100 protein-coding genes and 3 pseudogenes (1 of these 103 running past the window's edge) are annotated in these 115343 nt (G+C 72.1%); 70 read left to right on the top strand and 33 right to left on the bottom strand.

Going from position 1 to position 115343, the window contains the following annotated elements; all coding sequences use genetic code 11:
- Positions 1 to 316, bottom strand: the 5' portion of a protein-coding gene (locus tag ACZ7KF_RS19005; protein ID WP_471075838.1) for a class I SAM-dependent methyltransferase. Its footprint begins 581 nt before the window's first position; only the first 316 of its 897 coding nucleotides appear in the window; the start codon lies at positions 314 to 316; its stop codon lies off the left edge, out of view.
- A gap of 522 nt (positions 317 to 838) precedes the next feature.
- Between ACZ7KF_RS19005 and ACZ7KF_RS19000 the strand changes: the two genes are divergently transcribed.
- The 18 genes from ACZ7KF_RS19000 (at position 839) to ACZ7KF_RS18915 (ending at position 14269) form a co-directional block, all read left to right on the top strand.
- The gene (locus ACZ7KF_RS19000) at positions 839 to 1441 is read left to right on the top strand and encodes a hypothetical protein (RefSeq protein WP_471075835.1); all 603 of its coding nucleotides are present in this window, start codon (positions 839 to 841) and stop codon (positions 1439 to 1441) included.
- 298 nt (positions 1442 to 1739) lie between these two features.
- Positions 1740 to 2159 (top strand): 30S ribosomal protein S16, encoded by a 420-nt coding sequence (rpsP, locus tag ACZ7KF_RS18995; RefSeq protein ID WP_471075832.1) that lies wholly within the window; start codon positions 1740 to 1742, stop codon positions 2157 to 2159.
- A 5-nt stretch (positions 2160 to 2164) separates the two neighbouring features.
- Entirely contained in the window at positions 2165 to 2404 is a 240-nt protein-coding gene (locus tag ACZ7KF_RS18990; RefSeq protein WP_029385578.1) for an RNA-binding protein, read from the top strand.
- Positions 2405 to 2545: 141 nt separating this feature from the next.
- A complete protein-coding gene (gene rimM / locus ACZ7KF_RS18985; RefSeq protein ID WP_471075829.1) occupies positions 2546 to 3106 on the top strand; it encodes a ribosome maturation factor RimM in 561 nt (186 codons plus the stop codon).
- The gene (trmD, locus tag ACZ7KF_RS18980; RefSeq protein ID WP_471075826.1) at positions 3106 to 3939 is read left to right on the top strand and encodes a tRNA (guanosine(37)-N1)-methyltransferase TrmD; all 834 of its coding nucleotides are present in this window, start codon (positions 3106 to 3108) and stop codon (positions 3937 to 3939) included. Before rimM ends, trmD begins: the two co-directional genes overlap by 1 nt.
- Before the next feature lie 134 nt (positions 3940 to 4073).
- Entirely contained in the window at positions 4074 to 4424 is a 351-nt protein-coding gene (gene rplS / locus ACZ7KF_RS18975; protein ID WP_471075824.1) for a 50S ribosomal protein L19, read from the top strand.
- A gap of 45 nt (positions 4425 to 4469) precedes the next feature.
- Positions 4470 to 5171 (top strand): signal peptidase I, encoded by a 702-nt coding sequence (gene lepB / locus ACZ7KF_RS18970; RefSeq protein WP_471075821.1) that lies wholly within the window; start codon positions 4470 to 4472, stop codon positions 5169 to 5171.
- Entirely contained in the window at positions 5164 to 6255 is a 1092-nt protein-coding gene (gene lepB, locus ACZ7KF_RS18965; RefSeq protein ID WP_471075818.1) for a signal peptidase I, read from the top strand. The genes lepB (ACZ7KF_RS18970) and lepB (ACZ7KF_RS18965) overlap by 8 nt, the downstream gene beginning before the upstream one ends.
- Complete coding sequence (gene lepB / locus ACZ7KF_RS18960) at positions 6143 to 7156, top strand: signal peptidase I (RefSeq protein WP_471075815.1); 1014 nt, start codon at positions 6143 to 6145, stop codon at positions 7154 to 7156. The genes lepB (ACZ7KF_RS18965) and lepB (ACZ7KF_RS18960) overlap by 113 nt, the downstream gene beginning before the upstream one ends.
- A 182-nt stretch (positions 7157 to 7338) precedes the next feature.
- The gene (gene lepB, locus ACZ7KF_RS18955) at positions 7339 to 8124 is read left to right on the top strand and encodes a signal peptidase I (protein WP_471075812.1); all 786 of its coding nucleotides are present in this window, start codon (positions 7339 to 7341) and stop codon (positions 8122 to 8124) included.
- Positions 8114 to 8644, top strand: coding sequence for an NUDIX hydrolase (locus ACZ7KF_RS18950; protein ID WP_471075809.1), 531 nt, complete (start codon positions 8114 to 8116; stop codon positions 8642 to 8644). The genes lepB (ACZ7KF_RS18955) and ACZ7KF_RS18950 overlap by 11 nt, the downstream gene beginning before the upstream one ends.
- Before the next feature lie 56 nt (positions 8645 to 8700).
- Positions 8701 to 9009, top strand: coding sequence for a DUF2469 domain-containing protein (locus ACZ7KF_RS18945; RefSeq protein ID WP_014675276.1), 309 nt, complete (start codon positions 8701 to 8703; stop codon positions 9007 to 9009).
- A gap of 97 nt (positions 9010 to 9106) precedes the next feature.
- Positions 9107 to 9499 carry a YraN family protein gene (locus ACZ7KF_RS18940; RefSeq protein ID WP_471075806.1) on the top strand — a complete coding sequence of 131 codons (393 nt, stop codon included), beginning with the start codon at positions 9107 to 9109 and terminating at the stop codon, positions 9497 to 9499.
- On the top strand, positions 9500 to 11110 hold the full coding sequence (locus ACZ7KF_RS18935; RefSeq protein ID WP_471075803.1) for a YifB family Mg chelatase-like AAA ATPase: 1611 nt from the start codon (positions 9500 to 9502) through the stop codon (positions 11108 to 11110).
- The gene (locus tag ACZ7KF_RS18930; RefSeq protein WP_471075800.1) at positions 11107 to 11283 is read left to right on the top strand and encodes a hypothetical protein; all 177 of its coding nucleotides are present in this window, start codon (positions 11107 to 11109) and stop codon (positions 11281 to 11283) included. The genes ACZ7KF_RS18935 and ACZ7KF_RS18930 overlap by 4 nt, the downstream gene beginning before the upstream one ends.
- Positions 11280 to 12482 (top strand): DNA-processing protein DprA, encoded by a 1203-nt coding sequence (gene dprA / locus ACZ7KF_RS18925; RefSeq protein ID WP_471075797.1) that lies wholly within the window; start codon positions 11280 to 11282, stop codon positions 12480 to 12482. Before ACZ7KF_RS18930 ends, dprA begins: the two co-directional genes overlap by 4 nt.
- Before the next feature lie 322 nt (positions 12483 to 12804).
- Positions 12805 to 13647, top strand: coding sequence for an RNA polymerase sigma factor WhiG (gene whiG / locus ACZ7KF_RS18920; protein ID WP_225823156.1), 843 nt, complete (start codon positions 12805 to 12807; stop codon positions 13645 to 13647).
- Between the two features lie 64 nt (positions 13648 to 13711).
- Complete coding sequence (locus tag ACZ7KF_RS18915; RefSeq protein WP_471076317.1) at positions 13712 to 14269, top strand: TetR/AcrR family transcriptional regulator; 558 nt, start codon at positions 13712 to 13714, stop codon at positions 14267 to 14269.
- A 101-nt stretch (positions 14270 to 14370) separates the two neighbouring features.
- On the opposite strand, the gene ACZ7KF_RS18910 is transcribed toward ACZ7KF_RS18915, so the two are convergent.
- Positions 14371 to 14940 (bottom strand): murein hydrolase activator EnvC family protein, encoded by a 570-nt coding sequence (locus ACZ7KF_RS18910; RefSeq protein WP_471075793.1) that lies wholly within the window; start codon positions 14938 to 14940, stop codon positions 14371 to 14373.
- Positions 14941 to 15212: 272 nt separating this feature from the next.
- On the opposite strand from ACZ7KF_RS18910, the gene rpsB reads away from it, so the two are divergent.
- The 12 genes from rpsB (at position 15213) to ACZ7KF_RS18850 (ending at position 27837) form a co-directional block, all read left to right on the top strand.
- Entirely contained in the window at positions 15213 to 16142 is a 930-nt protein-coding gene (rpsB, locus tag ACZ7KF_RS18905) for a 30S ribosomal protein S2 (protein ID WP_471075790.1), read from the top strand.
- A gap of 183 nt (positions 16143 to 16325) precedes the next feature.
- Entirely contained in the window at positions 16326 to 17162 is an 837-nt protein-coding gene (tsf, locus tag ACZ7KF_RS18900) for a translation elongation factor Ts (RefSeq protein ID WP_471075787.1), read from the top strand.
- 216 nt (positions 17163 to 17378) lie between these two features.
- The gene (pyrH, locus tag ACZ7KF_RS18895) at positions 17379 to 18137 is read left to right on the top strand and encodes a UMP kinase (protein WP_014675284.1); all 759 of its coding nucleotides are present in this window, start codon (positions 17379 to 17381) and stop codon (positions 18135 to 18137) included.
- Positions 18138 to 18319: 182 nt separating this feature from the next.
- Positions 18320 to 18877, top strand: coding sequence for a ribosome recycling factor (gene frr, locus ACZ7KF_RS18890; RefSeq protein WP_225823160.1), 558 nt, complete (start codon positions 18320 to 18322; stop codon positions 18875 to 18877).
- Positions 18877 to 20019 (top strand): phosphatidate cytidylyltransferase, encoded by a 1143-nt coding sequence (locus tag ACZ7KF_RS18885; protein WP_471075784.1) that lies wholly within the window; start codon positions 18877 to 18879, stop codon positions 20017 to 20019. Before frr ends, ACZ7KF_RS18885 begins: the two co-directional genes overlap by 1 nt.
- A gap of 373 nt (positions 20020 to 20392) precedes the next feature.
- On the top strand, positions 20393 to 21565 hold the full coding sequence (locus tag ACZ7KF_RS18880) for a cytochrome P450 (RefSeq protein WP_471075781.1): 1173 nt from the start codon (positions 20393 to 20395) through the stop codon (positions 21563 to 21565).
- Positions 21566 to 21638: 73 nt separating this feature from the next.
- A complete protein-coding gene (locus tag ACZ7KF_RS18875; RefSeq protein ID WP_471075778.1) occupies positions 21639 to 21845 on the top strand; it encodes a hypothetical protein in 207 nt (68 codons plus the stop codon).
- A gap of 66 nt (positions 21846 to 21911) precedes the next feature.
- The gene (gene rlmN, locus ACZ7KF_RS18870) at positions 21912 to 23018 is read left to right on the top strand and encodes a dual-specificity RNA methyltransferase RlmN (RefSeq protein ID WP_471075775.1); all 1107 of its coding nucleotides are present in this window, start codon (positions 21912 to 21914) and stop codon (positions 23016 to 23018) included.
- 199 nt (positions 23019 to 23217) lie between these two features.
- Positions 23218 to 24336, top strand: a complete 1119-nt coding sequence (locus tag ACZ7KF_RS18865; RefSeq protein ID WP_471075772.1) for a thiamine ABC transporter substrate-binding protein — start codon at positions 23218 to 23220, stop codon at positions 24334 to 24336.
- A 38-nt stretch (positions 24337 to 24374) separates the two neighbouring features.
- The gene (locus tag ACZ7KF_RS18860) at positions 24375 to 25976 is read left to right on the top strand and encodes an ABC transporter permease (RefSeq protein ID WP_471075769.1); all 1602 of its coding nucleotides are present in this window, start codon (positions 24375 to 24377) and stop codon (positions 25974 to 25976) included.
- Positions 25976 to 26995: an ABC transporter ATP-binding protein gene (locus ACZ7KF_RS18855; RefSeq protein ID WP_471075766.1), complete on the top strand. Its 1020-nt coding sequence runs from the start codon at positions 25976 to 25978 to the stop codon at positions 26993 to 26995. Before ACZ7KF_RS18860 ends, ACZ7KF_RS18855 begins: the two co-directional genes overlap by 1 nt.
- A gap of 44 nt (positions 26996 to 27039) precedes the next feature.
- Positions 27040 to 27837 (top strand): maleylpyruvate isomerase family mycothiol-dependent enzyme, encoded by a 798-nt coding sequence (locus ACZ7KF_RS18850; protein WP_471075763.1) that lies wholly within the window; start codon positions 27040 to 27042, stop codon positions 27835 to 27837.
- An 80-nt stretch (positions 27838 to 27917) separates the two neighbouring features.
- Here ACZ7KF_RS18850 and ACZ7KF_RS18845 read toward each other — a convergent pair whose 3' ends face one another.
- The 7 genes from ACZ7KF_RS18845 to ACZ7KF_RS18815 all read right to left on the bottom strand — a co-directional run bounded on the left by ACZ7KF_RS18845 (position 27918) and on the right by ACZ7KF_RS18815 (position 34656).
- On the bottom strand, positions 27918 to 28616 hold the full coding sequence (locus ACZ7KF_RS18845; protein ID WP_471075761.1) for an LAETG motif-containing sortase-dependent surface protein: 699 nt from the start codon (positions 28614 to 28616) through the stop codon (positions 27918 to 27920).
- A 166-nt stretch (positions 28617 to 28782) separates the two neighbouring features.
- Positions 28783 to 29907 (bottom strand): LOG family protein, encoded by a 1125-nt coding sequence (locus ACZ7KF_RS18840; RefSeq protein ID WP_471075758.1) that lies wholly within the window; start codon positions 29905 to 29907, stop codon positions 28783 to 28785.
- 37 nt (positions 29908 to 29944) lie between these two features.
- Positions 29945 to 30352, bottom strand: coding sequence for a VOC family protein (locus ACZ7KF_RS18835; RefSeq protein ID WP_471075755.1), 408 nt, complete (start codon positions 30350 to 30352; stop codon positions 29945 to 29947).
- Positions 30353 to 30459: 107 nt separating this feature from the next.
- Positions 30460 to 31854: a hypothetical protein gene (locus tag ACZ7KF_RS18830; protein ID WP_471075752.1), complete on the bottom strand. Its 1395-nt coding sequence runs from the start codon at positions 31852 to 31854 to the stop codon at positions 30460 to 30462.
- The gene (locus ACZ7KF_RS18825) at positions 31836 to 32576 is read right to left on the bottom strand and encodes an ABC transporter ATP-binding protein (RefSeq protein ID WP_471075749.1); all 741 of its coding nucleotides are present in this window, start codon (positions 32574 to 32576) and stop codon (positions 31836 to 31838) included. Before ACZ7KF_RS18825 ends, ACZ7KF_RS18830 begins: the two co-directional genes overlap by 19 nt.
- A gap of 191 nt (positions 32577 to 32767) precedes the next feature.
- Positions 32768 to 34132 carry an aspartate aminotransferase family protein gene (locus ACZ7KF_RS18820; protein ID WP_471075746.1) on the bottom strand — a complete coding sequence of 455 codons (1365 nt, stop codon included), beginning with the start codon at positions 34130 to 34132 and terminating at the stop codon, positions 32768 to 32770.
- 2 nt (positions 34133 to 34134) lie between these two features.
- Positions 34135 to 34656, bottom strand: coding sequence for an Lrp/AsnC family transcriptional regulator (locus ACZ7KF_RS18815; protein WP_471075743.1), 522 nt, complete (start codon positions 34654 to 34656; stop codon positions 34135 to 34137).
- 205 nt (positions 34657 to 34861) lie between these two features.
- On the opposite strand from ACZ7KF_RS18815, the gene ACZ7KF_RS18810 reads away from it, so the two are divergent.
- Together ACZ7KF_RS18810 and ACZ7KF_RS18805 are read left to right on the top strand one after the other, a co-directional pair.
- A complete protein-coding gene (locus tag ACZ7KF_RS18810; protein WP_471075740.1) occupies positions 34862 to 36301 on the top strand; it encodes a gamma-aminobutyraldehyde dehydrogenase in 1440 nt (479 codons plus the stop codon).
- A 170-nt stretch (positions 36302 to 36471) separates the two neighbouring features.
- Entirely contained in the window at positions 36472 to 37665 is a 1194-nt protein-coding gene (locus ACZ7KF_RS18805; RefSeq protein WP_471075737.1) for an ABC transporter substrate-binding protein, read from the top strand.
- Between the two features lie 9 nt (positions 37666 to 37674).
- Here the strand turns inward: ACZ7KF_RS18805 and ACZ7KF_RS18800 are convergent, their stop codons facing one another.
- The 7 genes from ACZ7KF_RS18800 to ACZ7KF_RS18770 all read right to left on the bottom strand — a co-directional run bounded on the left by ACZ7KF_RS18800 (position 37675) and on the right by ACZ7KF_RS18770 (position 46888).
- Entirely contained in the window at positions 37675 to 38535 is an 861-nt protein-coding gene (locus ACZ7KF_RS18800) for a 3-hydroxybutyryl-CoA dehydrogenase (RefSeq protein ID WP_471075734.1), read from the bottom strand.
- A 61-nt stretch (positions 38536 to 38596) separates the two neighbouring features.
- Positions 38597 to 40573 carry an acetyl/propionyl/methylcrotonyl-CoA carboxylase subunit alpha gene (locus ACZ7KF_RS18795; RefSeq protein ID WP_471075731.1) on the bottom strand — a complete coding sequence of 659 codons (1977 nt, stop codon included), beginning with the start codon at positions 40571 to 40573 and terminating at the stop codon, positions 38597 to 38599.
- Positions 40574 to 40582: 9 nt separating this feature from the next.
- Positions 40583 to 42187: a carboxyl transferase domain-containing protein gene (locus tag ACZ7KF_RS18790; protein ID WP_471075728.1), complete on the bottom strand. Its 1605-nt coding sequence runs from the start codon at positions 42185 to 42187 to the stop codon at positions 40583 to 40585.
- Between the two features lies 1 nt (position 42188).
- Entirely contained in the window at positions 42189 to 43367 is a 1179-nt protein-coding gene (locus tag ACZ7KF_RS18785) for an MFS transporter (protein WP_471075725.1), read from the bottom strand.
- Positions 43368 to 43473: 106 nt separating this feature from the next.
- A complete protein-coding gene (locus ACZ7KF_RS18780) occupies positions 43474 to 44673 on the bottom strand; it encodes an 8-amino-7-oxononanoate synthase family protein (protein WP_471075722.1) in 1200 nt (399 codons plus the stop codon).
- 317 nt (positions 44674 to 44990) lie between these two features.
- Positions 44991 to 45794, bottom strand: coding sequence for a helix-turn-helix transcriptional regulator (locus ACZ7KF_RS18775; protein WP_471075719.1), 804 nt, complete (start codon positions 45792 to 45794; stop codon positions 44991 to 44993).
- A gap of 203 nt (positions 45795 to 45997) precedes the next feature.
- Entirely contained in the window at positions 45998 to 46888 is an 891-nt protein-coding gene (locus ACZ7KF_RS18770) for an IclR family transcriptional regulator (RefSeq protein ID WP_471075716.1), read from the bottom strand.
- An 87-nt stretch (positions 46889 to 46975) separates the two neighbouring features.
- Between ACZ7KF_RS18770 and ACZ7KF_RS18765 the strand changes: the two genes are divergently transcribed.
- Together ACZ7KF_RS18765 and ACZ7KF_RS18760 are read left to right on the top strand one after the other, a co-directional pair.
- A complete protein-coding gene (locus tag ACZ7KF_RS18765) occupies positions 46976 to 47620 on the top strand; it encodes a nitroreductase family protein (RefSeq protein ID WP_471075713.1) in 645 nt (214 codons plus the stop codon).
- A gap of 31 nt (positions 47621 to 47651) precedes the next feature.
- Positions 47652 to 48179, top strand: coding sequence for a hypothetical protein (locus ACZ7KF_RS18760; RefSeq protein WP_471075710.1), 528 nt, complete (start codon positions 47652 to 47654; stop codon positions 48177 to 48179).
- On the opposite strand, the gene ACZ7KF_RS18755 is transcribed toward ACZ7KF_RS18760, so the two are convergent.
- Both ACZ7KF_RS18755 and ACZ7KF_RS18750 read right to left on the bottom strand, forming a co-directional pair.
- On the bottom strand, positions 48169 to 49323 hold the full coding sequence (locus ACZ7KF_RS18755; protein WP_471075707.1) for a serine hydrolase domain-containing protein: 1155 nt from the start codon (positions 49321 to 49323) through the stop codon (positions 48169 to 48171). The two genes, ACZ7KF_RS18760 and ACZ7KF_RS18755, sit on opposite strands and share 11 nt — an antisense overlap.
- A 148-nt stretch (positions 49324 to 49471) precedes the next feature.
- On the bottom strand, positions 49472 to 49849 hold the full coding sequence (locus ACZ7KF_RS18750; protein ID WP_471075704.1) for a winged helix-turn-helix transcriptional regulator: 378 nt from the start codon (positions 49847 to 49849) through the stop codon (positions 49472 to 49474).
- 71 nt (positions 49850 to 49920) lie between these two features.
- Between ACZ7KF_RS18750 and ACZ7KF_RS18745 the strand changes: the two genes are divergently transcribed.
- Complete coding sequence (locus ACZ7KF_RS18745; protein ID WP_471075701.1) at positions 49921 to 50559, top strand: NADPH-dependent F420 reductase; 639 nt, start codon at positions 49921 to 49923, stop codon at positions 50557 to 50559.
- Here ACZ7KF_RS18745 and ACZ7KF_RS18740 read toward each other — a convergent pair.
- Both ACZ7KF_RS18740 and ACZ7KF_RS18735 read right to left on the bottom strand, forming a co-directional pair.
- Positions 50513 to 51196 carry a glycerophosphodiester phosphodiesterase gene (locus ACZ7KF_RS18740; protein ID WP_471075698.1) on the bottom strand — a complete coding sequence of 228 codons (684 nt, stop codon included), beginning with the start codon at positions 51194 to 51196 and terminating at the stop codon, positions 50513 to 50515. The two genes, ACZ7KF_RS18745 and ACZ7KF_RS18740, sit on opposite strands and share 47 nt — an antisense overlap.
- 55 nt (positions 51197 to 51251) lie before the next feature.
- Positions 51252 to 52456 (bottom strand): annotated as a pseudogene (locus ACZ7KF_RS18735) (adenosine deaminase).
- An 18-nt stretch (positions 52457 to 52474) separates the two neighbouring features.
- Here ACZ7KF_RS18735 and ACZ7KF_RS18730 point away from each other — a divergent pair.
- The gene (locus ACZ7KF_RS18730; RefSeq protein ID WP_471075695.1) at positions 52475 to 53392 is read left to right on the top strand and encodes a DUF4190 domain-containing protein; all 918 of its coding nucleotides are present in this window, start codon (positions 52475 to 52477) and stop codon (positions 53390 to 53392) included.
- 217 nt (positions 53393 to 53609) lie between these two features.
- Here the strand turns inward: ACZ7KF_RS18730 and ACZ7KF_RS18725 are convergent, their stop codons facing one another.
- Positions 53610 to 54173, bottom strand: a complete 564-nt coding sequence (locus ACZ7KF_RS18725; RefSeq protein ID WP_471075692.1) for an NADAR family protein — start codon at positions 54171 to 54173, stop codon at positions 53610 to 53612.
- 209 nt (positions 54174 to 54382) lie between these two features.
- Here ACZ7KF_RS18725 and ACZ7KF_RS18720 point away from each other — a divergent pair, with 209 nt between their 5' ends.
- Genes ACZ7KF_RS18720 through ACZ7KF_RS18695 form a run of 6 tightly spaced genes read left to right on the top strand, consistent with a single transcriptional unit; the run spans position 54383 to position 61588 of the window.
- The gene (locus ACZ7KF_RS18720; RefSeq protein ID WP_471075689.1) at positions 54383 to 55918 is read left to right on the top strand and encodes a gamma-aminobutyraldehyde dehydrogenase; all 1536 of its coding nucleotides are present in this window, start codon (positions 54383 to 54385) and stop codon (positions 55916 to 55918) included.
- A gap of 53 nt (positions 55919 to 55971) precedes the next feature.
- Positions 55972 to 57219, top strand: a complete 1248-nt coding sequence (locus tag ACZ7KF_RS18715) for a polyamine ABC transporter substrate-binding protein (protein ID WP_471075686.1) — start codon at positions 55972 to 55974, stop codon at positions 57217 to 57219.
- On the top strand, positions 57216 to 58376 hold the full coding sequence (locus tag ACZ7KF_RS18710) for an ABC transporter ATP-binding protein (protein WP_471075683.1): 1161 nt from the start codon (positions 57216 to 57218) through the stop codon (positions 58374 to 58376). The genes ACZ7KF_RS18715 and ACZ7KF_RS18710 overlap by 4 nt, the downstream gene beginning before the upstream one ends.
- Positions 58376 to 59305, top strand: coding sequence for an ABC transporter permease (locus tag ACZ7KF_RS18705; RefSeq protein WP_471075680.1), 930 nt, complete (start codon positions 58376 to 58378; stop codon positions 59303 to 59305). Before ACZ7KF_RS18710 ends, ACZ7KF_RS18705 begins: the two co-directional genes overlap by 1 nt.
- Positions 59306 to 60106: an ABC transporter permease gene (locus ACZ7KF_RS18700; RefSeq protein WP_471075677.1), complete on the top strand. Its 801-nt coding sequence runs from the start codon at positions 59306 to 59308 to the stop codon at positions 60104 to 60106.
- A 51-nt stretch (positions 60107 to 60157) separates the two neighbouring features.
- The gene (locus tag ACZ7KF_RS18695) at positions 60158 to 61588 is read left to right on the top strand and encodes an NAD(P)/FAD-dependent oxidoreductase (RefSeq protein ID WP_471075674.1); all 1431 of its coding nucleotides are present in this window, start codon (positions 60158 to 60160) and stop codon (positions 61586 to 61588) included.
- A gap of 8 nt (positions 61589 to 61596) precedes the next feature.
- Here the strand turns inward: ACZ7KF_RS18695 and ACZ7KF_RS18690 are convergent, their stop codons facing one another.
- Entirely contained in the window at positions 61597 to 61773 is a 177-nt protein-coding gene (locus ACZ7KF_RS18690; protein ID WP_471075671.1) for a hypothetical protein, read from the bottom strand.
- A gap of 126 nt (positions 61774 to 61899) precedes the next feature.
- On the opposite strand from ACZ7KF_RS18690, the gene dnaA reads away from it, so the two are divergent.
- The 3 genes from dnaA to ACZ7KF_RS18675 all read left to right on the top strand — a co-directional run bounded on the left by dnaA (position 61900) and on the right by ACZ7KF_RS18675 (position 66274).
- The gene (gene dnaA, locus ACZ7KF_RS18685; protein WP_471075668.1) at positions 61900 to 63807 is read left to right on the top strand and encodes a chromosomal replication initiator protein DnaA; all 1908 of its coding nucleotides are present in this window, start codon (positions 61900 to 61902) and stop codon (positions 63805 to 63807) included.
- Positions 63808 to 63912: 105 nt separating this feature from the next.
- On the top strand, positions 63913 to 64371 hold the full coding sequence (locus ACZ7KF_RS18680) for a hypothetical protein (protein ID WP_471075665.1): 459 nt from the start codon (positions 63913 to 63915) through the stop codon (positions 64369 to 64371).
- A gap of 85 nt (positions 64372 to 64456) precedes the next feature.
- Complete coding sequence (locus ACZ7KF_RS18675) at positions 64457 to 66274, top strand: chitinase (protein WP_471075662.1); 1818 nt, start codon at positions 64457 to 64459, stop codon at positions 66272 to 66274.
- Between the two features lie 73 nt (positions 66275 to 66347).
- Here ACZ7KF_RS18675 and ACZ7KF_RS18670 read toward each other — a convergent pair.
- Positions 66348 to 66596 (bottom strand): annotated as a pseudogene (locus tag ACZ7KF_RS18670) (phosphatase PAP2 family protein); the annotation flags it as partial.
- A 666-nt stretch (positions 66597 to 67262) separates the two neighbouring features.
- Entirely contained in the window at positions 67263 to 68597 is a 1335-nt protein-coding gene (gabT, locus tag ACZ7KF_RS18665) for a 4-aminobutyrate--2-oxoglutarate transaminase (protein WP_471075659.1), read from the bottom strand.
- 371 nt (positions 68598 to 68968) lie between these two features.
- Between gabT and ACZ7KF_RS18660 the strand changes: the two genes are divergently transcribed.
- Positions 68969 to 71266: an ATP/GTP-binding protein gene (locus ACZ7KF_RS18660; protein WP_471075656.1), complete on the top strand. Its 2298-nt coding sequence runs from the start codon at positions 68969 to 68971 to the stop codon at positions 71264 to 71266.
- 107 nt (positions 71267 to 71373) lie between these two features.
- Entirely contained in the window at positions 71374 to 72951 is a 1578-nt protein-coding gene (locus ACZ7KF_RS18655) for a PucR family transcriptional regulator (RefSeq protein ID WP_471075653.1), read from the top strand.
- A 409-nt stretch (positions 72952 to 73360) separates the two neighbouring features.
- Here the strand turns inward: ACZ7KF_RS18655 and ACZ7KF_RS18650 are convergent, their stop codons facing one another.
- Positions 73361 to 74326, bottom strand: a complete 966-nt coding sequence (locus ACZ7KF_RS18650; RefSeq protein ID WP_471075650.1) for a LysR family transcriptional regulator — start codon at positions 74324 to 74326, stop codon at positions 73361 to 73363.
- Between the two features lie 117 nt (positions 74327 to 74443).
- Here ACZ7KF_RS18650 and ACZ7KF_RS18645 point away from each other — a divergent pair, with 117 nt between their 5' ends.
- Entirely contained in the window at positions 74444 to 75466 is a 1023-nt protein-coding gene (locus ACZ7KF_RS18645; protein WP_471076314.1) for a DMT family transporter, read from the top strand.
- Positions 75467 to 75580: 114 nt separating this feature from the next.
- The gene (locus tag ACZ7KF_RS18640; RefSeq protein ID WP_471075647.1) at positions 75581 to 77026 is read left to right on the top strand and encodes an aldehyde dehydrogenase family protein; all 1446 of its coding nucleotides are present in this window, start codon (positions 75581 to 75583) and stop codon (positions 77024 to 77026) included.
- A 210-nt stretch (positions 77027 to 77236) separates the two neighbouring features.
- Here ACZ7KF_RS18640 and ACZ7KF_RS18635 read toward each other — a convergent pair whose 3' ends face one another.
- A complete protein-coding gene (locus ACZ7KF_RS18635) occupies positions 77237 to 80071 on the bottom strand; it encodes a glycoside hydrolase family 3 C-terminal domain-containing protein (protein ID WP_471075644.1) in 2835 nt (944 codons plus the stop codon).
- A gap of 337 nt (positions 80072 to 80408) precedes the next feature.
- Here ACZ7KF_RS18635 and ACZ7KF_RS18630 point away from each other — a divergent pair, with 337 nt between their 5' ends.
- The 6 genes from ACZ7KF_RS18630 to ACZ7KF_RS18605 all read left to right on the top strand — a co-directional run bounded on the left by ACZ7KF_RS18630 (position 80409) and on the right by ACZ7KF_RS18605 (position 89189).
- Complete coding sequence (locus tag ACZ7KF_RS18630; RefSeq protein WP_471075641.1) at positions 80409 to 82109, top strand: extracellular solute-binding protein; 1701 nt, start codon at positions 80409 to 80411, stop codon at positions 82107 to 82109.
- Complete coding sequence (locus ACZ7KF_RS18625; RefSeq protein ID WP_471075638.1) at positions 82106 to 83131, top strand: ABC transporter permease; 1026 nt, start codon at positions 82106 to 82108, stop codon at positions 83129 to 83131. Before ACZ7KF_RS18630 ends, ACZ7KF_RS18625 begins: the two co-directional genes overlap by 4 nt.
- A complete protein-coding gene (locus ACZ7KF_RS18620; protein ID WP_471075635.1) occupies positions 83128 to 84081 on the top strand; it encodes a carbohydrate ABC transporter permease in 954 nt (317 codons plus the stop codon). The genes ACZ7KF_RS18625 and ACZ7KF_RS18620 overlap by 4 nt, the downstream gene beginning before the upstream one ends.
- A 190-nt stretch (positions 84082 to 84271) precedes the next feature.
- Positions 84272 to 86248, top strand: a complete 1977-nt coding sequence (locus tag ACZ7KF_RS18615) for a beta-galactosidase (RefSeq protein ID WP_471075632.1) — start codon at positions 84272 to 84274, stop codon at positions 86246 to 86248.
- Entirely contained in the window at positions 86245 to 88440 is a 2196-nt protein-coding gene (locus tag ACZ7KF_RS18610; protein ID WP_471075629.1) for a glycosyl hydrolase family 95 catalytic domain-containing protein, read from the top strand. The genes ACZ7KF_RS18615 and ACZ7KF_RS18610 overlap by 4 nt, the downstream gene beginning before the upstream one ends.
- 35 nt (positions 88441 to 88475) lie before the next feature.
- Positions 88476 to 89189, top strand: a complete 714-nt coding sequence (locus ACZ7KF_RS18605) for a glycoside hydrolase family 12 protein (protein WP_471075626.1) — start codon at positions 88476 to 88478, stop codon at positions 89187 to 89189.
- A 48-nt stretch (positions 89190 to 89237) separates the two neighbouring features.
- Here the strand turns inward: ACZ7KF_RS18605 and ACZ7KF_RS18600 are convergent, their stop codons facing one another.
- Both ACZ7KF_RS18600 and ACZ7KF_RS18595 read right to left on the bottom strand, forming a co-directional pair.
- Positions 89238 to 91280 (bottom strand): glycoside hydrolase family 31 protein, encoded by a 2043-nt coding sequence (locus ACZ7KF_RS18600; protein WP_471075623.1) that lies wholly within the window; start codon positions 91278 to 91280, stop codon positions 89238 to 89240.
- 79 nt (positions 91281 to 91359) lie between these two features.
- Complete coding sequence (locus tag ACZ7KF_RS18595; RefSeq protein WP_471075620.1) at positions 91360 to 92409, bottom strand: LacI family DNA-binding transcriptional regulator; 1050 nt, start codon at positions 92407 to 92409, stop codon at positions 91360 to 91362.
- A 478-nt stretch (positions 92410 to 92887) separates the two neighbouring features.
- Between ACZ7KF_RS18595 and ACZ7KF_RS18590 the strand changes: the two genes are divergently transcribed.
- Positions 92888 to 94825: an acyl-CoA dehydrogenase family protein gene (locus tag ACZ7KF_RS18590; protein ID WP_471075617.1), complete on the top strand. Its 1938-nt coding sequence runs from the start codon at positions 92888 to 92890 to the stop codon at positions 94823 to 94825.
- Here ACZ7KF_RS18590 and ACZ7KF_RS18585 read toward each other — a convergent pair.
- Entirely contained in the window at positions 94822 to 95280 is a 459-nt protein-coding gene (locus ACZ7KF_RS18585) for a lamin tail domain-containing protein (RefSeq protein WP_471075614.1), read from the bottom strand. The two genes, ACZ7KF_RS18590 and ACZ7KF_RS18585, sit on opposite strands and share 4 nt — an antisense overlap.
- 176 nt (positions 95281 to 95456) lie before the next feature.
- On the opposite strand from ACZ7KF_RS18585, the gene dxr reads away from it, so the two are divergent.
- The 6 genes from dxr (at position 95457) to ACZ7KF_RS18555 (ending at position 102726) form a co-directional block, all read left to right on the top strand.
- Positions 95457 to 96728, top strand: a complete 1272-nt coding sequence (gene dxr, locus ACZ7KF_RS18580; protein ID WP_471075611.1) for a 1-deoxy-D-xylulose-5-phosphate reductoisomerase — start codon at positions 95457 to 95459, stop codon at positions 96726 to 96728.
- Positions 96725 to 98029 (top strand): M50 family metallopeptidase, encoded by a 1305-nt coding sequence (locus ACZ7KF_RS18575; RefSeq protein WP_471075608.1) that lies wholly within the window; start codon positions 96725 to 96727, stop codon positions 98027 to 98029. Before dxr ends, ACZ7KF_RS18575 begins: the two co-directional genes overlap by 4 nt.
- Before the next feature lie 170 nt (positions 98030 to 98199).
- Complete coding sequence (gene ispG / locus ACZ7KF_RS18570) at positions 98200 to 99357, top strand: flavodoxin-dependent (E)-4-hydroxy-3-methylbut-2-enyl-diphosphate synthase (RefSeq protein ID WP_225823211.1); 1158 nt, start codon at positions 98200 to 98202, stop codon at positions 99355 to 99357.
- A gap of 156 nt (positions 99358 to 99513) precedes the next feature.
- Complete coding sequence (locus tag ACZ7KF_RS18565; RefSeq protein WP_471075605.1) at positions 99514 to 100362, top strand: GNAT family N-acetyltransferase; 849 nt, start codon at positions 99514 to 99516, stop codon at positions 100360 to 100362.
- 20 nt (positions 100363 to 100382) lie between these two features.
- Positions 100383 to 100913, top strand: coding sequence for a GNAT family N-acetyltransferase (locus ACZ7KF_RS18560; protein ID WP_471075602.1), 531 nt, complete (start codon positions 100383 to 100385; stop codon positions 100911 to 100913).
- A 109-nt stretch (positions 100914 to 101022) separates the two neighbouring features.
- The gene (locus ACZ7KF_RS18555; protein WP_471075599.1) at positions 101023 to 102726 is read left to right on the top strand and encodes a proline--tRNA ligase; all 1704 of its coding nucleotides are present in this window, start codon (positions 101023 to 101025) and stop codon (positions 102724 to 102726) included.
- A gap of 69 nt (positions 102727 to 102795) precedes the next feature.
- On the opposite strand, the gene ACZ7KF_RS18550 is transcribed toward ACZ7KF_RS18555, so the two are convergent.
- The 4 genes from ACZ7KF_RS18550 to ACZ7KF_RS18535 all read right to left on the bottom strand — a co-directional run bounded on the left by ACZ7KF_RS18550 (position 102796) and on the right by ACZ7KF_RS18535 (position 105905).
- Positions 102796 to 103521: a hypothetical protein gene (locus ACZ7KF_RS18550; RefSeq protein ID WP_471075596.1), complete on the bottom strand. Its 726-nt coding sequence runs from the start codon at positions 103519 to 103521 to the stop codon at positions 102796 to 102798.
- An 84-nt stretch (positions 103522 to 103605) separates the two neighbouring features.
- Positions 103606 to 104505, bottom strand: a complete 900-nt coding sequence (locus ACZ7KF_RS18545) for an aminoglycoside phosphotransferase family protein (RefSeq protein ID WP_471075593.1) — start codon at positions 104503 to 104505, stop codon at positions 103606 to 103608.
- A 378-nt stretch (positions 104506 to 104883) separates the two neighbouring features.
- The gene (locus tag ACZ7KF_RS18540; RefSeq protein WP_471075590.1) at positions 104884 to 105393 is read right to left on the bottom strand and encodes a ferritin-like domain-containing protein; all 510 of its coding nucleotides are present in this window, start codon (positions 105391 to 105393) and stop codon (positions 104884 to 104886) included.
- Complete coding sequence (locus tag ACZ7KF_RS18535) at positions 105390 to 105905, bottom strand: hypothetical protein (RefSeq protein WP_471075588.1); 516 nt, start codon at positions 105903 to 105905, stop codon at positions 105390 to 105392. The genes ACZ7KF_RS18540 and ACZ7KF_RS18535 overlap by 4 nt, the downstream gene beginning before the upstream one ends.
- 304 nt (positions 105906 to 106209) lie before the next feature.
- Between ACZ7KF_RS18535 and rimP the strand changes: the two genes are divergently transcribed.
- The 8 genes and pseudogenes from rimP to ACZ7KF_RS18495 all read left to right on the top strand — a co-directional run.
- On the top strand, positions 106210 to 106722 hold the full coding sequence (gene rimP / locus ACZ7KF_RS18530) for a ribosome maturation factor RimP (protein ID WP_471075585.1): 513 nt from the start codon (positions 106210 to 106212) through the stop codon (positions 106720 to 106722).
- A 2-nt stretch (positions 106723 to 106724) separates the two neighbouring features.
- Positions 106725 to 107711, top strand: a complete 987-nt coding sequence (nusA, locus tag ACZ7KF_RS18525) for a transcription termination factor NusA (protein WP_471075582.1) — start codon at positions 106725 to 106727, stop codon at positions 107709 to 107711.
- Between the two features lie 120 nt (positions 107712 to 107831).
- Positions 107832 to 108128: a YlxR family protein gene (locus ACZ7KF_RS18520; protein WP_471075579.1), complete on the top strand. Its 297-nt coding sequence runs from the start codon at positions 107832 to 107834 to the stop codon at positions 108126 to 108128.
- A 145-nt stretch (positions 108129 to 108273) separates the two neighbouring features.
- Complete coding sequence (gene infB, locus ACZ7KF_RS18515) at positions 108274 to 111357, top strand: translation initiation factor IF-2 (protein WP_471075576.1); 3084 nt, start codon at positions 108274 to 108276, stop codon at positions 111355 to 111357.
- A gap of 194 nt (positions 111358 to 111551) precedes the next feature.
- Positions 111552 to 111845, top strand: a complete 294-nt coding sequence (locus ACZ7KF_RS18510; RefSeq protein WP_471075573.1) for a DUF503 domain-containing protein — start codon at positions 111552 to 111554, stop codon at positions 111843 to 111845.
- 40 nt (positions 111846 to 111885) lie between these two features.
- Positions 111886 to 112344, top strand: a complete 459-nt coding sequence (gene rbfA, locus ACZ7KF_RS18505; RefSeq protein WP_471075570.1) for a 30S ribosome-binding factor RbfA — start codon at positions 111886 to 111888, stop codon at positions 112342 to 112344.
- Complete coding sequence (truB, locus tag ACZ7KF_RS18500; protein WP_471075567.1) at positions 112341 to 113246, top strand: tRNA pseudouridine(55) synthase TruB; 906 nt, start codon at positions 112341 to 112343, stop codon at positions 113244 to 113246. Before rbfA ends, truB begins: the two co-directional genes overlap by 4 nt.
- A 368-nt stretch (positions 113247 to 113614) precedes the next feature.
- Positions 113615 to 115343, top strand: a pseudogene (locus tag ACZ7KF_RS18495) (hypothetical protein); the annotation flags it as partial.

The following is a 115343-nucleotide window of genomic DNA, read 5'->3' as shown; positions in this document are numbered from 1 at the left end:
CGCCCGCCGGGCCGCCGGGCGGGGCGCCCGGCAGCAGGCGCTCGCGGGCCAGGGCGAGCCGCTCGGGGGAGCCGCAGTCGACGCCGGTGACCGTGGCGCCTCTGCCGGCCGCCATCAGCAGGGCGAGCCCGGAACCGCAGCGCAGGCCCAGCAGCCGGGTGGCGGGGCCTGCTTCGAGCCGGTCGTACACGGCTTCGTAGAGCGGTACGAGCATGCGCTCCTGGATCTCGGACCAGTCACGCGCGCGTGCGCTCAGGTCCACGCGGGGGGTGGAGCCCGCGTGAGACGTGTGCTGCCGCACGAGTGCAGGTGTCATAGGTAAGCGCCCCAATCCGCCGACAGTTCGACGCTGTGACCGGTCGCGTGGCCCCCGTGCCGTGCCCGCGCACGTCCCACCTATGCCAGGTAACTCCCGGCTCGCGGTGCCGTCCAGGGGTCGTGGGGCCCGGCTTGGGGCCGGGACGCGGGTGTGGCGAGATTTCACATCCCGGCAACCTGGAGGGCCGTACGGTGTCCGGACGCGGGCGACGGGCCGGTGACCGGGGCCGGGACGCCGGGCGGTAACGTCTCGGAGGCCGCGGACGCTGACCGGAGTGAGGTCGCGTGCCGAGAGCGGCCGAAACACCCCTTGCGCCGCAGCCGACCGCCGTCGCATCAGGGCTCCCAGGCGAGGCGTAGCGCGGACTACGCACCAGCTTGGTAGGAGCTGTGCCGCTTCTCCGCAGATCAGCGCACCCGCCCTCGTCAGGACGCATCAGCGGCAACTGACGGGTACGTGCAAATTATTTGGGATGCCCCGGAATAGGAACACAGCGGCACCCCCGCTCGTTGTCATTACGTGAGCACGACACAGACACCACCTGTTCTCGCCGCGGAGCTGGCGCAGGCGTGGGCCGACATTCAGCGGTACCACCCCGAGCTGCCGGACCTCGCCGCGCCAGAGTCCCTGATCGGAGAGTCGTCGTCCGCGTGCGGTCACGAGCTCTCCTTCGAGCGACTGCTCCATGAGGCAGTCCACGGCATCGCAGCCGCCCGCGGCGTCCGGGACACCTCCCGGGCCGGCCGCTACCACAACCGCCGTTTCCTTGCGATCGCCGAGGAGCTGGGCCTGGACCACCCCGACGAACCCCACCCGAGCAGCGGTTTCTCACTGGTCACGCTGAACGCCGAGGCGAAGCGGCGCTACCGCCCGACCATCGACCGGCTGCAGCGCGCGCTGAAGGCCCACACGGCGGCCACCTCGGCCGACACCTCCCGCACCTTCCGCGGCCCGGCCGCCCGGCACGGCTCCTCCGGTGGCGGCGTCCGCGTCAAGGCGGTGTGTGACTGCGGCCGCAACGTCCGGGTGGTCCCCTCGGTCCTGGCCCAGGCCCCCATCGTCTGCGGCGGCTGCGGCAAGCCGTTCCGGATCCCGGAGATCGTGGGGGCGGCGGCGAGCTGAGGCCGCGGCTGCTCGTGGCAGCCGCGGCCGGCGCGGACGGCCGCTCCACCGCACCGGGCAGCGCACCCGACGTGTCCTCACCTCCACGCCGGGTGCCTCCCCGGCATGCCCGGCCACAGCTCACGCACCCGGGGCGAAAGGCGACCCGCGGCGTATGGCAGAATGGATGGCTGTACTCGACAGTCGCACAGGACCCCTCTCTCCTCCGGCTGACGCGTCCATCGGGCACTCGGGTACCGCAACCCCACGCGGCAATTCGCCGTGCCCAACCACGTCAAAACCAGGAGAACCCACTCCCGTGGCAGTCAAGATCAAGCTGAAGCGTCTGGGCAAGATCCGTTCGCCTCACTACCGCATCGTCATCGCCGACTCCCGTACCCGCCGCGACGGCCGGGCCATCGAGGAGATCGGCAAGTACCACCCGACCTACAACCCGTCGGTCATCGAGGTGGACGCCGAGCGCGTGGCGTACTGGCTGGGTGTCGGCGCGCAGCCGACCGAGCCCGTTCTCGCCATCCTGAAGAAGACCGGCGACTGGCAGAAGTTCAAGGGCGAGCCGGCTCCCGCGCCGCTGCTCGTCGCCGAGCCGAAGTCGACCCGTCCGTCGTTCGAGGCGCTCGGCGGTGACGACGAGGGCAAGGGTGAGGCCATCACCCAGAAGAAGAAGGCTGAGAAGAAGGACGAGGCCGCGGCTGAGTCCGAGTCGACCGAGGCCTGAGCAGCATGCTCGAAGAGGCGCTTGAGCACCTCGTGAAGGGCATCGTCGACAACCCTGACGATGTGCAGGTCGCCTCGCGCAACCTGCGCCGCGGGCGCGTGCTGGAGGTCCGGGTCCACCCCGACGACCTCGGCAAGGTGATCGGCCGCAACGGTCGTACCGCGCGCGCTCTGCGTACCGTCGTGGGCGCCATCGGCGGTCGCGGTGTCCGCGTCGACCTGGTCGACGTGGACAACGTCCGCTGACGCTTCATCGCAACCGGCTCGGGCCGGGGAGGGCCACTGGGCCGTCCCCGGCCCGAGTCGTATGAGCGGGCTGGACGGCGAGCGGGCCGGGCGGGCCGCCGAACAGGACGTCACGCAGGAGATGACAGGAGAATTGGACACGTGCAGCTGGTAGTCGCACGGATCGGCCGCGCCCACGGCATCAAGGGCGAGGTCACCGTCGAGGTACGTACGGACGAGCCCGAGCTGCGGCTCGGCCCGGGGGCCGTCCTGGCCACCGACCCGGCCTCCGCCGGGCCGCTCACCATCGCCACCGGCCGCGTCCACAGCGGCCGGCTGCTCCTGCGCTTCGAGGGCGTCGCCGACCGCAACGCCGCCGAGGCCCTGCGCAACACCCTGCTCATCGCCGAGGTGGATCCGGAGGAGCTGCCGGAGGGCGAGGACGAGTACTACGACCACCAGCTGATCGACCTCGACGTGGTCACCGAGGACGGCACGGAGGTCGGCCGGATCACCGAGATCTCCCACCTGCCCTCCCAGGACCTCTTCATCGTCGAGCGCCCCGACGGCAGCGAGGTGCTGATCCCCTTCGTGGAGGAGATCGTCAGCGAGATCGACCTGACCGAGCAGAGGGCCGTCATCACCCCCCCGCCCGGGCTGATCGACGACCGTGCCGAGATCGCCTCCGCGCGCGACTCCGAGGGCTCCGGGGACGAGTCGTGATGCGCCTCGACGTCGTCACGATCTTCCCCGAGTACCTGGAACCCCTGAACGTCTCCCTCGTCGGCAAGGCACGCGCGCGCGGACAGCTGAACGTCCATGTGCACGACCTGCGCGCATGGACGTACGACCGGCACAACACGGTGGACGACACGCCGTACGGCGGCGGTCCCGGCATGGTCATGAAGACCGACCCCTGGGGCGACGCCCTGGACACCGTCCTCGCCGACGGCTACGAGACCGGCGCCCAGGCCCCCGCGCTGATCGTCCCCACGCCCAGTGGCCGCCCCTTCACCCAGGAGTTGGCCGTCGAGCTGTCCGAACGCCCCTGGCTGATCTTCACACCGGCCCGCTACGAGGGCATCGACCGGCGCGTGACGGACGAGTACGCCACCCGGATGCCGGTCTACGAGGTCTCCATCGGCGACTACGTCCTCGCCGGCGGCGAGGCGGCCGTGCTCGTCGTCACCGAGGCCGTCGCCCGGCTGCTGCCCGGCGTCCTCGGCAACGCCGAGTCCCACCGCGACGACTCCTTCGCCCCCGGCGCGATGGCGAGCCTCCTCGAAGGGCCCGTCTACACGAAGCCCCCCGTCTGGCGCGGCCGGGACATCCCCGAGGTGCTGCTCAGCGGCCATCACGGCAAGATCGCCCGCTGGCGCCGCGACGAGGCCCTCCGGCGCACCACCGCCAACCGGCCCGACCTGATCGCGCGCTGCGACCCCGAGGCCTTCGACAAGAAGGACCGCGAGATGCTCTCCATCCTGGGCTGGGAACCGGACCGGGCGGGGGAGCCGTACGGCCGATTTTGGCGCCGGACCGAGGGCGTGGAAGAATAGACCGCTGTTGTGCGTCCGTCCGGCGTGCGCCCCTGCCACAGGGGGACACGACGCCCGTCCCGACCCGCACGGCAGCCTCCTGTACACCTAGCTCCCGTTGATGACCTGTGGCATCAGCGAAGAAAGCAGACGAAATGTCTCACCTGCTCGACTCCGTCGACGCCTCGTCGCTGCGCAGCGACATCCCGGCCTTCCGCCCGGGTGACACCGTCAACGTCCACGTCCGCGTCATCGAGGGCAACCGCTCCCGTGTGCAGCAGTTCAAGGGCGTTGTGATCCGCCGCCAGGGCTCCGGTGTCCGCGAGACCTTCACGGTCCGCAAGGTCTCGTTCTCCGTCGGCGTCGAGCGCACCTTCCCGGTGCACACCCCGATCGTCGAGAAGATCGAGCTCGTCACCCGCGGTGACGTGCGTCGCGCCAAGCTGTACTACCTCCGTGACCTGCGCGGCAAGGCCGCGAAGATCAAGGAGAAGCGCGAGAACTGAGCGCTTTACGGAGGTCACAGCGGAGCCGGATAGCATCTGGCTCCGATGGACACCGAAGCACAGCCGACGGAACGCGACCGCTCCTCCCACCCCGGTACTCCGGGTGGGGAGGGCCGGTCGCGTTTCGCGTTGGCGGCCTGGGTCGCCGACCGGCTCCCGGGCGGCCGGATCACCCTCACCCTCCTCGTCGGCCTGGTGTTCCTGCTCCTCCTCAACACCTTCGTGGTGCAGCCGTTCGAGATTCCGAGCGGATCCATGGAGCAGGGCTTGAGGATCGGGGACCGCGTGCTCGTAAATAAGTTGGCGTACCGTTTCGGTGCCCAGCCGCGCCGCGGCGACGTGATTGTGTTCGACGGCACCGGGTATTTCGGGGACGCCGACTACATCAAACGGGTGGTCGGTGTAGGGGGAGACCATGTGGTCTGCTGCGACAGGAACGGGAGGATCGAGGTGAACGGCCGGCCGGTCGACGAGACGGCTTTCCTCCATCCCGGGGACAGCGCCTCCAGCGTGCCCTTCGACGTCGCCGTGCCCTCGGGCCGCCTGTTCGTCCTCGGCGACCACCGCAGCGACTCCAGCGACTCCCGGGACCACCTCGGCTCGCCCGGCGGCGGCATGATCCCCGTCGGCGACGTCATCGGCCGGGCCGACTGGATCGTGTGGCCGTACCGCCACTGGACGCGTCTGACCCGGCCCTCCGCGTACGCGCGCGTGCCCGACGCCCCGGCGGGGGGCGCCCATGGGTAACCGCGGCAAACCGCGCGGGGTGCCCAACGACCCCGCCGACAACCTGCTGCCCACCGGGGCCCGCCGCACCTCCGCGCCCGGTGGCGGCCGCTCGCGCGCGGAGCGCCGCAAGCTGCAGCGCAAGGTCAAGCGCAAGCGCAGACGATCGGCCGTTCGGGAGATACCGCTGCTGGTCGGTGTCGCCGTCCTGATAGCCCTCGTCCTGAAGACCTTCCTCGTCCAGGCGTTCGTCATCCCGTCCGGGTCCATGGAGCAGACGATCCGGATCGGCGACCGGGTCCTGGTCGACAAGCTCACCCCGTGGTTCGGCTCCGAGCCGCAGCGCGGGGACGTCGTCGTCTTCCACGACCCCGGCGGCTGGCTCCAGGACGAGCAGACCACCAAGAAGAACGACCCCGTCGTCGTCAAGCAGCTCAAGGAAGGTCTCACCTTCATCGGCCTGCTGCCGTCCGACAACGAGAAGGACCTGATCAAGCGGGTCATCGGGGTCGGCGGCGACCACGTCAAGTGCTGCGACGCGCAGGGCCGCGTCACCGTCAACGGCGTACCGCTCACCGAAGGCGACTACCTCTATCCGGGGAACTCGCCCTCCTCCACCCCCTTCGACATCACCGTGCCCAAGGGCCGGCTGTGGGTGATGGGCGACCACCGGGACAACTCGGCGGACTCCCGCGCCCACCAGAACACGCCGTACGGCGGCACGGTCTCCGAGAACTCCGTGGTCGGCAGGGCCATGATCATCGGCTGGCCGGTCGGCCACTGGACGCGCCTCGAAGAACCTAAAACCTTCGCAAGCGTCGCCGACTCGGCGTCGGGGACGACCGCTGCCACCCGGCCGTCGCATAGGGTTGCCTCCGAGAATCCGAATGGAATGACCCAACTCCCGACCCCTGCGGAACTCCCGCTCGTTATGGGAGTGGTGGGCCTGCACCGCGTGCGGAGCGGGCGGCGGCACAGAGTGAGGAGTTGGCGTGGGGGATGTGGCGGTAGGCGCACGGTCGGGACACGACGGCGAGGAGCACCGCGGGCATTCCGTGGAGCCGGACGTTCCCGTTCCGGACGGCGCCATGACCTCCGGGAATGACACGGCGACGCGTGACGACGGCACGGTGGACGACGAGCAGCCGCCCCGCGCCGGTACGGCGGACACGGACGAGGCGGCACGCCGGCCGAAGAAGCCGCGCTCCTTCTGGAAGGAGCTGCCGATCCTGATCGGGATCGCGCTCGTCCTGGCGCTGCTGATCAAGACCTTCCTGGTGCAGGCGTTCTCGATCCCGTCCGACTCGATGCAGAACACCCTCCAGCAGGGTGACCGCGTCCTGGTCGACAAGCTCACCCCGTGGTTCGGCTCCAAGCCCGAGCGCGGCGAGGTCGTCGTCTTCCACGACCCCGACAACTGGCTGGCGGGTGAGCCGACGCCGACCCCCAACCCGGTGCAGAAGGTCCTCAGCTGGATCGGCCTGATGCCGTCCGCGGAGGAGAAGGACCTGATCAAGCGGGTGATCGGGGTCGGCGGCGACACGGTCGAGTGCAAGGGCAGCGGCCCGCTGCGGGTCAACGGCAGGGCGCTGAACGAGCCGTACGTCTACCCGGGCAACACGCCGTGCAGCGTGGACGACCAGGGCGGCCAGTTCAAGGTGAAGGTCCCCAAGGGCTTCATCTGGGTGATGGGCGACCACCGCCAGAACTCCCGCGACTCCCGCTACAACCAGTCCGACACGAACCACGGCATGGTTCCCGTCGACAAGGTCGTCGGCCGGGCGATCGTCAAGGCCTGGCCGATCAACCGCTGGGGCACCCTGCCGATCCCGGACACCTTCGACCAGCCCGGCCTCGACCAGCAGTCCTCCGCCGCCGCCTCCCTGACCGTGGCCCCGCAGGGCCTGGCCGTCGCCGCGGTGCTGCCGGTCGCGCTGTGGCGGCGCCGGCGCACGGACCGGCCGGAGACCGCGGCCGACCGGAAGACCCCCGCCGGGCAGCGCTGACGCCGGGCCGCACCGCGCTGCCCGGACCGCCAGGCGCACGTCGAGGACGGCCCCGGCGGCGGCGTACGGCCGCCGCCGGGGCCGTCCCGCGTCCTGCCCGCCCGGGAGCCGCCTCCGCGCCCCCGGGCGTGCGGAAAAGAGGGGCTGCCCCCGTTCGGAACCGACGGGTAGGGTGCGGGTCCATGGGTGGCGAGAGCATGACGCGTACGGCCCCGCAGGGCGGCGGCACCGGCACGGCACAGGCCGGCGGCGGCCGGCTCGGGCAGCGGCTGTCCGGACTGGCCGTGGCGCTGGGGCTGGTGCTGTTCCTCGGCGGCTTCGCGTGGGGAGCGGTGATCTACCGGCCGTACACCGTGCCCACCAGCTCCATGACCCCCACCATCGACGCCGGCGACCGGGTGCTGGCCCAGCGTGTCGACGGCGACGAGGTGCGCCGCGGCGATGTGGTCGTCTTCGAGGACAAGACCTGGGTCACCAACGCCAAGGTGGTCAAGCGCGTGGTCGCCGTCGGCGGCGACACCGTCTCCTGCTGCACCGACGGGAAGCTGACCGTCAACGGCAAGCAGATCGAGGAGCCGTACCTGCCCGCGGGCAGCCTCGCCGAGATCAAGAACTTCGGCAAGGTCACCGTCCCCGAAGGCCGGCTGTTCCTCCTCGGCGACGAACGCCAGGGCTCCCTGGACTCCTCCACCCACCTCACCGACGCGGCGCAGGGCACCGTCGCCCGCAGCGCCGTCTCCGCCCGCGTGGACGCCGTCATCTGGCCCTGGAAGGGCCTGCTCAAGCGCCCCACCGGCTTCGAGACCCTCGGCCCGCTCTCCCGGCCCGGCCCGTTGCGCACGATCGAGGTGCTGGTCGTGGCCGGTGCGGTCCTGGTCCTCGGCGGCGGCGCCTACGGCCCGATCGCGGCGCGCCTGAGCCGCTCCCGCGCCCGTACGGCCCGCCCGGAGGCCGCCGGTGCCCGCTGAGGCCCCGCGGCCGGCCGAGGAGGCGCACGAGGGCGAGGACGGCCCGCGCAGGGTGGCCCGCGTGGTGCTGCTCGACCCCGAGGACCGCATCCTGCTCCTGCACGGCCACGAGCCGGAGGACCCGGCCGACGACTGGTGGTTCACCCCCGGCGGCGGCCTGGAGGGCACCGAGACGCGCGAGGAGGCCGCGCTGCGGGAACTCGCCGAGGAGACCGGCATCACCGAGGTCGAGCTCGGCCCGGTGCTCTGGCGGCGGCGGTGCTCGTTCCCGTTCGCGGGCCGCCGCTGGGACCAGGACGAGTGGTACTACCTGGCCCGTACGGCCCAGACGGCGACAGAGGCGACGGGACTGACGGAACTGGAGCGGCGCAGCGTCGCCGGAGCACGCTGGTGGACGTGTCAGGAACTGACCCGGGCACATGAGACGGTGTATCCGACCAGACTCGCCGAGCTGCTGCGCACGCTGCTCGTCGAAGGTCCCCCGGCCAGGCCCGTGACCCTCGACACGGAAATCGTCTGAGGGCTCCCGGGACTGGCGCACAATGGTGGGATCGCACGGCTGAAGGGGAACATGCCATGAGCGCCGAGGACCTCGAAAAGTACGAGACCGAGATGGAGCTGAAGCTCTACCGGGAGTACCGAGACGTCGTCGGTCTGTTCAAATACGTGATCGAGACCGAGCGGCGCTTCTACCTCACCAACGACTACGAGATGCAGGTGCACTCGGTCCAGGGTGAGGTGTTCTTCGAGGTGACCATGGCTGACGCCTGGGTCTGGGACATGTACCGACCAGCTCGCTTCGTCAAGCAGGTCCGTGTCCTCACGTTCAAGGACGTGAACATCGAGGAGCTGAACAAGAGCGACCTGGAACTCCCGGGCGGCTGATCGGCCCACGCCTTCGTGAGGCGTTGCCCTTTCGGGTGACGGAGTTTTCCACAACCGCCGAGTCGTCCACCAAGATCAACATCTGGGGGCGGGATGCGTGACGGTTGGCGCCGGAGGTGGTGCCGACATGAACGCACGAGCAGCGATCGGCAAATACGGCGAGGACCTGGCCGCCCGGCGGCTCGCCGAGACCGGGATGACGATCCTGGAGCGCAACTGGCGCAGCGGACGGTCCGGCGAGATCGACATCGTGGCCCGGGACGGTGACGCGCTCGTCGTCTGCGAGGTGAAGACCCGCAGCGGCGGGGGCTACGAACACCCGATGGCCGCGGTGACCCCCGAGAAGGCAGCCCGGCTCCGCGCACTCGCCGAGCGCTGGGTCCAGACCCACGGAGGAGCCCCGCCGGGCGGTGTCCGCATCGACCTCGTCGGCGTGCTCCTGCCCCGCCGGGGCGCGCCCTGCGTCGAGCACGCGCGGGGGGTGGCCTGAATGGCGTTCGCCCGTACGTGCTCGGTGGCCCTGGTCGGCGTCGAGGGCGTGGTCGTGGAGGTCCAGGCCGACCTCGAACCCGGTGTGGCGGCCTTCACCCTGGTCGGCCTCCCGGACAAGAGCCTGACGGAGAGCCGGGACCGGGTGCGGGCGGCGGTGGTGAACTCGGGGGCGGCCTGGCCGTCGAAGAAGCTCACCGTCGGCCTCAGCCCGGCCTCGGTGCCCAAGAGCGGCAGCGGCTTCGACCTCGCCGTCGCCGCCGCCGTCCTCGGCGCGGCCGAGCGGATCGACCCGCGCGTGCTCGCCGACATCGTCATGATCGGAGAGCTGGGGCTGGACGGCCGGGTGCGCCCGGTCCGGGGCATCCTGCCGGCGGTCCTCGCCGCGGCGGACGCGGGATACGAACAGGTGGTCGTCCCCGAGTCGGCGGCGCCCGAGGCCTCGCTGGTGCCGGGCGTCTCGGTGCTCGGCGTACGGAGCCTGCGTCAGCTGATCGCGGTGCTCACCGACGAACCGGTCCCCGACGAGGAACCCGTCCCGGGCGAGATCCGCCCCGACCCCTTCCTCGCCGGTCTGGCGCTCCCCGGAACCGGGCTCGGCACAGGCCCCACCGCCGGCACGCACGCCCCCGACCTCGCCGACGTCGCGGGCCAGCCCATGGCGCGGGCGGCACTGGAGGTCGCGGCGGCCGGCCGGCACCACGTCTTCTTCAAGGGCCCGCCCGGCGCCGGCAAGACGATGCTCGCCGAACGCCTCCCCGGGCTCTTACCGGAGCTGAGCCGGGGCGAGTCCCTGGAGGTCACCGCGGTCCACTCGGTGGCCGGGATGCTCCCTCCCGGACATCCCCTGGTCGACGTGCCCCCGTACTGCGCGCCGCACCATTCCGCGACCATGGCGTCCCTGGTCGGCGGCGGGAACGGCCTGCCCCGGCCCGGCGCGGTCTCCCTGGCCCACCACGGCGTCCTCTTCCTGGACGAGGCGGCCGAGTTCCACAGCAGCGTCCTCGACGCCCTGCGCCAGCCGCTGGAATCCGGACACGTCGTGATCGCCCGGGCGGCGGGGATGCTGCGGATGCCGGCCAGGTTCCTGATGGTGCTGGCCGCGAATCCCTGCCCCTGCGGCCGGCACGGACGAGGCGATGACATCTGCGAGTGCCGGCCCTCCTCGATCAAGCGCTACCGCGCCCGGCTGTCCGGCCCCCTGATGGACCGAGTGGACCTGCGGGTGACGGTGGAGCCGGTCGCCAGGGCCGACTTGCTCCGCTCGCCCACCGGCGCCGAACCGACGGCCGTGGTGGCCGACCGGGTCAGGTTCGCCCGGGAGCGAGCCGCCCGACGCTATGAGGGACTGCCCTGGCGCACCAACAGCGAGGTGCCGGGCCACGAACTGCGCACCCGCTGGCACGTGGCGCCCGGGGCTCTGGCCAAGGCCGAGGAGGATCTGGACCGGGGCCTGCTCACCGCCCGCGGCCTCGACCGCGTCCTCCGGGTCGCCTGGACGCTCGCCGACCTGGGCGGACGCGACCGGCCCTCGGCGAACGACGTGAACTGCGCCCTGGAACTGCGTACCGGCGTCCGCCGCGGTGCGGTCCTGGAAGGAGTCGGCAGGTGAGCGGCGAGAGCACCCACCGCAGCGCCCGTCCGGGCGGCGGTGCCCCCGCCCCTCTGGCCGCGCCGTCGGCCGTCGGCCGTCGGGCGCCCGGCGGCGCCCGCCCGGCCCGCGCCCGGCCGCCCCGACCGGTGGCCGCACTCCTCGGCGCCGCCACGGCGGGAGCCGCCGCATGAGGGACGACGGGCGACGGACCGGCCGGTCGGAGTCCGAGACGGCCGGGGGCGGCGAGGCCGACGGGGAACTGCTCGGCCGGGTCCTTCTCGGACGGGTGATCGAGCCCGGGGACGAGACCGGTGGCCGGTGGGTCCGGGAGTTCGGGGTGGCGGAGGTGGTACGGCGGCTGAGGGACGGCAACAAGGCGTTGCCGGGGGTGAGCGGAACCCGGTGGGCGGCGCTGGTCGCGCGGGCCGGTCGGGCCGAACCGCGCCGGGATCTCGCGGCGGCCCGGGCCGCGGGGGCGCGGTTCGTGCGCCCGGGGGACACCGAGTGGCCCGGCCAGCTCGACGACCTCGGGGACGGGCGGCCCCTCGGGCTGTGGGTGCGGGGCCGGGCCAGCCTGCGCATGTGGGCACTGCGGTCCGTGGCCGTCGTGGGCGCCCGCGCCTGCACCGAGTACGGCACCCACGCCGCCGCCACCCTCGCCTGCGGCCTCGCCGAGCACGGCTGGGTCGTCGTGTCGGGCGGCGCCTACGGCATCGACGGCGCCGCCCACCGAGGCGCCCTCGCCGCCCGCGGCGCCACCGTCGCCGTCCTGGCCTGCGGCGTCGACCAGCCCTACCCCCGCGGCCACGCCGCCCTGATCGGCCGGATCGCGGAACAGGGACTGGTGGTGGGCGAGTTGCCACCCGGCGATCACCCGACACCCAGCCGGTTCATCCTCCGCAACCGAGTGATCGCCGCGCTGACCCGGGGCACCGTCGTCGTGGAGGCCGCCCCCCGCAGCGGCTCGCTGGCCACCGCGCGGGCCGCGCAGCGCCTCGGCAGGTTCACCATGGGCGTGCCCGGCCCGGTCACCAGCTCCCTCTCCGCCGGCGTGCACGAGCTGCTGCGCGGCGAGGCCACCCTGGTCACCGACGCCACGGAGGTCGTGGAACTCGTGGGCGACATGGGCGACCTGGCGCCGGCCCGCCGCGGCCCGGTCCTCCCGCGTGACCTGCTGGACCCCGCCGCCCGCAGTGTGCTCGCCGCCCTTCCCGGCGACCGCGCGGCCCCCGCCGACGAGATCGCGCTCGACGCGCGCACCACGCGCGACGAGGCGATCGCGAGACTGTACGAACTCCGAGCACTTGGTTACGTCGAACGACACGGCGATGGCTGGAAGTTGACACGCCAGGCGTTGATCTCGGTCCGGGACGGTCGCCATCCATGCTGACCGACCGTGTTCGGCCGTCCGGGGGAACCCCCGACGCCCTTGGCGTTTCCCGGAGTTGGCGCCTCGGGCCGGTCACGCAGAGCGAGCCGGGGGGTGCGGTCGTACGGCCGCCGCGAGCGCCCCGCGCAGGGGTGGTGCCGCACTGTTCGCACACCGCGACTCCTCAGTCACGCTACGCTCACGAAGGCGGTGACGCAGACCACGCCAACCCGACATCAGACCGACACCTCACCCAGTCAGCCCACTTCCTCGCACGCACCGCACTTCCTCCCACTTCACGGCACTTCACGGCACTTCACGGCAGAACGGCACAAGGCGACGAATGCCCCAGCACACCTCCGGGTCCGACCGGGCGGCGATCCCCCCAGCCGCCCGGGACGGTGGCAGCGTGCGACCGCCCGCTCCCTCGACGCTCGACGAGCTGTGGCGGTCGTACAAGGCGACGGGGGACGACCGGTTGCGGGAGCAGCTGATCCTGCACTACTCGCCGCTGGTCAAGTACGTGGCGGGTCGGGTGAGCGTCGGGCTGCCGCCCAACGTGGAGCAGGCCGACTTCGTGTCCTCGGGAGTGTTCGGGCTGATCGACGCGATCGAGAAGTTCGACATCGACCGGGAGATCAAGTTCGAGACGTACGCGATCACCCGGATCCGCGGCGCGATGATCGACGAGCTGCGGGCGCTGGACTGGATCCCCCGGTCGGTCCGGCAGAAGGCGCGCAACGTCGAGCGGGCCTACGCCACCCTGGAGGCGCGGCTGCGGCGGACGCCGACGGAGGGGGAGGTCGCCACCGAGCTGGGCATGGAGGTCGACGAGCTGCACGCCGTGTTCAGCCAGCTGTCGCTGGCCAACGTGGTCGCCCTGGAGGAGCTGCTGCACGTCGGCGGCGAGGGCGGGGACCGGCTCAGCCTGATGGACACGCTGGAGGACACCGCCGCCGACAACCCGGTGGAGGTGGCCGAGGACCGGGAACTGCGGCGGTTCCTGGCGCGGGCGATCAACACCCTGCCCGAGCGGGAGAAGACCGTGGTCACCCTGTACTACTACGAGGGGCTCACCCTCGCCGAGATCGGCAACGTCCTCGGCGTCACCGAGAGCCGGGTCAGTCAGATCCACACCAAGTCGGTGCTCCAGCTGCGCGCCAAGCTGGCGAGCTTCGGGCGCTGAGCCCTCCCTCACGGGACGGCGTGTCCGTACAGTGGACGACGTGCCAAGGATTCGAGCGGCCTCCGTGGCCGAACACCGGTCGATGCAGCGAGCCGCCCTGCTGGACGCGGCTCGGTGCCTGCTGTCCGAGGGCGGGACGGAAGCGCTGACGTTTCCGGCGCTGGCCGAGCGGACGGGGCTGGCGCGGTCGTCCGTGTACGAGTACTTCCGGTCCCGGGCCGCGGTGGTCGAGGAGCTGTGCGAGGTCGACTTCCCCGTGTGGGCGGCGGAGGTCGCGGCGGCGATGGAGCGCGCCGACTCGGCCGAGGGCAAGGTCGAGGCGTATGTCCGCCGGCAGCTGGCGCTGGTGGGGGACCGGCGCCACCGGGCGGTCGTGGCCATCTCCGCGAGCGAGCTGGACGCCGGGGCCCGGGAGAAGATCCGGGCGGCCCACGGGGAGCTGGTCGCGATGATCGGCGAGGCGCTGGCCGAGATGGGACACGGGCAGCCCCGGCTGGCGGCGATGCTGCTGCAGGGGGTGGTGGACGCGGCGGTCCGCAGGATCGAGCTGGGCGCGGCGGAGGACCCCGCGGTGGTGACGGACGCCGCGGTGGCCATGGCTCTGCGGGGCGTGCGGGGCTGAAAGCTCGGCGGGGACGTGCGGGGCCGAGGCCCGGCGGGGCTGCGAGAGCGCCCTCAGGGGGCGCCAGGTGGCGCGCGTCCGGTCACGGACGGTCCGCGCGGCTAGGACAGGACCGGCAGCAGCCTCGACGGCCCCCGGGCGAGCAGCCACGGCGGCAGCAGCGTCAACGGGTCCAGGTACGCCTCACCCCGTCGCAGGCCCCAGTGCACGCACGCCACGGGTCCGCAGTGTGACCCGTTCGGCTCCACCGCTCCGACCGTTTCGCCCGCGCCCACCTCGTCCCCCTTCGCCACCGACGGGCGCACCGGCTCGTACGTGGTGCGCAGATCCGTCCCCGCCAGCTCCACCGACACCACGCCCCGCCCGGCCACCCGCCCCGCGAACAGCACGCGGCCCCGGGCCACCGCCCGGACCGGAGAACCGGCCGGCGCGGCCAGGTCCACACCCCGGTGACCGGGGCCGTAGACCGTAGCCGGCGGCTGCCAGCCCCGCAGGACCGGCGGGCGGACGCCCACCGGCCAGGCGCGGGCCGACGCCGGAACCGGTGCCGCGGGGGGTGGCGGTGGTGCCGGAGACGGCGTGTCCGCCCAGGCCAGAGGCGTGAGCGCGATCGCCGCCGAGGCCGGAAGCAGGACCGCCCACAAAGCCGTGCACCGCATCACTCGTCGCATGCGGGAACCCTCCCGCACTCCGCCGGTCCCGGCCGGACCCTGTGGACTACCCGCCGGTTGTGGAGAGCGGCGTCACCCGGTGCCTCGGCGGTCCCGTACACTTCTTCTGGCGATCCGGGTCACCGGGTCGACTTCGCACGCCCCGGTACGGCAGCCGGCAACGGTTCGTACCAAGCGCCCCTCGGTCCTTCGCGGCACGGCGCATCGCGGGCGTCAGGCGCGACCGCCGTCCGGCGGACGCGGCACAACCGAGAAACCAAGGAGATACGGCCATGGCCGTCGTCACGATGCGGGAGCTGCTGGAGAGCGGCGTCCACTTCGGTCACCAGACCCGTCGCTGGAACCCGAAGATGAAGCGCTTCATCTTCACCGAGCGCAACGGCATCTACATCATCGACCTGCTCCAGTCGCTGTCGTACATCGACCGCGCCTACGAGTTCGTCAAGGAGACCGTCGCCCACGGCGGCACGGTCATGTTCGTCGGCACGAAGAAGCAGGCGCAGGAGGCCATCGCCGAGCAGGCCACCCGCGTCGGCATGCCCTTCGTCAACCAGCGCTGGCTGGGCGGCATGCTCACCAACTTCTCGACCGTCTACAAGCGTCTGCAGCGCCTCAAGGAGCTGGAGCAGATCGACTTCGAGGACGTCGCGGCCTCCGGTCTGACCAAGAAGGAGCTGCTGGTCCTCTCCCGCGAGAAGGCCAAGCTGGAGAAGACCCTCGGCGGTATCCGCGAGATGCAGAAGGTGCCCAGCGCCGTCTGGATCGTGGACACCAAGAAGGAGCACATCGCCGTTGGTGAGGCCCGGAAGCTCAACATTCCGGTCGTCGCGATCCTCGACACCAACTGCGACCCCGACGAGGTCGACTACAAGATCCCGGGCAACGACGACGCGATCCGCTCCGTCACCCTGCTCACTCGTGTGATCGCCGACGCCGTCGCCGAGGGCCTCATCTCCCGCTCGCGCGTCGCCACCGGTGACAAGGGCGAGAAGGCTGCTGCCGAGCCGCTCGCCGAGTGGGAGCGCGACCTGCTCGAGGGTGAGAAGAAGGACGAGGCTCCGGCCGCCGAGGCTGCCCCGGCCGCCGAGGCTCCGGCTGCCGAGGCCGCTCCGGCCACCGAGGCTGCTCCGGCCGCCGAGGCTGCTCCGGCCGCCGAGGCTCCGGTCGAGGGCGAGAAGGCCGCCGAGGGCGAGCAGGCCTGACGCCGGTCCGTCAGTGTTGACGGCGGGGGCGGTGCCGCATCCGGCAGCACCTGCTGCGCGGTGAAGTCCGCCCCCGTCGTTCACCCGTAGGTCGGTACGACGTACGCGGTCCGCGATCACATGTGGACCGCACACCGTGCGGATCTGAAGATCTCCCAGACTTCGAGAAAGACTCACAGACTCATGGCGAACTACACCGCCGCCGACGTCAAGAAGCTCCGTGAGCTCACCGGCGCCGGCATGATGGACTGCAAGAAGGCGCTGGACGAGGCCGAGGGCAACGTCGACAAGGCCGTCGAGGCGCTGCGCATCAAGGGCCAGAAGGGCGTCGCCAAGCGCGAGGGCCGCTCCGCCGAGAACGGCGCCGTGGTCTCCATCATCGCCGACGACAACTCCTCCGGCGTCCTCGTCGAGCTGAAGTGCGAGACGGACTTCGTCGCCAAGGGCGAGAAGTTCCAGGCCGTGGCCCAGGCCATCGCCGAGCACGTCGCCAAGACGAACCCGGCCGACCTCGAGGCCCTGCTCGCCTCCGAGATCGAGGCCGGCAAGACCGTCCAGGCGTTCGTGGACGAGGCCAACGCCAACCTCGGCGAGAAGATCGTCCTGGACCGCTTCGCGCAGTTCGCCGACGGCTTCGTGCTCGCCTACATGCACCGCACCATGCCCGACCTGCCCCCGCAGATCGGTGTCCTGGTCGAGCTCGACAAGCCGAACACCGAGGTCGCCAAGGGCATCGCCCAGCACATCGCCGCCTTCGCGCCGAAGTACCTGGCGAAGGAGGACGTGCCGGCCGACGTCGTCGAGTCCGAGCGTCGTATCGCCGAGGAGACCACCCGCGCCGAGGGCAAGCCCGAGGCCGCGATCGCCAAGATCGTCGAGGGTCGTCTCAACGGCTTCTTCAAGGACGCCACGCTGCTCGGCCAGCCGTACGCGCTGGACAACAAGAAGTCGGTCCAGAAGGTTCTGGACGAGGCCGGTGTCACCCTGAAGCGCTTCTCGCGCATCAAGGTCGGCATCTGAGTCCGTACCGCGATCGACGCAGGACCCACGGGGAAATCCCCGAGGAAATCCCGATAGGGTCGACCGCAGTCGTCCGCGCACACCGCCACACCCCGGGGTGGGGCGGACGGCAGCAGATCTGACGAGGAGGCCATTGCCGCGCATGGGAGCGAAAAGCAACCACACCGGCAATGGCCTTCTTCGTATGTGCAACACGTGAAAGAGGCGGGATCCCCCATGACCACCAAGGCCCAGAAGAGCGACGACGGCAAAGTACGCGGCCGGTTTCTGCTGAAGCTGTCCGGAGAGGCCTTCTCCGGTGGCGGGGGCCTGGGCGTGGACCCGGACGTGGTGCACAAGATCGCCCGCGAGATCGCGGCCGTCGTGCGTGACGGGGCGCAGATCGCGGTCGTCATCGGCGGCGGCAACTTCTTCCGCGGCGCCGAACTCCAGCAGCGCGGCATGGACCGCGCCCGCTCCGACTACATGGGCATGCTCGGCACCGTGATGAACTGCCTCGCCCTCCAGGACTTCCTGGAGAAGGAAGGCATCCAGTCCCGCGTGCAGACCGCCATCACCATGGGCCAGGTCGCCGAGCCGTACATCCCGCTGCGCGCCGTGCGCCACCTGGAGAAGGGCCGCGTGGTCATCTTCGGCGCCGGTATGGGCATGCCCTACTTCTCCACCGACACCACCGCCGCCCAGCGCGCCCTGGAGATCGACGCCGAGGCGCTGCTCATGGGCAAGAACGGCGTGGACGGGGTCTACGACTCCGACCCCAAGACCAACCCCGACGCCGTCAAGTTCGACGCCCTCGGCTACGGCGAGGTCATCACCCGTGACCTCAAGGTCGCCGACGCCACCGCCATCACGTTGTGCCGCGACAACAAGCTTCCGATCCTCGTCTTCGAGCTCCTCGCGGAGGGCAATATCGCCCGCGCGGTCAAGGGTGAGAAGATCGGCACGCTGGTGGGTGACCAGGGCAGCCGGGACTGACCGGCACACCCCGTCACCCGGGTACGGCACCTGTCCGAGGGACGGACGGGACGCACCCTGGCCGGGGGATGGACAATGTCCTGCCGGTCGGGAACCGTGCAGGAAGAAGACGCGACGCAGCCGGCCGCCGCCCCTACGAGGAACCGCAGCCGGGCCTCACTCAAGACACGCAGGAGCAAGTGGTGATCGAAGAGACCCTCCTCGAAGCCGAGGAGAAGATGGAGAAGGCCGTCGTGGTCGCCAAGGAGGACTTCGCCGCGATCCGCACCGGCCGTGCGCACCCGGCGATGTTCAACAAGATCGTGGCCGACTACTACGGTGCCCTGACGCCGATCAACCAGCTGGCCTCGTTCTCCGTGCCGGAGCCGCGGATGGCGGTCGTGACCCCGTTCGACAAGAGCGCGCTGCGCAACATCGAGCAGGCGATCCGCGACTCCGACCTGGGCGTCAACCCCAGCAACGACGGCAACATCATCCGTGTGGTGTTCCCCGAGCTGACCGAGGAGCGCCGCCGCGAGTACATCAAGGTCGCCAAGGGCAAGGGCGAGGACTCCAAGGTGTCCATCCGCTCCGTGCGCCGCAAGGCCAAGGACGCCATCGACAAGGCGATCAAGGACGGCGACATCGGTGAGGACGAGGGCCGCCGTGCGGAGAAGGAACTCGACGACCTGACGGCGAAGTACGTCGCCCAGGTGGACGAGCTTCTCAAGCACAAGGAAGCGGAGCTGCTCGAAGTCTGATGAGCGACTCTTCCTGGGGGGCGCCGCCACACGCGGGGCAGGCCGGGTACTGGGGGTCCACCGGGGGTGGACCTGTCCAGGGGGCCGCCCCGGCGGGTCCCGCGTACGATGCGCCTGAGGCGCAGCAGACTCGCCCCATGCCCATCGTGCCCGACGTGCCCGCGTACGGCGGAGATCAGGTCCACCAGGACGCGGACCGGGGGGCCGCTCGGCTGAGCGGCCCTTCGTTCCGAGACGAGCCGTTCCAGGCCGGGGGACTCCCCGCCGAGACCCAGAACCCGGAGCCCATGCCCGACGCCCCGCAGCCGGCGCCAGCGCCGCAGAAGAAGAGCGCGGGCCGTGACCTCAGCGCGGCCATAGGCGTCGGGGTCGGCCTCGGTGTGGTCATCGTCGCGTCCCTGTTCATCCAGAAGGCCGTCTTCGTCGGCGTGATCGCCGTCGCCGTGGTCGTCGGGCTGTGGGAGCTGACCAGCAGGCTCCAGGAGCGCAAGGGCATCAAGGCGCCGCTGGTGCCGCTCGCGGTCGGCGGTGCGGCGATGGTCGTGGCCGGGTACGTGCGTGGCGTCGAGGGCGCGTGGGTCGCCATGGCCCTCACCGCGCTGGCCGTCCTGGTCTGGCGGATGACGGAACCACCGGAGGGCTACCTCAAGGACGTCACCGCCGGCGTCTTCGCCGCGTTCTACGTGCCGTTCCTGGCCACGTTCGTCGCGCTGATGCTCACCGCCGACGACGGCCCCTGGCGGGTGCTGACCTTCCTGCTCCTGACGGTCGTCAGCGACACCGGTGCGTACGCGGTCGGCTGGCGCTTCGGCAAGCACAAGCTCGCCCCGCGCATCAGCCCCGGCAAGACCCGCGAGGGTCTGCTCGGCGCGGTGGCGTTCGCGATGGCGGCGGGCGCGTTGTGCATGCAGTTCCTGATCGACGACGGCAGCTGGTGGCAGGGCCTGCTGCTGGGCCTCGCGGTCGCGGCCAGCGCCACGCTGGGCGACCTCGGCGAATCCATGATCAAACGGGACCTGGGCATCAAGGACATGGGCACCTTGCTCCCCGGTCACGGCGGCATCATGGACCGGCTGGACTCGCTGCTGCCCACGGCGCCGGTGGTCTGGCTGCTGATGGTGGTCTTCGTCGGCTCCGCCTGAGCTGCTCGACGCAAGGCTTGACGGGCCCCCGTCCCGCGTGAGGACGGGGGCCCGTCGTCCTGTCCGGGCCCTGCCGGCTCCGGGGAAGCCGCACCCGGATGCCGCAGCACGAATCGGCGGACGCGTTCCGTGCGCGGCAGACTCCTTCGGAGGACGGCGTTTCTCCCGCCGCCCGGCGACGCTGCAGGGAGTTCGACCGATGCCCCTCGACCCGGCCCCGCCCCCGCCCCCCGCCCGGGGCCCGCAGGCTCCGTCCCCTGCCCCGGGCCCGCAGGCTCCGCCCCCCGCCCCGGGCCCGCAGGCTCCGCCCCCCGCCCGGGACCCGCAGGCTCCGGCCCCCACCCCGCCGCCCCCGCCGGTGCGGTACTGGCCCGTGGACGATCTGCCCGCGCTCGACCCCGACCCGTTCCTGGACGAGCTGCTGCGCGACGAGCCCGTCACCCGGATCGAGCTGCCGTACGGCGACGGCCACGCCTGGCTGGTCACACGGTACGAGGACGTCCGCTTCGTCACCGCCGATCCGCGCTTCTCCCGGGCCCGGGTCGTCGGCCGCGACGTCACCACCATGCGCCCGGTGCCGGTGGCCTCGCAGACGGCGGGCCTGCAGTACCTCGATCCGCCCCGGCACAGCCTGCTGCGCCGGGTCGTCGCCCGCGCGTTCACCGGGCGGAGCATGCAGCGGCTGCGCCCGCTCGCGGAGCGCCGGGCCGCGGCACTGCTTGACGGGATGGCGCGGGCCGGCGCACCGGCCGACCTCATGGAGCATCTCCACGGCCCCTTCCCCGTCGCCGTGGTCCGCGACTTCCTCGGAGTGGACGAGCGGGACTGGCACCACTGGGCCGAGACGGGCGAGGCCCTGCTGTCCGCGGGCGCCGCGTCCGAGGAGCGCGCCCGGCAGGCCGCGCGGGCGACCCGGGCCCGGATCGCCGAGCTGCTCCGCCGCCGCCGTGAGGAACCCCGCGAGGACCTCGCCGGAGTGCTGGCGCGGTCCGCGGCGGCGGGCGAGATCACCGAGGACGAGGCGGTCTCCCTCGCCATCGCCGTCCAGGTCAGCGGCGGTCACGCGGTCCGCAACAACAGCGGTTCGATGATGTACGCGCTGCTCACCCACCCGGCGCAGCTGGACCGGCTGCGCCGCGAGCCGGAGCTGCTGCCCCGGGCCGTGGAGGAGCTGTTCCGCTACGTCCCGCACCGCAACGGCGTCGGCATCCCCCGCATCGCCACCGAGGACGTCGAGGTCGGCGGCCGGCTGATCCGGGCCGGTGACGTGGTCTACAACGCGTACGTCGCCGCCAACCGCGACCCCGAGGTGTTCCCCGACCCCGACGCCCTGGACTTCGACCGCGAGAACCCCGCCCACCTGGCCTTCGGCCATGGTCCGCACCACTGTCTGGCCGCTGTCATGGCCCGGATGGAAGCCGAGGTCATGATCGGCTCCGTGCTCGCCCGGTTCCCCGGCATCCGGCTGGCCGTGGCCCCCGAGGAGGTCGAGTTCCAGCGGCAGGGGCTGATCCGCGGACCGCGCACCCTGCCCGTGACCTGGTGACGGAACCGCCCACGCGCGTGCGGCGTCTGCGGAGACGACGAAGGCTTCCGGCGAGTCCGCACAGGTGGGGAACATGATTTTGCTGCTGCTCGGTGTCCTGGCGCTCGTCGTCGGCGGCTGCGTCTGCGTGGTGTGGGCGGAACGCGGCGGCCCGCGCTGGGCACGCATCGTGGCGAAGGTGACACTGGCCCTCGGCGAACTCGTCCGCAGCTCCAGCCGGAAGCGGGGCCGCAGCCCCGGCTGGAACGGCGGCGCGAGCACGTCCGGCGGGGACGACTAGCCACGCCCGGGCTCCGGGGTCCGGCCCGCCGGGTCACTCAAGTGGATCTGCGACACTGGTACAGCCATGCCTAAGCCCGGAGAACTCATTTTCGTCGCGCCGCGCGGAGCCAAGAAGCCGCCGCGGCATCTCGCCGACCTCACGCCCGCCGAGCGCAAGGACGCGGTGGCCGAGATCGGGGAGAAGCCGTTCCGTGCCAAGCAGCTCTCGCAGCACTACTTCGCGCGGTACGCGCACGAGCCGGAGCAGTGGACCGACATCCCCGCCGGTTCGCGTGCCAAGCTCCAGGAAGCGCTGTTCCCGGAGCTGATGACCGTCGTCCGGCATCTGTCCACCGACCAGGGGACCACGCGCAAGACGCTGTGGCGCCTGTTCGACGGGACTCTCGTCGAGTCCGTGCTGATGCGGTACCCGGACCGGGTCACCATGTGCATCAGCTCGCAGGCGGGGTGCGGGATGAACTGCCCGTTCTGCGCGACCGGGCAGGCGGGGCTGGACCGGAATCTGTCCACCGCCGAGATCGTCCATCAGATCGTCGACGGCATGCGGGCGCTGCGGGACGGAGAGGTGCCGGGCGGTCCGGCACGGCTGTCCAACATCGTCTTCATGGGGATGGGCGAGCCGCTCGCCAACTACAAGCGGGTCGTCGGCGCCATCCGGGCGCTCACCGACCCCGCCCCGGACGGGCTCGGGCTCTCGCAGCGCGGGATCACCGTGTCGACCGTCGGGCTGGTGCCGGCCATCCACCGGTTCGCCGACGAGGGCTTCAAGTGCCGGCTGGCGATCTCCCTGCACGCCCCCGACGACGAGCTGCGCGACACCCTCGTCCCCGTGAACACACGGTGGAAGGTGCGCGAGGTGCTGGACGCCGGGTTCGAGTACGTGGAGAAGTCCGGGCGGCGGCTGTCGATCGAGTACGCGCTCATCCGGGACATCAACGACCAGGCCTGGCGCGGTGACCGGCTCGGGCGGCTGCTCAAGGGCAAGCCCGTGCACGTCAACCTGATCCCGCTGAACCCCACTCCGGGATCGAAGTGGACCGCGTCGCGGCCGGAGGACGAGAAGGCCTTCGTCGAGGCCATCGCCGCGCACGGGGTGCCCGTCACCATCCGGGACACCCGCGGTCAGGAGATCGACGGAGCCTGTGGTCAGCTCGCGGCCACCGAGCGGTAATCTGACGGCGTCCACATATCTTCATATTCCGACAGGGGAGCGCCACAGCGCTGAGAGTGCGGCGATCGGGCCGCAGACCCTCTGAACCTCGCCCAGGTCATTCTGGGTAGGAAGTTCGGTCATCACTCAAGCTGTCGTGCCCTGCCCGGGTCCCCGGGCGGGGCCGCGTTCTTCCTGGCCAACCCCAGGAGGACATCCAGTGCACCACAAGACCTTCGCGGCCGTGGCTACCGGCCTCGGCCTCGTCGCGCTGTCCGCTCTGACAGGGTGCGGGTCCACCGGCACCGAGGGCTCCGCGGACTCCAGGACCGTGACCCTGGTCAGCCACAACTCGTGGTCCGTCTCCAAGACCGTCCTCAAGGACTTCGAGAAGCGGTCCGGCTACAAGGTCAAGGTCCTCGAGGACGGCGACGCCGGGCAGGCCGTCAACAAGGCCATCCTGACCAAGGACAACCCGCAGGGCGACGTCTTCTTCGGCGTCGACAACACCCTGCTCTCCCGCGCCCTGGACAACGGCCTGTTCCAGCCGTACCGGGCCAAGGGCTCCGACACGGTCCTGCCCGAGTTCCGCGTCGACCAGGACAAGCACCGTGTCACGCCCGTCGACAGCGGCGACATCTGCGTCAACTACGACAAGGCCTGGTTCGGCGAGCACAAGCTGACCCCGCCGCAGACCTTCGCCGACCTCGCCGAGCCCCGGTACAAGAACCTCCTCGTCACCGAGAACGCGGCCACCTCCTCGCCCGGCCTCGGCTTCCTGCTCGGCAGCGCCGCGAAGTTCGGCGACGGGGGCACCTCCCGCTCGGGCGAGGCCGGGAGCGGGGGAGGCTGGCAGGACTACTGGAAGAAGCTCAAGGCCAACGGCGTCAAGGTCGTCGACGGCTGGGAGCAGGCCTACGACCAGGAGTTCTCCGGCTCCTCCCAGGGCAAGAAGGCGGGTGGCGACCGGCCGCTCGTGGTGTCGTACGCCTCCTCCCCGCCCGCCGAGGTGATCTACGCCAAGAAGCGGCCCGGCACCGCCCCGACCGGGGTGTCCGCCGGCACCTGCTTCCGGCAGACCGAGTACGCCGGACTGCTGAGCAACGCGAGGAACACCCAGGGCGGCAAGGCGTTCCTCGACTTCCTGCTCACCAAGGAGTTCCAGGACGACATGCCGCTGAACATGTTCGTCTACCCGGTGGTCAAGGGTGCCGTGGTGCCCGCCGACTTCACCAAGTACGGTCCGCCGGCCAAGGCCCCCGAGACCATGGCCCCCGGCAAGATCGCCGCCAACCGCGACCAGTGGGTCAAGTCGTGGACGTCGCTCGTACTGAAGTGACCGGCACCCGGCGGGGAAACGCGGCGCGGCTCGGACTCATGGTCCTGCCCGTCGCGTTCTTCGCGCTGTTCTTCGCCTGGCCCGTGGCCGCGATCGTCACCCGCGGGCTGCGGACGGACGGCGCCTGGCGGTTCGGGCGGATCGTGGACGTCGTCGCCCAGCCGGACATCCGGCACGTGCTGTGGTTCACCACATGGCAGGCGCTCGCCTCCACCGCGCTCACCCTGCTGCCCGCGCTGCCGGCCGCCCATGTCTTCGCCCGCCTCGACTTCCCGGGCAAGCAGCTGCTGCGGGCCGTGGTCACGGTGCCGTTCGTGCTCCCGACCGTCGTGGCCGGCAGTGCCTTCCTCGCGCTGGTCGGGCACAACGGCTTGCTGGACGAGCTGTGGGGGGTACGGCTGGACACCACGGTGTGGGCGATCCTGCTGGCCCATGTCTTCTTCAACTACGCGGTCGTCGTCCGGACCGTCGGCGGACTGTGGGCCCAGCTCGACCCCCGCCAGGAGGAGGCCGCCCGGATGCTCGGCGCCTCGCCTCTCCGGGCCTGGCGGAAGGTCACCCTTCCGGCCCTCGGGCCCGCCGTGGCCGCCGCCGCCCTGATGGTGTTCCTGTTCACCTTCACCTCCTTCGGTGTCGTGCAGATCCTCGGCGGCCCCACCTACTCCACCCTCGAAGTGGAGATCTACCGGCAGACCTCCGAGATCTTCGACCTGTCCACGGCCGCCGTCCTCACCCTCGTGCAGTTCGCGGCCGTCGGCGCGATCCTCGTCGTGCACGCCTGGACGGTGCGGCGCCGGGAGACCGCCCTGCGGCTGGTCGACCCCGAGCTGACCGCCCGCCGCCCGCGCGGCGCCGGACAGTGGGCGCTGCTCGCGGGTGTGCTCGTCACCGTCGCGCTGCTCCTGGTTCTGCCGCTCGCCGTCCTGGTCCGCCGCTCGCTGGACGCGCCGGGCTTCGGCTACTACCGGGCGCTGGCCGACGCGGACGGCGGTACGTTCCTGGTGGCGCCGCTGCACGCCGTGTGGACCTCGCTGGAGTACGCCGTCGCGGCCACCGCCATCGCCGTGCTGATCGGCGGGCTCGCCGCCGCCGCGCTGGCCCGCCGGGACGCGGGACGGCTGGTGCGGGGCTTCGACGCGCTGCTGATGCTGCCGCTCGGCGTCTCCGCCGTGACCGTCGGCTTCGGGTTCCTGATCGCGCTCGACAAGCCGCCGCTGGACCTGCGCCAGTCCTGGATCCTGGTGCCTCTCGCCCAGGCGCTGGTCGGCGCCCCCTTCGTCGTACGGACCATGCTGCCCGTGCTGCGCGCGGTGGACGTACGCCTGCGGGAGGCCGCCGCGGTGCTCGGGGCCGCGCCCTGGCGGGTGTGGCGGGAGGTCGACCTGCCGCTGGTGCGGCGGGCGTTGCTGGTCGCGGCCGGGTTCGCGTTCGCCGTCTCGCTCGGCGAGTTCGGGGCGACCGTGTTCATCGCCCGGGCGGACAACCCGACGCTGCCGGTCGCCGTGGCCCGGCTGCTGAGCCGCCCCGGTGATCTCAACTACGGTCAGGCGATGGCCCTTTCGACCATTCTCATGGTGGTGTGCGCCGCCGCGCTGCTCATTCTGGAGCGGCTGCGCACGGACCGGACGGGGGAGTTCTGATGCTGCTGAGCCTGGAGGCCGCGACCGTGCGCTTCGGCGGGCGGCCCGTGCTCGACGCGATCGGCCTGGCGGTCGCCGAGCACGAGGTGGTGTGCGTGCTCGGGCCCAGCGGCAGCGGCAAGTCGACGCTCCTGCGGGCCGTCGCCGGCCTCCAGCGGCTGGACTCCGGGCGGGTGCTGCTCGACGGCCGGGACCAGACGGGCGTCCCCGCGCACAAGCGGGGCGTCGGGCTGATGTTCCAGGACCATCAGCTGTTCCCGCAGCGGGACGTCGGCGCGAACGTGGCGTTCGGGCCGCGCATGCACGGCGTCGCCCGGGGCGAACGGGACGCCGAGGTACGGCAGTTGCTGGAGCTGGTAGGTCTGCCGGGGGCCGCCCGGCGGGCCGTGGCCTCCCTGTCCGGCGGCGAGCAGCAGCGCGTGGCCCTCGCCCGCGCCCTCGCGCCCCGGCCCCGGCTGCTCATGCTGGACGAGCCGCTCGGCCAGCTGGACCGCTCGCTGCGGGAGCGGCTGGTGGTCGAACTGCGGGAGCTGTTCGGGCGGTTGGGTACGACCGTGCTCGCCGTCACCCACGACCAGGGCGAGGCGTTCGCGCTGGCCGACCGGGTGGTGGTGATGCGGGACGGACGGATCGCGCAGTCGGGGACGCCCATCGAGGTGTGGCAGCGCCCCGCCGACGCGTTCGTGGCCCGCTTCCTCGGCTTCGAGAACGTGGTAACGGCGACCGTCGCCGGTACGGCCGCCGACAGCCCGTGGGGGAAGCTGCCGGTGCCCGACGGTTCCGCGCAGGGCAGCCGCACGGTGCTCGTCCGGCCCGCCGGGGTCCGGCTGGTGCCGGCCGACCGGGGCCTGCCCTGCACGGTGACCGCCCGCACCTTCAAGGGCACCCATGTGGCCGTGCACCTCCAGCCGGCGGACGGCCCGCGGCTGGAGGCGGCCTGCGCGCTGCGGGACGCGCCGGAGCCCGGCGCCCCGGTCGGCGTGGAGTTCGACGTGGCCGAAACCGTCGTGCTCGACTGATCACCCGCCCGGGAGGCAGGGGCGGGGGCCCGTAGGGTGAGGCCATGTCTTTACTCGCGCATGACCGTTACTGCGATGAAATCGCCCATCAGGTGGACCTGTTGAGAGCCGTGGTGACCTCCGGCGCCGACCTGACCGCCACCGTGCCGACCTGCCCGGACTGGTCGCTGGAAGATCTCGTGCGGCACATGGGAGGTGCCCTGCGCTGGGTGGACGCCCTGGTGCGGGCCCGGGCGCAGGAGAACATCCCGGCCGAGCGGGTCCCGCTGGCCGGCGGGCCGGAGGAGCGCGGTGACGCGGCGGCCCTCGACGAGTGGCTCGCGGAGACGGGCGCGCTGGTCGTCGGCGCGCTGCGCGAGGCCGGCCCGGACGCCGGGGTGTGGGCGTGGGCCGGGGTGCTGAACGCGGGTTTCTGGGCTCGCCGTATGGCCTGCGAGATCACCGTGCACCGGGCCGACGCCACGCTCGCCGCCGGGCTGCCCTACGAGGTGGCGCCGGACATGGCGGCGGACGCGCTGGACGAGTGGCTGCAGCTGGTGGAGTGGGTGCAGCGCAACGCGGCCCACGAGGCGGCGAAGGAGCTGCGCGGACCGGGACGCTCCCTGCACCTGCATGCCACCGACACCGACCCGGCGCTGGACGCCGAGTGGCTGATCGAGCTGGGTGAGGACGGCGTGAGCTGGCGGCGCGGGCACGAGAAGGCGACGGTCGCCCTGCGCGGCCCGCTCACCTCCGTGCTGCTCGCCTTCTACCGACGGCTGCCGCTGGACAGCCCCGGCCTGGAGGTGCTCGGCGAGCGCGAGCTGCTGGAGTTCTGGCTGGAGCGGACCACGTTCGGCTGACCCGCTCGGGCCGGTACGCGACCGCGGCCCGTCCCCTGGGGATAGGGGGACGGGCCGCGGCGCGTCGTGCGGGTGAGGCGTCAGCCGTTGCGGCTCGCCCCACGGCGGCGCATGCCGAACCAGACCGCGCCGCCGCCGACGACGACCAGGGCCGCCGCGAGGCCGGCGATCAGGCCGGTGTTGGAGCTCGCACCGGTCTCGGCGAGGTTGGAGTCACCGGCCGCGGGGGACGGCGCGTTGTCCGAGGTGCCCGCCGGGGCGGAGCTGGACTCGGAGGCCGACGGGGCCGGGGTCGCCGGCTGGGCCGGAGCGGACGTGGACGGGGACGTGGACGGGGACGCGGACGGCGTGGTGCTGGCCGACGGCGTCGGGGTCTGGCTCTCGGTCTTGCACGCGGTGGCCGGGGTCACCAGGTCGGGCTGTATGTCCGCGTCGACGGCCTTGTCGGCCTTGACGTGCACCCGGTAGGTGGCGTTCGGCTTCCAGGTCTCCGCGAAGGTGATCGAGGTGCCTTCCTTCGAGCCCTTGACCGGCTGCTCGCCGATCTTCGTCTCGATGCCGCCGGCGCCCTTGAGGAAGACGGTGACGGTGGCGTCCTTGGCGGAGGCGTCGGTGTCGGTGACGACGATGACGCCCTTGTCGCCGTCGCACTTGGCTTCGGCGGAGAAGTCCTTGATGTTGCACGCGAGAGCGGAGCCGGACAGGCCCAGCACCAGCGCCGTCGACCCGGAGGCGACACCCAGGAGGCGCACGGAACGGCGTACGCTACGGCGAGTCATGGACAACGTTTGTCCTTTACAGAGTGCAATTGCGGGGGGTGGAGGGGGATGTGGGGCGACGGATGAGGTGAGGCCCCAGCACCCCCGGGAGGCTCACAGGTTTATAAGCGCTCCATAAGTAGTGTCAACGCATATGCCGTCAACGGTCGTTGACTTTGCCCGCTTATTAACCGCCCAGACGTTTGATCGCCTCCGGCGCCTGCTCGATCCGGTCGACGAGGGCGATACGGGACTCCATCGCCCGTCCTCGCGCCAGCGACTCCAGCAGCGGCCAGGCCGGCAGCTCCCGCGTCCAGTGCGCGCTGTCCACGAGCACCATCGGAGTCGGTTCGCCGCGCGACTCGTAGTAGTTGGGCGTCGCGTTGTCGAAGACCTCCTGCACGGTCCCGGCGGCGCCCGGCAGGAACACCACCCCCGCGGTGGACCGGGCCAGCAGGCCGTCCTCGCGGGTGGCGTTGGCGAAGTACTTGGCGATGTGCGCGGCGAAGGCGTTCGGCGGCTCGTGCCCGTAGAACCAGGTGGGGATGCCCACCGACGGCCCGCCGCCCGGCCAGCGGTCGCGCACCTCGAACGCGGCGCGCGCCCAGTCGGTGACCGACGGCCTGAACGAGGGGGACTTGGCCAGCAGCCGGAGTGCTTCGTCCAGCATGTCGTCGGCGAACGGTGCCGCGTACGCGCCGAGGTTGGCCGCCTCCATGGCGCCCGGTCCGCCGCCGGTGGCCACGGTGAACCCGGCGCGGGTCAGTTCGCGGCCGAGCCGCGCCGCACCGGCGTAGGCCTCGGTCCCGCGGGCCATCGCGTGGCCGCCCATGACCCCCACCACCCGGGCGCCGGTGAGGAGTTCGTCCAGGGCGTCGGAGACGGCGTCGTCGTGGATCGCCCGGAGCATCGAGGCGAAGACGTCACCGTCGGCCTTCGTCTCCTGGAACCAGGCGTAGGCCCGCGCGTCCGGCGTCGCCTCGTACCCCTCGTGCAGCGACTCGAACAATTCGCCGGGCGTGTAGGCGAAGCCGCGGTACGGGTCGAAGGGGAGCCCCGGGACCGGCGGGAACACCAGTGCCCCGGCGGACCGGACATGGGCGGCGGCCTCGGCGTCCATGGGACAGCCGAGGAAGACGGCGGCGGTGGCGTCGAGGCGGAGCAGGATGTCGGTACGGCCGGTCAGATCGACGGCCTGGACGCGGAATCGGGCGAGCGTGCCGTGTTCGGCGACCACCTCGTCGAACTCGGCGAGGGACTCTATCTCGCGGTCGTGGGCGGCGCGGGGCGGCTGGGCGGGTGTCGGATGCACCCGCCCATGCTGGCACGGATGTTCGGGCCCCCGGGGGTCAGCCCTGGGCGGCGGCCGGGTCCATCCACACGACCTCCCAGGTGTGGCCGTCGAGGTCGTCGAAGGCGCGGCCGTACATGAAGCCGTGGTCCTGGGTCCGGCCGCTCGCCGTGCCGCCGGCCGCGATCGCCCTGTCGACCAGCTCGTCCACCTTCTCCCGGCTCTCGGCGCTCAGACAGATCAGCACCTCGCTGGTGGTCGTCGCGTCGGCGATCTCCTTCTTGGTGAACGTCGCGTAGAACGGCTTGGTCAGCAGCATCGCGACGATGGTGTCGCTGATCACCACGGAGGCCGCGTTCTCGTCACTGAACCGGGGGTTGATCGTGTAGCCGAGCTCCGTGAAGAACTTCTTCGCGGCGTCGAGGTCGTTCACGGGCAGGTTCACGAAGATCATCTGCTGGTACATGCGGGCCTCTCCCCTAGGGGTCGTGCGTGGTTCGTCGCGTTCGATGGTCAGACCGGCGGCCCGCCCCGGACTCATCGGTGCCCGGCGATTTTTCTCGCGACGGGCGGTCAGCCGGCCTGAGGCAGTGCCGACAACGCGGCGATCACCACGGTGAGCGGGCCGAACAGGGCCAGCAGAGCCACCGCGCGCAGGGCGGCGGCGCCGCGCAGCAGGGTGGCGGACGCGCCGAGGCGGAGCAGCGCGGCGGTGGTGTCGGCGCGGCACTGGCGGGCCTCCACCGCCACGGTGAGCAGGGTGGCGACCGTGGAGCCGGCGACCACGAGCGCGGCGAGGGCGGACAGCGGGCCGAAGGCACGGGAGGAGCCGTCGTGCAGAGCGGTCAGGGCGTAGCCGGCGGACGCCACCGCGCAGACCACGCCCAGGGGGCGGCCGATCCGGGCGGCCTCCGTCATGAGGACCCGTCCGGACAGCAGTCGCAGCGCGCCCGGACGGCTGGTCTGCAGGAGCCGGCCGCACAGGTGGGTGAGGCCGGGGGCGGCCAGGACGAGCCCGGTGCCGGTGAGCAGCCAGCCGAGGAGCACGGCGAGGGCGGGGGAGGGGACGCCGCGGCCGGCGTAGGACTGGACGGCGAGGCCGGCGGTGACGAGCGCGATGCCCCAGGGGAACCCGGCGGGAGCTGTGCCGGGGCGGGCGGCGTCCGGGGCGAGGGGCTCCGGACCGGTCGAGCCGTCCGGTGCCGGTGAGGTGCCGTCCTTCTCCGGTACGGCAGCCGCCCCGGGGTGACGACCGCCCGCGGAGGGGGGATCGTCGGCTGCGGGCCGCGCGCCCTCCGCGGTCGGGGGGCCGGGCCGCTCGGCGGCGGGGTTCCGGGCGCTCCGGCCGCCGGACCGGGCACCGAAGCGGCCGTACGCTCCGAACGACTCCCTCGCGGACGCGCCGCCGTGCGCCCCGAAGCCGCCGAACCGCCGCGGTCCCCGGGAGACGGGGCGGGGGTCCTTGGGGCGGAGGGCCACGGCCACCGCGGCCGTCGCCGTGGCCGGCACCACGGCCAGCAGGGTCAGGACCGCCGGGGCCGGGAGGGGCAGGCCGGCCGCCAGGAAGTCCGCCGCCGCGCCGTCGAACGGCAGGCCCGACAGGTCGCCGCGCAGATGCAGGAAGACCAGCAGGGCCAGCATCGAGCCCAGGGTGCAGGACAGGGCCGTCGTCAGGGCGGAGACGGCCATGAGGCGGGCGGGGCCCAGGCCCACGGCGGACATGCCGGTGCGCGGCCGGGTGGCGGGGTCGGTGCGGGCGACCGCGAGCGCGAGGTACACCGTGGCGGCGAGCGGCCCCGCGCACCAGGAGAGCCGCAGTGCGGCGCTCCCCGCGGCCTGCGGGTGCTTCAGGGCGTAGCCGAGGCAGGACAGGAGGAGGAAACCGGTGCCCGCCGCGGCCGCCGCCACCAGCAGGCGGCGCAGCTGGACGGCGGGCCGGGCGGCGCGGGTCAGACGGAGAGCGAGCACGCGGCCCGGCCTTCCGCGTCGGGCGTGTCCGGCAGCTGCACGGTGTGCACGCGCCGCCCGTCCAGCAGGGCCACCGTGCGGTCGGCGAGGGCGGCGGTGTCGGGGTCGTGCGTGGCGAGGACGACCGTGATGCCGTGGGAGCGGGCGGCCGAGGTCAGGGTGCGCAGCACATGGGTGCGGTCGGCGCGGTGCAGGGGGGCGGTGGGCTCGTCGGCGAAGAGGACCGTGGGGCCGGGGGCGAGGGCGCGGGCGATGGCGACGCGCTGGCGTTCGGCGTGCCGCAGCGCGCGCGGGCGGCTGCGGGCCTTGTCCCCGATGTCCAGGCGCTCCAGCCACTCCAGGGCGGCCACCTTGGCCCGGCGGCGGCCCGCGCCGCGCAGCATCAGCGGGAGCGCGGCGTTCTCCCAGACGTTCAGCTCGGGGACGAGGACCGGCTCGGGGTCGATCCAGCCGAAGCGGTCCCGGCGCAGCCGCTCGCGGGCCATCGGGCCGAGGGTGTGCACGGGGGAGCTGTTGAACCACACCTCGCCGCTGCGCACCGGCACCAGACCGGACAGGCAGCGCAGCAGGGTCGTCTTGCCGCTGCCGCGCGGACCGCTGACGGCGAGGATCTCGCCCTCCCGTACACCGAGCGAGACCCCGGTGAGTCCGGGGGAGCCGTCGCGGTGCGTGAAGTGCAGGGAGCGTGCCCAGAGCACGTCGTTGTCCGGCGGGGCCTCCATGGGCGTACACCTCGGTTCTGATCCGTTTTCCCGTGCCTGTTCCCTCGTGCGGGGGAACGAAGGCGGGGGCGATCGGTCACTGGCACGCTAGGCAGGTCCCGGACGGGAGCCCGGACAGCACACGGCCCCGGGCCGCCGTTCTCACTCGAACGGACGGCGCCGGGGCCGGGGTCGGTCATCCGGTCGGATGATCAGAGCTTGGTCCACGCCTCCGTGAGGGTGCCCCGCAGGATCTGCTCGATCTCGTCGAAGGTCTCCTGGTTGGAGATCAGCGGCGGGGCGAGCTGGATCACCGGGTCGCCGCGGTCGTCGGCACGGCAGTACAGGCCGTTGTCGAAGAGGGCCTTGGAGAGGAAGCCGTACAGGACGCGCTCGGTCTCCTCGTCGTTGAAGGACTCCTTGGTGTGCTTGTCCTTCACCAGCTCGATGCCGTAGAAGAAGCCGTTGCCGCGGACGTCGCCGACGATCGGCAGGTCGTGCAGCTTCTGCAGGGTCTGCAGGAAGGCGCCCTCGTTGTCGAGCACGTGCTGGTTGAGGTTCTCGCGCTCGAACAGGTCGAGGTTGGCGAGACCCACCGCGGCGGACACCGGGTGGCCACCGAAGGTGTAGCCGTGCAGGAAGGTGTTGTCGCCCTTGTAGAACGGCTCGGCGAGCCGGTCCGAGACGATGCACGCGCCGATCGGGGAGTAGCCCGAGGTCATGCCCTTGGCGCAGGTGATCATGTCCGGGACGTAGCCGAACTTGTCGCAGGCGAAGGTGGTGCCGAGGCGGCCGAAGGCGCAGATGACCTCGTCCGACACGAGCAGCACGTCGTACTGGTCGCAGATCTCGCGCACGCGCTGGAAGTAGCCGGGCGGGGGCGGGAAGCAGCCGCCGGCGTTCTGCACGGGCTCCAGGAAGACCGCGGCGACGGTGTCCGGGCCCTCGAAGAGGATCTGCTGCTCGATCTGGTCGGCGGCCCAGCGGCCGAAGGCCTCGGGGTCGTCACCGAAGATCGGGGCGCGGTAGATGTTGGTGTTCGGCACCTTGTGCGCGCCCGGCACCAGCGGCTCGAAGGGGGCCTTCAGGCCCGGCAGGCCGGTGATGGACAGGGCGCCCTGCGGGGTGCCGTGGTAGGCGACCGCGCGGGAGATGACCTTGTACTTGGTGGGCTTGCCGACCAGCTTGAAGTACTGCTTGGCGAGCTTCCAGGCGGTCTCGACCGCCTCGCCGCCGCCGGTGGTGAAGAAGACCTTGTTCAGGTCGCCCGGGGCCTCGTCGGCCAGGCGCTCGGCCAGCTCGACGGCCTTGGGGTGGGCGTAGGACCACACCGGGAAGAAGGCCAGCTCCTGGGCCTGCTTGAAGGCGGTCTCGGCGAGTTCCGTGCGGCCGTGGCCGGCCTGGACCACGAACAGGCCCGCGAGACCGTCGAGGTAGCGCTTGCCCTTGTCGTCGTAGATGTAGGTGCCCTCACCCCGCACGATGGTCGGGACGGGGGAGTTCTCGTACGAGGACATGCGGGTGAAGTGCATCCACAGGTGGTCGTACGCGGTCTTGCTGAGGTCCTTTGAACTCACGGTTATCGGGTTCCCCACATGTAGGTCTGCTTCTTCAGCTTCAGGTAGACGAAGCTTTCGGTGGAGCGCACGCCGGGCAGGGCCCGGATGCGTTTGTTGATGACGTCCAGCAGGTGGTCGTCGTCCTCGCAGACGATCTCGGCGAGGATGTCGAACGAGCCCGCGGCCATCACCACGTACTCGACTTCCGACATGCCGGTCAGCGCGTCCGCGATCGACTCGACATCGCCCTCGACGTTGATCCCGACCATCGCCTGTCGGCGGAAGCCCACGGTGAGCGGGTCCGTGACGGCGACGATCTGCATCACGCCCTGGTCCAGCAGCTTCTGGACGCGCTGGCGCACGGCCGCCTCGGACAGGCCGACCGCCTTGCCGATCGCGGCGTACGGCCGCCGGCCGTCCTCCTGGAGCTGCTGGATGATGGCGAGGGAGACGGAGTCCAGCTGGGGACTGCCGCCGTTCCTGGACTCGCGGGACGAGTCCCTCTGGTCTGCGCTTCGACTGGCCACGACCTCACTGTGCACGACGTCTCGACAGTTTTGCAAGGCCCGATCGATGAAATCCGTTGTTTGAGAGACCAGACTGTGCGGATTTCGCAGAACCGGTACCGGTGGGGGTGTTGAAAACGTGGGCTCGGCGATTAGGGTGGGGTGTCTCAGCGATTGGACAGCCGGAGCCGGCTGGACGGGCTGGGAGCTCGAACCCTCGAACCAGATCAGGAGGCCGGCAGTGAGCACCGAGCTGCGTCGTCTGCGCAACTACATCGACGGTGAGTTCCGGGACGCCGCCGACGGACGGACCACCGAGGTGGTCAACCCCGCGACGGGCGAGGCGTACGCCACCGCGCCGCTGTCCGGGCAGGCGGACGTGGACGCCGCCATGGAGGCCGCCGCCCGCGCCTTCCCGGCCTGGCGCGACACCACGCCGGCCGAGCGGCAGAAGGCCCTCCTGAAGATCGCGGACGCGTTCGAGGAGCGTGCCGAGGAACTGATCGCGGCCGAGGTGGAGAACACGGGCAAGCCGTTCGGGCTGACCCGCTCCGAGGAGATCCCGCCGATGGTCGACCAGATCCGCTTCTTCGCGGGTGCGGCCCGGATGCTGGAAGGCCGCTCCGCCGGCGAGTACATGGACGGGATGACCTCGATCATCCGCCGTGAGCCGGTCGGCGTCTGCGCGCAGGTCGCCCCGTGGAACTACCCGATGATGATGGCCGTGTGGAAGTTCGCCCCGGCCATCGCCGCGGGCAACACGGTCGTCCTGAAGCCGTCGGACACCACCCCGGCCTCCACCGTCCTGATCGCCGACATCATCGGCTCGATCCTCCCCCAGGGCGTCTTCAACGTCATCTGCGGCGACCGCGAGACCGGCCGCATGATGGTCGAGCACCGGACCCCGGCGATGGCCTCCATCACCGGCTCCGTCCGCGCCGGCATGTCCGTCGCCGAGTCCGCCTCCAAGGACCTCAAGCGGGTCCACCTGGAGCTGGGCGGCAAGGCCCCGGTCGTCGTCTTCGAGGACACCGACATCGCCAAGGCCGTCGAGGACATCTCCGTGGCGGGCTTCTTCAACGCCGGCCAGGACTGTACGGCCGCGACCCGCGTCCTCGTCCAGGAGTCCATCCACGACGAGTTCGTGGCCGCGCTCGCGAAGGCCGCCGCCGAGACCAAGACCGGTCAGCCCGACGACGAGGACGTGCTCTTCGGCCCGCTGAACAACCCCAACCAGCTCAAGCAGGTCTCCGGCTTCATCGACCGCCTCCCCGCCCACGCCAAGGTCGAGGCGGGCGGCCAGCAGGTCGGCGACAAGGGCTACTTCTACGCCCCGACCGTCGTCTCCGGCCTGAAGCAGGACGACGAGATCGTCCAGAACGAGGTCTTCGGCCCGGTCATCACCGTCCAGTCCTTCACCGACGAGGAGCAGGCCGTCGAGTGGGCCAACGGCGTCGAGTACGCCCTCGCCTCCTCGGTGTGGACCAAGGACCACGGCCGCGCGATGCGGATGTCCAAGAGGCTCGACTTCGGCTGCGTGTGGATCAACACCCACATCCCGCTGGTCGCCGAGATGCCGCACGGCGGCTTCAAGAAGTCCGGCTACGGCAAGGACCTGTCGGGGTACGGCTTCGAGGACTACACCCGGATCAAGCACGTGATGACGTCCCTGGACGGCTGATCGCAGCGACACCACCTGGAGCGGCCCGGACAGGACACCTCCCTGTCCGGGCCGCTCCGTGCTGCCGGCGGACCGGCGCCCGCCGTGATCGACAAGGTGTCGGGCAGGCCCGGCCGCGCTCGACGCAGCGTCGATTGCCCCTGCGCGCGACGGAGCGGCACACTCGTCGAGTGCCCCAGACACCTTCCCGTACGACCGCGCTGTCCCGCCGTTCCCTCCTGCGTGCCCTCGGCGGCACCGCCGCCCTCGGCGCCCTGGCCGGCTGCGGGGTGCCCGCCGCCTACGTCCGGCCCGGCGACCGGGCCGTGGCCGACGAGTCCGCGGCCGACAAGAAGCTGACCTGGGCGAACTGGCCGCTCTACATCGACACCGACGACGACGACCCCAACAGGCGGCCCACGCTGGAGGGGTTCGAGAAGCGCACCGGGATCTCCGTCGACTACGTGGAGGAGATCAACGACAACGACGAGTTCTTCGGCAAGATCAGCCCCGCGCTGATGAACCACCAGCCCACCGGCCGCGATCTCATCGTCATCAGCGACTGGATGTGCGCCCGCTACGTCCGGCTCGGCTGGGTCCAGAAGATGGACCGCGCCCGTCAGCCGAACGTGGCGAAGTACCTCGACCCGCTGCTCCGCTCGCCCGCCTTCGACCGGGGCCGCCTGTTCACCGTGCCGTGGCAGTCCGGCATCACCGGCATCGCCTACAACCGCCGCAAGCTCGGCCGCGACATCCGGCACGTGAAGGACCTCTGGGCGAGCGACCTCAAGGGCCGCGTGACCCTGCTGTCCGGCCTGGACGAGTCGTTCGCGCTGCTCATGCAGGGCAACGGCGTGGACATCACCCGCTGGACCGCGGACGACTTCCACCGGGTCTGCGACCAGGTGGAGCGGGAGGTCCACCGCGGCCAGATCCGCCGCTTCACCGGCAACGACTACACCAAGGACCTGGTCAGCGGCGACGTGCTCGCCTGCCAGGCGTACTCCGGCGACGTCATCCAGCTCCAGGCGGACAACCCCGACATCCGCTTCGTCGTCCCGGAGGAGGGCGCCGAGCTGTGGTCGGACTCCCTCATGATCCCCAACCGGGCCCGCCACAAGGCCAACGCGGAGCGCCTGGTCGACCACTACTACGACCCCGAGGTCGCCGCGAAGCTCGCCGCCTGGGTCAACTACGTCTGCCCGGTCCCGGCCGCCCGCGAGATCCTCGCGGACGCCGAGGACAAGGAGACCGCGGCCCTCGCCGACAACCCCCTGATCTTCCCGAACACGACCATGCGCAAGCGCCTGGCCATCGCCCGGGACATCACCTCCGGGGAACGGCCGGAGTTCGCGCGGCGGTGGAACAAGATCGTGGGCCTGTAGCGGGGCGGCTCACGCGTACGCGTAGAAGCCCCGGCCCGTCTTGCGGCCCAGCAGGCCGCCCTCGACCATGCGGGACAGCAGGGGCGGAGCCGCGTACAGCGGTTCCTTGAACTCCGCGTACAGGGCGTCCGCCACCGCCGCCACGACGTCGAGGCCCACCATGTCGGTCAGGCGCAGCGGGCCCATGGGGTGGGAACAGCCGAGGACCATGCCCTGGTCGATGTCCTCGGCCGTGGCGAAGCCCGTCTCCAGCATGCGGACGGCGGCGAGCAGGTACGGCACCAGCAGCGCGTTGACCACGAACCCGGCCCGGTCCTTGGCGCGGATCGGCTGCTTGCCCAGCGTCCCCGCCACCCAGGCCTCGGCCCGGTCCAGGGTCGCCTCGGAGGTGTGCAGCGAGCCGACCAGCTCCACCAGGGCCATGGCCGGCACCGGGTTGAAGAAGTGGGTGCCGATCACCTGGGCCGGGCGGCCGGTGGCGCCGGCCAGCTTCATGACGGGGATCGAGGAGGTGTTGGAGGCCAGGATCGCCTCCGGGTCCTCGACCACCTTGTCCAGGGTCGCGAAGAGGTCCAGTTTCAGCGACTCCTCCTCGCGGACCGCCTCCACCACCAGCTGGCGGTCGGCCAGCTCGCCCAGGTCCATGGTGAAGCGGAGGCGGGCCGCGGCCGCGTCCCGGTCGGCCGACGTGAGCCGGCCCTTGGCGACGGCACGGTCGAGCGAGGCCAGGACGCGGTCGCGTCCGCTGGTCAGCGAGGACTCGCGGGAGACCGCGACCAGCACGTCCATGCCGGCCAGGGCGCTCACTTCGGCGATTCCGGCGCCCATGGCACCCGAGCCGACCACTCCGACACGGCGGATGGGGATCATTGGTTCTGTGCTTCCCTCTGTGTTGCGTCGATCGCGTGTTCGTTCAGGCGGGTCACGTGGTTCAGGCGGCCTGTTCGCCCTGTTCCGGGCCGATGACGACCAGGATCTGGTCCGCGGAGACGATCTCGGACAGGGCGCAGCGGATCTCCTCCACCACACCGGTGGCCGGGGCGAGTATCCGGTTCTCCATCTTCATCGCCTCGACGATCGCCACGGTGTCGCCCTGCTGCACCAGGTCGCCTACGGACACGGGGAGTTGGACCACGGTGCCGGGCATCGGGGAGGTGACCGCGTCACCGCCGGCCGCGCCGTCCTCCTCGCCGGAGACGGCCAGCGTCAGGGTGAGACGGCGGCCGTCCACGACCAGTTCGCAGCCGTCGGCCCGGCGCAGACCCGCCCACCGCGCCTCGCCCGCCGTGCCCCGCACCAGCGCCCCGTCGGGCGCGCCGGTGACTCCGTACCGCTCGCCGGCCACGGCCACCGTGAGCGTGCCGGCCCGCCGGGAGAGCAGCGCCGCCTCCAGCGGACGGCTGCCCACGCGGCAGGCGACGCGGCCCAACGGCGCCTCGGGATCGAGCAGTCGCCGGTCCAGCGCGCCCAGGGAGCCGCTCCACGGTGACTCGGCCCCGCCCCCCGCGGGCAGCGTCATCGCCGCGGCGCAGGCCACCGCCAGCGGTTCCAGGTCCGGGCGGTGCTCGGCGGCGCGGGCGGTGAACTCGTCCACCAGGTGGGTGTCGATCAGCCCGGCGCTCACCCGGGTGTCGCCCAGCAGGTCGGCGAGGAACCCGAGGTTGGTGGTGAGGCCGAGGACGGCGGTGTCGCGGACGGCCTCCCGCAGCAGGGTGAGGGCGGCGGGCCGGGCCGGGCCGTGCGCGATGATCTTGGCGATCATCGGGTCGTAGAAGACCGGGACGTCCCCCGTGGTGTCGAAGGCCGCGTCCACCCGGAGCCCGGTGGGCCACCGGGTGTCCAGCACCCGGCCGGGGGCGGGACGGAAGTCCGCGTCGGGGTCCTCGGCGTACACACGGACCTCGATCGCGTGCCCGGAGGCGGTGATCTCGTCCTGCGACAGCGGGAGTTCCTCGCCCGCGGCGACCCGCAGCTGCCACTCGACCAGGTCCAGGCCGGTGATGGCCTCGGTGACCGGGTGCTCCACCTGGAGACGGGTGTTGACCTCCAGGAAGAAGAACTCCCCGGTGCCGTCCAGGATGAACTCGAACGTGCCCGCGTTGACGTAGCCGATGGCCCGCGCGCCGCGCACGGCCGCCGACAGCAGGGCCTCGCGGACGTCGGCCGGCAGGTTGACGGCCGGTGCCTCCTCCACGATCTTCTGGTGCCGGCGCTGCAGCGAGCACTCCCGCTCGAACAGGTGCAGCACCTGGCCGTGGGTGTCGCCGAAGACCTGGACCTCGATGTGGCGGGGGCGGCGCAGATACCGTTCGACCAGCAGCCGGCCGTCACCGAAGTTCGCGCGGGCCAGCCGGACCGCGGCCTCGACGGCGGGGGCCAGGTCCTCCTCGCGCTCGATGACCCGCATGCCCTTGCCGCCGCCTCCGGCGACCGGCTTGAGGATGACCGGGTAGCCGACGCGGGCCGCGTGCGCCCGGATCTCGTCCGCCGACTCGGTGGCGTCCGCCGAGCCCGGCAGCACCGGCACGCCCGCCTCGGCCATCAGCCGCTTCGCGGTGGCCTTGTCCCCCATGGCCGCGATGGTGCCGGCGCCGGGCCCGACGAAGACCAGGCCGGCCTCGGCCACCGCCGCCGCGAACTGCGGGTTCTCCGAGAGGAACCCGTACCCCGGGTGGACGGCGTCGCAGCCGGTGCGCAGGGCCGCGTCGACCAGGGCGTCGATGCGCAGATAGCTGTCGGCCGCGGGGGAGGGGCCGAGCAGCACCTGCTCGAAGGCGCCCTCCAGATGGGCGGCGGAGCCGTCGGCCTCGGAGTGCACGGCGACGTACTCGATGCCGAGGCGGCGGCAGGTGCGGGCGATACGGCGGGCGATCTCACCCCGGTTGGCGATCAGAAGACGTTTCACCATGACGGGTCATCACATCCTGAACACGCCGAAGCGCGTCTCTCGTTGCGGTGCTGCCGCGGCCAGGGCGAGGCTCAGCGTCAGCCATTCACGGGTGTCGACGGGGTCGACCAGCGCGTCCACCCACAGCCGGGCGGCCACGTAGAGGGGCTGGCCCTCGCGGTCGTAGTTGTCCCGGATCGGCTTCTTGAAAGCCTCTTCCTCTTCCGGGGTCATCTCGCTGCCCTGTTTGGCCAGCTGTTCGTTCTTGATCAGCGCCATGACGGTCGCGGCCTGCTCGCCGCCGACCACGGACGTCTTGGCGTTGGGCCACATGGCCATCAGCTGCGGGCCGATCGAACGCCCGCACATGGCGAGGTTGCCCGCGCCGTAGCTACCGCCGATCAGCACGGAGAACTTCGGGACGGCGGCGCAGGACGCGGCGTTCACCATCTTCGCGCCGTGCTTGGCGATACCGCCCGCCTCGTACTCGGCGCCGACCATGAACCCGTTGATGTTGTGCAGGAAGAGCAGCGGGATACCGCGCTGCGAGCACAGCTCGATGAAGTTCGCGGCCTTCTGGGCGCTCTCGGAGAACAGCACGCCGTCGTTGATCAGCACGCCCACGGGGTAGCCGCCGATCCGGCCGGTGCCGCACACGATGGTCGGGCCGAACCGGGCGCGGTACTCGGTGAACTCGCTGCCGTCCAGCAGCCGGGCGAGGATCTCCCGGGCCGGGATGGGCTCGCGCGGGTTGGCGCTGATGATGCCCGGCAGCTCGGCCGGGTCGTACAGCGGCGGCAGCGGCTTCTCGGGCGGCGCGGCCGGGACGTCCCTGCCGTGCCGGGCGGCGATCTCCCGGACCAGGGTGAGCGCGTGCTCGTCGTCGAGGGCGAGGTGGTCGGCGACGCCGCTGGTGGCGGTGTGCAGATCGGCGCCGCCGAGGGTCTCGGTGTCGACGACGACACCGGTCGCCGCCCGCACCAGCTGGGGGCCGCCCAGGAAGATCGACCCGTTGCCCCGCACGATCACCGTCTCGTCGCACATCGCCGGGATGTACGCGCCGCCGGCGGTGCACGAGCCCATGACGGCCGCGATCTGCGGCAGGCCCATCGCGGACATCTCCGCGATGTTGCGGAAGATCCGGCCGAAGTGGTTCTCGTCGGGGAAGATGTCCTCCTGCATCGGCAGGAACACGCCCCCGGAGTCGACCAGGTAGACGCAGGGCAGCCCGTTCTCCCGGGCGACCTGCTGGGCCCGCAGGTGCTTGCGGACGGTCAGCGGGTAGTACGTCCCGCCCTTCACGGTCGCGTCGTTGGCGAACACCACCGTGGGCCGGCCCTCCACCATGCCGACACCGGTGATGATGCCCGCGGACGGCACCGCCTGCTCGTACACCTCGTGCGCGGCGAGCTGCCCGATCTCCAGGAACGGGGTGCCCGGGTCGAGCAGCCGGCTCACCCGCTCGCGGGCCGTGAGCTTGCCGCGCGCGGCGTGCTTGGCCCGCGCCGCGGCGCCGCCGCCGGCCGTGGCCGCCGCGCGGGCCGCCGCGATCTGCTCGCGCAGGCCGTCGTAGGCCGCGCTGTTGCGGCGGAACACCTCGCTGGAGGGGCTGATGTGGGAACGCAGAACCGCCATGTCACTTCCCTTCCGTGGCGACGGCCGTGGGTGCCGCCGCGGGGACGGCGATCCGGGTCATGAGCCAGGCCGCGGCGCCCAGCGCGGCGGCGACCGTGGCCCAGGCGAGGTCGGCGTGCAGCAGCGCGGCGCTGGACGCGGCCACGCCCGCCATCGACTGCTGGAGGAAGCCGCAGAGCGAGACGGCGTAGGCGCCGTGCCCCTGCTGGCTGCTGACGGCGGTGGCCATGCTGTTCGGGAACAGCACGGACTGGCCGAACGTGGTCACGCAGTACAGCGCCACGAACGCCACCAGGGCGCCGCCGTCCGGCAGTCCGGGTACCGACCACAGGACGATCATCAGCACGCCGGCCGCGGTCATCACGACCGATCCGGCGACCATCAGCCGGCCCGAACCCGACCTGGCCACCAGCCGGTTGACGGTCATCGCGCCGCCGAAGTAGGCGGCGCCCAGCAGCAGCCCGAGGCTGCCGTACTGGTCGGTGGCGAGGTCGAAGTGCTGCTGGAAGACGAACGGGCTGACCTCCTGGAGCACCACGATCGTGGCGAACCCGGCGCCACCGGCCAGGGCCGGCAGCAGGAACGCGGGCTGCCTGCTGATGGTGAGGCAGATCCGCAGTACCTCGGACGGCCGCTGCACGGCACGGCTCGACTCGAACGGCACGGTGAAGGTGAGCAGGGCGGCGACCGCGCCGACCGTGGCGAGGACCGCGAAGCCGGTCTCCCAGTGCGAGTAGCGGCCGATCAGACCGCCGAGGAACTGCCCGCCGCCCATCGCCGTGATGAACGCGATCGACAGCACCGACAGGCGCTTGGCCAGCTCGTCCCCGTGCCAGCGGTCACGCACCAGGATGCGCGCGATGATCGCCGCGCCTCCCGCGCCGATGCCCTGCAGCGCCCGCAGCGCCAGCAGCGCCTCGGGGGACCGGATCAGCGCGATCGCCGCGCTGGTGAGCACGAACAGCGCCAGGGAGGCCAGCAGCGGGCCCCTGCGGCCGTAGCGGTCCGCGGCCACTCCCCAGAGCACCACCGGAGCCGCGGCACCGACCACGAACGCCGAAATGGAAAGCGCCGCATAACTGCGGGACATTCCGAAATCATGCGCCACGATCGGCAGCGAGGGCAGATAGATGGTGGTCGCCATCTGGGCCATGAAGACCAGCAGACAGGAGAGCGCCATGATGCGCCGGTTCACCTGATTGCGGACGGCGTTTTCCCCGGCCTTCCGCCCGGTTCCGGAACTTTCCCCGGTTTCTTCCCCGGTTTCGTCCTCGGCTGCGGAAATCTCAGTCATTCTGGCTCCGCAGATCATTGACCAGACGACCGAAGTGCTCGATGTCCGTCTTCGTCATGTCGGCGCGCAGCATGATGCGCAGTCCGGCCTTTCCGCGGGCGATGACCGGGAAGAACAGCGCGGAGGTGTAGTAGCCCTCGGAAAGGAGGGTGCGGCCGATGCGGACCGTCTTCTCCTCCGAGCCGATGTCGATGAACCGGATCGGCAGGCCGTCGCCGCTCTGGGCGGTGGGCACCAGCGCGTCGAAGCGGTCGATGTTCTCCTGGAGCCGCCGCTGGAGCTCCTTCAGCTCCGGGGAGCGGTGCAGTTCGGCGGAGGCGGTGATCGCCCCGAGCCCGGCCGTGTTGATCCGCTGCGACCAGGTCAGCGGGCCGCCGTAGCGCAGGGCGAGGTCACGGCGGTGCCGGGAGCCCTGCGGCCCCAGGAAGATCGCGCCGCCGGACGCCCCGAAGCCCTTGTTCAGCGAGGTGATGATCAGCGTACGGTCGTTGATCTCGCCCATGGTGTCCAGGACGAGCCCGCGCCCCTGGTCGCCGCAGGTCGACACCCCGTGGGCCTCGTCGAAGAACAGGAACAGCCCGTACTTCTCCTGCAGCCGCAGCAGTTCGCGCACCGGGGCCGCGCCGCCCGTGCTGTACACCCCGTCGGCCACGTAGGCGACGTTCGGATGCGTGCGGCACAGCTCTTCCAGGGCGTCGAGGTCGTTGTGCCCGATGGTTCTGACCTGGGCCTCGTCGGCGACGCTCGGCTTCATCGCGTTCAGGCAGAAGTGCGCGTGCTTGTCGAACACCATGAGCGGCGGCACGTCGTCGGTGAAGGCGCCGGAGGCCAGCAGGGGCAGCGCGGACCAGGCCGCCGCGGCACAGGAGGCGAGGGTGACCGCCTCCACCCGGAACAGGTCCGACAGCGCGTCCTCGGCGTCCCGGAGAATCCCGAAGTGCACCCGCATACGGGAGACCGAGGTGTTCAGCGAGGCGTTGTCGGTGACGGCGTCGGCCGCCGCGCGGATCAGCGCCGGGTGGGAGTCCAGACCGAGGTACGAGTACGACGACATGTTGAGGAACTCGTGGCCGTCGGCGCGCGTGGCGTACCGGCCGGCACCGAGGTTTCCGGCCACGATTCCAGCCATTCCGGAAGCGGCGGTGACGTTCCAGAAGTCGTTGCTTATCCCGATCGTTTTTTTGATGTTCATGAAGGCGTGCAAGGTCGCTCCCGAAGCGCTGCTCAGTCGAGTTCCGAGATTCGCAACTGCGCGTAGCGAATGTCAACGGGTGCAACCGGCAATGTTCTGCCGGTCGGCCGGGCTGGCGGGAAACGCTTGGCCGAAAGGTCGGTGCTCAAAGAAACCGGCAGAAAGTTGCCGGTGGCGGCCGGTGGTGGCCGGGGGAGAGCGCCGGAGAACCGGCAGAAATTTGCCGGTCGACGGACCGGAAAATAATTGCCGGTCGACGGCGGTTGAAAAAAGCGGCTGCCGTCGGGAAGACTTGGGGCGTCGACGGGAGCCGTGGTTCAGCCGTCCTGCAGACCGAGGAAGGTGAGCCGGAGTCCCGGATAGCCGACGGGATGCAGCACCTGGGCGACGACGTCGACGGTGCGCGGAGCGAAGCGGGGAATGGTCAGGCGGAAGGTGTGTCCGTCGCGGTTCGCGATGATCACCGGGCCCTCGTCCCAGATCCGCCGGCACTCGGGGTCGGCGAGTGCCGTGCGCAGGATCCCGGGGAGTTCGGGGTGTCCCGGGTACTGCGCCAGGGCGTAGCGCAGCATCGCGAGGTACGCCCGCCCGTGCCGCGGCCAGTCGGCCAGCTGCTGCCGGGCCTCGGGGTCGGTCAGCCCCCAGCGGATCAGGTTGGCGCCGGGGCGCCGCACCCAGGGGAACCACTCGGCCATCGCCTCGTTGTGGTCGAGCACGTTCCAGGCGTTGTCGGTGAGATAGGCGGGCTGGGCGGGCTGCAGGTCGAGCAGCCGCCGCAGCGGTGTCAGGTCGACACCGTCGCCCGGGGACACGGCGGGGAAGGGTTCGCCGCCGGCGGCGTAGAGGAAGAGCGTCGCCCGTTCGTCGGCGCACAGCCGCAGCGCGTCCGCCAGCGCGCCCAGCGTGCGGGCGTCCAACCGGGGCAGGGTGCCGCGCTCCAGGTCCCGGTACCAGCGCTCGCTCATGCCGACGGCGGCGGCGACCTCCGTCTGGGGCAGGGGTTTGCCGAGGCCGAGGGTCCGGCCCGCACGCGCCCGCCAGGCCCGCAGCAGCACCGCCAGTCCCACCGTCTCGTCCGGCAGCTGTCCGCCGGTCCGGTCCGTGGAGTTGTCGCGCTGCATGAAACTGGGCCTCTACTCTGACTGCTGCGTCGTGCCGTGGCCCCTGGGGAGCGGCCGGCGTGGGGCGCCGCCGCAACGGCGTCGCCCGCACCGGGTCAGGTGCGCGGGCGGGAAGTGGTCACCGCTGGTCAGGTCCCCCGCATAAGAGTAACCGGCGCGCCGGACTGTTTTCGCGCCGTCCGGGGGTGGCGGTGGCACGTCCGTCAGCCGCTCAGTGCCCGGCTCACCGTCGCCGCCGCCTGCCGTACGGCCGGAGCCAGACGGCCGGACAGGGCGGTCGTCGGGGCCGTCACGGACACGGCCGCCACGGCGAGGCCGCTCCGGAACACCGGTGCCGCGAAGGACAGTTCGCCCAGCCGGTACTCCTGGTGCGCCTCGGCCAGCCCGTCCGCGCGGACCCGGACCAGCTGGGCGCCGAGCGCGCCGGGCGCGGTGACGGTGTAGGGGGTGAGCCGCTCGCCGACCGGTGAGCGGCCGGTACCGCCGCCGACACCGGCACCAGGACCGACACCGACACCAGGACCGACACGGCCGCCGCCCCCGACACCAGGACCGACACCGGCACCAGCACCAGCACCGACACCGACACCGGCACCGGTGCCGGTGCCGTGCGCCTCGTCCCGGCCGGGGTCGGTTCCGTCGCCGGAAGCCCCGCCGTCCCCGCCGGGGCCGCGTCCGCCGCCGTGGGGGACACCGGCCCCGTAGGCCAGCAGTACCTTGCCCGCGGCCGTGGCGTGCAGCGGGAGCCGCTCGCCGGTGACGAGGCACAGGGCCGCGCCGTCGGCGGGGATCGCCACGTCCGCGTGGCCGCCGGTGCGGGTGGTGAGGACGCGCAGGGCCGGCAGGGCGGTGGCGAGCATGCCGCGGGGACAGGGGGCGGCGGCGCCGAGCGTACGGATGCGGGTGCCGAGGCGGTAGGAACCGTCGGCCGCCCGCTCCAGCCCGCCCCAGGCCACCAGCTCCCGCACCATGCGCAGCGTGGTCGGCACGGGCAGCCCCGTGCGCCGGGCGATGTCCGTCAGGCGCAGGGTGCCCGGCGCGTCCTCGAAGGCGTCCAGCACGGAGAAGACCCGCCCGGCGACACTCTCGGCCATACCGTTCCTCCGTGTACGTCGCCCGCGTTTTCGTTCAGTGAAAGCCGGGCGTTGCCGGCGGACGGCACGCCCCGTGAGGGTCAACACATGACTCTCGACCTCTCTTCCGACCAGTTGCTGTCCACCACCCGCGCGGTGCGCCACCGCCTCGACCTCACCCGGCCGGTGTCGCGCCGGCTGCTGGAGGAGTGCGTGGACCTGGCCGTCCAGGCGCCCAGCGGACGCAACCGGCAGCGCTGGCACTTCGTCGTCGTCACCGACCCGGACCGGCGGGCCGCCCTGGCGGACGTGTGGCGGGCCGGGGTGAGCGCGCCCGGCGCCGGTGATCCGCTGCCGGCCCGGGACGTGCGGCGCGCGAGCGTGGCGCGGATGGACCGGGTCTACTCCGGCGCCGCGTACCTGTACGAGCATCTGCACGAGGTCCCGGCGCTCGTCGTCCCGTGCGTGGAGGGCCGTACCGACGACGCCCCCGTGCTGCGCCAGGCCGGCACCTGGGGGTCCATCCTCCCGGCCGTGTGGAGCTTCATGCTGGCCGCCCGCGCCCGGGGGCTCGGCACCTGCTGGACCACCGGCAACCTCGTCGACGAGAAGGAGTCGGCCCGGGTGCTCGGCATCCCGTACGAGGACGTCATGCAGGCGGCGCTCATCCCCGTCGCCCACACCCTCGGCACCGACTTCCGGCCGGCCCGCCGCATCCCCCGGGAGCGGGTGCTGCACTGGGAGAGGTTTTGAACATGTTCAATTCCAGGCGTACGCTCCTGCCATGAGCGACAGAGCCGCCCTGCTCAAGGGCATTCGCGTCTGGCTGGTCTTCTTCGTCGTGTGTCTCGTGCTCAGCGGCGCCACCGCCTTCCCGCTGGTGCACGAACTGCGCTGGACCGAGGACGTGCTGCGGGCCCTGTCCGTGCCCGAGCACCTGCCGGGGCTGACGGACTGGATCACGCGGGTGCGGCAGGGGCTGGACACCGTCGACGCCGAGTACCCCTTCGTGCTGTACGGCACCGACTGGCTGGCCTTCGCCCACCTCGTCATCGCGGTCGCGTTCTACGGCCCCTACCGCGACCCGGTCCGCAACATCTGGGTCGTCGAGTTCGGGATGATCGCGTGCGCCGGGATCATCCCGCTCGCCCTCGTCTGCGGACCCGTCCGCGGCATCCCCTTCTGGTGGAGCCTGATCGACATGTCCTTCGGGATCCTCGGCGTCATCCCCCTGTACGTCGTACGGAAGAAGATCAAGCGGCTGGAGGCGCTCGGCGCGCCGTCGGCGGTCCCGGCGGCCGTCAGCGGTTGAACGCGGGGAACGCGAAACGCTGGGCGACGGCCAGGCCGTCGCCCTTCGCGTCCGTGGAGTCGACCGAGTAGACCAGGGTGCGGGACAGGTCCCGGGTCGCCGCGATCACCGTGGCGTAGCCGGGCCGCGAACCGGTCTTGCCCCAGATCACCTTGCCGTTCACCTCGAACCGCTCCAGCGCCGCGCCGTACCGCGCCCCGGGCACGTCGGGCAGGGTGAACATCTCCTTCAGTTGCGGCTCGGGCACCACCCGGCCGCGGAACAGCCCCACCAGCAGCCGCTCCAGATCGGCGGTGGTCGAGATCAGGTCACCCGCGGCGAAACGGTCGGTCATGTTCCAGTCGGTCACGTCCACCAGCCTGCCGTCGATCCAGTCGTAGCCGCGGTTGTGCGGTCCGTGGATCCGGGGGTCCGCGCCGACCGGGAACGAGCTGTGCCGCATGCCCAGCGGCCGGAAGATCCGCACCTGCGCCTGGTGCGCGTACGAGTCGCCGGTCACCTTCTCGATGAGCATGCCGAGCACGGTGTAGTGGATGTTGCCGTAGGTCTGCCGGGTGCCCGGCGGGTACTCCGGGCCCTGGGCGACCGAGTCCGCGACGACCTGGCGGGGCGTCAGCGTCTCGAAGCGGTGCGGATAGCCGTCCTCGACGGTGTCGCCGAGGGACGCCCCCGGGCGCAGACCGCTGGTGTAGTTCAGCAACTGCCGCACGGTGACCGGGTGGAAGTCCTCGGTGAGCAGGCCCGGCAGATAGTGCTGCACGGTGCCGTCGAGGTCGATCCGGCCCTCCGCGGCCAGTTGCAGCACGATCGACGCGGTGACCACCTTCGTCACCGACCCGGCACGGAACCGCGCGTTCTCCAGGGCCGGAGCCCCCGTACGGACGTCCCGCACACCGGCCGTCCCGCGCCAGCTGCCCTCGCCGCCGACGCGGAGCAGCGCGGCGGTGGCGTCGTGGTCGGGGAGTCCGGCGATCGCGGCGGCGAGAGCCTCGGCGTCGGGGCCGCTCGGGGCGCCGGCGGAAAGCGAGGGCGAGGCCGCGGGCGCGGGTGCGGGCGCGGCGAACGCCGGTGCGGCCAGCGGACCCGCGGCCAGCGCGGCGACGAGACCGGCGGCCACGAGGGCGGAACGGGTGGTACGGCGCATGACGGACTCCTCGGGGAGATCGGCGGAAGCTGCGTGATCATCCTCCGGCGGCGGCCCGCTGCCCGGATCCTCATCGAGGAGGGCGTACGACCCTTGCCCGCCCCTCATCAATCGGTCCCGCGTATAAGGGAGTTGTCCGGGACGCCCCCTACGGGTGGGGTCCGGCCGGCCGCTCGCGGACGTAGCGCTCCTGGGCCGCCACGACATCGGCGCCGTGCTCGAAGGCCCAGGCCCCGAACGCGTCGATCGGCGCCAGCAACGTCTCTCCCAGAGCGGTGAGTTCGTATTCCACGCGAGGCGGCGATCCGCCGTACGCCCGGCGTCCCACCAGACCGTTGAACTCCAGTCGGCGCAGCGTCTCGGTCAGCACCTTCTGGCTGATCCCACCGATGTGCGCGCGCAGCGCACCCGGTCGGCGCGGACCGTCCTTGAGGGCCCACAGCACCACCGAGTTCCAGGTGTTGGCGAGCAGATCGAAGGCCAGGCGGGCCTGGCAGTCGGCGAGGAAGGGCTGGTCGTGGCTCACGTACCGAATGGTGCCCGAGCGGCTTCCTAGTGTCGTGGTCCTGGTCGACAGGCTCACCGGAGGAGGAAGTCGTGCGCATAGGGATTCTCGGCACCGGAGGCATGGCGCGGGCGCTGGGCGCGCAGTGGGAACGGGCCGGACACGCGGTGGTGGCGGGCAGTCGGTCGCGGGGCGACGTGCGCGCGGCGGCGGCGCACGGCACCGACGCGGTGCTGCTCGCCGTGCCGTACACGGCGGCCGTGGACGTCGCCGCCGGGCTCGCGACCCTCCTGGCCGGGCGGGTGCTGATCGACTGCACCAACGCGGTCGGCCCGGACTTCGGGCTGCGCACGGCCGACGGCCCGGCCGCGGCCGAGCGGATCGCCGCCGCCGCGCCCGCCGCCCACGTGGTCAAGGCCTTCAACCTGTGCCACGAGAGCGTCTGGCGGCTGACCCCGCCCGTCTTCGCCGGCCGCCCGCTCGCGGTGCCGCTGTGCGGGGACGACGAGGACGCCCTCGCGGTCGTCCGGCGGCTTGTGCGCGACCTCGGCTGCGTGCCGCTGACCGCCGGCGGACTGGACCGGGCCGGGCTGCTGGAGGCGACGGCCGCCCTGCTGATCCGGCTGTGGCTCGGCGAGGGCGCGGACGCCCAGGCGATCGCTCCGCCGCTGGAGTTCGCCGGGGTCAGCGCGAACGCAGCACGTGCAGAACGTCGATCCGGTTCGTCGTGATCGAGTCGACGCCCAGGTCCAGCAGGCGGCTCATGGAGCGGCGGGTGTCCGGGGTCCACACCGACAGCAGACAGCCGTCGTGGTGGACCCGGGCCGCCAGCTCCCGGCTCACCAGCGAGAAGCGGTAGTTGAGCCAGCGCGGGCGGACCGCGGCCAGCAGCGCGGGCCGGGGCGGGGCCAGGCTCGTCCAGGTCAGGGCGATCTCGGCGGCCGGATCGGCGGCGCGGACGGCGAGCATCGCCTCCGCGTGCGCGCTGTAGTAGACCCGGTCCCGGGCCCCGCTCTGCCGGACCACGTCCAGGGTCCGCCCGACCGTCCCGCGGTCGACCCGCCCGCACAGATCCACCATCACCCGGCTGTCACCGGTCGCGGCGAGCGCCTCCGCCAGCGTCGGCACCTCGCCGGCCGTCAGCCCGCGCAGCTCCTCGGCGGACAGCGCGCCCAGCGGCCGGCCGACTTCCCACAGCCGCTTCAGCGTCTCGTCGTGCAGCAGCACGGGCACGCCGTCGCGGGTGAGCCGTACGTCGATCTCGACGGCGTCCGCGCCCTGGTCGAGCGCGGAACGCAGCGAGTCGACGGTGTTCTCACGGAAGCGGTAGGGGTCGCCGCGGTGGGCCACGGCGGTCACGGTCTGCATGGCCCCCATTGTGGCCGTCGCGTGGACACGCCCGTGCCCACGGGGGCCCGTGGGCTCAGCCGGCGAGCCAGGCGGCGGTGAAGGCGTCGATCTCCTTCGCCATCCGCGTCTTGCCCGCCGCGTCCAGGAAGGACGCCTCCACGGCGTTCTTCGCGAGAGCGGCCAGGCCGCGCTCGTCCAGGTCCAGGAGGCGGGCGGCCACCGCGTACTCGTTGTTCAGGTCGGTGCCGAACATCGGCGGATCGTCGGAGTTGATCGTCACCAGCACCCCGGCCCGCGTGAACTCCTTGATCGGGTGCTCCTCCAGCGTGCGGACGGCGCGGGTGGCGATGTTGGAGGTGGGGCACACCTCCAGCGGTATCCGGTGCTCGGCGAGGTGGGCGAGCAGCCGGGGGTCCTGCGCCGAGCTGGTGCCGTGTCCGATCCGTTCGGCCCGCAGCTCGGTCAGCGCGTCCCACACCGTCTGCGGGCCGGTCGTCTCCCCGGCGTGCGGCACGGAGCGCAGCCCTGCGGCGATGGCCCGGTCGAAGTACGGCTTGAACTGCGGCCGGGGCACGCCGATCTCCGGCCCGCCGAGTCCGAACGACACCAGGCCCTCGGGGCGGAGCCGGTCCTCGGTGGCCAGCCGTGTCGTCTCCTCGGCCGCCTCCAGACCGGCCTCGCCGGGGATGTCGAAGCACCAGCGCAGTACGGTCCCGAACTCGGCCTCGGCGGCCTTGCGGGCGTCCTCGATCGCGTCCATGAAGGCCCGCTCGTCGATGCCGCGGCGGGTGGACGAGAACGGGGTGATGGTCAGCTCGGCGTACCGCACCTGCTGACGGGCCAGGTCACGGGCCACCTCGTAGGTGAGCAGCCGGACGTCCTCCGGGGTGCGGATCAGGTCCACGACCGACAGATAGACCTCGATGAAGTGCGCGAAGTCCGTGAAGGTGAAGTAGTCGACCAGGGCCTCGGGGTCGGTGGGGACCTTGGAGTCGGGGTGGCGGGCGGCCAGCTCGGAGACGATGCGGGGGGAGGCGGAGCCGACGTGGTGGACGTGCAGTTCGGCCTTGGGGAGCCCGGCGATGAAGGTACGCAGATCGCGGTCGGCGGTGCCGGTGGCGGGTACGGAGCTGTCGGTCAAGGGGTCCTCCCCGGGAAAGGCGCCCGCGGACAGAGGCCTCGGTCCGGGCGCGGTGATCGGCTGATCGGTGACGCGGGATCATCGTAGGCCCCGGGTTCCGGCGGTCCGCCCTGCCCGTAGCATGAAGGGGCAGCCAGCAGAGGGGTTCTTCCACCATGTCCGACGAGGTGCCGCAGTCCACGCCGGCGGAGCGGACCGACGCCGGGCCCCCGATACCCCCGGTCTCGCTGGACAAGGACACGCCCCCGGCGGCCCCGGCGGCGCAGGCACCGGTCCGGGACGCGGCCCCGGCCCCCCGCTCCGTCCACGACCAGCAGACCCTGACCTCGCTCCCGGCGGCCCCGGCCGCGCCCGCCGACGCCGTACCCGCACCGTGGGCCAGCCCCACCCCCGGACCCGCGTCCCCGGCCCCCGCGCCCCAGTCGAACCCGTTCGCCCCGCCGGCATCCTCGGCACCGCAGCCGAACCCCTTCGCGCCCCCGGCGTCCGTTCCGCAGCCGAACCCCTTCGCCCCGCCGGCTTCCTCGGCGCCCCAGCCGAACCCCTTCGCGCCCCCGGCCCCCGCACCCCAGCCGAACCCCTTCGCGCCCCCGGCCCCCGCACCGCAGCCGAACCCCTACGCGCCGCCGGTGTCCCCCGGCGCGCCGCACGGGGCGACGGAACCGGTGCCCCCGCCGCCCATCGCCCCCGACGGTCCCGGCCAGGTGCCGTACGGCTACCCGGGGACCACGCCGGGCTACGGCTACCCGGGCCCGCCGCCCGCGCCGTACGGCGTCGGCCCTTATCCCGTGGGCAACGGCTACGGCTGGCCCGGCATGCAGGCGGTCCCGAGCAACGGCATGGGTACGGCCTCGCTGGTCCTGGGCATCCTGTCGGCCGTGGGCTTCGTCATGTGGCCGTTCGCGCTGGTGCTGGGCGTCCTGGCCATCATCTTCGGCGCGCTCGGCCGCGGGAAGGCGAACCGGGGCGAGGCCACCAACCCCGGCGTGGCCCTGGCGGGCCTCATCTGCGGGATCGCCGGGATCATCCTGGTGGGGGGCCTGCTGGCCCTGGTCATCGCCGTCCACACCTGAGAAGGGGGCCGGCCGGTCCCGCCGCCCGGTCCGGGTCCCTCACCGAGTCGGATCCCCCGGCCACCGCCGCAGAACCCGAGGGCATCGATCTGCGGCGCCCCGCATCGGCCCGCTCGACCCGCAGCGGCCCGGCTCGACGCGCACCGACCCGCAGCGACCCGCAGCGACCCACACCGACCCGCGTCGATCCCCCTCGCCCGGCCGGAGCCCCGCAGGGCTACGCTCTCGCCCCCGCCAGCCGTTCCCGTGCCTCCATCAGCGCGAAGCCCAGCAGGTTCGGCCCCCGCCACCGCTGCGGGTCCGAGGCCGCCTCGTCGTCCGCCGCCAGGCCGATTCCCCATATCCGGTCCACGGGGCTCGCCTCCACCAGCACCCGGTCCCCGGTGTTCAGCAAGAACGTGCCGAGGCCGTCGTCGGCCGCGAACTTGTGCACGCTGCCCTCGACCACGATCCGGAAGCGTTCCCGCTCCCACACCGTCTCGTCGAAGCCCCGGACCAGCCGCCCCGCCTTCTTCGCCGCGGCGGGGTGTTCGGCGGCCAGCACCCGGCGCTCGGCCTCGGCGTCCCCGAACAGCCGGGCCTTGCCCGCCATCATCCAGTGCTCGGCCGTCGCGTATTCCACACCGTCCACCACGAACGGTGACGGCCACCACTGGCTGAGACAGCTCGCTCCGATCCGGCCGTCCGGTCGCGGACGGTGTCCCCAGAAGTGAAGGTATGTGATCCGGGACCCCGCCCGGACCTCCCTGATCAGGGACTCCAACCCGTCGATCTTTCCCATGCACGCGAGTCTGGCACGCACCACTGACACTCCGTCCGTCCTTTTCCGCCCCGACTCGACACCTGGTCGACAGATTCCGTCGCGTAACCAAAAGGCAACAACGGAATCACTTGTTGGAGGTCTACTGCTCTGTCAGGATCGGCACTCAAATCGAGCTGGAGCTACGCCACCCACCCCCCGGGACGGGGCGAACGGCGGAGGAGAGCGACATGCACAACCCGGGCACCGCCACCCCGGAACGATTCCCCGCGCAGGACCGGTTCGCGGACGGCGCGCAGTTCATCGCCGGCCGTCTGACCAAGGGCACCTCGGGCCGCCACCACGCCGTGGTCGACCCCGCCACCGGCGAGGAGGTGTACACCTACGAGCTGGCGGGCGCCGACGACGTCGACGCGGCGGTCGCCGCCGCGCGCGAGGCGTTCCCGGGCTGGGCCGCCGCCACCCCCGGCGAGCGCTCGGACGCCCTGCACCGGTTCGCCGCCGTGCTCGCCGACCGCGCCGAGGACTTCGCCCGCGCGGAGTCCCTCCAGTGCGGCAAGCCGCTCAAGCTCACCCGTGAGTTCGACGTGCCGGGGACCATCGACAACACCGCCTTCTTCGCGGGCGCCGCCCGGCATCTCCAGGGGCAGTCGGCCGGTGAGTACTCCGGCGACCACACCTCGTACGTCCGGCGCGAGCCCATCGGTGTCGTCGGGTCCATCGCACCCTGGAACTACCCGCTCCAGATGGCCGCCTGGAAGATCCTCCCGGCGATCGCCGCCGGCAACACGATCGTCCTGAAGCCCGCCGAGCTGACCCCGCTGACCTCGCTGCTGTTCGCCCAGGCCGCCACGGACGCGGGCATCCCGGACGGGGTGATCAACATCGTCACCGGCACCGGCAAGGAGGCCGGTGAGCGCCTCGTCGGGCACCCGGACGTCGCCATGACCTCCTTCACCGGGTCCACCGCCGTCGGCAAGCGGGTCGCCGAGATCGCCACCGCCACCGTCAAGCGGCTCCATCTGGAGCTGGGCGGCAAGGCGCCCTTCGTCGTCTTCGACGACGCCGACCTGGAGGCCGCCGTGCACGGCGCGGTCGCGGGCGCGCTCATCAACACCGGCCAGGACTGCACGGCCGCCACGCGCGCGTACGTGCAGCGTCCGCTGTACGAGGCGTTCGTGGAGCGGACGGCCGCGCTGATGGAGACCGTGCGGCTCGGGGACCCGTTCGCGCCTGGCACCGACCTGGGGCCGCTGATCTCGCACGTCCAGCGCGACCGGGTCGCCGGTTTCGTGGACCGGGCGCGTGCCTACGCGCGTGTGGTGGCCGGCGGCGAGGCTCCCCGGGGCGACCTGAAGAACGGCGCCTACTACCGGCCCACCCTGATCGCCGACGCGGCCCAGGACAGCGAGATCGTCCAGTCGGAGATCTTCGGTCCGGTACTGGTCGTACTGCCGTTCGACAGCGATGATGAGGGAATCCGGCTGGCCAACGACACCCCCTACGGTCTCGCCGCCTCCGCGTGGAGCACGAACGTCTACCGCGCGAACCGGGCCACCCGCGAGATCAAGGCGGGCTGTGTATGGGTCAACGACCACATCCCGATCATCAGCGAGATGCCCCACGGCGGCTATAAGGCCTCGGGCTTCGGCAAGGACATGTCGGCGTACTCCTTCGAGGAATACACGCAGGTCAAGCACGTTATGTTCGACAACACGGCGGTGCCGAGGAAGGACTGGCACCGCACGATCTTCGGGGACCGCTAGAGAACGACCAGGCCAGTGACCAGGCCGATCCCTCCCGAAAGGGCACCACGCGCATGGAGCAGTACGAGCCCGACCGTCTGACCCCGCCCCAAGTGGCCGCCATGCGGCGCAGTCTGCGCAACGGCCGGGCCGCCCTGACCCGACGGTCACTGCTGCGGGCCACCGCGGGCGGGACGCTCGCGGCCGGCGGCCTCGGGGCGCTCAGCGGCTGCGGAATCCCCGCTGCGGGCAAGACCCGGGGCGGCACCTCCGCCCACGACCACTCGGCCCAGGAGAAGGTCGTCGACTTCTCCAACTGGACCGAGTACATCGACGTCGACGACAGCGGAAAGCGCCACCCCACGCTGGAGACCTTCCGCAAGCGGACCGGGATCAAGGTCAACTACACCGAGGACATCAACGACAACAACGAGTTCTTCGGGAAGATCAAGCCGCAGCTCGCCGCGGGGCAGGACACCGGACGCGACATCATCGTCCTCACCGACTGGCTGGCCGCCCGGCTGATCCGCCTCGGCTGGGTCCAGAAACTGGACCCGTCCAACCTGCCGCACGCCTACACCAACCTGTCGCCCCAGTTCCGCGACCCGGACTGGGACCCCGGGCGGGCGTACTCGTACCCCTGGCAGGGCATCTCCACCGTCATCGCCTACAACAAGAAGGCGCTCGACGGCATCGAGGTGAAGTCGGTCTCCGACCTGCTCGACAACCCCCGGCTCAAGGGGCGCGTCGGCTTCCTGTCGGAGATGCGCGACAGCATGGGCATGACCCTGCTGGACATGGGCAAGGACCCGGCGCACTTCACCGACGACGACTTCGACGCGGCCGTCGCCCGCCTCCAGAAGGCCGTCGACAAGGGCCAGATACGCCGCTTCACCGGCAACGACTACACGTCCGACCTCACCAAGGGCGACTTCGCGGCCTGCATCGCCTGGGCGGGTGACGTCGTCCAGCTCAAGGCGGACAGCCCGGATGTCGACTTCGTCATCCCGGACAGCGGCTATATGACATCGACCGACAACATGTGCGTTCCCAACAAGGCGCGTCACAAGACGAACGCCGAGCGGCTGATCGACTTCTACTACGAGCCCGAGCAGGCCTCCGCGCTCGCCGCGTACATCAACTACGTGACGCCGGTCGACGGGGTGAAGCCCTACCTTGCGAAGATCGACCAGGACGCGGCGAACAACCCGCTGATCGTCCCCGACAAGGCCATGCAGGCGAGGTCCCATGCCTTCCGCTCCCTGAGCCAGAAGGAAGAGACGGCCTACGAAGAGAAGTTCGCGAAGCTCACAGGGGCGTGACGACGATGAAGACGACACCAGACAACAGCGGCGACGTCCGCCTCTCCGGTATCTCCAAGACCTACGGCTCCTTCACCGCCGTACACCCGCTGGACCTGACCGTGCCCGAGGGATCCTTCTTCGCCCTGCTCGGCGCCTCCGGCTGCGGCAAGACCACCACCCTGCGCATGATCGCCGGCCTGGAGGAACCTTCCTCCGGGACCGTGCGCCTCGGCGACCAGGACGTCACCCACCTGCCGCCGTACAAGCGGCCGGTCAACACGGTCTTCCAGTCCTACGCCCTCTTCCCGCACCTCGACATCTTCGAGAACGTCGCCTTCGGCCTGCGCCGGCGTGGCATCAAGAGCGTGAAGAAGCAGGTCGAGGAGATGCTGGAGCTGGTCCAGCTGGGCGAGCAGGCGCGCAAGAAGCCGCACCAGCTCTCCGGTGGCCAGCAGCAGCGTGTCGCCGTGGCCCGCGCGCTGATCAACCACCCCAAGGTCCTCCTCCTCGACGAGCCGCTCGGCGCCCTCGACCTCAAGCTGCGCCGCCAGATGCAGCTGGAGCTCAAGCGCATCCAGACCGAGGTCGGCATCACCTTCGTCCACGTCACGCACGACCAGGAGGAGGCCATGACCATGGCCGACACGGTCGCCGTGATGAACGGGGGCCGGGTCGAGCAACTCGGCGCGCCGACCGACCTGTACGAGAACCCGCAGACCACGTTCGTCGCGAACTTCCTCGGCACGTCCAACCTCATCGAGGCCGAGGTCGACACGAAGAACGGCGACGACATCGTGCTCAGGGCGGGCGGCGGCAAGCTGGTGCTGCCCGAGGCGCGATGTTCCGCCCCGACGACGGCCGGCGGCAAGGTGCTGGTCGGCATCCGCCCCGAGAAGATCGCCCTCACCCACGCCGACGAGGCCGGCGCCGTGCCCGAGGGCCGCAACCGCATCACCGGCAAGATCGCCGACGCCAGCTTCATCGGTGTCTCCACGCAGTACGTGATCGACACCCCGGTCTGCGACGAGTTCGCGGTGTACGTCCAGAACGTCGAGCGGGACGGCCGGCTCGTCCCCGGCGCCGACGTCGTCCTGCACTGGAGCCCGGCCCACACCTTCGGCCTGGACGCGGCCCAGGACATCGACGCGGGCACCGAGGAAGAGGCGGCGGCCTGATGTCGACGCTCACCGAGGCACCCCCGCCGCTCGCCCCGGCCGAGCCGGCCAAGCAGCCCCCGCGCAAGCGGGGCCGGTTCACCCCGTACTGGCTGCTGCTGCCCGGCATGCTCTGGCTGATCGTCTTCTTCGCGCTGCCGCTGGTCTACCAGGCCTCCACCTCCGTGCAGCAGGGCTCGCTGGAAGAGGGCTACAAGGTCACCTGGCACTTCGCGACCTACTGGAACGCGCTGTCCGAATACTGGCCGCAGTTCCTGCGGTCCGTCTTCTACGCCGCCGCCGCGACCGTGCTCTGCCTGCTGCTCGGCTACCCGCTGGCCTACACCATCGCCTTCCGCGCGGGCCGCTGGAAGAACCTGATCATGATCCTGGTGATCGCCCCGTTCTTCACCAGCTTCCTGATCCGCACGCTGGCCTGGAAGACGATCCTCGCGGACAGCGGACCGGTCGTGCACACCCTGAACTCGCTGCACGTCCTGGACGTCACCGACTGGCTGGGCTGGACGGCCGGCGACCGGGTCCTGGCCACACCGCTGGCCGTGGTCTGCGGCCTGACCTACAACTTCCTGCCGTTCATGATCCTGCCCCTGTACACCTCGCTGGAGCGGATCGACGGGCGGCTGCACGAGGCGGCCGGCGACCTCTACGCCAAGCCGTGGACCACCTTCCGCAAGGTCACCTTCCCGCTGTCCATGCCGGGCGTGGTCTCCGGGACCCTGCTGACCTTCATCCCGGCGGCCGGTGACTACGTCAACGCCGAACTCCTCGGCTCCACCGACACCCGCATGATCGGCAACGTCATCCAGACACAGTTCCTGCGCATCCTGGACTATCCGACGGCCGCGGCCCTGTCGTTCATCCTCATGGCCGCGATCCTGGCCATGGTCACGTTCTACATCCGCCGGTCCGGGACGGAGGACCTGGTCTAAATGCCCTTCGTCAACTGGCTCAAGCGCCGTCTCGTCGTCCTCGCCGGACTGCTGACGCTCGGCTACCTCCTGCTGCCGAATGTCATCGTCACGGTGTTCTCCTTCAACAAACCGAAGGGGCGCTTCAACTACGAGTGGCAGCAGTTCTCCACGGACGCCTGGCAGGACCCGTGCGGCGTCGCCGACATGTGCGGCTCACTGTCCATCAGCCTCCAGATCGCCGTCTGGGCGACCGTCGGCGCCACCCTCCTCGGCACGATGATCTCCTTCGCGCTGGTCCGCTACCGCTTCCGCGCACGCGGCGCCGTCAACTCGCTGATCTTCCTGCCGATGGCGATGCCCGAGGTCGTCATGGCCGCCTCGCTGCTCACCCTGTTCCTGAACATGGGCGCGCAGCTCGGCTTCTGGACGATCCTGATCGCCCACATCATGTTCTGCCTGAGCTTCGTCGTCACCGCCGTCAAGGCGCGCGTGATGTCGATGGACCCGCGTCTGGAAGAGGCCGCCCGGGACCTGTACGCCGGCCCCGTGCAGACCTTCGTGCGGGTCACCCTGCCCATCGCGGCACCCGGAATCGCCGCGGGCGCGCTGCTGTCCTTCGCGCTCTCCTTCGACGATTTCATCATCACCAATTTCAATGCCGGGTCGACCGTCACCTTCCCGATGTTCGTCTGGGGTTCGGCGCAGCGCGGAACGCCGGTGCAGATCAACGTGATCGGCACGGCCATGTTCCTGATCGCCGTCCTCTTCGTCCTGACCTCGATGGTCATCAGCAATCGCCGGAACAAGCAAAAGGCGTAGGCCGTCCGCGGCACGCCTTTGCGGGCAAGTCCTCTGTAGGGAGTTGAAATCATGGCCCCAAGCGCCATGAGCCGTGGCAAAGACAACTGGATCGCCTCTCTTTCCGAAGCCCAGCCGGTCCCGTACTGGCTGGAAGACCCCGGCAAGCCACACGCCGAGCCCGCCCTCACCGGCACCGACACCTGCGACCTGCTGGTCGTCGGCGGCGGCTACAGCGGACTGTGGACCGCGCTCAACGCGAAGGAGCGCGACCCGCAGCGCGATGTGGTGCTGCTGGAAGGCCGCGAGGTGGGCTGGGCCGCCTCCGGCCGCAACGGGGGCTTCTGCGCCGCCTCCCTCACCCACGGTCTGCCCAACGGCCTCGCCCGCTGGCCCGACGAGATCCACCGGCTGGAGGAGCTGGGCCGGCGCAACCTCGACGAGATCGAGGCCGCCGTGGCCCGGCACGGCATCGACTGCGAGTTCGAGCGCACCGGCGAGATCGACGTCGCCACCGAGACCTACCAGGCCTGGGAACTCCGCGACTGGCACCGGGAGCTGGAGGAGAAGGGGCTCGCCGACGGCGTCGAGTTCCTGGACGCCGATGCCGTACGCGAACAGGTGAACTCGCCCACCTTCGAAGCGGGTCTGTGGGACCGCCGGGGCGTGGCCATGCTGCACCCGGCGAAGCTGGCCTGGGGCCTGAAGCAGGCGTGCGTCAGGCTCGGCGTCCGGGTGTACGAGCACACGCCCGCCCTCACCCTGAAGCCCTACGGCGCCGGGATGGCCGTACACACCCCGTACGGCGCCGTCCGCGCGCGCAGGGTGGCGCTCGGCACGAACATCTTCCCCAGCCTGCTGCGGCGCGTGCGGTCGTACACCGTCCCGGTCTACGACTACGCGCTGATGACCGAGCCGCTGAGCGCCGACCGGCTGGCGTCGATCGGCTGGAAGAACAGGCAGGGACTGGGGGACAGCGCCAACCAGTTCCACTACTTCCGTCTCTCCGCCGACAACCGGATCCTGTGGGGCGGCTACGACGCCATCCACCACTACGGGGGCCGGGTGCGCGCCGAGTACGACGACCGGCCCGAGACGTACGCCAAGCTCGCGGGGCACTTCTTCACCTGCTTCCCGCAGCTGGAGGGCGTCCGTTTCACCCATGCCTGGGGCGGCGCGATCGACACCTGCTCGCGCTTCTCGGCGTTCTTCGGCACCGCCCACCAGGGCAAGGTGGCGTACGCGGCGGGCTACACCGGGCTCGGCGTCGGCGCGACCCGCTTCGGCGCGGACGTGATGCTGGATCTGCTGGACGGGGAGCGCACCGAGCGGACCGAGCTGGAGATGGTCCGCAAGAAGCCGCTGCCGTTCCCGCCGGAGCCGTTCGCCTGGACCGGGATCGCCCTCACCAAGTGGTCCCTGGCCCGCGCGGACGCCCACGGCGGCCGGCGGAACCTGTGGCTGCGCGCGATGGACCGGCTGGGACTGGGCTTCGACAGCTGATCCGTCCGTCATCCGTCCCACCTCCCGGAGGACCGTTCGCCCCGCCGGGCGGCGTAGCGCGTGGAGAGACCGATCGCCACGGCGGACACCGCCTGGGGCGGGATGCCGGCCAGGGCGAGGACGACTCCGCTCGGCAGGACGGCGAGAAGAGCGACAAGATCGGTTCGCCCTCGGGGGCCGCGCATTGATAAGCCTTTCTGGTCTCCTGTGGGGGGCGGGAGAACAGACTGGTGCGGACGTTCGGTGTTGCGCCAGGCGGCACAGTTGCCACCTGGCGCAACACCGGGGACGCCGAAGCGCGAGGGGGCGGGATGAGCGTTCTGGTGCCGTTGGGCGGCGACCTTCCGGAGGAGTCGCGGGCGTTGGCGGAGGCGTTACGCCGCTTGTTCGACGGGCTGGGCGTCAGTGTGCGCCGGTACGCCGCCCGCCGGCACCGGGACCCCGGTTCCCTGTCCCGGTTCCTCAACGGCACCCGCATACCCCCTTGGGAGTTCGTCCACGACCTGATCCGGGACGTCGCCGAGCAGCAGGGCCGCGCCCCCACGCCCGAAGCCATCGAGCTGATGCGCCGGCTGCATCGCACGGCGCTGGCGTGCAGCGGTTCCGCGCTGCACCGGGTCCAGGTCCTGGAGGACGAACTCGCCGACGCCGACCGCCAGTCGCTGCGGTCCGCGGCCCTCGTCCGGGCACTGGAGGGGGCGCTGGCGGACGCGCAGCAACGCGCCACCGACCTGGAGGTGCAGATCCGCCAGCTGCACGGCCACCAGGACCGCACGGCCGTCGAGAAGGACAAGACCCTGCGGCTGTACGAGGACCAGGTGACCGCCCTGCTGAGGGAGCGCCAGGACCTCATGGAGCGGGTGGAGGCGCTCGGCGAGGAGCTCCAGGACGCCCACGCCCGGCGGGTGCGGGCGGAGCGCCGGTGCGAGGAACTGGAACGCCAGCTGGTCGCGGCCGAGGAACAGGCGTCCCGGGAGAACAGCCCGGCCGCGGACGGACCGCGCGGGGATGCCCCGGCCGCGGACGGACCGGGGGAGAGCGGCGGGCCGGGGGAGAGCGGCGGGCCGGGCGCAGGCGCCGCGGTCACGGGCGGCCCGCAGGAGGGCGCGGCGGTCACGGACGGGCCGGGGCAGGGCGCCCCGGACGGGGGCCGGCCGGACTGGCACGGCCTCGACCCGCGGTTCGTCTTCGACACCTTCGTCGTCGGCGACACCAACCGCTTCGCCCACGGTGCGGCCCGGGCCGTCGCCGAGGCGCCGGCCACCCTGTACAACCCGCTGTTCGTCTACGGGACGTCCGCCATCGGCAAGACCCATCTGCTGTGCGCGATCGGCCACCACGCCCGCCGGGCGCGGCCGGGCACGCGGGTGCGCTACGTGACGGCCGAGACGCTCGCCCACGAATATCTCGCGGCCGGGCGCGGGCGCGGCCTCGACGCGTTCCGCCGCCGCTATCTGGACCTGGACCTGCTCCTGGTGGACGACATCCAGCTCCTCACCGGACAGGGCGGGGCGCACGAGGAGTTCCGGCACCTCTTCGACGAGCTGCACGGTGCGCGGAGACAGATCGTGATCTCCTCCGACCGGCCGCCCAAACAGCTCACGCACCTGGGCGACCGGTTGCGCGGCCGTCTGGAGTCCGGGCTGATCACCCATGTCCAGCCGCCCGAGCAGGCGGTGCGGGTCACCCTGCTGCGCCGCAAGGCGGAACAGGAGGGCATCGACGTACCTCCCGAGACGCTCGACCACATCGCCTCGCACGTCCAGCGCAACGTCCGCGAGCTGGAGGGCGCGCTCGTCCGGGTCCGTGCCTTCGCGGCGCTGAACCGGCAGCCGATGGACGTCCAGCTGGCCGCCATCGTGCTGCGTGACCTGGTCCCGGACCGCGGCCCCTCCCGCGAGGAGGACGCCGCCCGGCGGATCATCGGGATGACCGGCGTCTACTTCGGCGTGACGGCCGAGGCGCTGTGCGGCAGGGAGCGCGGGCGCGCACTGGTGACCGCCCGCCAGATGGCCATGTACCTGTGCCGTGAACTCACCGACCTGTCACCGTCACGGATCGGCCAGGTCTTCGGCGGCCGTGACCAGGAGTCCGTCGACTACGCGGACCGCAAACTGCGTGCCCTGATGGCCGAACGCCGGTCCATCTACAACCAGATGACCGAGCTGACCGCGCGCATCAAGGCGACCGACGGGCCGCGCACCGACCACTGGGCGTGAGTCAGTTCACTCCAACGAGGTGCCGGGACCCGCGTAATGCCCTCGGGAAAGCCACCCTCTCTCATCCTGGCGCGACCGCGTCGCACGAGAGAGGGAGGCTTTCTGATGACTGGGGCGAAGACGGCGGTCGAATGGCTGGCATCCGTCGCACCGGACCCCGAGGCCTGCCGCTGGGAGTGGGAGCGCAGCCCCCTCGGGGTCGCCCTGCTGCCCGCCGGCAAGGCCTGGGACGTCCTGATCCTGCCGGGTGACCTCGGCTATCCGACGCTGGACGTGCTCACCCGGATCCTGGACCGGACCGGTCCGGTGCTCGTCGACTTCGGCGACAGCCGGGTGGGGTTCTTCGTGCCCCCGGGCACCGCGGCCCGGTGGCTCGGTACCGGCATCCGCACCGCCGGGGCCGGCACCTGGATCGTCGTGCCGTACCCCGGCCGCGCGACCCACGGTGTGCGCTGGCTGGTGCCGCCGGACGGCTCGGGCACGCTGACCGACCCGGCACTGCTGGAACTGGCGATGCACGAGGCGGCGGCGGGGCTGGTGCGGGAGAGGGGCGAGGACGGGTAGCGTCCGGACACCTTGACAACAGGATTGGTCTGGACCAAGTTGTGTGCGCTCCGCCCCTCCAACTCCCCCGACCCCGGAGGCCCTTGTGGACCGCGCCAGACGTCCCAGATCCGTCCTCGCCGTGCTCACGGCCGCGCTGCTGGCCGTGCCCGGCATCACCGCGCTCTCGTCGGCCGCCCGTGCGGCCGACGCGGACGTCGCGACCAACGGCGGCTTCGAGTCCGGCCTGACCGGCTGGACCTGCACCGCAGGTACGACGGTCGGCTCACCTGTGCACAGCGGCGCCGCGGCGCTCCAGGCCACCCCGGCGGGCGGCGACAACGCCCAGTGCAGCCAGACGGTGACCGTCCAGCCCGACGCGCAGTACACCCTGTCCGGTTACGTCCGCGGCTCCTACGTCTACCTCGGCGCGAGCGGCACCGGCACCACCGACGTCTCCGCCTGGACCCAGTCCGCCCCCGACTGGCAGAAGCTGAGCACCACCTTCCGCACCGGAGCGGCCACCACCAAGGTCACGATCTACACCCACGGCTGGTACGGCACCGGCGCCTACCAGGCCGACGACATCTCCCTGGTCGGCCCCGGCGGCAGCGGCACCGGACAGCCCCCCGCGGCCCCGGCCGGCCTGAAGACCACCACCGTGACCTCCTCCTCCGTCGGCCTGTCCTGGTCGGCGGTGACCGGCGCGACGAGCTACGCGGTCTACCGCGACGGGGTCCGGACCCAGACGGTGACCGGCACCTCGGCGACCGTCTCCGGTCTCGCCGCGTCGACGGCGTACGGCTTCCAGGTCACCGCGGTCAACGACGCCGGCGAGTCCGCGAAGTCCGCGGTCGTGACCGCGACCACCAGCGCCGGCTCCGGCGGCGGTGGCGGCGGCTCGTCCGACCTGCCCGCCCACGCCCTCGTCGGCTATCTCCACGCCAGCTTCGCCAACGGCGCCGGCTACACCCGGCTCGCCGACGTCCCCGACAGCTGGGACGTCATCGACCTGGCCTTCGGCGAGCCCACCACGGTCACGTCCGGGGACATCCGCTTCCACCGCTGCCCGGTCACCGAGTGCCCGAACGTGGAGAGCGACGCCGAGTTCAAGGCGGCCGTCAAGGCCAAGCAGGCGGCCGGCAAGAAGGTGCTGATCTCGATCGGCGGCCAGAACGGCCAGGTCCAGCTGACCACGACCGCGGCCCGCGACACCTTCGTCTCCTCGGTCTCGAACATCATCGACACCTACGGCCTCGACGGCCTCGACATCGACTTCGAGGGCCACTCGCTGTCGCTGAACGCCAACGACACGGACTTCAAGAACCCCACCACCCCCGTGATCGTGAACCTCATCTCGGCACTGAAGACCCTGAAGGCCAAGTACGGCGCCACGTTCGTGCTGAGCATGGCCCCGGAGACGTTCTTCGTGCAGAACGGCTACCAGTACTACGGCACCGGCAAGTGGGGCGGCCAGGACCCGCGCTGCGGCGCCTACCTCCCGGTGATCCACGCCCTGCGCGACGACCTCACCCTGCTGCACGTCCAGGACTACAACTCGGGTCCGATCATGGGCCTGGACAACCAGTACCACTCGATGGGCGGCGCCGACTTCCACATCGCCATGACCGACATGCTCCTCACCGGCTTCCCGGTCGCCGGAGACCAGAACAACGTCTTCCCGCCGCTGCGCCCCGACCAGGTCGCCATCGGCATGCCGGCGTCCACGAACGCGGGCAACGGCTACGTCGCCCCGTCCGAGGTCACCAAGGCCCTGGACTGCCTCACGAAGAAGACGAACTGCGGCTCGTACCCGACCCACGGGACCTGGCCCGCCCTGCGCGGTCTGATGACCTGGTCGGTGAACTGGGACCGGTACGCGAACTGGGAGTTCCAGAAGAACTTCGACCACTACTTCGGCTGAGGCCCGGCACCAGGGACAGGGTGGTCAGCAGCACGGTGCACAGGCACCAGCTGGCCACCACGTCCAGCGGCCAGTGCCAGCCCCGCCGGACCAGACCGTACGACACCCCGAGGACGAGCGCGGCACAGACCCCGACCAGGACCCGGCGGGCGGCCGTGGAGCGCAGCCAGGGGAGCAGGAGCAGCGTCGCGGAACCGTAGGCGACGGCCGCCGTGGCCGTGTGTCCGGAGGGGAAGTAGCCGACGGCCGGGGGCACCACGGCGGTCCCCGGGCGGGCGGTCCAGTCCTTCAGCGGTACGACGATCGCCGGGACCAGCGCCATCAGCACCGCGGCGGCGAGCGGCGGCAGCCACCACCGCCGCGCGCCGGCGTTCCGGCCCCGCCACAGCACATGGGCCAGCACGAGCCCGAGCACCGGGACGGCCACCTGGATGTTGCCGAGGTCGGACAGCAACTCGGAGAACCGGTCCGGACGGACGAGGGCCCGGCTGAGGCGGGCGTCCAGGCGCAGCAGCGGGCCGTGCGCCACGACCTGCCAGGTGATCAGCGCGAGGAGAACGGCCGGCAGGCCGAGGAGCGGGGCGCGGCGGACTACGGTCGACACGGCGCCCAGCTTGTCAGACGGAGCCCGACGTACGGGGAAGGAGGTCGGCCGCCCCGGAACAGGGGGGGTGGTTCCGAGGCGGCCGACCGGACCGGAACGTCGCGCGCCCCGGGGGGTTTGGGGCGGCGACCGTCCGATCGGTGAGGAGATCCCGGAGCCGTCAGGCGCCGGTTGTGTGCGCGAGGGCACGACCAGGACGAAGCTGGGGAGGCCTCGGCCCGGAGTCGCCCACAGTCCCCTGTGGGCGGGGTGTATCTCTCATCTGAGGAGAACCTACGGCAGGCCGGGGCGCTTGGGCAGACGGAACTCGCTCCCGTCATCCACCCCGCACACCTTCTTCACACGGCCTGCCGGAGGCGCCCTTCAGAGGTGCAGACCTATCGCTCAGATGCGCGCGAACGCCTGCTCGATGATGTCGAGGCCCTCGTTCAGCAGGTCCTCGCCGATGACCAGCGGCGGCAGGAAGCGGAGCACGTTGCCGTAGGTGCCACAGGTCAGGACCAGCAGGCCCTCGGCGTGGCAGGCCTTGGCGAGAGCGGCGGTGGCCTCCGGGTTCGGCTCCTTGGTGGCGCGGTCCTTGACCAGCTCGATCGCGATCATCGCGCCGCGGCCACGCACGTCACCGATGACGTCGAACTTCTCGGCCATGGCGGCGAGGCGACCCTTCATGATCTCCTCGATGTGCTTCGCCTTGCCGTTGAGGTCCAGCTCCTTCATGGTCTCGATGGCGCCGAGCGCACCCGCGCAGGCGACGGGGTTGCCGCCGTACGTACCACCGAGGCCGCCGGCGTGCGCGGCGTCCATGATCTCCGCGCGGCCGGTCACGGCGGCGAGCGGCAGACCACCGGCGATGCCCTTGGCGGTCGTGATCAGGTCGGGCACGATGCCCTCGTCCTCACAGGCGAACCACTGGCCGGTCCGGCAGAAGCCGGACTGGATCTCGTCGGCGACGAAGACGATCCCGTTGTCGTTGGCGAACTTCACGATCTCCGGCAGGAAGCCCTTGGCCGGCTCGATGAAGCCGCCCTCGCCGAGGACCGGCTCGATGATGATCGCGGCCACGTTGTCCGGGCCGACCTGCTTGGTGATCTGGTCGATGGCCTGCTTGGCGGCCTCCGGACCGGCGTTCTCCGGGCCGGTCGGCCAGCGGTAGCCGTAGGCCACCGGCACGCGGTACACCTCGGGCGCGAAGGGCCCGAAACCGTGCTTGTACGGCATGTTCTTCGCCGTCAGCGCCATGGTCAGGTTGGTACGCCCGTGGTAGCCGTGGTCGAAGACCACCACGGCCTGCCGCTTGGTGTAGGCACGCGCGATCTTGACGGCGTTCTCGACGGCCTCGGCGCCGGAGTTGAACAGCGCGGACTTCTTGGCGTGGTCACCGGGGGTCAGCTCGGCCAGCGCCTCCGCGACCTCCACGTAGCCCTCGTACGGGGTGACCATGAAACAGGTGTGGGTGAAGTCGGCGAGCTGGGCGCTCGCGCGGCGCACGACGGCCTCGGCGGAGGCGCCGACGGAGGTCACGGCGATGCCGGAACCGAAGTCGATGAGACGGTTGCCGTCGACGTCCTCGATGATGCCGCCGCCGGCGCGCGCGGTGAACACCGGCAGCACGGAGCCCACGCCCTGGGCGACCACGGCGGTACGGCGGGCCTGCAGTTCCTGCGACTTCGGGCCGGGGATGGCGGTGACGACGCGGCGCTCCTGCGGAAGTGCGGTCATGGGGGGCTCCCTGATGATCTTGCGTACCGGGCGGTCCCGGGCGGTTCCGGGCGGTGCGTTTACGGACGCATACCTTCTTTTCTCGCAGGCTAAGACCGGTTCCGGAAGGTGGGCATGCTCCATGTGGGCGTTGTCGGCGAGCCCCGTTGTCCGCGATGGACATAGCCCGCCCGGGCGGGTACGGCGCCTCTCGGCCACGTAAGCGGTGAACTCCCCTTGCCGGAGCGTTAGATTGCTCGCTGATGGTGGACGGAACGGCTGGTCAGGGGGCAGGGTCGGTGGACAGCGACGGCACGCGCGACACACGCGGCACGCACGCGAACCATGTACCGCGCCCTACGGCGCCGCTTGAGGGTACGGGGGTGCCGCCCATGCCGCCGCCCATGCCGCCAGGTGTGCCGCCGGCGCCCTCGATGCCACCGGGCGCGCCGCCGAAACCCGACGGTTCCCTCTTCCTCACCTGGCTGCGGGCCCCCCGCCCGGAGGCGGCCCCCGGAGTCTGGCGCCTCGGCCACCGGTCCCGGCCTCAGGAGACCGTCGGACAGGTCTCCGACCGGGCGCTGCTGACGGGAGCCGTGGTGTCCCTGGTCGCGGCCCTGCTCGTGTGGTCACTGTGGGTCAACAACCTGGTGCCGCACAAGAGGGTGCTACTGGAACTGGTCACGCCGTCCGACTGGTGGGGCTTCGATCCGCCCCGGGCGGCACTCACGGCGAGCGCCGTCTATGACAGCGTCTTCGCCACCCTCGTGCTGTACTACTTCGCGCGTGTGGGCAACTGGAAAGAAGTCGTCCGGCGGTATGTGACCGACCGTGCCCAGCCGTCCCGGGCTCTACGTGCCGCCGTCCTGGGTGCTCTCGTCGCCTGGCTCGTCGTCTGGCACGGACTGCTGTCGTACTACAAGCTCGCGGTGAGCGTGACGCCGTCCGACTGGTTCGTTGTGCCCGGCGACCCTGTCGGCACCGTGCACCGACTCCAGATTCTCAAGGTCGTACTCACGCTCGTCGCCTTGGGGCCGTTCGCCGCAGCGGGTGACTGGCTGGGGCTGCTGCGAGGCCTCCGTCTCCCCCAGGAGGTGGCCGAGAGCCCTGAGGTGGCCACGCCCGAGCCCGTCACGGACTGGCCCGAACTGCATGCCTACGGCCAGAGCACCACGGCGGAACGGCTGGCCGAAGAGGCGCGTGCAGGCCGGATGAACGACGTGGACTGCGTCAGGATCCGTCGTGCTTGGCGAAGCGTGGTCGCCGAACCCGCACGTCTGGGCGCGTTCACTTCGGCCGTGCTCAAGGATGGTGCCCGGGCATGTCTGCACCCGTCCGGTGACCGCGACCTTCCCATCCGGATGGCCTCGCACGACCTGCTGACCTCCCAGGTGCGCATCGGCCGGTACGCGGACGTCGAGCGCACTCCGCCTGCCCGCCGTGCCGCAGGGGCGGCGGTGGACCCCAGCACGCTGGGGACCTCCCTGCTTGTGATCGGCCCGTCCGGCTCGGGCAAGACCGAGCGCCTGGTGCGTCCGGTATGCGAGTCCGTCGCTCTCCAGGCCCTCGCCGGGCAGGCGGCACTGATCGTGGTGTGCGCCGCCGGTTCACCCATGGGTGCCGATCAGGCTTACGACGTCGTGATCCGGCCGGGGGACCGTGCTTCGGCGTACGACCTCGATCTGTATGGCGGGACGGGTGACCCCGACGAGGCGGCCGCACTTCTCGCGGATGTCCTCGCGGGTGACTGGGCCGAGGTCGAGCTGCGGCGCGCGGGGACCGTGCTGGCGCAGTTGCTGGGGCCGTTCCGAGCTGTCCACGGCCGGTTCCCCTCGGTGCCCGAACTCCGAGAGCTGCTGGACGGCGAGCCGTCGGCGCTGAATCGGCTGAAGGGGATGCTCGACCCGGGGGCCCACTCCGCTTTGTACCGAGAGCTGGAGGCGCGGATCCGGCAGACAGGCGTCCACGGAGATCCCGGGATACTGCTCGCCGACCGGCTTGCCTGCCTGGACCGCCCGGCCTTCACGGGTTTCTTCGACACTTCCGGTGACGCTCGGCCATTCACACTGCGATCACTCGACCACCCGCTGAGAGTCAGGATCGACCTGCCGGAGCGAGCTCATCCGGAAGCAGCCCAGCTGCTGACCCGGCTGTTGCTCGCCCAGTTCACGGCGAGCATGGCCGTTCGTTCGGATCAGTCCCTGTTCGCCGGTCTCGTTCTCGCCGATGCGACGCACGCGATCACCGCGGGTTCCGTGCGGGCCCTGCGGAGACTGCGCGAGAGCAATGCGGGCGTTCTCCTCAGCTTGAGGTCCCTGGGCGACGTCCCGGAGCACCTGCGGCAACCGCTGATCGCCGCGGTCGGCTGCCACGCCGCCTGCTCGGGGATCACCACCTGGGAGGGTGCCCTGTTCGCGCAGGCATGGGGTACGGAGTGGGTGGAGACGACAGAGGTCGCCAAGCACACGGTGTTCGCGGACCAGCCACTGACCCGCCTGATCCACGCTGTCCGCAAACTCGGTACCGGTAAGCCGGTCACCACGGACGCCGTCACCGTCCGGCAGGTCGAGCGGGAGCGTTGGTCGGCGTCCGAGTTGGCTCATGGGGTGCCGCCGGGGCATGCGGTGTTGTCGTTGACCACCGTCCGGGGCGAGCACGCGCCGCCGCTGCTGGTGGATCTGCGGGGGTGAGACGCCAGCGGCGCGTCGTACGGTGAGGCAGAATCGGCGTAGGCCGTTCGTACACAGCGGCCAAAAGATCACCGTGATCGCCGGATCTCCCTCATCGTGAAGGCCCCATGCCCCCGACTCTCGCCTCGCTCGTCCACCACTCCGCGCTCAAGCTGACCGTGCGCGCGGGCGAGGACCGCCTGGACGTTCCCGTCCGCTGGGCGCACGTCAGCGAGCTGGCCGACCCCGTGCCCTACATGGAGGGCGGCGAGCTGCTGCTGATCACCGCGCTCAAGCTGGACGCGGAGGATCCGGAGGCGATGCTTCGGTACGTACGGCGGCTGGCCGGCGCGGGCGTCGTCGGACTCGGGTTCGCCGTCGGCGTCAACTACGAGGAGATCCCGAAGGCCCTCGTCGACGCCTGTGAGCAGGAGAGGCTGCCCCTGCTGGAGGTACCCCGCCGCACCCCCTTCCTCGCCATCAGCAAGGCCGTCTCCGCGGCGATCGCCGCGGACCAGTACCGGGCGGTCACGGCGGGCTTCGCCGCCCAGCGCGAGCTGACCAAACAGGCACTCAACGCCGGCCCCGAGGGAGTCCTCACCGCACTCGCCGTCCAGGTCGACGGCTGGGCGGCGCTCTACGACGCCTCGGGCGCCGTCGTCGCCGCCGCGCCGGAGTGGGCCGGCCGCCGCGCCGCCCGGCTCACCACCGAGGTGGAACGGCTGCGGGAGCGGCCCGCCCCCGCCTCCTCCGTGGTCGGCGGACCGGAGCACGAGGACCGGGTGGAACTGCACTCCCTCGGTACCGGTCGCCGCCCGCGAGCGGCGCTCGCCGTGGGCACGGCCGCCGCGCTCGGCACCGCCGAACGGTACGCCGTCCACTCCGCCATCGCCCTGCTCACCCTCACCACCGAACGTTCCCGCTCGCTGCACGCGGCTGAGCAGCGCGTCGGTGCGGCGGTGCTGCGGATGCTCCTGGCCGGGGAACCCGATCACGCCCGGGCCGTCGCCGGGGACCTGTACGGCGGCTTGCTGGACGCCCCGTTCCGGGTGATCGTCGCCGAGTCAGGGTCCGGCACCGCGGGCGAGCCGCTGGGCGAACTCGCGGAGACCGTGGAGTCCGCCGCCGCCCGTTCGGGCGAGGCCGTGCTGGTCGTGCCCGACGGGGAGCGGCTGGTGGCGCTGGCCGCCGACGGCGGTGCGGCGGTGGCAGCGACCACCGCGTACGCGGCGGCGCGCGAGTCGGCGCGGGCGGCGGCCGAGCCGGGCCGCGCCGAGGAGGACGAACTGATCGTCGGCCTCTCGGCACCCTCCGGGCCGATCGCGGCGGCAGCGGCGTACAAGCAGGCCGAGCAGGCGCTGTCGGTGGCGCGGCGGCGGGGACGGGTGTTCGTGGAGCACGAGCAGCTGGCGGCCGGGTCCGTCCTTCCGCTGCTGGCCGACGACGCGGTGAAGGCGTTCGCCGACGGGTTGCTGCGGGCGCTGCACGAGCACGACGCGACGGGGCGCGGGGACCTGGTCGCCTCGCTGCGGGCGTGGCTGTCACGGCACGGGCAGTGGGATGCGGCCGCGGCCGACCTGGGGGTCCACCGGCACACGCTGCGGTACCGGATGCGCCGGGTCGAGGAGATCCTGGGGCGCAGCCTGGACGATCCGGACGTGCGGATGGAGCTGTGGCTCGCCTTGAAGGCGACGTCGACCGAGTGATCACCGCTTCCAAGGGCGGCTTCGCCGAGTGGTCACCTCTCCTGGGGGCGGCTTCGCCGAGTGGTCACCTCTCCTGGGGGCGGCTTCGACCCAGTGGTCACCTCTCCTGAAGGCGACTTCGGGCCGAGCCGCAAACCCAAAAGCGCCGCCCCCGCCCCCGCCCCGGCTCCTCCCGCCTTCCGGCTCTACCCGTTCCCCGGCTCTTCCCGCTCTCCGGCTCCTCCCGTCCCCCAACTCTTCCCGCTCTCCGTCTCCTCCCGCCCTCCGGCCCCACCCGTCCCCCAGCTCCTCCCGCCCTCCGGCCCCACCCGTCCCCCAACTCTTCCCGCCCCCGGCCCCACCCGTCCCCGGCCCCACCCGCCCTCCGGCCCGGTAGGCCGGGAGAGGTGGGGTGAAGGCGGGGCTTCGTTCAGGGGGTGAGGTGGGTCGGCTTGGTGGGGTGGTCGGGTTGCTGTCGGCGGGGTGCGGGACTCCGCGTCGGCGCCTCGGCTCGGGCCTGTGCGGTCAGGGCCTCCAGCAGGCGGGTGAGGACCGGCTGGCCCCAGGCACCCTCCCGGACCGCTGCCTGGATGGTGCGGACCGGTTCCGGATTGCGCAGTCGGCGGATCGTCACACCGGGATGGCGGCGGTCCAGACCCAGCAGGGGGACCAGCGCCACGCCGAGACCGGCCGCGACGAAGCCCTGGGCGGCCCGGTAGTCCTCGCCGTCCACCGCGAAGTCGGGCCGGAAGCCGGCGGCGGCGCACGCGTCCAGCACGGTGTCCAGGCAGGGGCCGGGCCGATCGCCGCCCACCCATGGCTCCGCCGCCAGGTCGGCGAGGTCCAGGACGCGCTTGGCCGCCAGCGGGTGCCCCTTCGGCAGGACCGCCCGGTACGGGTCGTCCAGGAGGTGGACCAGCCGCAGCCCGGAGCGGTCCGTCGTCCGCGGCCGTACCACCACCGCCAGGTCGGCCCGGCCGTCCAGCACCTCCGGCAGCGGGTCGGCGGGGTCGGTCGTCCCCAGGTCGAGGCGTACGCCCGGGTGGTCCGCGCGCAGGGCGGCGACCGCCGGAGCGACCAGTTCGGCGCCCGCCGTGGCGAAGTAGCGGACCGTCAGGCTCCCGTTCCGTCCGGCCAGCAGGTCGGCCAGGGCCGCGCCGGCCTCCGCCAGCTCCCGGTCGATCGCCGCGGCGTGCTCGGCCAGCAGGAGTCCGGCGGCGGTCGGCCGTACGCCGCGCCCGGCCCGCTCCAGCAGCGCCGTACCCGCCTGCCGCTCCAGCGCCGCCATCTGCTGGCTCACCGCCGACGGGGTGTAGCCGAGCGCGGTGGCGGCGGCGCTCACCGAGCCGCTGGTCACGACCGAGCGGAGGACCTGGAGACGTCGTACATCCAGCATGTAGCCCAGCTTAAAGGTCGCCCCGGAACTTTCACTTGTCCTCATGCGTTCCGTGGCCGCACCGTGGTCGGACGCCCCCGACCGGCCGTGGTCGGGGAGAAGAGGGGGTTTCCCGTGGTGCGTGTGGCCGTTCTCGCCCTGCTGTGGGGGTCGGGGTATCTGTGGACCGGGCTGGCGCTGCGGCACGGCCTGTCCCCTCTGCACATCACCGTGGTGCGGGCCGTTCTCGGGGCCGTCGTCCTGCTGGTGCTCGCCCGGCTGGCCGGCCAGCGCCTGCCCCGCGGGGCCACGGTGTGGCGCCGGATCGCCGTGGCCGCGCTGCTCTGCAACACGCTGCCGTTCTTCCTGGCCGCGCAGGGCGTGCGGACCGTGTCCACCGGTCTCGCGGGGGTGCTGAACGCGACGACCCCGCTGTGGTCGCTGCTGATCGGCCTCGCGCTCGGTACCGAACGGGACCGGCGCCCGGTACGGTTCGCCGGCCTCGTGCTCGGCTTCGCCGGGGTGCTGCTGATCTTCTCGCCGTGGAGCGCCCCGTCCTCGTCCGCCGACGGCGGATCGTTCGGCTGGGGCACGCTCGCCCTGCTCGGCGCGGCCCTCTCCTACGCGGTGGCCTTCGCCTACATGGGCAGGTTCCTCACCGCCGCCGGGAAGGAGGGCGCGGGGAACTCCCAGGGAGGCGGCCCCACGGGGGGAAGCGGGGACTCGGGCACGGGTACCGGTTTCGGGCCGCTCGCCGTCTCCGCGGCCCAGCTCACCGCCGCGGCCGGGCTCGGCGCGCTCGCGCTGCCGGCCGGCGGCACCTCGTCCGGCTGGACCGACCCGGAGGCGCTCGTCGCCGTCGCCGTACTCGGGATCCTCTGCACGGGGGTCACCTTCCACCTCAACTACCGGCTGATCGCCCTGGAAGGCCCGACGGCCGCCGCCACCGTCGGCTACCTGCTGCCGGTCGTCTCCACGGCCCTCGGCGCGCTCGTCCTGCACGAGCCGCTCGGCACGCGGACCATCGCCGGCATGGCCGTGGTGCTGGCGGGCGTCCACCTCGCCCGACGCAGGCCCGCACCCCCCGCTCCGCCCGCCCCGCCCTCCGCCCGGCTCGACCTCGCCCACGACCGGAAGCCGGCCCATCTCGCCAAACCGTAGTGGCCCCCACCCCGACTGCTACGACTCGGACAAACGACCCCCGGCCGCCGCCGCCCTACCGTGGACCACGCAAGCGAAGCACACCCCCAACGCGGAAGGGCCGGGACTCGTAACATGACTTCCACCCATGCCTTCTGGCTCGCCGGCCGCCAGGTCACCGGCGAGGACACCTTCGACGTGACCTCCCCGTGGGACGGCCGCACGGTCGGCAAGGTCAGCGTGCCCACCGACGCCCAGGTCGAGGAGGCCGTGGCCGCCGCGTACGCCGTGCGGGACGAGTTCGCCGCCACCCCGGCCCATGTGCGCGCCGCCGCTCTCGACCACGTCAGCAAGCGGCTGGTCGAGCGCACCGAGGAGATCGCCCAGCTGATCTCCGCCGAGAACGGCAAGCCGATCAAGTGGGCACGCGGCGAGGTCGGCCGCGCGGTCTCCGTGTTCCGGTTCGCCGCAGAGGAGGCCCGCCGGTTCAACGGCGGTGAGGCCCAGCGGCTCGACACCGACGCCGGCGGCCAGGGCCGCCTGGCGCTCACCCGCCGCTTCCCGAAGGGGGTCGTGCTCGGCATCGCGCCGTTCAACTTCCCGCTGAACCTGTGTGCGCACAAGGTCGCCCCGGCGATCGCCGCCGGCGCCCCGATCATCCTGAAGCCGGCCCCGGCCACCCCGCTGTCCGGCCTGATCCTCGGTGACCTGCTGGCCGAGACCGAGCTGCCCGCCGGTTCCTGGTCGATCCTCCCGGTCACCAACGACCGCATGCCCGCCCTGGTCCAGGACGAGCGTCTGCCGGTCATCTCCTTCACCGGTTCCGAGAAGGTCGGCTACGCGATCATGGACTCGGTGCCGCGCAAGCACTGCACGCTGGAGCTGGGCGGCAACGGGGCCGCGGTCGTCCTCGGCGACTACGCCTCCGACGCCGACCTGGACTGGGCCGCCACCCGCATCGCGACCTTCTCCAACTACCAGGGCGGCCAGTCCTGCATCTCCGTGCAGCGGGTGATCGCCGACGCGTCCGTGTACGACCGGCTGCTGCCGCGCATCGTCGCCGCCGTCGAGGCGCAGGTCACCGGTGACCCGTCCGACGCCAAGACCGACGTCGGCCCGCTGGTCAGCGAGGACGCCGCCCAGCGCGTCGAGTCGTGGGTGAAGGAGGCGGTCGAGGCCGGCGCCACGCTCCACACGGGCGGCGACCGTGACGGCGCCTCGTACGCGCCGACCGTCCTCACCGACGTCCCGGCGACCGCCACCCTCGCCTGCGAGGAGGTCTTCGGGCCGGTCCTCACCGTGCAGAAGGTGGACGGCGAGGCCGAGGCGTTCGCCGCGGTCAACGACTCCAAGTACGGTCTTCAGGCGGGCGTGTTCACCCACGACCTGCAGGTCGCCTTCCGTGCCCACCGCGCCCTGGAGGTCGGCGGTGTGGTGATCGGCGACGTCCCGTCCTACCGCGCCGACCAGATGCCGTACGGCGGCGCCAAGCAGTCCGGCGTGGGCCGCGAAGGCGTGCGGTTCGCGATGGAGGACTACACCTACGAGCGCGTTCTGGTCCTCACCGGACTCGCGCTCTGACCTGCCACGGACAGGTCGGAAACCGAACGGCCGCAGCCCACTGTGCGGGGGCTGCGGCCGTTCGTCCGTCCGCTGCCGCGCCCGCCCGCAGCCGCGACTCGCCTCCTTCTCCGAGCTGGTCTCCGAGCTGGTGTGGGCACCGCTGCCTTCCCGGTGCCGCGCTCCTTCCCCGTGCCGCGCCCCTTCCCGGTGCCGGGCCGCTCCGGACCTTCAACCGGAGAAGCCGACGTGCGCGAGCCGTAGCGGACCGCGCAGTCCTATGCGGACGTCGTGGACGCCCTCGGCGAAGAGCCCGGCGGCCAGGGTGGTGTAGGCGTACGGACCGGCCGTGGGGGTGTCCAGGGTGAGCACCGCCAGCACCGGGCCGCCGTCCAGGGAGAGTTCCAGCGTGCCCGCGCCCGCCAGCCGCGCGGTCACCTCGGCGACGCCCGAGCCGAAGTCGCAGGCGAGGTAGACCAGTTCGGCCGCCCCGCCCTGGGCCGGGGTCACCGCGTCGCCCGTGGCCCTCGTCCGGTCCACGAGCGCGACACCGGACTGCTCGTCGAAGTCGGCGGCCGGCAGTCCTCGCTCCAGCACCGGGCGGGTCGCCGGGGGCGGGCCGTCCAGGTGCACGGTCGTGCGCAGGCGGACGTCCTCGCTGGAGGCGCCGAGCAGCAGTTCGTACGGGCCCTGCTCCAGGCGCGGGCCGGCCTGCCGCACGTCCCAGAACTCCAGGGCGGTGAGCGGGACTTCGAAGGAGACGGAGGCCGTCTCGCCCGGGCTGAGCGTGAGCCGGCGGTGGGCCAGCAGCTCGCGGCGCGGGCGGGTCACCGACGGGTCCACCGCCCGGCCGTACAGCTGGACCACCTCGTCCGCCGGCCGGTCCCCGGTGTGGGTGACCGTGCAGCTCACGAGCAGCGAGCCGGCCGCCACGCGGGCCGCCGGGTCGGCGTACGCGAAGGACGCGTACGACAGACCGTGGCCGAAGGGGAAGAGCGGGGTGCCCTCGAAGTAGAGATAGGTCTGCCGGCTGCCGATCACGTCGTAGTCGAGCAGGTCGGGCAGGTCGGCGTCGGAGGCGTACCAGGTCTGGGGGAGCCGGCCCGCCGGGCAGACGTCGCCGGCCAGGACACGGGCCAGTGCCGTGCCCGCCGCCTGGCCGCCGTGCGCCGTCCAGAGCGCGGCCGGGATCCGGGCCGTGTCCACCGCGTACGGATACGCCGACACCAGCACCAGCACGGTGCGCGGGTTGGCGGCGCGGGCCGCGTCCAGCAGCCGCCGCTGGTGCTCCGGCAGCAGCAGGGTCGTACGGTCCTCGGTCTCCCGCCCGTTGATGTGCGGGTCGTTGCCCGCCACCACCAGGACGACGTCCGCCTCGCCCGCCACCCGGGCCACGGCCGCCTCGCCCCGCTCGACGGTGATCACCTCGAAGACGTCGCCCTCGTCGGCAACCTTCACGCCGTCGGCGGCGACCCGTACATGGCGACCCGTGCCCAGATGCCTGAGGAGGTGACCGCCGCGGTGCGGTTCGAGACGGAACGTCTCCTGCACGACCCAGCCGCCGGGCTGGTCGGCGGAGGCGCGGAGGCGGCCGTCCTCGGCGACCGAGACATAGCGGCCGTCGGGGGCGCGCAGCGTCAGCACCCCCTCGCCCCAGTCGGCCAGCGCGAACTCGGTGCCGACGGCGTCGGCGGTCAGCGGCGGCAGGTCGGTGCGGCCGGACAGCAGCGCGGGATCCAGGGCGCCCTCGGCGCCGCGCGTCCGGTCGGGGAGGTCCGCGGGCGGCACGGACAGGAACGCGCCGGCCGCCGTCCGCAGCCGGACCCGGTCCACGCCCTCCGCGAACTCCACGCGCCGCGCGCCGAACCGCTCGTACAGGCCCTCCAGGGGGGTGGAGCGGTGGAGGAGGCTGCCGCTGTACCAGTCGAGTTTGCACTCGTCGGCGAGCAGGCCGACGACCGCGATCCGGGTGTCCGGGGCGAGCGGCAGCAGACCGCCGTCGTTCTTCAGCAGGACGACGGCCTGCTCGGCGGCCTCCTGCGCGAGGGCCCGGTGCGCCGGGGTGTCGAACTCCCCGGTGCCCGCGTGCGGGTCGTAGCGCGGGTCGAACTCGCCGAGCCGGAAGCGGACCGAGAGCTGGCGGCGGACGGCGGTGTCGAGGTCCGCCTCCGTCACCAGGCCCCGCCGTACGGCCCCCCGGACCCGCTCCGTGATGCGCGAGGCGTCCGTGCCGTGGTCGGTGAAGCTGTCCACGCCGGCGAGCAGGGCTGCCGCCGTGGCCTCCTCGTGGGTGTCGAAGTAGTGCTCGGCGTCCACCAGGTTGGACGGCGCGCCCGCGTCCGAGCAGACCAGCAGCTCCTCGTCGGTCCAGGTGCGCAGCTGCTCGCGCAGGTACGGGGAGAGGTGGTTGGGGCGGCCGTTGACCAGGTTGTAGGCGGGCATCACCCCGGCCACCGCGCCCGCCTCGACCGTGTCCCGGAAGGCGCGCAGGTCGTACTCGTGCAGCACCCGTGGGCGCACGGAGGCCGACGAAGTGGCCCGGTCCGTCTCGTGGTTGTGTGCGAGCCAGTGCTTGAGCACGGGCGCGGTACGCCAGTAGCGGGGGTGGTCGCCGCGCAGGCCCCGCGTGTACGCGGTGGCGATGGCCGACGTCAGCCTCGGGTCCTCCGCGTAGCCCTCCTCGTTGCGGCCCCACAGGGGGTGGCGCAGCAGGTTGACCGTCGGGGCCCACACGTTGAGGCCGACCCGGTCGTCGCGGGCGCGCATCGCCCGGGCCTCCTTGGAGACCGCCTCGCCGATCCGCCGGACCAGCTCCGGGTTCCAGGTCGCCCCGAGGCCGACCGCCTGCGGGAACACCGTCGCCGGGCCCATCCAGGCGACACCGTGCAGCGCCTCCTGGCCGGTCCGCCAGGCGGCGATGCCGAGGCGCTCGACGGCCGGCGTGAACTGGTGCAGGAAGGAGATCTTCTCGTCCAGGGTGAGCCGCGCCAGCAGGTCGTCGATGCGCTTCGCGAACGGCAGGTGCGGATCGCGGAAAGGCGGCGTGGACGGCGGGTCAACGGTCACGAGCGGTTCCCCTTGCGCGTGGAGCGACAGGACGCATTCGAAGCGCTTCGATGCTCATTCGGCCGCAGCCGAGGTGTCAAGGTACTCGGCGGAAACAGGCGCGATTTCTCGGCAACAGCGCAAGGCTTGGCGGACCTACAGGTCGGCTTGGGGGCATCCGAGGAATCTTGGGAGTGACCCTTGTGTGCCCCCAGGTGTTCACTTAACCTCGCAGCAACATCGAAGCGCTTCGACTGACGTGCATCGCAGACGCGCTTCCGCTCAGCCGGATCCACTGAAGACACCGCAGCCGACGGCCCCCGCCGGGTGTCCTGGTGCGCCATGAAGGGTTGACGCAATGACGCCGAACGCCGCCTCCTCCGCCTCCAGCCGGAGGAGCCTCCCCGGCCGGAGAAGCTTCCTCGCCTCCACCGCGGTCGCCGCCGCGGCGGTGGCCGGCGGGCTGCCGCTGCTCACCGCCTGCGGAGGCGGGCAGGAGGGCCGCAAGGAGGGCACCACCTCCGGCAAGGCGGCACGGAAGATCCTCCCCGCGTACGTGGCGTCGAGCGTCGTCGCACCGGACATCCCCGCGAAGAACGGCTCCGCGGCCGGCTTCACCACTTCCGTCGCCCCGGACCGGCTGAAGACCTCCGTGCCGAAGCGGCTCGGCAGCGGCGGCAAGCTCACGATCATGGCCCCGCTGTGGGGCACCCCGCCGGACGACGACAACCCCTACTACCAGGCGATGAACAAGGCCATCGGCGTCGAGACCAGCTGGCGGAACCAGGACGGCAACACCTACGACGAGAAACTCGGCGCGGTCCTCGCCTCCAGCGACATCCCGGACGTCGTGGTCGTCCCCGGCTGGAACCTGATGGGCAAGATCCCCAGCGCCGTCAACGCCAAGTTCGCCGACCTCGGCCCCTACCTGTCCGGCGACAAGGTCAAGGACTACCCCAACCTGGCCGCCGTCCCCACCGACGCCTGGCAGCGCTCCCTCTTCGGCGGACAGCTGCGCGCGATCCCGCTGCCCGGCTCCTACGTCACCAACATCGCGCCCTTCTACCGCAAGGACGTCTTCGACCGGAAGGGCTGGCAACTCCCCAGGTCCACCGACGAGTTCCTCGCCTGGGCGAAGGAGGCCACCGACGCCAGGGGCGGGGTGTGGGCCTGCGCCGACATGAAGTGGACCGCCTTCAACGCCTTCGGTGTCCTGGGCGGCAGCGACAAGGCGCTGTGGTGGAACCTCCAGGACGGCAAGCTGGTCAACCGGGTGGAGACCGAGGAGTACCTCGAAGCCCTGGAGTGGGCCCGCAAGCTGTTCGCCGCGGGCGTGGTCCACCCCGACGACAAGGCCGGCAAGACCGCCAACCCGGCGAACGCCCGGTTCACCGCCGGCAAGCTCCTCGTCTACAACCAGGACCTGTCCGACTGGTTCGGCAAGACCTCCGAACAGCGCACCCAGAACCCCGACTTCGAGATGGCCGCGATGGACGTCTTCACCCACGACGGCGGCGACCCGCTGCTGTGGGCCGTCCAGCCGGCCAACATCTTCACCTTCGTCAGCAAGGCGGCGTCCGAGCGGAAGATCAAGGACTTCCTCGCGATCGCCGAATTCTGCGCCGCCCCCTTCGGCACGAAGGAGCGGCTGCTCGCCGAGTACGGCGTCCAGGGCACCGACTTCACCCTGGACAAGGGCGTCCCCACCAAGACCGCCAGGGGCGTCAACGAGGTCCTCGGCGCCTTCGACTACACCGGCAAGCCCGCCGCGTACGTCGCCCACCCCGACTTCCCCGACGTGACCCGGGGCATGGTCGAGTGGCAGCAGCGCATGGGCGCCTTCACCAAGAAGTCCTCCTTCTACGGCCTCACGATCACCGAACCCAGCCGCTGGGCCAACCTCGCCGACGACTTCGAGCAACTGGAGGACGACGTCGTACGCGGCCGCAAGAAGGTCGGCGACGTCCAGCAGGCGGTCTCCGAGTGGAAGAAGCAGGGCGGCGACGACCTGCGCGACTGGTACCGCAAGCTGCTCGACTCCACCGGCTCGGCGAAGTGACCGGCACCGTGTCCCGCGGCAGGGCCGGGGCGACCCGGGGCAGGAGGACCACGCCCGTGTCCGGCGGCGCCACCGGGCACCGGGAGCGCGTCGGCAGGCTCGGCCTCCGCATCAGGTTCCGGCGCGACCGCACCCTGATCCTGATGACCCTGCCGGTCCTCCTGCTGCTCCTGGTCTTCACCTACGTCCCGATCCTCGGCAACGTCGTCGCCTTCCAGGACTACGACCCCTACCTCAGCGACAACGGCTTCACCGCCGTCTTCCAGAGCCCCTGGGTCGGCCTCGACCAGTTCGAACGGGTCTTCGAGGACGCGGAGTTCTGGCACGCCGTCCAGAACACGTTCGTCCTGTTCTTCCTCCAGCTGGTGCTGTTCTTCCCGGTCCCGATCGCGCTCGCCCTGCTCGTCAACAGCGTGATCCGGCCCCGGGTGCGCGCGGTCGCCCAGGCGATCATGTACCTGCCGCACTTCTTCTCCTGGGTGCTGGTCGTCACCGTCTTCCAGCAGATCTTCGGTGGCGCCGGCGTGCTCGCGCAGACCCTGCGCGCGCACGGACACTCCGGCTTCGACGTCATGACCGACCCGTCCGTCTTCAAGTACCTGGTCACCGCGCAGATGGTCTGGAAGGACGCCGGCTGGGGCGTCATCGTCTTCCTCGCCGCGCTCGCCGCCGTCTCCCCGGACCTGTACGAGGCCGCCGCGATGGACGGTGCCGGGCGCCTGCGGCGCATGTGGCACATCACGCTGCCCGCGCTGCGGCCGGTGATCGCCCTGCTGCTCGTGCTGCGGGTCGGCGACGCCCTCACCGTCGGCTTCGAGCAGTTCCTGCTCCAGCGGCAGGCGGTCGGCCCGGACGCCTCCGAGGTGCTCGACACCTATGTGTGGTGGAACGGCATCCGCAATCAGGACTTCAGCTACGCGGCGGCGGCCGGCCTGATCAAGGGCGTCGTCGGACTGACCCTCGTCCTCGTGGCGAACAAGGTGGCCCATCTCATGGGCGAGCAGGGGGTGTACGAGAAATGAGCGCCGTGACCGACCGGGGGGCTCCGGCGGCACTCGACCAGGGCCGGCGGAGCCGGTGGGCGGCCCCGCCCCGGCCCGTGTGGGAGGAGGAACCGGCGAGGGCCGGGCTCGCCGCGAAGGGGCTGGTCCTCGGGATCGCCTGTCTCGCCGTGCTCTTCCCGCTGTGGATCGTCGTCGTCACCAGCCTCTCCCCGAAGAAGGTCATCGACGAGACCGGCGGGCTCGTGGTGATCCCCAAGGGCGTCACCTTCGTCGCCTACCAGGAACTGCTCGGCGGCGGCCAGGTGCAGCGGGCCGCGCTGGTCAGCGTCGGGGTGAGCCTCGTCGGCACGCTGTTCAGCATGACCGTGTCGGTCCTGTGCGCGTACGGTCTCTCGCGCCGGGGCTCGCTGGGCCACCGCTGGATCCTGATGACCCTGCTCGCGACGATGTTCTTCGGCGCGGGCCTGATCCCGACGTATCTGCTCGTCCAGGCGCTCGGGCTCACGGACACCTACCTGGCGCTGATCCTGCCCAGCGCGGTGAGCGTCTTCAACATCCTTGTGCTGCGGGGCTTCTTCATGGGCATCTCGCCGGAACTCGTCGACAGCGCGCGGATCGACGGGGCGGGGGACTGGCGGATCCTCGGGCGGATCGTGCTGCCGCTGTCCCGGGCCGTGCTGGCGGTGATCACCCTGTTCTACGCGGTCGGTTACTGGAGTGCCTGGTTCAACGCGTCGATCTATCTGACCGACCAGAAGATGATGCCGCTGCAGAACGTGATGATCCAGCTGGTGCAGAAGCAGGAACGGCCGGTGGGACTGTCGGCGCAGATCAACACCGGGCAACTGTCGCCGCTGGCGGTCCAGATGGCGGTGATGGTGATGGCACTGCTGCCGGTGGCCGTGCTCTCGCCGTTCGTCCAGAAACACTTCCGCAAGGGGATGCTGACGGGCGCGGTGAAGGGGTAGCCGGCGCCCGCTGATCGGGGGCGGCGCGGGTTCGCCGGCCACCGCCGGCCCGTCGTGGCTCGTCGCGCGGTTCCCCCGGTTCCGGCGTGGCTCGTCGCACCGTTCCCCGTGCCCCTTCGGGTGCTTCCCGCCGCCGCGGCCCGGCACCCGCATCGACCACCGACCCACGACACCCCATCCGAGGTATCCCATGCCCACCCGCAGACCCGTCCTCGCCGACGCCACCCGGGGCCGCGTCCTCTTCGGCGGCGACTACAACCCGGAACAGTGGCCGGAGGAGATCTGGCAGGACGACGTCCGGCTGATGAAGGAGGCCCGGGTCAACTCCGTCACCCTCGGCGTCTTCTCCTGGTCGAAGCTCGAACCCGAGCCGGGAGCAAGGGAGTTCGGCTGGCTGGACCGGCTGATGGACCTGCTGCACGAGGGCGGCGTCGGGGTCGTCCTCGCCACCCCCACCTCCTCCCCGCCGCCCTGGATGGGCCGCCTGCACCCGGACACCCTGCCCCGGGACGCCGACGGCCGGACCGAGTGGTGGGGCGGCCGGCAGCACTTCTCGCACTCCAGCGCCACCTACCGCCGGTACGCCGCCGCCATCACCGAGGACCTGGCCGCCCGCTACGGGGGCCACCCGGCCCTCACCATGTGGCACATCAACAACGAGTACTGCACCTTCGACCACGGCGACGAGGCCGCCGCCGCGTTCCGCCGCTGGCTGCGCGAGAAGTACGGCACCCTGGACGCCCTCAACTCCGCCTGGGGCACCGCCTTCTGGAGCCAGGGCTACGACACCTGGGACGGTGTCCTGCCCCCGCGTCACGCCCACTACCTGAAGAACCCCGGCCAGGTGCTGGACTTCCGGCGGTTCACCTCCGACATGCTCCTGGAGTGCTTCACCGCCGAGCGGGACATCGTCCGCCGGCACACCCCGCACCTCCCCGTGACCACCAACTTCATGCCGCTGTGGATCGGGCAGGACGCCTGGCGCTGGGCCGGTGAGGAGGACGTCGTCTCCGTCGACCTCTACCCCGACCCGCGCGACCCGCTGGGCGCACAGCACGGCGCGCTGGTGCAGGACCTGACCCGGTCGCAGGCGCGCGGGCCGTGGATGCTGATGGAGCAGGCGGCCGGACCGGTCAACTGGCGTGGCGTGAACCATCCCAAACCGCGCGGCCTCAACCGCCTGTGGTCCTTCCAGGCCGTCGCCCGCGGCGCCGACGCCGTCTGCTACTTCCAGTGGCGCCAGTCCCGGCAGGGCGCCGAGAAGTTCCACTCCGGGATGGTCGGCCACGCGGGGGAGGAGGGGCGTACCCATCAGGAGATCAGGCGGCTCGGGGCGGACCTCGCCCGGCTCGACGGGCAGCTGACCGACAGCCCGGTTCCGGCCGGCATCGCGATCCTGCACGACTGGCACTCCTGGTGGGCCGGGGCCCACGAAGGGCGGCTGTCGACGCGGGTGGACCTGCCGGAGGTGCTCACCGCCTGGCACCGGGCCCTGTGGGAGGCCCACCTCACCACCGACTTCGCCCACCCGGAACACGACCTGTCCGGCTACCGGCTCGTCGTCGCCCCCCAGCTGTACCTGCTCACCGACGCCGCCGTCGACAACCTCCTCGCCTACGTCCGCGGCGGCGGCACCCTGGTCTGCGGCTTCCTCACCGGCGTCGCCGACCAGGACGACCGGGTCCGGGCCGGCGGCATGGACGCCCGGCTGCGCGAGCTGTTCGGCATCCGGACCCTGCACGAGTGGTGGCCCCTGGAGGCGGGGGAGACCGTGGACTGCGACGGCTTCCGCGGGACGCTGTGGTCGGAGGAGATCGAGCCGGTGCCGGGAGCCGCCGAGACCGTCCCGTACCGGGGCGGCGAGCTGGACGGGCTGCCCGCCGTGCTCCACCGGGGCCGCGCCTGGTACGTCTCCACGCTGCCCGAGCCGGCGGCGCTGCGCTCGCTGCTGGCCGGTATCGCCGCCGGGGCGGGCGTGCGGCCGGTGCTGGAGGGGCTCCCGGCGGGCGTGGAGGCGGTGCGCCGGGGCGAGCTGCTGTTCCTGCTGAACCACGGGCGGGAGCCGGTCACCGTGCCGGTCCCGGGGACCCGCCGTGACCTGCTCGGCGGTGTCGCCGTCACCGGCTCGGTCACCCTCGGCCGCTACGGCGTGGCGGTGCTGCGGTGACGAGCGGGGCACCGGTCCACGGCACCTGGGAGCCGGCCCCGGCGGCGCGCTGGGAGGACGCCTACCTGACCGGGAACGGCCACCACGGCGCCCTTGTGTTCGGTGATCCGAACGATGAGCGGGTCGTCGTGACCCATCACGCCCTGGTCCGGCCGAACGGGGGCGAGCACGCCCGGCCGCCCCGGCTGGCCGCCGGACTCCCCGCCGTCCAGGACCGGTTGCTCGCCGGGGACCTCACCGCCGCCGAGGGCTTCACGGACGGCCGCCCGCTGCAGTGGGTGCAGCCCTTCCACCCCGCCTTCGAGATCCGGGTACGCCGACCGGACGGCGGCGGCCGGGACCTGTGCCGCGCCGTCGACTTCACCAGCGGCGAGGCCACGGCGGTCCGCGCCGGCGCCGGCAGCCGGGTCTTCGTCTCCCGTGCGGACGACGTGATCGTGCACGAGGTCACCGCGGGCGACCTCGCCGTGTCCCTGGACCACCGGCTGCCCGGCGCCCCGGCCGGCCTGCGGGTCGGCCACGGCTCGCTGCTCACCCCCGAGGGCGCCCTGCTGACCCTGCGCGCCCGCTACCCCGGCAGCGACCGCGCCTACACCGGGGTCACCCTCGTCGCCGTCTCCGGCGGCCGCACGGAACTCGTCCCGCCGGGCGTCCGCGTCACCGGCGCCCGTTCGGCGCTGCTGCTCACCCGGGTGCGCCGGCATCCCGGCGAGGCGGACGTGCTCGCCGAGGCCCGGCTGCTCCAGGGGCTGCTCGCCGGTACCGAGCGGCCCTACGACAGCCTCCTCGCCCGCCATCTGGACCGGCACCGCACCGCCTATCTCCGGGTCACCCTCGATCTCGGCGCCGACCCGGCCGAGCGCGCCCTGCCCGGCTCACGGCTGCTGGCACGCCCGCACAGCCCCGCCCTGCTGGAGCGGCTCTTCGCCGCCGGCCGCTACCACCTGCTCTCCAGCGGCGGCCTCCACCCGCCCCGGCTCACCGGGCTGTGGACCGGCGACTGGGACACGGCCTGGTCCGGGGCGTTCACCACGAACGCCAACCTCAACCTGCAGACCGCCACCGCGCCCGCCGCCGCCCTGCCCGAGGTCACCGAGGCACTGGCCGGTTTCGTGGCCCGGCAACTGCCGGACTGGCGGGCCAACGCCCGCGCGATCTTCGGCACCCGGGGGGCGGTCGCGCCCTCGCACACCGACGGCGAGTCCGGGCTGACGTACCACTTCAGCCGCGAGTACCCGCTGCACCTGTGGACCGCGGGAGCGGACTGGCTGCTCAAACCGCTGGTCGACCACGACGAGATCCGCGGCGAGCGGGACCCGCGCACCGCCGCCGCCCTCGCCGAGGCGGCCGTCTTCTACGAGGACTTCCTCACCCGCACCGACGCCGCCGGCCGACTGGTCGTCGTGCCCTCCTACTCGCCCGAGAACCGCCCGCGGGGCGGCAGCCGGGGCGCGCTCAACGCGGCCATGGACCTCTCCGCCGCCCGGCACACCCTGCGCACCGCCGCCCGCTACCACCCCGAGCACGCCGAGAAGTGGCGGGCACTGGCGGACCGGCTGCCCCCGCACCGGGTCAACGCCGACGGCGCCCTCGCCGAATGGGCCTGGCCCGGACTCGACGACACCTACGACCACCGCCACCTCAGCCACCTGTACGGCGTCTGGCCGCTGGAGGAGATCACCCCGTACGACACCCCGCGCCTGGCCGCCGCCGCCCACCGCGCCCTCGCCCTGCGCGGCGCCGAGAACGACTCCGCCCACGGCCATCTGCACCGCGCCCTGATCGCCGCCCGGCTCGGGGACGCCGGCCGGGCCGCCCACGCCCTCGGCGGGGTGCTGGCCGGCGACTTCTTCCACGACTCCCTGATGAGCGCCCACTACCCAGGCCGCGACGTCTACAACGCGGACGCGGCCCACACCCTGCCCGGCGTGCTGATCGAGATGCTCGTGCAGTCCACCCCGGACCGGCTCGTCCTGCTGCCCGCCGTCCCGGACACCTGCCCGCGCGGCGCACTGCGCGGGGTGCGCACCCGGTTCGGCGCCGAGATCGACCTCACCTGGGACCCGGACGGCGCCCGTGCCGTCGTGCGGCCCGACCGCACCCACCGCATCGAACTGCGGACTTCCTCCGGCGCCCGGCAGCTCGCCCTCGTCGCCGGAGAAGACCGCGTCCTCACCCTGGAGGCGCGGTGACCGGAGCAACTCCCCCCACCCATGGAAGGGACACCATGGCACCAAACACGCTGAGCGGGGTCGCCAAGGCCCTGATCGCCCCCGCCCTGGCCCTCGGCGCCACCGTCGGCCTCGCCTCGGCGCCCGCCTCCGCCGCCGTCTGGAGCTCCTGCGACCAGTGGGGCAACACCACCCTGAACGGCTACACCCTCTACAACAACATCTGGGGCTCCGGTGCCGGCAGCCAGTGCATCCGGGCCGACTCCGGCACCCACTGGGGCGTCCGGGCCGACCACCCGAACACCGGCGGGATCAAGTCCTACCCCAACGCCAAGAAGGTGATCAACAAACCGATCACCGCGCTGACCTCGCTCACCAGCAGCTACAACGTCACCGTGCCGTCCTCCGGGGCGTACAACACGTCGTACGACATCTGGGACACCGGCTACAAGTACGAGGTCATGCTCTGGGTCAACAAGACCGGCCCGGTCGGCCCGCTCGGCACCTCGCAGGGCTCCCTGACCCTGGGCGGCGCCACCTGGACCGTCTACAAGGGCAACAACGGCTCGAACGACGTCTTCTCGTTCGTCCGCGGCGCCAACTCCAGCTCGGGCAGGATCGACATCCTGCCGATCCTGAAGTGGATCAAGGACACCAAGGGCTGGTTCGGCGACGTCACCATCGGCGACGTCCAGTTCGGCTACGAGATCACCTCGTCGTCCGGCGGCCTGGACTTCACCACCAACAGCTACGCCGTCACCAGCGGCTGAGCCGCGCGACCGGGGCCGGTCCCGCGGGGGACCGGCCCCTTCGTGCGCTCACCCGGCGATCGGCAGCTCGGCACCGTCCCGCAGGAAGAGCGGGATGCGGTCCAAGGGAGCGTCGACGGTGACGGCCGCGCCGCCCTCGTACGTCTCCCCGGTCCACGCGTCGGTCCACGCCGCCCCCGCCGGGAGGTACGTCGTCCAGGTCGTCGCGCCCGGCCGCAGGACCGGCGCCACCAGCAGATCGGCACCGAACAGGTAGGCGTCGGCCACCTCCCAGGCCGCCGAGTCCTCGGGGAACTCCAGGAACAGCGGCCGCATCACCGGCAGTCCCTCCTCGTGGGCCTCCCGCATCACCCGGAGCACATACGGCCGCAGGCGCTCGCGCAGCCGCAGGTACTTCTCCAGCACGGCGCCGGCCTCCTCGCCGTAGGACCACGCCTCGTTCGGGCCGCCCGTCATCTCCGGACCCAGCGGCATCCCCGGGTCCCGGAAGCCGTGCAGGCGCATCAGCGGGGACAGCGCACCGAACTGGAACCAGCGGATCATCACCTCGCGGTACGCCGGGTCGTCCGGGTCGCCGCCGTGGAAGCCGCCGATGTCGGTGTTCCACCAGGGAATGCCGGACAGCGCGGTGTTCAGGCCGGCCGCGATCTGACGGCGCAGCGTCGCGAAGTCGGTGCCGATGTCACCGGACCACAGGGCCGCGCCATGGCGTTGGCTGCCCGCCCACGCCGAGCGGTTCAGCGTGAGCACGTCCGTCTCGCCCGCCGCCAGCAGGCCCTCGTGGAAGGCGCGGGCGTTCTCGCGCGGGTAGAGGTTGCCGACCTCCAGTCCCGGGCCCGCCCAGTAGCGCAGGTTCTCCGGGAAGCCCGGCTTCAGCTCCGGCTCGCACGCGTCCAGCCAGAAGGCCGTGATGCCGTACGGCGTGAGGTAGTTGTCCCGGACGCGGGACCACACGAACTCCCGGGCCTCGGGGTTCGTGGCGTCGTAGAAGGCCACCTGGACCGTGGAGTCGACCCCCTTGTCCGGCCAGTCGGCGTGTGCCAGCGGGCCGTACTGGGTGCCGATGAAGTGGCCGCGCTGTTCCATGAGCGCGTGGTTCTCGGACAGCGGCGACACCGACGGCCACACGGAGACGACCAGCTTGACGCCCAGCTCGTCCAGTTCACGGACCATCGCCGCGGGGTCCGGCCACTCCTTCGGGTCGAACTTCCACTCGCCCAGATGGGTCCAGTGGAAGAAGTCGCAGACGATCGCCGACAGGGGCAGGCCCCGGCGCCGGTACTCCCGGGCCACGGCCAGGAGTTCCTCCTGGGTGCGGTAGCGCAGCTTGCACTGCCAGAAGCCCGCCGCCCACTCCGGGAGCATCGGCGAACGGCCGGTCACCGCCGTGTAGGTGCGCTGCCCGTCGGCCGGGGTGCCCGCCGTGATCCAGTAGTCGATCTGCCGGGCGGAGTCCGCGACCCACCGGGTGCCGTTGCCGGCCAGCTCCACCCGGCCGATCGCCGGGTTGTTCCACAGCAGGGTGTAGCCCCGGCTGGACACCAGCACCGGGACGCTCACCTCGGCGTTGCGCTGCACGAGGTCCAGCACCAGGCCCTTCTGGTCCAGCCGGCCGTGCTGGTGCTGGCCCAGGCCGTACAGCCGCTCGCCCTCGTAGGCGGCGAACCGCTGCTCCAGCCGCTGGTGGCCGTTGCCGACCGCCGTGTACAGGCGGGGCCCCGGCCACCAGAAGTGGGCGCGGTCCTCGGCGAGCAGTTCCGTGCGGCCGGCGGTGCGCAGAAAGCGGACCAGACCGTCCACGGACACCTCGACGGTCAGCGCGCCGACCGTCAACGTCCCCGAGGCGGGGCCGAGTTCGACCGTGCTGTCGGCGGGCGGGCGGTCGTCGAGCAGCGCGCCCGGCAGTCCTTCCAGCACCGGGCCGCCGAGCCGGGCCCGTACCCGGACCGCGTCCGGACCCCAGGGCTCGATCCGCAGGGTCTCCTGACGGCCGCTCCACTCCAGTGCCCCGTCCCGTTCCCGGAACGAGCCGACGGTGGGGGAGGACTGAGCGAGACCGACCTCGGGCTGCGCGACGGCGGACTGATTCACGGCGGCTCCTGAAGCGAGGAGTGCAGACAGGGACAGCGGGCAGAGGGGTGCCCCCGAAAGGGGCCGGAACCGGCGGGTGTCAGGACGCGGCCGGTGCCGGTCCCGAACTCGCCCGCACCGTCAGCTCGGGCGCGAGCAGCACGACCTCGTCGCCGCCCCGCCCGTCCAGCTTGGCCACCAGGTGCTCCACGGCCCGCCGGCCCATCTCCTGGGCGGGGATGGCGGCCGAGGTCAGCCGCACGGAGGCCTGGACGGCGACCTGGTCCGGGCAGATCGCGACCACGGAGACGTCCTCGGGCACGGCCCGGCCCTGCTGGCGCAGCAGCGCGAGCAGCGGCTCCACCGCCGACTCGTTCTGCACCACGAACCCGGTCGTCGCCGGGCGCTCGTCGAGGATCCGGGCCAGCGTGAGGGCCATCGCGTCGTACCCGCCCTCGCACGGGCGGTGCAGCAGCCGAAGGCCCGCCTCCCGGGCCGCGGAGCGCAGCCCGTCGAGGGTGCGCTCGGCGAAACCGGTGTGCCGCTCGTAGACCGCCGGGGCCTCGCCGATGACAGCGACATCACGGTGACCGAGCCCCGCGAGATGTTCCACGCACAGCGCGCCGGTCGCGCTCCAGTCGAGATCCACGCAGGTCAGGCCGGTGGTGTCGGCGGGCAGGCCGATCAGGACGGAGGGCTGCTCGGCCCCCGCTCCCGCCTTCCCTCCAGCGGGGGCGCCCCCACCCCGCAGCAGCGGCAGCCGCTCGTCCGCCAGCTCGACGTCCATCAGGATCATCGCGTCGGCCAGTCCGCTGCCGGTGACCCGGCGCACCGCGTCGGGGCCCTCCTCGCCGGTGAGGAGCAGGACGTCGTAGCCGTGGGCGCGGGCCGTGGTGGCCACCGCGATGGCGATCTCCATCATCACCGGCACGTACATGTCGGTGCGCAGCGGGATCATCAGCGCGATGATGTTGGACCGTTTGCCGGCCAGGGCGCGGGCGCCGGCGTTGGGGTGGTAGCCCAGCTCCCGGATGCTCTGCTCGACCCGCTGCCGCGTGGTGGTGGAGATGGACCGCTTGCCGCTGAGGACATAGCTCACCGTGCTCGCCGAGACTCCGGCGTGCTGGGCGACCTCGGCGAGGGTGACCATCCAGCTCTCCAAGCTTTGTGAAGCGCTTCGACACTGCGCATTGCCGACAAGGTGAGTGCGGGCGTGAGTGACACTAGCTCCAGCGGGGCCGGGGTGTCCATAGCCTGTCGAAGCGCTTCGACAGTGAGGGTGGTGATTTCCGCTGTCGGCTCCTACGGGGACCTTCCCCGGCGGGCGACGGCCCTCGTCCCCACGGTGTACCGGAACCTCCCCCGGAAGGGTCTCCGGCGCAACACCGCGCGGACACCCGTTCGGCGCAAGCCGCCTCCCGCGGGGAGGCGCACCCCCGGGACCCGGGCCGGCGCCGAGGTCCGCAAGGGTTCCGGGCGGCTCGGCACCCCCTCTCGCCCGGCCGGATCGGCCGGGCGGGACGCGCGAGGGGTGGTGAGGGCGGCCCGTTTCGGGTACCAACGATCCAGTAGCACGGGTCGGTAAGGAACGGTCCCAGTCGTCCCATTTCGCGGCGAGGTGAGCCTGAATGTCCGCCACCACCACCCCACGCACCACCGTCACCGAGCGCGAGGCCCGCCAGGTGGCGGAGGCCGCCCGGGAACAGGACTGGCGCAAGCCCAGCTTCGCCAAGGAACTGTTCCTCGGACGCTTCCGGCTCGACCTCATCCACCCCCACCCCCTCCCCGACGACGAGTCCGTACGGCGGGGCGAGGAGTTCCTGGCGAAGCTGCGCGCCTTCTGCGAGACCACGATCGACCCCGCCCGCATCGAGCGCGAGGCCCGCATCCCCGACGAGGTCGTGGCGGGCCTGAAGGAACTCGGCGCCCTCGGCATGAAGATCGACCCCACGTACGGCGGTCTCGGCCTCACCCAGCTGTACTACAACAAGGCCCTCGCCCTGGTCGGCTCCGTCAGCCCCGCCGTCGGCGCACTCCTCTCCGCCCACCAGTCGATCGGCGTGCCGCAGCCGCTGAAGATGTTCGGCACCCAGGAGCAGAAGGACGCCTTCCTGCCCCGCTGCGCCCGCACCGACATCTCCGCGTTCCTGCTCACCGAGCCGGACGTGGGCTCCGACCCGGCCCGCCTCGCCACCACGGCCGTGCCCGACGGCGACGACTACGTCCTCGACGGGGTGAAGCTGTGGACCACCAACGGGGTGGTCGCCGACCTGCTCGTGGTCATGGCCCGGGTGCCGAAGTCCGAGGGGCACAAGGGCGGTATCACCGCGTTCGTGGTGGAGGCCACCTCCGAGGGCATCACCGTCGAGCACCGCAACGCCTTCATGGGCCTGCGCGGCATCGAGAACGGGGTCACCCGCTTCCACCAGGTCCGGGTGCCCGCCGCCCACCGGATCGGCCCCGAGGGCGCGGGGCTGAAGATCGCGCTCACCACGCTCAACACCGGCCGGCTGTCCCTGCCCGCCATGTGCGCGGGCGCCGGCAAGTGGTGCCTGAAGATCGCCCGCGAGTGGGCGGCCGAGCGCGAGCAGTGGGGCAAGCCGGTGGCGCTGCACGAGGCCGTCGGCTCCAAGATCAGCTTCATCGCGGCCACCACGTTCGCGCTGGAGGCCGTGCTCGACCTGTCCTCGCAGATGGCCGACGAGGACCGCAACGACATCCGCATCGAGGCCGCCCTCGCCAAGCTCTACGGCTCCGAGATGGCCTGGCTGATGGCCGACGAACTGGTCCAGATCCGCGGCGGGCGCGGCTACGAGACGGCGGAGTCCCTCAGGGCGCGCGGCGAGCGCCCGGTCCCCGCCGAGCAGATCCTGCGCGACCTGCGCATCAACCGCATCTTCGAGGGCTCGACGGAGATCATGCACCTGCTGATCGCCCGGGAGGCCGTGGACGCCCACCTGTCGGTCGCCGGCGACCTGATCGACCCCGACAAGTCCCTGTCCGACAAGGCGAAGGCGGGCGCGAGCGCGGGCGTCTTCTACGCCAAGTGGCTGCCGAAGCTGGTCGCCGGCCCCGGCCAGCTCCCCACGGCCTACGGCGAGTTCCGGCACGGCGTCGACCTCTCCGGCCACCTCCGCTACGTCGAGCGCACCGCCCGGAAGCTGGCCCGGTCCACCTTCTACGCCATGTCCCGCTGGCAGGGCCGGATGGAGACCAAGCAGGGCTTCCTCGGCCGGATCGTGGACATCGGCGCCGAACTCTTCGCGATGAGCGCGGCCTGCGTCCGCGCCGAGCGGCTGCGCGGCGAGGGCGAGCACGGCCGTGCCGCCTACCAGCTCGCCGACGCCTTCTGCCGGCAGGCCCGCATCCGGGTGGACGAACTCTTCGCCCGCCTGTGGACCAACACCGACGAACTGGACCGCAAGGTGGTCCAGGGTGTCCTCGGCGGGGCCTACACCTGGCTGGAGGAGGGCGTCCTCGATCCCTCGGGCGAGGGACCGTGGATCGCCGACGCGACCCCCGGACCCTCGGCCCACGACAACGCCCGCCGCCCCTTCGGCGACTAGCAGTACGTGTCGCTCGGGTCCCGCGTCGTCCAGGAACAGCTGTCGGCCTTGGTGCCGCTCGCCTTGGTCAGCGTGGCCGTGTCCTTGTCGTTGTTCCAGACGTAGGCACGACGGTCCTGGTACTTGTTCGACGCGGTGTCCGAGCCGCTGCCGGTGCGGATCTTCAGGTACTTCCCGGCGCCGATCTTGACGTTCGGGAAGACGTACTTGTGGTTCGAGGCGTCCTTGAGGACCCAGCCCTTGAGCGAGACGGCCGAGCCGCCGGAGTTCTTGATCTCCACCCACTCGGCGTTGAGGCTCTTGTTGGAGCGGTTGTCCGAGCCCGGGCTGTCGAACCAGACGTGGTGGATGTGCACCCCGCCGGCCGCCTGGGCCGGAGTGCTGAGCAGGGTGCCGGTGAGCAGGGCCGCGCCGGCGAGCGCGGGCAGGGCTGCGCGTATGCGCACAGTACGCATGGAGATATCCCCCCAGGATGTCGTCCGCGAGTGCATGTGAAAGGAAGTGTTATCACACGATCTTCACGGTGACTTCACAAGGGGAAAATCGCTCCATCGGGCGACGAAAGCTGTTAACGCACCCGCCCGAGGGACGCACTGTCCAGCCCGTCACCGCTTGCGGCGACAATGGGGGGATGACCGACAGTCCCGCCCGTCCGGCGCCCCTCGCCGACCCGCACCTCGTCTACGACCCCGTCACCGGTGACGGCCCCAAGGACGTGGTGATCCTCGGCTCCACCGGATCCATCGGCACCCAGGCCATCGACCTCGTGCTGCGCCGTCCCGACCGCTTCCGGGTCACCGCCCTCTCCGCGAACGGCGGCCGGGTGGCCCTCCTCGCCGAGCAGGCGCACCGGCTGCGGGTGCGCACCGTGGCGGTCGCCCGCGAGGACGTCGTGCCCGCGCTGCGCGAGGCACTGGCGGCCGAGTACGGCGGCCGGGAGCCGCTGCCCGAGATACTCGCCGGGCCCGACGCGGCCACCCAGGTCGCCGCCTCCGACTGCCACACCGTGCTCAACGGCATCACCGGCTCCATCGGCCTGGCCCCCACCCTGGCCGCCCTGAAGGCGGGCCGCACCCTCGCGCTCGCCAACAAGGAGTCGCTGATCGTCGGCGGCCCGCTGGTCACCGCACTGGCCGCGCCGGGCCAGATCATCCCGGTGGACTCCGAGCACGCGGCCCTCTTCCAGGCGCTCGCCGCAGGCACCCGCGCCGACGTGCGCAAGCTCGTCGTCACCGCCTCCGGCGGCCCCTTCCGCGGCCGTACCAAGGCCGAGCTGGCCGATGTCACCGTCCAGGACGCCCTCGCCCACCCCACCTGGGCGATGGGCCCGGTGATCACGGTCAACTCCGCCACCCTGGTCAACAAGGGGCTCGAGGTCATCGAGGCGCACCTCCTCTACGACATTCCCTTCGACCGCATTGAGGTGGTCGTGCATCCCCAGTCGTACGTCCACTCGATGGTCGAGTTCACCGACGGATCCACGATCGCCCAGGCGACGCCCCCCGACATGCGCGGGCCCATCGCCATCGGTCTGGGCTGGCCCGAACGCGTCCCGGACGCGGCGCCCGCCTTCGACTGGAGCCGGGCCTCCACCTGGGAGTTCTTCCCGCTGGACGACGAGGCCTTCCCCTCGGTGAATCTCGCCCGGCACGTGGGGCGGCTCGCGGGGACGGCTCCGGCGGTGTTCAATGCGGCCAACGAGGAGTGCGTCGAGGCCTTCCTGGGCGGCGCGCTGCCCTTCAACGGGATCATGGAGACCGTCACCCGCGTCGTCGAGGAACACGGCACGCCGGTCACGGGAACCTCGCTCACGGTGTCGGACGTCCTCGAAGCGGAGACCTGGGCACGAGCCCGGGCCCGCGAACTCACAGCCACGACGGCGACCGCGGAGGCGCGTGCATGACGACCTTGATGTTCATCCTCGGCATAGTGGTCTTCGCGGTCGGCCTGCTCGTCTCGATCGCGTGGCACGAGCTGGGGCACCTGTCCACGGCCAAGCTCTTCGGCATCCGCGTCCCGCAGTACATGGTCGGCTTCGGGCCGACCGTCTGGTCGCGCGACAAGGGCGAGACCGAGTACGGCATCAAGGCCATCCCGCTCGGCGGCTACATCCGCATGATCGGCATGTTCCCGCCCGACGACCAGGGCCGGGTCTCCGCCCGCTCCACCTCCCCGTGGCGCGGCATGATCGAGGACGCCCGCTCGGCGGCCTTCGAGGAACTCAGACCGGGTGACGAGACGCGCATGTTCTACACGCGCAAGCCGTGGAAGCGGGTCATCGTCATGTTCGCGGGCCCGTTCATGAACCTGGTCCTCGCGATCGGCCTGTTCTTCACCGTGCTCATGGGCTTCGGCATCCAGCAGCAGACGACCACCGTCGCTTCCGTCTCGCCCTGCGTCATCGCCCAGAGCGAGAACCGCGACTCCTGCAGGAAGTCCGACCCGGCCTCGCCGGCCCAGGCCGCCGGCATGCGCAAGAGCGACAAGATCGTCTCCTTCGCCGGCCGGCCCACCGAGGACTGGAACACCCTCTCGGACCTCATCCGGGACAGCGCCGGCAAGACCGTGCCGATCGTCGTCGAGCGGGACGGCAGGCAGCTCACCCTGCACGCGAAGATCGCCACCAACCTGGTCGCCAAGAAGGGCTCCGGCGGCACCTACGTCGAGGGCAAGTACGTCAAGGCCGGCTTCCTCGGCTTCAGCGCCGCCACCGGCGTGGTGAAGCTGGACTTCGGGGACTCCGTCACCTGGATGACCGACCGGGTCGGCGACGCCGTCGACTCCCTCGCCGCCCTGCCCGGCAAGATCCCCGCCCTGTGGGACGCCGCCTTCGGCGACGGCCCCCGCGAACCGGACTCCCCGGTGGGCATCGTCGGCGCGGCCCGCATCACCGGCGACATCGCCACCCTGGACATCCCCGCCTCCCAGCAGCTGGCGATGTTCGTGATGCTGCTCGCCGGGTTCAACCTCTCGCTGTTCCTGTTCAACATGCTCCCGCTGCTCCCGCTCGACGGCGGGCACATCGCGGGCGCCCTGTGGGAGTCGCTGCGGCGCAACGTGGCCCGGGTGCTGCGCCGCCCCGACCCCGGCCCGTTCGACGTCGCCAAGCTGATGCCGGTGGCGTACGTGGTGGCCGGGATCTTCGTCTGCTTCACGGTCCTCGTGCTGATCGCCGACGTGGTCAACCCGGTCAAAATCTCCTAGCCGACCGGCGTCCGAGGCGGCCCGGGAGCCTGTGTTCCCGGGCCGCCTTCCATCGGGTGGGTTTGCCGGGTGGGATGTGCCTGCGCCCGGGCCGGTGCCGTAATCTCGAAGCCTGGAGCCCGCCGTTCACGGGACCGGATGTTGATCCACGACTTGGGGTTGCACAGCAGATGACTGCGATTTCTCTCGGCATGCCGTCCGTTCCGACCAAGCTCGCCGAGCGCCGCAAGAGCCGGCAGATCCAGGTCGGAAGCGTGGCCGTCGGTGGAGACGCACCGGTCTCGGTCCAGTCGATGACCACGACCCGGACGTCCGACATCGGCGCCACCCTCCAGCAGATCGCCGAGCTGACCGCCTCCGGCTGCCAGATCGTCCGCGTCGCCTGCCCGACCCAGGACGACGCCGACGCCCTCGCCACCATCGCGCGGAAGTCCCAGATCCCCGTCATCGCGGACATCCACTTCCAGCCGAAGTACGTCTTCGCCGCCATCGAGGCCGGCTGCGCCGCGGTCCGCGTCAACCCCGGCAACATCAAGCAGTTCGACGACAAGGTCAAGGAGATCGCCCAGGCCGCCCGGGAGCACGGCACCCCGATCCGCATCGGTGTCAACGCCGGCTCCCTCGACCGGCGGCTGCTCCAGAAGTACGGCAAGGCCACCCCCGAGGCCCTGGTCGAGTCGGCGCTGTGGGAGGCGTCCCTCTTCGAGGAGCACGACTTCCGCGACATCAAGATCTCCGTCAAGCACAACGACCCGGTCGTCATGATCGAGGCGTACCGCCAGCTCGCCGAGCAGTGCGACTACCCCCTGCACCTCGGCGTCACCGAGGCCGGCCCCGCCTTCCAGGGCACCATCAAGTCGGCCGTCGCCTTCGGCGCCCTCCTCTCCCAGGGCATCGGCGACACCATCCGCGTCTCCCTGTCGGCCCCGCCGGCGGAGGAGGTCAAGGTCGGCATCCAGATCCTCGAGTCCCTGAACCTGCGCCAGCGCGGCCTGGAGATCGTCTCCTGCCCGTCCTGCGGCCGGGCCCAGGTCGACGTCTACAAGCTCGCCGAAGAGGTCACCGCCGGTCTGACCGGCATGGAGGTCCCGCTGCGCGTCGCCGTCATGGGCTGCGTCGTCAACGGCCCCGGCGAGGCCCGCGAGGCCGACCTGGGCGTCGCCTCCGGCAACGGCAAGGGGCAGATCTTCGTCAAGGGCGAGGTCATCAAGACCGTCCCCGAGTCGAAGATCGTCGAGACGCTCATCGAAGAGGCCATGAAGCTGGCGGAGCAGATGGAGGCGGACGGCATCGCCTCGGGCGAGCCGTCGGTGTCGGTCGCGGGCTAGCCGGAGCGCCTCCGAAGGGGCCCGGGGAACCACGCGACGAGCCCCCCACGGCCCGTGGCCGCCGGCGGACCCCGGCCCCCGGGCCGGCAGGCGCGCCGTCGAGCGGCGCGGCTATAGTGCGGAGATCAGCTGAACCCCCGGCGTGAGGCCCCGCACGTGTTGACCCAGACCACCTCACGGGTGCTCGAACCGAGCGACCTGGACGCCGCGCTCGCCGTCCTCGACCGCGAGCCGGTCGCGAACGCCTTCGTGACCTCACGCGTCCAAGTCGCCGGCCTCGACCCCTGGCGGCTCGGCGGCGAGATGTGGGGCTGGTACGAGGACGGCATGCTCACGTCCCTGTGCTACGCGGGCGCCAACCTCGTCCCCCTCTGCGCCACCCCCCGCGCCGTCCGCGCCTTCGCCGACCGCGCCCGGCGGGCCGGCCGCCGCTGCTCCTCCATCGTCGGCCCCGCCGAATCCACCGCCCTGCTGTGGCGGCTGCTGGAGCCGCACTGGGGACCGGCCCGCGAGGTCCGGGGCCACCAGCCGCTGATGGTCACCGACCGCATGCCGGACGACATCGCGCCCGATCCGTACGTCCGCCGCGTCCGCAAGGACGAGATGGAAACGATCATGCCGGCGTGTGTGGCGATGTTCACCGAGGAGGTGGGCGTCTCCCCGCTGGCCGGCGACGGCGGCCTGCTCTACCAGGCCCGGGTCGCGGAACTCGTCGGATCCGGCCGCTCCTTCGCCCGCGTCGACGACCGGGGCCGGGTCGTGTTCAAGGCCGAGATCGGCGCGGCGACCTCCCAGGCCTGCCAGATCCAGGGGGTGTGGGTCGCCCCCGAGTACCGGGGGCAGGGCCTCGCGGCCCCCGGCATGGCGGCGGTCCTGCGCTACGCCCTGGCGGACGTGGCCCCCGTGGTGAGCCTGTACGTGAACGACTTCAACACGACGGCGCGAAGGACGTACCGCAGGGTGGGCTTCCAAGAGGTGGGCGCCTTCATGAGTGTTCTCTTCTGAGCCCCCTGTACGCTCCCGGCATGGACCTCGTGATCGGCCCCCTGGACCTCGCAGCCCACGTCGACGAGGCCCTGGCCGTCCAAGCCGTCGCCTTCGGACTCGGCCCGGACGAAGTCGCCGTACGCCGCCAGATCGTCCAGCGCCACATGCAGTACAACGGCGCCCGCGCGCTCGGCGCCACCAGCCGGGGGCAGCTGATCGGTTTCGTCTACGGCATGCCCAACAGCCGTACCCACTGGTGGTCCACCGTCGTGGAGCCCTACCTCCGCGCGGGCGGCAACGAGCACTGGCTGGACGAGTCCTTCGTCATCACCGAGCTGCACGTCCACCCCGACCACCAGAACCGCGGCATCGGCCGGAAGCTGATCACCACCATCACCGACAGCGCCGCCGAACCCCGCTCGATCCTCTCCGCGATCGACACCGACAGCCCCGCCCGCGGCCTCTACCACTCCCTCGGCTACGTCGACCTGGCCCGCCAGGTCCACTTCCCGAGCGCACCCAGGCCGTACGCCGTGATGGGAGCCCCTCTCCCGCTGCGCAGGCGCTAACCGATTTCCACCGGCGCAGCGAGCCCGGCTAACCTCCTATGCCATCACCATCCCCCGCTCTCGGCCGCGCTGGAGCGGGAGACCCCCATCCGGCAGGAGTACGAGAACCATGGCGAACGCACCGGTCCAGCGCATGTCCCAGTTGATGGCGAAGACGCTGCGCGACGACCCGGCGGACGCCGAGGTCCTCAGCCACAAGCTCCTCGTCCGCGCCGGCTACGTCCGCCGCACGGCCGCCGGCATCTGGAGCTGGCTGCCCCTCGGCAAGAAGGTCCTCGCCAACGTCGAGCGCATCGTCCGCGAGGAGATGGACGCCATCGGCGCCCAGGAGGTCACGCTGCCCGCCCTGCTGCCGCGCGAGCCCTACGAGGCCACGGGCCGCTGGGACGAGTACGGCCAGGAGCTGTTCCGGCTCAAGGACCGCAAGGGCGGCGACTACCTCCTCGGCCCCACGCACGAGGAGATCTTCACCCTCCTGGTCAAGGACCAGTGCACGTCGTACAAGGACATGCCGGTCATCCTGTACCAGATCCAGACCAAGTTCCGTGACGAGGCCCGCCCGCGCGCCGGCATCCTGCGCGGCCGTGAGTTCCTGATGAAGGACTCGTACTCCTTCGACCTGGACGACGAGGGCCTCGGCAAGTCCTACGCCCTGCACCGCGAGGCCTACCGGCGCGTCTTCGAGCGCCTCGGCCTCGACTACCGCATCGTCGCCGCCACCGCCGGCGCCATGGGCGGCTCGAAGTCGGAGGAGTTCCTGGCCCCGGCCGAGGCCGGCGAGGACACCTTCGCCGACTGCCCGAACTGCGACTTCGCCGCCAACACGGAGGCGATCACCTACATGCTCAAGCCGGTCGACGGCTCGGCCGTGCCCGCGCTGGAGGAGATCCCCACCCCGGACACCCCGACCATCGAGACCCTCGCCGCCTCCCTCGGCGTCCCGGCCTCCGCCACGCTGAAGAACCTCCTGGTGAAGGTGGACGGCGAGATCGTCGCCGTCGGTGTCCCCGGGGACCGCGAGGTCGACATGGACAAGGTCGAGGCGCACTTCGCCCCGGCCACCGTCGAGATGGTCACCGAGGCGGACTTCGCCGGCCGCCCCGACCTGGTCCGCGGCTACGTCGGCCCCCAGGGGCTGGGCGAGAAGGTGAAGTACATCGCCGACCCGCGCGTGGCCCCCGGCACCTCCTGGATCACCGGTGCCAACAAGGAGCACACGCACGCCAGGAACGTCGTCGCCGGCCGTGACTTCGAGGTCGACGCGTACGTCGACGTCGTCGTGGTCCAGGAGGGCGACCCCTGCCCCACGTGCGGCACCGGCCTGAAGCTGGACCGCGCCATCGAGATCGGCCACATCTTCCAGCTGGGCCGCAAGTACGCCGACGCCCTCAAGCTGGACGTCCTCGGCCAGAACGGCAAGCCGGTCCGCGTCACCATGGGCTCCTACGGCATCGGCGTCTCCCGCGCCGTCGCCGCGCTCGCCGAGCAGACCGCCGACGAGCACGGCCTGGTGTGGTCCAAGGAGGTCGCCCCCGCCGATGTGCACGTCGTCGCCGCCGGCAAGGCGCTCCAGACCGAGCTGGCGCTGGACGTCGCCGAGAAGCTCGCCGCCGCGGGCGTCCGGGTCCTGGTGGACGACCGGGCAGGGGTCTCCCCGGGCGTGAAGTTCACCGACGCCGAGCTGATCGGCATCCCGCAGATCCTGGTGGCCGGCCGCCGCTCCGGCGAGGGCGTGCTGGAGCTGAAGGACCGCAAGACCGGTGAGCGCGAGGAGCTGACGGTCGAGGACGCGATCGCCCGTCTGACCGCCTGACACCGGGCGAGCCGGAGAGCGGCGGTCACGTCCCGGCGTGCCGCCGCTCACCCCTGGGCGGGGCGGTCGTCACCGGCCGTCCTGCCAGTCCTCGCGGGAGACCGTCCAGTACTCCCGCCCATCGAATGCGACCGAGAACACGGTCGTGTAGCGGGCGCGGACCTTGCTGACCGTCGCACCGGCGGGCTCCGTCAGGCACCGCACGTCCGGGCCGCGCGGGGGACACGCCTGGGGTTCCTGGAGGTGCCCCTGCGGGTCCCACGGGTCGTCCCACGCGACGGTGAACGACGGATCGTTGAGCTGCGGCCTGGGCAGGCGCAGTCCGTCGGCCTGCCGGCCCTTGTCCCGCTGGTACTCCAGCGCGTACTGCAGCCCGCCGACCCCGCCGACGTTCGGGTCCCCGCCCGTCAGACCACCCCAGTCGCCCAGGTGCGCCCGGTCGATGTCCTTCAGGGTCGGCGTGATCCCGCGGGGCGCCCCGTAGTAGGCGATGGCGTACATGTGGCAGTGCACCACGACGGGGTCCTCGGTCTGGTCGAAGAGGTCCGGAGACCGGGGCCCGCCGCAGAAGTCGCCCAGGCGCAGGAACCCGGGCTCCAGCGAGGTCCGTGCCGCGAACGCCGCCGCCTTCTTCCGGATGGCGTGTTCCGCCCCCGCCCGCTGCCGGTCCGCCGCCGCCGACGTCGCCATCCGGTGGACCTCGTCGTCGTCCGGTGCCGCGGCGGAGCAGCCCGACGCGAGCAACACGGTCAGCGCCAGCCCCGCCGGCAGCGCTCTGCGCCCTGATCTGTTCACCGGTCGAGTCTGTACGGCGCGCTCCCCGCCCGGTACGGGCGCCCTGCTCAGCCGGCTGAGTACGCGTGCTCTTGCGGGGACCGGCTACAGCCAGCTCGCGAACTCCAGCAGCAGTTCCGCGTCCTTCTCCCGGCCCACCCGGCGGGCCCGTACCCCGGACTCCACCGCCCGGAACAGCGTCCAGCCCCGCAGCCGCTCCTGGTCCACCTCCAGCGACTCCGCGAGCCGCTTGATCCGGCGCCGGGTGGTGGCCGGGCCGGACGGCGTCGCGATCAGGTCCTCCACCCGGTCGCGCACCAGCCGCGCGAGATCGAAGGCGCTCTCGCCGACCACCGGGTCCGGGCCCACCGCGAGCCACGGCATCCGTTCGCCCGCGAGCACCTTGCTCTGCCGGAACGTGCCGTGCAGCAGCAACTGCGCGGGCGGCTCGGCCAGCAGTTCCTCCCGGGCGGCCAGCGCCGACTCCACCAGGGGAGCCGCCTCCGGGTCGGGTCCGGCGCTCGCCCGCATCGCCGCCGCCTGCCGCCCGGTGCGCTCGGCCACGGTCTCGAAGGCACTCCCGGCCGGCGGTGCCACCCACAGCCTGCGCAGCGTCCCCGCCGCCTCCAGCAGCGCCCTCGCCTCCGGCAGCGAGCGCACCGACACGTCCGGGTGCAGGCGCTCCAGCAGCAGCGCCCCGTCGTCCGCGTCGGCCTCCAGCAGCTGTACGGCGCCCAGCCCGGCCCAGTGGGCCAGCGCCGCCCGCTCGCTCTCCGGGCGGGCCCGGGGCGGCGCCAGCTTCAGCACGGCCGGCGTGCCGTCCGCCCGCCGCACCAGCACCACCAGGCTGCTGCGCCCGCCGGGCACCTGCACCCGCTCGACCGTCAACTCGCGCCGGTCCACCGCCCGCTCCGCCGCCGCGGGCAGCCGCGCCAGCCAGTCGTCCCCGGCCGGTGCCGTCTCACCGAGCGCCCGCACCAGGCGCCGCGGCGCTTCGAAAGCCATGCGCGAGTTGTTCCCTTCATGCGTCGGGTCAGCCGGACCCGGCCGGATCCCGCTGTTGGTGCCGGTCCTGCCGGGTTCGACCGGTCGTGCCGGGTTCGGCCGAAGGTGCCGGGTCGTGCCGGGTTCGGCCGATCGTGCCGGTCGTGTCGGTCCTGTCGGGTGCCGCTGGTCGTGCCGGGTCGTATCGGTCGTGCCGGGTCCCGCTGGTCCTGCCGGGCGGTGCCCGTTCCGCGCGGTGCCCTGCCCGTTCTGGTCCCCTCCTGTTTTTGGGGCCCGCCGGAGGCCCGCGCCGGGGTCGTCCGGCGCCCGTGCCGGCCGGCCCCGGTCCTGTCGCTCCGCCCGGTACCCGCGCACCGCGCGGGCCCGCCGCAGCGGCGTCTAACGCGTCGTCGAGGCGGTGGGTGACGGAGCCGTGCCGGCCGCGCCCGTCTGCTCCCCGGACCGCTCGGCGAGCCCAGGGAAGGCTACGCTCTCCCCGCCCCAGCGCACCGCCCGCACCGCCGCCTCCCGCAGCGCCCCGGCCGCGTCGGCCCGCCGCGCACCGCTCGCCGCCCGCACCAGGTCCGAGTACACCCCGGCCACCCGCTCCTCCAGCCGCGCGGCCAGCCGCACCGCGGCGGCCCCGTCCGAGACCGGGAACGGCAGCGCGTACGCGGCGCTCGCGGCGACCGGCGTGCCGCCCAGGTCACGCACCGCGCGCACCAGGGTGTCCCGGCGCGCCCGGTGGGCGTCGTACGCCGCCCGCGCGTCGGCCCGGCGCTGCTCGCCGATCCGCCCGCCGACGACCCCGTAGCCGTACACGGCCGCGTGCTCGGCCGCCAGCGCCGCCTGCAACGCGGTCACCTCGGCCTGCTCCGCCGGCCCGCTCTCTTCCGTCCCGTCGCTCACCGGGCTCCCTCCGTCAGCAGGTACGCGTGGGCGGACCCGGCCGCCGCGACCGACGCCAGCAGCCGCGCCAGCTCCCCCGGCACCGCCAGCAGATCCTTCGCACGCTGGTCGGCGAGGGCCCGCTCGGCGGCCGCCAGCCCGGCGACGGCGTCCTTCTCGGTGGCCGGGACGGAAGTGGCGGAGGCCGACGCCGTGGCCGTCACCGAAGCCGTGGCGGTGGCCGCCGCGCCGTCCTCGAAGGCCGTCGCGTGGGCAGCGACCTGCGCCCGCAGCGGCCGCAGCCGGTCCGTGAGCCCCGGATGCGCGGCGAGTACGGCGTCGTAGCGCTCCAGCAGCCCCCGGCTGTCCCGGGCCGCACGCGCGCGTGCCCGGGCCGTGGCGGACGGGCCGTCGCCGCCGCCGGAGTCCGGACCGGCGGAGCAGCCCACCAGCAGGGCGGCGCCGGTGGCCGAGGCGAGCAGGGATCTTCTGCGCGGCCCCGAGCGGGCGCGCGGGGGCTGGGGGTACGGCACGGCTGACGTCCTCGGGGGCTCGTACGAACACACGGGCGGGAACGCCGGCCCGCCGCTGATCACGGTACCCGCGCATCCCGCGCACTCATGTCACCGGCTCGGCAGCCGGTGACGAAGGGGCGTGGGGAACGGCACGGCCGGCTCGCGCGCGCCCGCTCACCCCGACCCCCGCCGCTTCTGGGGACCCCGGTGGCGCCCGGTGCCGCGGCCGGAGGCAGGACGCAACACCTCTCGCGACCGGATACCCTTTGACCAGACACGCGACCCATCCCACAACAGCACACGCGGCCGAGGAGTCACCCGGATGAGCACCACCCAGAGCGAGAGGCTGCGAGAGCTGCTGGAACCGCTCGTCACCTCTCAGGGGCTGGATCTCGAAGAGATCGCCGTGGACTCCGTCGGACGCAAGAGGGTGCTGCGTGTCGTCGTCGACTCCGACTCCGGAGCGGACCTGGACGCGATCGCCGATGTGAGCCGTGCGCTCTCGGCGAAGCTGGACGAGACGAACGCGATGGGCGAGGACGCGTACGACCTGGAGGTCGGAACCCCTGGCGCGGAGCGCCTCCTCACCGAGCACCGGCACTTCGTGCGCGCCGTCGACCGGCTCGTGAAGTTCCAGCTCACGGAGGGCGGCGAGCTGGTCGCGCGGATCCTGGAGGTCGACGAGGGGGGCGTCGACGTCGAGGTGCCCGGGGTGAAGGGCCGCAAGGCCACCGCCCGCAGACTCGGCTTCCCGGAGATCGGCAAGGCGCGCGTGCAGGTCGAGTTCAACCGCAAGGACAGCACGAAGGACATGAAGGAAGAGGAGGAGGCGTAGCCGTGGACATCGACATGAGCGCCCTGCGGGGCTTGGTTCGGGAGAAGGAGATCTCCTTCGACCTGCTGGTCGAAGCGATCGAGTCGGCCCTCCTCATCGCCTACCACCGCACCGAGGGAAGCCGCCGACACGCGCGCGTGGAGCTCAACCGGGAGACCGGGCATGTGACCGTGTGGGCGAAGGAGGACCCCGAGGACCTCGAGGAGGGCCAGGAGGTCCGCGAGTTCGACGACACCCCGTCCGGTTTCGGCCGTATCGCCGCCACCACCGCCAAGCAGGTGATCCTGCAGCGGCTGCGCGACGCCGAGGACGACGCGACGCTCGGCGAGTACGCCGGCTGCGAGGGTGACATCGTCACCGGCGTGGTCCAGCAGGGCCGCGACCCGAAGAACGTGCTCGTGGACATCGGCAAGCTGGAGGCCATCCTGCCGGTGCAGGAGCAGGTGCCCGGCGAGACGTACCCGCACGGCATGCGGCTCAGGTCGTACGTCGTCCGTGTGGCCAAGGGTGTCCGCGGTCCGTCCGTGACCCTCTCCCGCACGCACCCCAACCTGGTGAAGAAGCTCTTCGCCCTGGAGGTGCCGGAGATCGCCGACGGCTCGGTGGAGATCGCCGCGATCGCCCGTGAGGCCGGTCACCGCACCAAGATCGCCGTTCGGTCCACCCGGACGGGCCTGAACGCCAAGGGCGCCTGCATCGGCCCCATGGGCGGCCGGGTGCGCAACGTGATGGGCGAGCTGAACGGCGAGAAGATCGACATCGTCGACTGGTCGGACGACCCGGCCGAGATGGTCGCGAACGCCCTGTCACCCGCTCGGGTGAGCAAGGTGGAGGTCGTGGACATGGCCGCCCGCTCCGCGCGGGTGACCGTGCCGGACTACCAGCTGTCGCTCGCGATCGGCAAGGAGGGCCAGAACGCCCGCCTCGCGGCCCGGTTGACCGGCTGGCGGATCGACATCCGGCCCGACACCGAGCAAGCCGGGGAATAAGACCCGGCCGAGGGACGGATCGGGGAATAGTTCCAAGCCGTACCTCGGTTGAATCACGACAACAGCCGTTCGATCTTTGCCCCGAAGGGGTGAGGTCGCTGCGGGGAGGTAGACTGAGCTGTGTCTGGCCGGACGCATGCCCGAGCATGCCCTGAACGCACCTGTGTGGGGTGTCGGGAGCGGGCGGCCAAGAACGATCTCTTGCGGATCGTGAAGATCGAGGACGCATGCGCCCCCGATCCTCGCGGTACGCTGCCCGGCCGGGGTGCTTATGTGCACCCCGCCCTGGTCTGTCTCGACCAGGCGGTACGCCGCCGGGTGTTTCCGCGGGCACTGCGCGCCCCGGGAGCGCTCGACACAAAGGCGTTGCGCCGATACGTCGAGCAGACAACAGTTGCCGAGCAGGCAACGCCGTAAGACGCGCCGCACGGAACGCCGTGCGGCCCGGTACCTCGCGAGTCGAAAGCAGGTCGAGATTGCGATGAGCACTCGATGAGTACGCGATGAGTACGCCCATGAACTAGCGACGGTCCGGCTTCAACCCGGACCTCAAAGGAGCGAAGTGGCTAAGGTCCGGGTCTACGAACTCGCCAAGGAGTTCGGTGTCGAGAGCAAGGTCGTCATGGCCAAGCTCCAGGAACTCGGTGAATTCGTCCGTTCGGCGTCTTCGACCATCGAAGCGCCCGTAGTACGCAAGCTGACCGACGCCTTCCAGGGCGGTGGCAACGGCAAGTCCGGCAAGCCCGCCCCGCGCAAGGCTGCCCCCAGGCCCGCCGCGCCCTCTCCGGCGCAGGCGGCACGTCCGGCTGCCCCGAGGCCGGCAGCCCCCAAGCCTCCGACGGCGCCCGCTGCCCAGCAGCCGGCCGCCCCGTCGGCTCCCGCGGCGCCCGCGCCGGCTCCGGGCCCGCGCCCGGTGCCCGGTCCCAAGCCCGCGCCGCGCCCGGCCCCGGCCGCCCCGGAGTTCACCGCTCCGCCGGCCGCCCCGGCCGCCCCGGCCGCCCCGGCCGCGCAGACCCCGCAGGCTCCGGCCGCGCAGGGTCAGCGTCCCGGCGCCCGTCCCGGTGGTCCGAAGCCCGGCGCCCGTCCGGCCGGTCCCGACCGGGGCCAGGCGCCCCGTCCGGGTCAGGGCGGCTCGCGTCCCGGTGGTCAGGCCCCGCGTCCGGGTGCCCGTCCGGCCGGTCCGCGCCCGGGCAACAACCCCTTCACCTCCGGCGGCAACGCCGGCATGGCCCGTCCGCAGGCCCCGCGCCCGCAGGGCGGTCCGCGTCCCGGCCCCGGTGGTCCCGGCGGCGCCCCCCGTCCCCAGGCGCCCGGCGCCCAGGGCGGCGGTCCGCGTCCCCAGGCTCCCGGCGGTCCTCGGCCGACCCCGGCCGGCATGCCCCGCCCGCAGGGCGGTCCGCGTCCCGGCCCCGCCGGTCCGCGTCCGAACCCCGGCATGATGCCGCAGCGTCCCGCTGCCGGCCCGCGTCCCGGTGGCGGTGGCCCCGGCGGCCGTGGCCCCGGTGGCGGCGGTCGTCCCGGCGGTCCCGGCGGTCGTCCCGGTGGCGGCGGCTTCGCCGGTCGTCCCGGTGGCGGCGGTGGCGGCTTCGCCGGCCGTCCGGGTGGTCCCGGTGGCGGTGGCGGCGGCTTCGCCGGCCGTCCCGGTGGTCCCGGTGGCGGTGGCGGCGGTGGCCGTCCCGGCTTCGGTGGCCGTCCCGGCGGTCCCGGTGGCCGCGGTGGCACGCAGGGCGCCTTCGGCCGTCCGGGTGGTCCCGCGCGTCGTGGCCGCAAGTCGAAGCGGCAGCGTCGCCAGGAGTACGAGGCCATGCAGGCCCCGAGCGTCGGCGGCGTGATGCTGCCGCGCGGCGGCGGCGAGACCATCCGTCTCTCCCGCGGCGCGTCGCTCACCGACTTCGCGGAGAAGATCAACGCCAACCCGGCGTCGCTCGTCGCGGTCATGATGAACCTCGGCGAGATGGTCACCGCGACGCAGTCGGTCTCCGACGAGACCCTGCAGCTCCTCGCCGACGAGATGAACTACACGGTTCAGATCGTCAGCCCGGAGGAGGAGGACCGCGAGCTGCTCGAGTCCTTCGACATCGAGTTCGGCGAGGACGAGGGCGACGAGGAGGACCTGGTGGTCCGTCCGCCGGTCGTCACCGTCATGGGTCACGTCGACCACGGTAAGACCCGACTGCTCGACGCCATCCGCAAGACGAACGTCATCGCGGGCGAGGCCGGCGGCATCACCCAGCACATCGGTGCCTACCAGGTCGCGACCGAGGTCAACGACGAAGAGCGCAAGATCACCTTCATCGACACCCCGGGTCACGAGGCGTTCACCGCCATGCGTGCCCGTGGTGCGAAGTCGACCGACATCGCGATCCTGGTCGTCGCGGCCAACGACGGCGTCATGCCGCAGACGGTCGAGGCGCTCAACCACGCCAAGGCGGCCGACGTGCCGATCGTGGTCGCGGTCAACAAGATCGACGTCGAGGGTGCCGACCCGACCAAGGTGCGCGGTCAGCTGACCGAGTACGGCCTGGTGGCCGAGGAGTACGGCGGCGACACGATGTTCGTCGACATCTCCGCCAAGCAGGGTCTGCACATCGACAGCCTCCTCGAGGCCGTCATCCTCACCGCCGACGCCTCGCTCGACCTGCGGGCCAACCCGAACCAGGACGCGCAGGGCATCTCGATCGAGTCCCGCCTCGACCGCGGCCGTGGTGCCGTGGCGACGGTCCTCGTCCAGCGAGGAACGCTGCGGGTCGGCGACACGATGGTGGTGGGCGACGCCTACGGCCGCGTCCGCGCCATGCTCGACGACAACGGCAACAACGTCGCCGAGGCCGGCCCGTCGACGCCGGTCCAGGTCCTGGGCCTGACCAACGTCCCGGGTGCGGGCGACAACTTCCTGGTGGTGGACGAGGACCGTACGGCCCGTCAGATCGCCGAGAAGCGTGCCGCCCGTGAGCGCAACGCCGCGTTCGCCAAGCGCACGCGCCGCGTGTCGCTGGAGGACCTGGACAAGGTGCTCAAGGCCGGCGAGGTCCAGCAGCTGAACCTGATCATCAAGGGTGACGCTTCCGGTTCCGTCGAGGCCCTCGAGTCCTCGCTGCTCCAGCTGGACGTCGGCGAAGAGGTCGACATCCGCGTCCTGCACCGCGGCGTCGGTGCGGTCACGGAGTCCGACATCGACCTGGCGATGGGCTCCGACGCCATCGTGATCGGCTTCAACGTCCGCGCGGCCGGCCGCGCGGCGCAGATGGCCGAGCGCGAGGGTGTGGACGTCCGGTACTACTCGGTCATCTACCAGGCGATCGAGGAGATCGAGGCGGCCCTCAAGGGCATGCTCAAGCCGGAGTACGAAGAGGTCGAGCTGGGTACGGCGGAGATCCGCGAGGTCTTCAAGTCGTCCAAGCTGGGCAACATCGCCGGTGTCCTCATCCGCTCGGGCGAGGTCAAGCGCAACACCAAGGCGCGCCTCATCCGCGACGGCAAGGTGGTCGCGGAGAACCTCAACATCGAGGGCCTGCGTCGCTTCAAGGACGACGTCACCGAGATCCGCGAAGGCTACGAGGGTGGTATCAACCTCGGAAACTTCAACGACATCAAGGTCGACGACGTCATCGCGACGTACGAGATGCGGGAGAAGCCGCGGGCGTAACGGCTCACGGTTCGCTGCTGGCCGGCGGGACTGCGGTCCCGTCGGCCAGCGCGCCGTTCCGGGGGCTTCGCCCCCGGTCCACGGCACCGAAACTCTGTCGAGCCACCGGCAGGTACGCGGTACCGTTCATGGTGTCCCCGGCCCACACGGGCCCGGGGCCATCGATCCCGTACCGGCGGGTGAACCGGTTACACATGTACGTGGGGACTCTGTCCTTCGACCTCCTCCTCGGCGACGTCCACTCGCTGAAGGAGAAGCGCTCCGTCGTCCGCCCGATCGTCGCCGAACTTCAGCGGAAGTACGCCGTGAGCGCGGCCGAGGTGGACCACATGAACCTCCACCGACGGGCGATCATCGGCCTCGCCGCGGTCTCGGGCGACGCGGCGCACCTCACCGACGTACTGGACCGGTGCGAACGGCTGGTCGCCGCCCGCCCCGAAGTGGAGCTGCTGTCCGTGCGACGGCGCCTCCACGGCGACGACGACTGATCACAGAACACAAGCAAGAGAAAGAACGGGAGACGGACCAGTGGCCGACAACGCGCGGGCGAAAAGGCTGGCGGACCTCATCCGGGAGGTGGTGGCCCAGAAGCTGCAGCGCGGGATCAAGGACCCGCGGCTCGGCTCGCACGTCACCATCACGGACACCCGGGTCACGGGTGACCTGCGGGAGGCGACCGTCTTCTACACGGTCTACGGCGACGAGGAGGAGCGGAAGGCCGCCGCCGCGGGCCTGGAGAGCGCCAAGGGCATCCTGCGCTCCGAGGTGGGCCGCGCGGCCGGGGTGAAGTTCACGCCGACCCTGACCTTCGTCGCGGACGCTCTGCCGGACACCGCCCGGACCATCGAGGACCTCCTCGACAAGGCCCGGCAGTCCGACGAGAAGGTGCGCGAGGCGGCCACCGGCGCGACGTACGCCGGCGGCGCCGACCCGTACAAGAAGCCGGCCGACGACGACTCCGACACGGACGGCGACGCCGCGGAATGACCCAGAAGCACACCACGCCCGACGGCCTCGTCATCGTCGACAAGCCGTCGGGCTTCACTTCGCACGACGTGGTCGCCAAGATGCGCGGGATCGCCAGGACCCGCCGCGTCGGCCACGCCGGCACCCTCGACCCGATGGCCACCGGCGTCCTGGTCCTCGGCGTCGAGCGCGCCACCAAGCTCCTCGGGCACCTCGCGCTCACCGAGAAGGAGTACCTGGGCACCATCCGCCTGGGCCAGAACACCGTCACCGACGACGCCGAGGGCGAGATCACCTCGTCCGCCGACGCCTCCAAGGTGACCCGGGACGCCATCGACGCCGGCATCGCCAAGCTCACCGGCGACATCATGCAGGTGCCGTCCAAGGTCAGCGCCATCAAGATCGACGGCGTGCGGTCGTACAAGCGGGCGCGCGAGGGCGAGGACTTCGAGATCCCCGCCCGGCCCGTCAGCATCTCGTCCTTCGCGGTGTACGACGTCCGGGACGCGGTCGCCGAGGACGGCACGCCCGTGCTCGACCTGGTGGTGTCGGTGGTCTGCTCCTCCGGCACCTACATCCGTGCCCTCGCCCGTGACCTGGGCGCCGACGTGGGCGTGGGCGGCCATCTCACGGCACTGCGCCGCACGCGCGTCGGGCCGTACAAGCTGGACGCGGCCAAGACGCTGGACCAGCTCCAGCAGGAGCTGACCGTGATGCCGATCGCCGACGCCGCCACCGCGGCGTTCCGGCGCTGGAAGGTCGACGCCAAGCGGGCCCGGCTGCTGCTCAACGGCGTCCGGCTGGAGATGCCCGACGAGTACGCGGGCGCCGGTCCCGTCGCCGTGTTCGACCCGGAGGGCCGCTTCCTCGCGCTCGTCGAGGAGCACAAGGGCAAGGCGAAGAGCCTGGCCGTCTTCGGCTGAGACCTCCCGGCGGGGCCCGGTCCGCGCCGCCTGGGGCTGTCTGCCGTGGGGCACGGGGGCAAGGCGAGGAGCCTGGCCGTCTTCGGCTGAGACCTCCCGGCGGGGCCTGGTCCGCGCCGCCCCGGGGCTGTCTGCCGTGGAGCGGCGGCCGGCCACGGGGTAGGCCCCTGCCGCCGCTCCACGGTCCCCCCTCGGTTCCCCCACCCCTAGGGTTATCCAGCAGCCTTCGCCTATTCACCCGTCCGGGCAGGCGCTCGGAGTGAACCGGGGGAGCGGAAGGGGGCGCGTTCGCCGCATGATCTGTCCCGCCGATCACCGCGCGCCTACCGTCGAGGACAGGGCACGGGGACGGGCGGGGAGGTACGGCCATGGCGGGACGGGGCCCGCGCACCGCAAGCGGGCGCCGGGAGCAGCAGGGGTCCGCGCACGGGAAGCGCGCGCGGGAGGAGCGTCCGCTCGGTGAGGGCGTGTCCGGCGGTCCGGGCGGCGGCGAGGGGACCCACACGCCGGGGAACGGGGCCCACGCCGGCCTCGAACGCGCCGACGCCGCGCTCGTACGCATCCGGGACCTGGCCGGCCGCCCGCGCGGCCTCGGCTTCCTCGCCGACCACGAGGGCACCCTGCTCACCAGCCACGAGACCGTCGACGGCCTGCCCCGGCTGGTGCTGCACGCCACGGGCGACCGCACCTGCGTGGTCGGCGCCGACGCCGTCACCCCGCTGCCCGGCCTGGACCTCGCCCTGGTGCGCACCGAGGGCCTCGACGTGGACCCGCTGCCGCTGACCGTCCGGGAGCGGCTCGACGCCGGCACCTACGTCCAGGTCGCCGCCGGCTGCTGGCGCGAGGCGCGGGTGCTGGCCGCCACGGAGGTGACGTACACCGCCACGGACCGCTTCCACCTGCTGACCGAGGCGCTGGAGCTGGCCATCGGCACGGCGGGCCGGGACGCGCTCCGGCTCGGCGGCGGCGCGGCCGGCGGACCGGTGCTCGACGCCCGCACCGGCGCGGTCCTCGGCATCCTGGGGACCGCCCTGCACACCGCGCAGCGCGACGCGGGCTTCGCGGTGCCGCTGCGCCCCGCCGACGGCCCGCTCGCCGCTCTGCTGGCCCGCAACGCGGCCACCGTGCCCGCCTACGGCGCCGACCTGAACCTCGCCGGCATCCTCCAGCTGACCACCACCTCCGTGGGCCAGGACGGCCCACCGGGCGTCCTCACCGGATCCACCGGAGCCGTCGAGCCCGTCGAACGCGTCGACATCCAACGGGAGTTGACCGCCTTCACCGACGGAGACCGGCCCGTGCTCGGACTCGTCGGCGCTCCCGGGAGCGGCCGTACGACGGAACTCGCGGCGCTCGCCGCCCGCCGCGCCCGGGGCGAGCGCCCCGCCCCCACGCTGTGGCTGCGCGGCGCCGACCTGGACGACACCGACGCCTCGGTGGCCGACGCCGCCCGCCGCACCCTGGCGCGGGCCGCCCGGATCGTCGCCGCGGACCGCTCCGTCCACCCCGACGACCTCGGTGACGTCACCCCCGAACACCTGGCCCGCCTCGCCGCCCGGGCCGCCCACCCCCTGCTGATCCTCCTCGACGGCCCCGAGGAGATGCCCCCTGTCCTCGCCCACCGCCTCTCCGAGTGGACCCGGGGCACGGCGACCTGGCTGCACGAGACCGGCGCCCGCCTGGTGGTGGCCTGCCGGGAGGAACACTGGGAACGGACCGGAAGGGCGTTCCCCGAGGGGCTGCTGCACATCCCGGCGGGACATGGGGCGCCCCAGCCGCCGACCGGCACCGCCGACCCGACGGACGGAGGCGGTCCGCCCCGCCCCGCCCCGCACGCCCCTGCGGCACCGCACCAGACCGCGGCCGACAGCTGCGAGGCGTTCCGGACGCGGGGCGGTGTGACGGACGGGGGTGGTTCGCCGGGTGTCCCGGAGGGTGCTGGGGTTCCGCGTCAGGCTGTGGGCGGTACGTGCGGGTCGCTTCGGATGCCGGGTGGTGTGGCGGACGGGGGTGGTTCGCCGGGTGTCCCGGAGGGTGCTGGGGTTCCGCGTCAGGCTGTGGGCGGTACGTGCGGGTCGCTTCGGATGCCGGGTGGTG

It is taken from the genome of Streptomyces sp. NPDC038200, assembly GCF_055600785.1.
The sequence above is the reverse complement of the archived record's forward strand: the minus strand, read 5'-3'. Positions and strand labels throughout refer to the sequence as shown.

Coding starts and splice junctions, on each gene's coding strand:
- ACZ7KF_RS18775 (WP_471075719.1), bottom strand. CDS start 45,794: ATGCAGCGCGACAACTCCACGGACCGGACCGGCGGACAGCTGCCGGAC.
- ACZ7KF_RS18555 (WP_471075599.1), top strand. CDS start 101,023: ATGGCGAACGCACCGGTCCAGCGCATGTCCCAGTTGATGGCGAAGACG.
- ACZ7KF_RS18795 (WP_471075731.1), bottom strand. CDS start 40,573: ATGGTGAAACGTCTTCTGATCGCCAACCGGGGTGAGATCGCCCGCCGT.
- ACZ7KF_RS18575 (WP_471075608.1), top strand. CDS start 96,725: ATGACGACCTTGATGTTCATCCTCGGCATAGTGGTCTTCGCGGTCGGC.
- ACZ7KF_RS18755 (WP_471075707.1), bottom strand. CDS start 49,323: ATGCGCCGTACCACCCGTTCCGCCCTCGTGGCCGCCGGTCTCGTCGCC.
- ACZ7KF_RS18510 (WP_471075573.1), top strand. CDS start 111,552: ATGTACGTGGGGACTCTGTCCTTCGACCTCCTCCTCGGCGACGTCCAC.
- ACZ7KF_RS18935 (WP_471075803.1), top strand. CDS start 9,500: ATGGCGTTCGCCCGTACGTGCTCGGTGGCCCTGGTCGGCGTCGAGGGC.
- ACZ7KF_RS18585 (WP_471075614.1), bottom strand. CDS start 95,280: ATGCGTACTGTGCGCATACGCGCAGCCCTGCCCGCGCTCGCCGGCGCG.
- rlmN (WP_471075775.1), top strand. CDS start 21,912: ATGCCTAAGCCCGGAGAACTCATTTTCGTCGCGCCGCGCGGAGCCAAG.
- rpsB (WP_471075790.1), top strand. CDS start 15,213: ATGGCCGTCGTCACGATGCGGGAGCTGCTGGAGAGCGGCGTCCACTTC.
- lepB (WP_471075821.1), top strand. CDS start 4,470: ATGGACACCGAAGCACAGCCGACGGAACGCGACCGCTCCTCCCACCCC.
- ACZ7KF_RS18945 (WP_014675276.1), top strand. CDS start 8,701: ATGAGCGCCGAGGACCTCGAAAAGTACGAGACCGAGATGGAGCTGAAG.
- ACZ7KF_RS18790 (WP_471075728.1), bottom strand. CDS start 42,187: ATGGCGGTTCTGCGTTCCCACATCAGCCCCTCCAGCGAGGTGTTCCGC.
- rimP (WP_471075585.1), top strand. CDS start 106,210: ATGAGCACCACCCAGAGCGAGAGGCTGCGAGAGCTGCTGGAACCGCTC.
- ACZ7KF_RS18770 (WP_471075716.1), bottom strand. CDS start 46,888: ATGGCCGAGAGTGTCGCCGGGCGGGTCTTCTCCGTGCTGGACGCCTTC.
- ACZ7KF_RS18800 (WP_471075734.1), bottom strand. CDS start 38,535: ATGATCCCCATCCGCCGTGTCGGAGTGGTCGGCTCGGGTGCCATGGGC.
- ACZ7KF_RS18700 (WP_471075677.1), top strand. CDS start 59,306: ATGCCCTTCGTCAACTGGCTCAAGCGCCGTCTCGTCGTCCTCGCCGGA.
- ACZ7KF_RS18825 (WP_471075749.1), bottom strand. CDS start 32,576: ATGGAGGCCCCGCCGGACAACGACGTGCTCTGGGCACGCTCCCTGCAC.
- dnaA (WP_471075668.1), top strand. CDS start 61,900: ATGAGCGTTCTGGTGCCGTTGGGCGGCGACCTTCCGGAGGAGTCGCGG.
- ACZ7KF_RS18780 (WP_471075722.1), bottom strand. CDS start 44,673: ATGAACATCAAAAAAACGATCGGGATAAGCAACGACTTCTGGAACGTC.
- ACZ7KF_RS18860 (WP_471075769.1), top strand. CDS start 24,375: ATGGTCCTGCCCGTCGCGTTCTTCGCGCTGTTCTTCGCCTGGCCCGTG.
- ACZ7KF_RS18715 (WP_471075686.1), top strand. CDS start 55,972: ATGGAGCAGTACGAGCCCGACCGTCTGACCCCGCCCCAAGTGGCCGCC.
- ACZ7KF_RS18615 (WP_471075632.1), top strand. CDS start 84,272: ATGCCCACCCGCAGACCCGTCCTCGCCGACGCCACCCGGGGCCGCGTC.
- ACZ7KF_RS18690 (WP_471075671.1), bottom strand. CDS start 61,773: ATGCGCGGCCCCCGAGGGCGAACCGATCTTGTCGCTCTTCTCGCCGTC.
- ACZ7KF_RS18910 (WP_471075793.1), bottom strand. CDS start 14,940: ATGCGACGAGTGATGCGGTGCACGGCTTTGTGGGCGGTCCTGCTTCCG.
- ACZ7KF_RS18760 (WP_471075710.1), top strand. CDS start 47,652: ATGAGCGACAGAGCCGCCCTGCTCAAGGGCATTCGCGTCTGGCTGGTC.
- gabT (WP_471075659.1), bottom strand. CDS start 68,597: ATGACCGCACTTCCGCAGGAGCGCCGCGTCGTCACCGCCATCCCCGGC.
- dprA (WP_471075797.1), top strand. CDS start 11,280: ATGAGGGACGACGGGCGACGGACCGGCCGGTCGGAGTCCGAGACGGCC.
- ACZ7KF_RS18705 (WP_471075680.1), top strand. CDS start 58,376: ATGTCGACGCTCACCGAGGCACCCCCGCCGCTCGCCCCGGCCGAGCCG.
- ispG (WP_225823211.1), top strand. CDS start 98,200: ATGACTGCGATTTCTCTCGGCATGCCGTCCGTTCCGACCAAGCTCGCC.
- ACZ7KF_RS18650 (WP_471075650.1), bottom strand. CDS start 74,326: ATGCTGGATGTACGACGTCTCCAGGTCCTCCGCTCGGTCGTGACCAGC.
- ACZ7KF_RS18885 (WP_471075784.1), top strand. CDS start 18,877: ATGAGCGACTCTTCCTGGGGGGCGCCGCCACACGCGGGGCAGGCCGGG.
- ACZ7KF_RS18720 (WP_471075689.1), top strand. CDS start 54,383: ATGCACAACCCGGGCACCGCCACCCCGGAACGATTCCCCGCGCAGGAC.
- trmD (WP_471075826.1), top strand. CDS start 3,106: ATGCGCCTCGACGTCGTCACGATCTTCCCCGAGTACCTGGAACCCCTG.
- ACZ7KF_RS18590 (WP_471075617.1), top strand. CDS start 92,888: ATGTCCGCCACCACCACCCCACGCACCACCGTCACCGAGCGCGAGGCC.
- tsf (WP_471075787.1), top strand. CDS start 16,326: ATGGCGAACTACACCGCCGCCGACGTCAAGAAGCTCCGTGAGCTCACC.
- ACZ7KF_RS18725 (WP_471075692.1), bottom strand. CDS start 54,173: ATGGGAAAGATCGACGGGTTGGAGTCCCTGATCAGGGAGGTCCGGGCG.
- ACZ7KF_RS18660 (WP_471075656.1), top strand. CDS start 68,969: ATGCCGCCGCCCATGCCGCCAGGTGTGCCGCCGGCGCCCTCGATGCCA.
- ACZ7KF_RS18845 (WP_471075761.1), bottom strand. CDS start 28,616: ATGACTCGCCGTAGCGTACGCCGTTCCGTGCGCCTCCTGGGTGTCGCC.
- ACZ7KF_RS18680 (WP_471075665.1), top strand. CDS start 63,913: ATGACTGGGGCGAAGACGGCGGTCGAATGGCTGGCATCCGTCGCACCG.
- ACZ7KF_RS18545 (WP_471075593.1), bottom strand. CDS start 104,505: ATGGCTTTCGAAGCGCCGCGGCGCCTGGTGCGGGCGCTCGGTGAGACG.
- rplS (WP_471075824.1), top strand. CDS start 4,074: ATGTCTCACCTGCTCGACTCCGTCGACGCCTCGTCGCTGCGCAGCGAC.
- ACZ7KF_RS18695 (WP_471075674.1), top strand. CDS start 60,158: ATGGCCCCAAGCGCCATGAGCCGTGGCAAAGACAACTGGATCGCCTCT.
- ACZ7KF_RS18640 (WP_471075647.1), top strand. CDS start 75,581: ATGACTTCCACCCATGCCTTCTGGCTCGCCGGCCGCCAGGTCACCGGC.
- truB (WP_471075567.1), top strand. CDS start 112,341: ATGACCCAGAAGCACACCACGCCCGACGGCCTCGTCATCGTCGACAAG.
- lepB (WP_471075818.1), top strand. CDS start 5,164: ATGGGTAACCGCGGCAAACCGCGCGGGGTGCCCAACGACCCCGCCGAC.
- ACZ7KF_RS18620 (WP_471075635.1), top strand. CDS start 83,128: ATGAGCGCCGTGACCGACCGGGGGGCTCCGGCGGCACTCGACCAGGGC.
- pyrH (WP_014675284.1), top strand. CDS start 17,379: ATGACCACCAAGGCCCAGAAGAGCGACGACGGCAAAGTACGCGGCCGG.
- ACZ7KF_RS18850 (WP_471075763.1), top strand. CDS start 27,040: ATGTCTTTACTCGCGCATGACCGTTACTGCGATGAAATCGCCCATCAG.
- ACZ7KF_RS18730 (WP_471075695.1), top strand. CDS start 52,475: ATGTCCGACGAGGTGCCGCAGTCCACGCCGGCGGAGCGGACCGACGCC.
- ACZ7KF_RS18655 (WP_471075653.1), top strand. CDS start 71,374: ATGCCCCCGACTCTCGCCTCGCTCGTCCACCACTCCGCGCTCAAGCTG.
- ACZ7KF_RS18630 (WP_471075641.1), top strand. CDS start 80,409: ATGACGCCGAACGCCGCCTCCTCCGCCTCCAGCCGGAGGAGCCTCCCC.
- ACZ7KF_RS18855 (WP_471075766.1), top strand. CDS start 25,976: ATGCTGCTGAGCCTGGAGGCCGCGACCGTGCGCTTCGGCGGGCGGCCC.
- ACZ7KF_RS18990 (WP_029385578.1), top strand. CDS start 2,165: ATGCTCGAAGAGGCGCTTGAGCACCTCGTGAAGGGCATCGTCGACAAC.
- ACZ7KF_RS18785 (WP_471075725.1), bottom strand. CDS start 43,367: ATGGCGCTCTCCTGTCTGCTGGTCTTCATGGCCCAGATGGCGACCACC.
- dxr (WP_471075611.1), top strand. CDS start 95,457: ATGACCGACAGTCCCGCCCGTCCGGCGCCCCTCGCCGACCCGCACCTC.
- whiG (WP_225823156.1), top strand. CDS start 12,805: ATGCCCCAGCACACCTCCGGGTCCGACCGGGCGGCGATCCCCCCAGCC.
- ACZ7KF_RS18605 (WP_471075626.1), top strand. CDS start 88,476: ATGGCACCAAACACGCTGAGCGGGGTCGCCAAGGCCCTGATCGCCCCC.
- ACZ7KF_RS18740 (WP_471075698.1), bottom strand. CDS start 51,196: ATGCAGACCGTGACCGCCGTGGCCCACCGCGGCGACCCCTACCGCTTC.
- ACZ7KF_RS18765 (WP_471075713.1), top strand. CDS start 46,976: ATGACTCTCGACCTCTCTTCCGACCAGTTGCTGTCCACCACCCGCGCG.
- ACZ7KF_RS18875 (WP_471075778.1), top strand. CDS start 21,639: ATGATTTTGCTGCTGCTCGGTGTCCTGGCGCTCGTCGTCGGCGGCTGC.
- ACZ7KF_RS18560 (WP_471075602.1), top strand. CDS start 100,383: ATGGACCTCGTGATCGGCCCCCTGGACCTCGCAGCCCACGTCGACGAG.
- ACZ7KF_RS18835 (WP_471075755.1), bottom strand. CDS start 30,352: ATGTACCAGCAGATGATCTTCGTGAACCTGCCCGTGAACGACCTCGAC.
- lepB (WP_471075812.1), top strand. CDS start 7,339: ATGGGTGGCGAGAGCATGACGCGTACGGCCCCGCAGGGCGGCGGCACC.
- ACZ7KF_RS18595 (WP_471075620.1), bottom strand. CDS start 92,409: ATGGTCACCCTCGCCGAGGTCGCCCAGCACGCCGGAGTCTCGGCGAGC.